We start from the raw sequence: 114,085 nt of genomic DNA, 5'->3' as shown, positions 1-114,085 counted from the left end.
CTGGGCCCCTTGAGGAAGGCCGGGTGCCGGCGGATCAGGCTGTACAGGCCCTGCCCCGGGCCGGCCTCCAGGCAGAGGTGGCCGCCGCCGGCGAAGAGCGTGTCGAAGGTGGCCCGCAGCTGCACCGGGCGGGTCGGCTGCCGGGCCCAGAAGCCCGGGTCCACCGCCTCGCCCGGCGCCATCAGGGCCGCCGTGGAGGCCGAGAGCACCGGGATGGCGGGCGGCAGCAGCGACACCCGCTCGAAGGCCCGGGCCGCCTCGGCGCAGGCGGCCGCGACCACGGGACTGTGGTACGCGACCTGGGCCCGCACCGGCATGCAGCTCAACTCGGCCGCGCGCAGCGCCTCGGCGGCCCGGGCCAGCCCCTGGCGGGTGCCCGAGATCACCGTCTGGTTGGCGCTGTTGACCGCCGCCACCGCGACGCCCGGCGGCAGGTGCGGCGCCACCTGGTCCGCCCCGGCCGCCACCGCCACCATCCCGCCGGCCGGCGCCTGGGCCAGCCGCTCGGCCTGCGCGCCGATCACCGCCACGGCGGCCGGCAGGCTGAGCACGCCCGCCAGGGTGGCGGCCGCGTGCTCGCCGATGCCCTGCCCGAGCAGCAGCGCGGGCCGGATGCCCCAGCTGGTCAGCAGCCGGCCGAGGGCGAGGTCGAGCGCGAAGATCAGCGGCAGTGCCCGCTCGACGTGGTCGATCGGCAGCCGCGGGTTCTCCGCCAGCCAGTCGTCGCGCACCTGCTCGCCGGCCGGGCCGAGCAGCGCGAACACCTCGTCCACCGCGGCGGTGAAGACCTGCTCGTGGCCGTAGAGGCCGAGCGCCATCCGCGGGTGCTGGGCACCCTGGCCGGGCAGCAGCACGGCCACCGGGCGCCGCAGCTCGGCCAGCCCGCGGAACGCGCCGGGGCGCTGCGCGTCCAGCGCGGCCAGCGCCTCCTGCGGGTCGGCGGCCACCAGGGCGCCGCGGGCCGCTCCCGGCACGGCGCTCCCCCAGGCGTCGGCCACCCCGGCGAAGCCGGTCTCACCGCGCGCCTTGATCCAGCGGCGCAGGCTGACCCGCAGCGCCTCCTCGTCGTCCTCGCAGCCGGCCGACCAGACCAGCAGACGGACGGGCTGGGACGTTCGGCGCGGGGAACCGACGGTACGCAGCATGGGTGCCTCCTCTCCTCACCCGGCGCTGGGGACGCGGGGTCGGGCCTGGGGGGTGTGGGGCCGGGGGTGGAACGTCACTCGCGCCGGACGGCCGCCTGCCCCGGACCACCTGGGCGGTCCGGGGAGGGGAGCCGGTGCCGGCTGTTCTGACGACGCGTCAGACGACCATCCGGCCGGGGCGGCCGCGGTCCTGGCGCACCGGCGTCTCCAGCGCCGGGTCCGAGGAGAGGATCGCCCGCTGGAGCTGCTGCAGCCGCGGCGAGGGCTCCAGGCCGAACTCGTTCACCAGCGTGCCCCGCAGGCGCTTGAAGACGTCCAGCGCGTGCCACTGCCGACCGGAGCGGTAGAGCGCCACCATGTGCTGCGCGTGCAGGTTCTCGTGCCACGGGTGCTGCACGGTGAGCACCGCCAGCTCGCTCAGCAGCTTGTGGTGCCGGCCCAGCCGCAGGTCGGCGTCGATCCGCCGCTCCAGCACCCCGAGCCGGCTCTCCTCCAGTCGCATCACCTCGATCGCCAGCCGCGCGCCGGGCTGGACGTCGACCAGCACCGGTCCGCGCCAGTGCGCCAGGGCGTTTCCCAGCAGCCGGGAGGCCGCCTCGTCGTCCCGGGCGTCCAGCGCCTGCTGGCCGGCCGTGGCGAGCCGCTCGTAGGCCTGGACGTCCAGTTCCTCCGGGCGGATGTCGAGCACGTAGCCGTTGTACTGGGTGCGCAGGATGTCCTTGGCGCAGCGCGTCGGATCATCGCTCAGCGCGATGTCCAGCCGCCTGCGCAGCTGCAGGATGTACGTCTGCAGGGTGGTCGGCGCGCTCCGCGGCGGCTCGGCACCCCACAGCTCGTCCATCAGCACGCTGGCCGGCACGATCCGCCCGGACCAGAGCGCCAGCAGCGCGAGGACCTGGCGGGGCTTGCCGGCGGTGGGCACGATGGACGCGCCGCACTCCGTGGCCTCCAACGGGCCGAGAATCTTGATCTCCACAGGATTGCCTCTCCCCCAAACCGTCCGCGGGAGCCCTGGGATCCGCGGCCCCGGTCCTGCGGGCCGGTGCAGCGGGCCGATACGGCGGATCACAGCGCCTGAACACCACTCAGGATCGCAACACCGCAGGTCGGTTGCCCAGTGTGCGGGTCATGACCCGCGGGTGAGGAACGATGCGGGGGACCCGTGAATATCTCACGGTAGGGGGGTGATGCAACCACTGGTGGGGTTGCCGTGGCCGCCACCAGAATTCTGGTCATGGCCCACTCGGGCCACGCACCACCCAGCCTTGACCGCAGAGTGGAGTGCTCCCCATGAACAAGATCAGCTCCAACGCCGATTTCAGAACGCTGTTCACCGCCTACCTTCCGGCGAGCGGCGGCAAGGAAGCCACGCTGGATCTGACCATCGACGCCCTGGACGGTTGGTACGTCCAGGACAGCCCGGTGCTGGACCTGTGCACCGGCCTCTGCGTGGCGCCGGCTCCCGAGCCGCGCGGCACCCAGGTCGCCTTCACCCCGGCGGCGCTCGGTTACGCCGCGGCATGACCAGTTGGTGGGGGAACGGGGAACCACTGGTGGGGTTCCGGCGCGATCTGCGCCCTGAAGTGGTCTCGGGAGAGGCCACGTACCTCTTCTCGGAGCACGGGGTCACCGCGCTCCAGGGAGCCCAGATCGAGGCGCTGGCCCCGCTGCTCGACGGCACCCGGGACATCCCGGCGCTGCTGCGCGAGGCGCCCGCGGGCGTCTCGCCGGAGCAGATCGGCGACCTGATGGGGCAGTTGGCGGACGCGGGGCTGGTCGCCCTGCGGCCGCCGACCGCCTCGCCCTGCGACGAGCGGGCGCTGGCCTACTGGGAGGCGGCCGGCCTGGACAGCGGCCGGGCCGCCGCCCGGGCCCGGGCCGGACGGATCCACCTGGTCACCATGGGCCGGGTGGACCCGCACGACGCGATGGCGGCCTTCCGGGCCGCCGGGCTGACCGTGGTCGAGAACCCGGCCGACCGGCAGCCCGGCGATCTGACCGTGGCGCTCTGCGACGACTACCTCGCACCTGAACTGGCGGCCGTCAACACCACCGAACTGGCCGCCGGACGCCCTTGGTTGATCGCCCGACCCTACGGCCGACAGGTCTGGATCGGCCCGGTCTTCCAGCCCGAGGGCGCCTGCTGGAGCTGCCTGGCGCACCGCCTGCGCGGCCACCGGCGGGCCGAGGCCCACGTGCAGGAGGCCCTGGGCCGCACCGGACCGGTTCCCCGCCCCACCGCTTCGATCTCACCGCTGGGCGGCTTCAGCACCCACCTGGTCGCCCTGGAGGCGGTCAAGTGGCTCGCCGGCTACCGGTGTCCGGCCCAGCAGTCGGTGTGGACCCTGGACACGCTGACCATGGAGGGCCGCCACCACCAGCTGCGTGCCCGGCCCCAGTGCCCCACCTGCGGCGACCCGCAGCTGGTCACCGAGCAGCAGTGGCGCCCGGTGGCACCGCGCTCCCGCCTCAAGACCTGCTACGGCGGCGGCGGGCACCGCGCGCAGACCCCCGAGCAGGTGCTGGAGACCTACCGGCACCTGATCAGTCCGATCACCGGCGTGGTCAAGGAGATCCGGCGCGATCCGCGCGGCCCCGCCTTCCTCAACTCCTTCCTCTCCGGCGCCAATCCGGCGGTCGGCCCGAGCAGCCTGGACGCGCTGCGCGCCAACCTGCGCAGCAGCAACGGCGGCAAGGGCATCAGCGCGGTGCACGGCGAGGTCAGCGCGCTCTGCGAGGCGCTGGAGCGGCACAGCGGCTACCTGCACGGCGACGAGCCCCGGATCCGGGGCAGCCTGCGGGAGTTGACCGACCGTGCGGTGCGCCCGCAGGACTGGCAGCTGTTCGACCCCGGCCAGTTCGAGGGCCGCCAGGAGTGGAACGCCCGGCACGGCGGCTTCCAGCACGTGCCCGACCCGTTCGACCAGGACGCGGTGATCGACTGGTCGCCGGTCTGGTCGATGACCGAGCACCGGCACAAGCTGTTGCCCACCGCGTCCCTCTACTTCGGGGTCCCGCAGGAGCCCGGCGCCCGCTACTTCCACGCCGACTCCAATGGCAACGCCGCCGGGAGCAGCCTGGAGGACGCCATCCTGCAGGGCTTCCTGGAGCTGGTCGAGCGCGACGCGGTCGCGCTCTGGTGGTACAACCGCACCCGCCAGCCGGCGATCGACCTGGGCGCCTTCGAGGACCCATGGATCATGGAACTGCGCGGTGTGCACGGCGACTTGAACCGCGAGGTGTGGGCGCTCGACCTCACCTCGGACTTCGGGATCCCGGTCGTGGTGGCCCTCTCCCGGCGCTTCGACAAGCCGGCCCAGGACATCGTCTTCGGCTTCGGCGCGCACTTCGACCCGCGGATCGCCCTGCGCCGCGCGCTCACCGAGGTCAACCAGCTGCTGCCGGCCGTGGTGAACGCCCGCCCCGACGGCACCGGCTACAACGGCGGCGACCAGGCGGCCCGCTGGTGGTGGCAGCAGGCCACCACCGGCAACCAATCCTACCTGCTGCCCGACCCGGCGGCGGCGCCGCGCCGGCCCGGCGACCACGGCTACACGCCGCGCCGCGACCTGCTCGACGACCTGGACGCCATCTTGGATTTGACGGATCGTCATGGTCTGGAAATGCTGGTCCTCGACCAGACCCGACCGGATATCGGTCTGCCGGTGGTCAAGGTGATCGTGCCCGGACTGCGGCACTTCTGGTCCCGCTTCGCGCCAGGACGCCTCTTCGACGTGCCGGTCCGGCTGGGTCGGCTGGAGCGGCCGACCCCCTACCACGACCTCAATCCGATCCCGATCTTCGTGTGAGCGACCCGGCCAGGAGTTCGAAGGAGCATCCGAGGAGCAGCGATGAAGCCAGCAGCGAGCCCGCCGGACCAACAGAGCACTCCCACCGTGCTGTTGTGCTCGCTGCGCGAGGACGCTCTGGTGGAGCAGGTGGCCGGGCAGGACGCGGTGAACGTGCTGACCCGGTGGGGCGAGGTCCGGATCGACGAGCCGGGGCCGGCCGTGCGCGAGGCCCTGCGCCGGATGGCCTTCGGTCCGGTCAGCCTGGTCAACGTGCTGGCGGGCCTGCGGATCGAGGGCGGGAGCGCGTTCGAGGCGCAGTGCCGGCTGCTCTCGGGTGCGCTGAACCGCCTGCAGGGCACGGTGATCCAGACGCTCGCGCTGACCGACGGCGAGGGCGCGCTGCTCTCGGTGGTCCCGATCTCCGGCCAGGCCCGCTTCGCCGTCACCGACATCGACCCCGGGCGGCCGCTGCGGCTCTCCCGGTTCGCCACGCTGGGCTCGGGCGGTGACGAGGCGGTGCTGGAATCACCGCTCGCCCTGCACCGGGTGCTGCTGCACCACGGCGACGCCCTGCTGATCGCCGCCGCCCTCGCCCGCCCGACCACCATCGCGTCCCTGGCCCGCACCCTGGGCCTGCCCGACCAGGTGGTGGCCGCGGTGACGGCCCACCTGGTGGCCACCGGCATGGTGCTGGCCGGCGAGCGCGACCGGCTCGGCGGCACCCGGTTCGCCGAGGACTCCGACCCCGACCTGCTGGCCTGGGCCGACCACGATCTGCTCTTCCACACCCGCAGCCGCCTGGGCCGGCACGACGGCGCCTACGGCGCGGTCTTCCCGCAGGGCCACCGGCCGCCCTACGAACCGGCGGTGAAGCCGCTGCCGCCGGGCAAACGCTTCACCCTGCCCCGCCCCGGCGCACCCGACCCCGCCGAGCCGACCCTCACCGAGCTGCTGGAGTCCCGGCGGACGCCGGTGGCTCCGGGCGGCGCGGCAGTCACCGTCGAGCAGCTGAGCGAGCTGCTGCACCGCGCCGCCCGGGTGCGCGAGGTGCACGTGGGCGGCCAGGACGAGTCGGTCTGCAGCACCACCGACCGGCCCTACCCGAGCACCGGCGACCTGTACGAGCTGGAGCTCTACCTGGTGATCGGCAACTGCTCCGGCCTGCCGCGCGGGATCTACCACTACGACCCGCAGGGCCACGGGCTGACCCTGATCAACACCGACGAGGACGCGCTGGCCGAGCTGCTCGACGCGGCGATGATCGCCTCCGGACTGCGGCAGGAGCCGCCGGTGCTGCTCACCGTCACCGCCCGGTTCGGCCGGCTCTCCTGGGTCTACGGCGGGATGGCCTACGCGACCACCCTCAAGCACGTCGGCGTGCTGCTGCAGACCGTCAACCTGGTGGCCACGGCGATGCGGTTGACCCCGCAGGCCGTCGCTTTCGGTGACAGCGACGCGTCGGCCAGGGCCTTCGGGCTGGACTGGCGCCGGGAGTCCAGCGTGGGTGAGATGGTCATCGGCCCCAGCTCGTCAGGGACATGACGAATAGTCACTTCGCGTACATGCCATAGCAGTCGAGATATTGTCCAAAAACTCTCAGCTCGTTTGCCAGTTCGGCTAGGGGTGCGCCGCTACGATGTGTCGCGCACGGGTGACCGTTGGGTGTTTGGGGGAGAGATGCCGCGTCAATCTGTGACCATCCTCGATGCGGAGCCGGCCGGCGACCAACTGGCCCCCCGGCTGGCGCGCGTGGTGGTGGGCATCGTCTTCAGCGGCTTCGCCTTCCTCGCCGGGGAGCACACCCTCTCGATGCCCCGCGCCACCCTCGGCCAGGACCTGGTCTTCCTGCTGACCGTGGCGATCCTGCTGGGCTGCCAGCTGCTGCCCTTCTCCAGGTTCGCGCTGACCCCCGGCTCCGGCCCCGCAATCGCCTCCCTGGTGCTGCAGGCCGTGGTGGTCTACGTCCCCTTCCTGCTCTACGGGGCACCGTGGATCGGCATGCCGGGCTTCTTCGGCGGCAACCTGATGATCATGCTCACCGCGCCGTGGTCCTGGACCGCCTTCGCCGTGGTGATGGCGAGCCTGACCTGGATCCAGTACCTGTTCACCCCCTCCGACATGCTCAGCGTCAGCTACACCGGGGTCTCCACCGTCATCACCGGCCTGATCGTCTACGGCCTCACCCGGCTCGCCGAGGTGGTGGTCGAGGTGAAGCGCACCCGCGAGGAGCTGGCCCGGATGGCCGTGCAGCAGGAGCGCCTGCGCTTCTCCCAGGACCTGCACGACCTGCTCGGCTACAGCCTCTCCGCGATCACCCTCAAGACCGAGCTGACCCGCCGCCTGGTCACCAGCCATCCGGGACGGGCGGGCGACGAGCTGATCGAGATCCTGGAGATCTCCCGCCAGGCCCTGTCCGACGTCCGGGTGGTCGCCAGCGGCTACCGCGAGATGTCCCTGGACCAGGAGACCCGCTCCGGCTGCTCGGTGCTGGCCGCCGCCGACATCGAGGTCGACCTCGACGTCTGCCACGAGCGCCTGCCGCCGCAGGTGAGCACCGTACTGGCCACCGTGCTGCGCGAGGGCATCACCAACGTGCTGGGCCACAGCAAGGCCGAGCACTGCGCCATCACCATCGACCAGGACGCCGACGTCGTACTGCTGCGCATCGTCAACGACGGCGTCCAACCGCCCGCGCAGGAACCGCCCTCCAGACGCGGCACCGGCATCGGCAGCCTCAGCTCGCGCGTCGCCCAGCTCGGCGGCCGGCTCACCGCGGCGATCGGCCCCGACGGCCGCTTCCACCTGGAGGCCCGGGTGCCGCTGCCCGCCCGCAACCAGCACGCGGCCCGCCCGGTCGACGACGAGGGGCACGCCGACGAGCCGGCCGACGAGCCGCCCGCCCAGATCGCCGCCTGACCGGACCTCCGCCCCACCGCCCGACCGCACCACCGCCCGACCGGACCACCGCGCCACCGCACCACCGGCGGAGCTCCACCTCGCCCGCCACTGCCGGGCCCATCGCCCCGACCCGCGTCCCACGGCCCAACTAGCATGGGACGCAAGGAGACCGCCACGGGGGCAAAGGGGACAGATGGTGCATCGGTTGAGTGCCGCGAGCGGCCGCGATCCGGCGGCCGACCCGCCGAAGCCGCACGAACCCGCACCGAGGCTGGCCCGCGCACTGGTCGCCATCGTCTTCAGCGGTTTCGCCGTGCTGGCCGGTCTGCACACCATGGCGGAGAAGCCCGGCCCGCTGCAGCTGCTGGCCTTCGTCCTCTCGGTCGGCACCCTGCTGGCGCTGCAGCTGGCGCACAACACCCGCCTCGCCCCGCGGCCCGGCTCCCGCGCCGCCTACGCGGTCCTGCTGCTGCAGGCCGCCCTGGTCTACCTGCCGTTCCTGCTCTTCGGCAGCGCCTGGGTCGGCATGCCGGGCTTCCTCGCGGGCAACCTGCTGGTCCTCGTCGCCACGCCGTGGAGCTGGGTCCTGTGCGGTCTGGTGGTGATCACCCAGACCTGGGCGCAGTACCTGGTGACACCGCACGACGCCTGGGGGGTGACCTACACGCTGGTCTCCGCCACCATCACCGGCCTGATCGTCTACGGCCTGCTGCGGCTCGGCGACCTGGTGGTCGAGGTGAAGCGCACCCGCGAGGAGCTGGCCCGGATGGCCGTGCGGCAGGAGCGCCTGCGCTTCTCCCAGGACCTGCACGACCTGCTCGGCTACAGCCTCTCCGCGATCACCCTCAAGGCCGAACTGGCCCGCCGGCTGATCGCCCAGCACCCCGGGCGGGCCGGTGAGGAGTTGAACGAGATCCTGGAGATCTCCCGCCAGGCCCTGTCCGACGTCCGGGTGGTCGCCAGCGGCTACCGGGAGATGTCGCTGGAGCAGGAGACCCGCTCGGGCTGCTCGGTGCTGGCCGCCGCCGACATCAAGGTGGTGGCGACCGTCTCCCACGACTGGCTGCCGCCGCAGGTGAGCACCGTGCTGGCCACCGTGCTGCGCGAGGGCATCACCAACGTGCTGGGCCACAGCAGCGCCGCGCACTGCGCGATCACCATCGAGCGGCAGCCGGGCGCGGTGCTGCTGCGCGTCGTCAACGACGGCGTCCAACCGCCCGCGCAGGAACCGCCCTCCAGACGCGGCACCGGCATCGGCAGCCTCAGCTCGCGCGTCGCCCAGCTCGGCGGCCGGCTCACCGCGGCGATCGGCCCCGACGGCCGCTTCCACCTGGAGGCGCTGGTCCCGCTGCCCGATCAGCACCGGCAGCCCGACCAGCCCCCCGCGCCGGCCCGGGCCACCGCCTGAGCACCGGACGGCAGGAGCACCGGCCGGCGGCAGCAGAAGCGGCCGGCGTCACAGGCACCGTAGGCACCGGGCGGCACCGGAGGCGGGCCCGGCTAGAGCCAGCCCGCCTCCGAGGCGATCCGGATCGCGTCGACCCGGTTACGCGCGTTGAGTTTGGTCACGGCCGTGGTCAGGTAGTTGCGCACGGTGCCGGCCGAGAGGTAGAGGCTGGCGGCGATCTCCGCCACCTCCGCCCCGCCGGCGGCCAGCCGCAGCACCTCCGACTCCCGGGTGGTGAGCGGGTTCTCCACCGAGTCCCAGGCCGCCAGCGCGAGCTGGGGGTCGATCACCCGCCGCCCGGCCGCCACCCCGCGGACCGCCTCGGCCAGCCGGTCCGGCGGGGCGTCCTTGAGGATGAAGCCGGCGACCTGCGCGGCCACCGCGCGCCGCAGGTTCCCGGGGCGGCCCAGGCTGGTCAGGATCAGGGTGCGGCAGGACGGCAGCTGCTTGTTCAGCTGGCCGGCCGCGGTCAGGCCGTCGATGCCCGGCAGGTCGATGTCGACGATGGCCACGTCCGGGCGCCAGTCCAGCGCCCGCGGCACGATCTCGTCGCCGGAGGCCACCTCGCCGACCACCTCGATGTCCGGTTCGAGGTTCAGCAGCGCGACCAGCGCCCCGCGGACCATGTTCATGTCCTCGGCCAACATGACCCTGATCAAACCGGACCCCCCACCCCTCAGCGCGCACCAGCGGTCGCACTACCTGAGAGGGTTCTACCATCCCAAGCTGGGAGTGGGATCACGGTGCACGATCGTGCGGAAACGTACGATCGGCCGACCTGACGACCGACCGGACGACCGCCTGACGACCGGGCGCAGGGCAGTCGGGACAGTCAGGGCGGTCAGGGCGGTCGGGGCGGTCAGGGCGGTCAGGGCGGTCAGGGCGGTCAGGGCGGTCGGGACGGTCGGGACGGTCGGGACGGTCAGGGCAGCCACTCCAGCGGCGGCCCCAGCCGCTCGGGCAGCAGGGCGCACAACTCGGCCTCCCAGTCGGTGGACCAGTCACCGGACCAGTCGCCGGACCAGTCGCCGGGCCGGTCACCGGCCGGGCCGGCGAAGCAGCGGTCCCCGCGGCCACCGCAGCAGCTGCCGCGGTAGCCGCCGTAGCAGCCACCGGGGCAGCCGTCGGGGCAACCGCCCCAGCGTTCGTGCGCCCGGCAGGCCGACCCCACCGGCAGCGGCACCGCGAACTGGGCGGCGCCGGCCGTGGCGAGCACGTCGAGCAACTGGTCGAGGAAGCGGGCGAAGCGGGACATCGGCACCGCCCGCACTCAGGCCGGCACCGCGACCGGTCGCCCGGCGGTGAGCTCGGCGGCCAGCGCGGCCAGCTGGTCGGCGGTGCCGGCCGGCCCGCGGCAGGCGTTGAAGACCTGGATGCCGTGCTGCTGGACCAGCGGCTCCAGCAGCCGGGAGAGCACCGGACGCGGCCCGATCTCCACGATCCGGGTGGCACCGAGCGCCATCAGCGCGTCGACGCCGTCGGCGAACCGGACGGTGGCGCTGATGTGCCGCACCCAGTAGTCGGCCGACAGCTCGTCGGCCGACAGCAGCCGGCCGAGCACCGTGGAGACCAGCGCGGTGGTAGCCCGCGGGTGGTCGACCGTGCGGGCGACGGCGCCGAAGTCGGCCAGCATCGGGGCCATCAGCGGCGAGTGGAAGGCGTGCGAGACCCGCAGCCGGGTGGCCGAGATGCCGTGCCCGGCCAGTTGCTCGCGGATCGCCATCAGTTGGTCGGCGTCGCCGGAGAGCACCACCTCGGCCCGGCTGTTCACCGCGGCGGTGCCGATCAGCGGGTGCGCCGCGATCAGTTCGAGCACCTCGGCCTCGCTCGCCTTGACCGCGAGCATCCCGCCGCCCTCGGGCAGCAGCTCCATGCCCTGGGCCCGCGCGGTGACCAGTCGGGCCGCGTCACTCAGGCCCAGGCCGCCGCCCAGCACCGCGGCGGCCAACTCGCCGATGCTGTGCCCGAGCAGCAGCCCGGGCAGCACCCCGAGGTCGCGCAGCGTGGCACCCAGCGCGTAGCCGATCGCGAAGAGCACCGGCTGGGCGTAGCCGGTCCGGTTGATCAGCGGGTCGGCGTTGCGGACGAAGTCGATCACCGACCGGTCCAGGCCCGGACGCAGGGCGGCGTCCGCCTGCTCCAGGTAACGGCGGTAGACCGGGCTGGAGTTGTACAGCCCCACGGTCATCCGGGGCTGCTGGCTGCCCTGGCCGGTGAAGACGAAGGCGGTCTCGGGGTCGGGGCCGAGCTCGGGGTGGGCGTTCACGGTCGGTGCTCCTCTCGCGGGGGGCGGGGTGCGCGGGGGCGGATGTGCGGGGCCGGCGCACTGGGCGCCGGCCCCGCACCGTTGTGCACGATCGCGCTCAAGAACGGCTCGCGGCGCCCGTCAGCTGGGCCGACGCCTCCGCGACCAGGGTCCGGGTGAAGCCCGGCAGGGCCTGGCCGAGGAAGTAGAAGTGGCCGCCGGGGAAGAGCCGGTGCTGGAAGTCGCCACTGGTCTCCCGGGCCCAGGCGGTGAGCATGAACTCGGGCGCCCAGGGGTCGCTGTCGCCACCGAAGGCGGTGATCGGGGAGCTCAGCGGCAGCCGGTCCGGGTGCGGGCTGTAGGACTCCACGGCGCGCAGGTCGGCCCGGGTGAGCCGCAGGAAGCGCTCGACGAACTCCGGCACCTCGTGGATCCGGTCGGGCGTGCCGCCCATCGCCAGCAGCTGGGCGAGCAGCCGCTCGTCGTCCAGGTCGTAGAGCCGGCGGCGCACCCGGGCCTGGAAGCTCGGGCCGGCCCGGCCCGAGACGCCGACCCAGCCGGGCCGCTGCCCCACCGCCTCCAGACGGCGGGCCAGTTCGAGGGCCACCAGCGAGCCGAAGCTGTGTCCGAAGAGCGCGAACGGCGCGTCCAGCCAGGGCTGGACGTCCTCGAAGACGGTGTCGACCACCTCCTCCAGGGTGGTCAGCGGCTCCTCCCGGCTGCGCCGGCCGCGCCCCGGCAGGTCGATCAGCACCAGGTCCCAGTCCTCCGGCAGCTGGCGGGCCATCGGGTAGTAGACGCCCGAGGAGCCGCCCGCGTGGTGGAAGCCGAGCAGCCGCAGCGCCGGCTGCTCCACCGGGCGCGGGCGCACCGCGGTCCTCACGCGCTCTGCCGTTCGCTGGCGGCGGCGATCAGCACGCCGCCGGAGAGGATGTGCTCGCCGAGCCGCTCGAAGAGCTCGCCCAAGGTGATCTCCTCCAGGAAGTCGTCCAGCGGGACCTCGATCTCGTAGGTCTCCTCGATCCGCAGGGTCAGCTGCATCGCGATGAAGGAGTCGCCGCCCAGCTCCAGGAAGGTCTCGCCCTCGGCGAGGTCCTCCTCGGCGTGCATCAGCGAGCGCAGCGACTCGTGCAGGAAGGCGCTGACCGCGGCGCGGTCGGCGGCCTCCGCTCCGGGGACGGCGGCCAGCGCCGCCGGGGCCGCGCCCTGGGCGGCGGCCGCGGTGGCCCGCTCCTCGATCCAGAGCCGGCGGCGGCGGAACGGGTAGGTGGGCAGGTCGCCCGCGGCCCGCACCCCGGCCGGGCGCAGCGCGTCCAGCCGCAGTTCGGCGCCGGCGGTGAAGAGCGCGCCGAGCGCGGTGGGCAGCAGCGCCACCGCCTCCTGCGGCGTGGCGCCGGTGAGCGGCGCCTCTCCCCCGTCCCAGGCCAGCACGGCGTCCGCCCGCTGGTCGGCGGCGGCCGTGGTGAGCCGCACCTTGAGCCCGAACTGCTTGACGATCTCCGCCAGCCGCTCCTCGTCCCGCCCGTGGCCCACCGTCAGGTCGGGGTAGGCCTCGGCCAGCGCGGCCACCGCCTCGCCCAGCGCGGCCGCGCCCGGGCGGGTGCGCAGGGTGGTGGTCAGCCGGGATGGCTTGAGCTCGCGCACCCCGTGCTCGGCCGCCGCGAGCAGCCGGCCGGCCAGCTCGGCGCCGCTGCGCCCGGTCACCGCGATCCGGAACTCGAAGGGGGTGCGCCCGGCCCGCAGCGTGTGGCAGGCGGCGGCCAGGTCGGCCGCCCTGGTGCGGCCCAGGTGGCCGGCGGCCAGCGAGACCAGCTCGGCCAGGCTCTCCTCGTGCTTGGCGGAGAGCGTGACGAGCTCCAGCCGCCCGGTGGCGGCCGGCTGCGCCGCCTCGGCGCCCTGGTAGGCCTCCAGCACCACGTGGGCGTTGGTGCCGCTCATCCCGAAGGCGCTCAGGCCGGCCACCCGGCGCTCGTAGCCGGCGGGCCAGTCCCGGCTCTCGCGCGGCACCGCGATGTTGATCCGGTCCCACGGGATCAGCGCGTTGAGCTCGCCGTCGTCCGCCGCCAGGGCGGCCGGGATCCGGCCGCGCTCCAGCATCAGCACCACCTTGATCAGCCCGGCCAGCCCGGCGGCCGCCTCCAGGTGGCCGATCCGCGACTTCACGCTGCCGGTGAGCAGCGGCTCCTGGCGGTCCGCCACCCCGCTGCCGACCACCGCGTCCAGCGCGCCGACCTCGATCGGGTCGCCCAGCGAGGTGCCGGTGCCGTGCGCCTCGACGTAGCCGACCTCGGCGGCGGCCACCCCGGCGTCGGCCAGCGCGGCCCGCAGCACCTCCTGCTGGGCCGGCCCGTTGGGCACGGTCAGCCCGGAGGAGGCGCCGTCGTGGTTGACCGCGGTGCCGCGCAGCACGGCCAGGATCGGGCGGCCCTCGCGCTCGGCCTCGTCCAGGCGCATCAGCAGCACCATCCCGACGCCCTCGCCGCGGCCGTAGCCGTCGGCGGCGGCGGTGAAGGTCTTGGAGCGGCCGTCCGGCGCCAGCGCCTTGTTCTGGCAGAGCGAGACCATCAGGTCCGGCGAGAGGATCAGGTTGGAGCCGCCGACCAGGGCGTAGCGGCACTCGCCCTGGCGCAGGCTGCGCGTCGCCAGGTGCAGCGCGACCAGTGAGGAGGAGCAGGCGGTGTCCACGCTGATCGCGGGCCCGGACAGGCCCAGCACGTAGGAGAGCCGCCCGGCGGCCATCGAGTGGCCGCCGCCGGTGCCGAAGTACGGGTCGATGCCGGTCTTGTCGTCCGGGTGGGCCATCCGCTGCACGTACTCGGAGGTCATCATGCCCACGAAGACCCCGGCCTTGAGCCGGTCCTGGCGGCGCACCGCGAGGCCGGCCCGCTCCATCGCCTCCCAGCCGGTCTCCAGCAGCAGGCGCTGCTGCGGGTCGAGCGCGGTGGCCTCGCGCTGCGAGATCCCGAAGAACCCCGCGTCGAAGCCGGCGATGTCGCTCAGGAACCCGGCCCGCCGCACGTAGGAGCGGCCGAGCTGGTCGGGGCGCTCGTCGAAGACGGCGCGCAGGCCCGGGCGCTCCTCGGGGATCTCGGAGAGCGCGTCCTGCTCGCCGAGCAGGAAGTCCCAGTAGGAGTCGGGGGTGGTCAGCCCGCCGGGCAGCCGCAGCGCGGTGGCGACCACCGCGAGCGGGGCGCTGCGCTGCTCCTCCAGCTCGGATATCCGGGCCTTGAGGCGGCGGGTCATTCTGTGCTGCTCCTGCAGCAGGGCGCGGAGTTCGTCCGTTTCCATGTCTTCCTACCTCACAGGTCCATGGCCAGGTCACGCCGTACGGCGGCGAGCAGCTCGTCGTCGGAGAGATCGTCGTCGGAGAGGTCGCCGTCGGAGAGGCCGCTGTCCGCCCCGCCCCGGGCGGCGGTGCCGGGTGCCGGCTCGGCGGGGGCCAGCAGGCCGGTCAGGTACCGGGACATCTCCGCGACGTTCGGGTAGTCGATCGAGGCGGTGGCCGGCAGGTCCTCGCCGGCCGCGTGGGCGAGCAGGGCGCTCAGGTCGATCGCCATGATCGAGTCCAGGCCGATCTCCTCGAAGCCGACCTCGTCCTCGACGGCCTCCGGGTCGCCCAGGGTCTCGCCGGCCAGCTTGCGGACCACCTCGCGCACCCGCTCCTCGCGGTCGTCCTCGTCCGCGATCCCGGCCAGCTCCGCGCGCAGCCAGCCGCGCGGCTGCTCGCCGTCCTCGGCGGCCGGCTCGGCGCTCTGCGGGCGCTCGGCGGTCAGCACCGAGAGCAGGGCGATGCCGGGGTGGGTGCCCAGGTTCTGGGCGTAGCGGGTGAAGTCGGCGTCCATCGCCAGCAGCCGGGGCTGCGTGGTGCCGGTGGCCAGGGCCAGCAGCGGGATCGCGGTCTCGTCGGTGAGCACCCGGACGCCGAACCGCTCGGCGGCCCGGGAGAGCGCGGCCGAGTCGGCCATGCCGCCCTTGGCGGTGGGCACCCAGGGGCCCCAGGCGACGGCGGTCGCGGGCACCCCGCGCTCGCGCAGCTGCTGCGCCAGCCCGTCCAGGTAGCCGTTGGCCGCGCCGTAGTTGACCTGACCGGCGGAGCCGAGGGTGCCGGCCGCCGAGGAGAAGAGGACGAAGCTGGTCAGCTCCCGGGTCTCCAGCACCGCGGCGAGCGCGTCGGCGCCGGCCGCCTTGGCCGCGAAGACCCGCTGGTAGTCCTCCTCGCCCAGGTGGTCGAACGCCCGGTCGGCGGTGGCGCCGGCCAGGTGGAAGACCGCGGAGAGCGGGGCCAGCGACTCGGCCCTGGCCACCGCGCGGCTGACGTCCGAGCGGTCGGTCACGTCGCCGGCCACCACCTCGACGCGCACCCCGGCCCCGGTCAGCTCGCCGATCACCTGGCGGGCGGCCGCGTCGGGCTCGGAACGGCCCATCAGGGTCAGCGCGGTGATGCCCTGGCGGGCCAGGAACTGCGCCACGCTCAGGCCCAGCGCGCCGAGACCGCCGGTGAGCAGCGCGCTGCCGGTCAGGTGCGGGGTGTCGGCGCCGGCCGCGGGCAGCAGCCGGGCCACCGAGAGGCCCAGGGTGCCCAGCGAGAGCCGGGTCTCGGTGACGCCGTCGGCCGCGATCTCCAGCAGCGCCTGGGCCAGCGGCTCCGGCTGCCAGCCCTCGGCCAGGGTGATCCGGACCAGCCGGCGGTCGGGCTGCTCGATCTCCAGCGCGGCCAGCAGGCCGAACAGCGCCTCGCGGACCGGCGCGGCCCCGGGGCGGCCGTCCACCGGCAGCGCGTACGGCACGTCGGCCGGCGCCGCCTTCAGCGCGGCGGCCAGCTCCAGCGCCGCCAGCCGTGCCGACTCGGCTCCCTGACGGTCCGTCAGATCACTGAACCGGGCGTCCACCAGCAGTTCGGTGGCGCCCTCGCCCTGGCCGAGCGCGTGGTTGACCTGGTGGCCCAGCGAGCGCAGGTGCTCGGAGAGCCGGGCCGCCGGGACGCTGCCGGAGCAGGTGACCACCAGGGTGCGGGGCCGCTCCGGGGCGGTGGGCAGCGGGCGGGGCACCCAGCTGAGCTCGTAGGCGTGCGGCACACCGCCGCGCAGGCTGGTGCGCAGCGTGGTGCGGGCCGCCGCGCGGACCCGGAAGCCCTCGGCGACGATCACGCTCTGCCCGGCCGCGGTGAACAGGTGCAGGTCGGCGACGTCCACCCGGCGCCGGCCGCGCTCCAGCGTCTCGGACTGCAGGACCTTGACGTGGCCCCAGAGGTCCTCGCCCGGCACCGGGCGGCCGGGGAAGGCGAGCTTGGCGGAGGCGAACGGGATCGCCAGGGCGGCGGCGGCCTGCGCGTCCTCCTCGACCATGAAGCCGGCGATGGACTGGAAGACCGAGTCGATCAGACCCGGGTAGATCTCGTAGTCGCCCACCGCGTCCGGCAGTTCGGGCTGGGCGTAGCGGATCAGCGCCTCGTCGCCGCGCAGCCAGATGTCGGCGATCCAGCGGAAGGACGGGCCGAGGTTGTAGCCCAGCTCGCGGAAGAAGGCGTAGAAGGCCTCCCCGGAGATGTGCCGCTCGGCGGTGGCGGCGAAGGTGTCCCGGTCCGGCGCCTGGGCGCGGGGGCCGGCGGCGGCGAGCTTGCCGGAGAGGTGGTTGACCCACTCCCCCTGCTCCGGGTCGAGCAGGCTGTGCACGCTCACCCGGCTCGGGTCGGCCTCGTCGTCGCCCAGCAGGATCTGCAGGTCGTAGTGCTCGCCGTCCTTGATCACCAGCGGGCGCGGGCAGATGAAGTCCTCCAGCGCCAGCTCGCCGCCGTCCCCGGCCAGTGCCGAGAGCATGGTGGCGAGGTGCGAGGAGGCCGGGGTGAGGACGGTGTCCTCGATCCGGTGGTCGGTCAGGTAGGGCGGGAAGAGGTCGCTGCGCTCGAAGGCGAAGGCCCGGCCGCGCAGCGCGGGCGAGCGCAGCTCGCTGCCCCAGTGGCGGGCCGGCGCGGCCTTCGCCGCGGGGGCGGCGGCCGGCTCGACCTTGGTCCAGTAGCGGGTGTCGGCGAACGGGTAGCGCGGCGCCTCGGCCCGCTCCGGTCCGGCCGCCCGCTGCACCCGCGCCCAGTCGAGGTCCTGGCCATGGCGGTAGAGGTGGGCGGCGGCGGCCAGCAGCGCGGCCCGCTCCCCGGTGCCCCGGGCGAGCGAGGCGACGGCGCCCTTGGCGGGCACCAGTCCGGCGGCGGCCACCATGTTGACCAGGGTCCGGCCGGGGCCGATCTCCAGCACCGCGTCCACCCCGAGGCCGGCCAGCTGCTGGACGCCCTCGTGGAACCGGACCGGCTGGCGCAGGTGCCGCGACCAGTAGCGGGCGTCGTAGTCCGCGTCGGTGGCGACCTTGCCGGTCAGGTTGGAGACCACCGGCAGCACCGGGCGGCGGTAGTCGATCGGCGCGGCGAGCGCGGCGAAGTCGGCCAGCATGCCGTCGATCAGCCGGGAGTGCGCGGCGGCCGGGATCACCAGGCTGCGGGCCTTGTACTCCTCGGCCCGGGCCCGGCGCTCGACCTCCTCGATGTCGGCCGGCAGGCCGGCCACCACGATCGACTCGGGGCCGTTGATCGCCGCGATGTCGCAGTCGGTGCCGACCAGCCACTGCTCGACCTTGGCCTGCGGGGCCGCCAGCGAGAGCATCGCGCCCGCGCCGGCCCGCTCCTGCATCAGCCGGGCCCGGTGCACCACCAGGGTCAGGCCGCTCGCCAGGTCCATCACACCGGCGTGGATCGCGGCCGCGATCTCGCCGACGCTGTGCCCGGTGACCACCGAGGCGCGCACGCCCCAGGACTCCCAGAGCGCCACCAGGGCCAGCTCCAGCACCACGGTGGTGGGCTGGATGAAGCGGACCTGGTCGATCAGCGTCTCGTCCGAGCCGTAGAACATCAGGTCCAGCAGCGACAGGCCGAGCAGCGGCGCGGTGATCTCGTCGCAGGCGTCGACCACCTGGCGGAAGACCGGCTCGCTCTCGTACAGCTCGCGGCCCATCCCGAAGTACTGGCTGCCCATGCCGGTGAAGAGGAAGGCGACGCTCGGGCGGCGGCCCGCGGCCTGCGGCGACTCGCCCTCGCGCAGCTCGGCCAGCAGCTGCTCGGCGGTGCTGCCGAGCAGCACCCGGCGCGGGCCGAAGTGGGCCCGGCCGGAGCCCGCGGCGACCGCGAGCGCGGCCAGCTCGTGCTCGGCCACGCCGGTCAGCCGGCTCTCCCAGAGCTCGCTGAGCCGGGACAGGCCCGGCAGGTCGGGCGCGGAGATCGGCAGCAGGTGCGGCCCCGCCGCGGGCTCCAGCGCCGCCCGCTCGGGCGCCTCGCCCAGGATCACCTGGGCGTTGGTGCCGCTGAAGCCGAAGCTGGAGACGCCGGCCAGCCGCGGCCGGTCACCGGTGCGCCAGGGGGTGAGCGCGTCCACCACCCGCAGGTTCATGTCGTCCCACGGCACGTGCGGGTTGAGGTTCTCGGCGTGCAGGCTGGCGGGCAGCTTGCGGTGGCGCAGCGCCAGCACCGTCTTGATCACCCCGGCGATGCCGGAGGCCGACTCGCTGTGGCCGATGTTGCTCTTGACCGAGCCGATCTGCAGCGGCTCGCCCGGGCGCCGTCCTGGGCCGAACGCGGCCCAGGCGGCAGCCAGTTCGATCGGGTCGCCGAGCGAGGTGCCGGTGCCGTGCGCCTCCAGGTAGGAGATCTGCGCGCCGTCCAGGCCCGCGTCGGCGAGCGCGTCGTTGATCACGGCCTGCTGGGCCTTGCCGCTCGGGACGGTCAGCCCCGAGGAGGCGCCGTCCTGGTTGACGGCGGTGCCGTGGATCACCGCGAGCACCCGGTCGCCGTCGCGCTCCGCGTCGCTCAGCCGCTTGAGCACCAGCACGCCGCAGCCCTCGGAGCGGACGAAGCCGTCGGCCTCGGCCGAGAAGGTCTTGCAGCGGCCCTCGGGCGAGAGCATGTGCGCGCGGCTGACCGCCACCGAGCAGGACGGGTCGGCGATCACGTTCACGCCGCCCGCCAGCGCCCGGTCGCTCTCGCCGCTGCGCAGCGAGCGGACCGCCAGGTGCAGCGCCACCAGCGAGGAGGAGCAGGCGGTGTCCACCGCGAGCGCCGGGCCGTTGGCGCCGAGCAGGTAGGAGATCCGGCCGGCCGCCGCGTTCAGCGCGGTGCCGGTGCCGAAGTAGGCGTCCAGCTTGCCCAGGCCGCCCTGCTCCAGCAGCCGCGCGTAGTCGGAGTTGGTGATGCCGACGAAGACGCCGGTGCGGGTGCCGCGCACGCTGTGCGGGTCGATCCCGCCGTCCTCCAGCGCGTGCCAGGCGGCCTCCAGCAGCAGCCGGTGCTGCGGGTCCAGGCTCTCGGCCTCGCGGGCCGGGACGCCGAAGAAGCTCGCGTCGAAGCGGGCCAGGTCGCTCAGGAAGCCGCCCTGGTCGGTGGTGATGGTGCCGGTGGCCAGCGGGTCGGCGTTGTGCAGCGCGGCGCGGTCCCAGCGGTCGGCCGGGACGGGGCCGACCGCGTCGCGGGCCTCGGCGAGCAGCTGCCAGAACTCCTCCACCGAGTCGGCGCCCGGGTAGCGCGCGGCCATGCCGACGATGGCGATCGGCTCGCTCACCGACGCACCGGTCGGCGACGCGCCGTCCGGCCCGGCGGCGGTGGCCGTCACGGCACCGGCGGCGGTCGCGGCACCAGCACCAGCACCGGCAGCGCCGGCGGTGGCCGGACGCGGGCGCGGGGTGCGGGCAGCCGGGGTGTGCGCGGGGCCCTCGGTGATCCGGGTGGCGATCAGCTCGGCGAGCTGGCTCACCGTCGGGTAGCTGAAGATCTCGGCGACCCGCAGCTCCACCGAGAACGCGGTGGACACCTCGCGGGCCAGGTCGACCGCCATGATCGAGTCCAGGCCCAGGTTGTAGAAGCCGACGTCCTCCGGGACGGCGCGCCCCTCGACGTAGCCGAGTACCGCGCCCAACTGGCGGCCCACGTGCGCGCGGGCGGCCGCCACCCGGGCGCCCTCGGGCAGCGCGAGCAGCTCCCCGCGCAGCGGCGAGCCCACGCCGGCGGCGCCGGGCCGGGCGTCGTCGGTCACCTCGGCGAAGAGCGCGCGCGGGCGGCCCGCCCCGATCACCTCCAGGAACCGCGGCCAGTCCACCGGGCAGGCCAGCAGCAGCGCCGAGGCGGTGGGCGTGGCGGCGGTCAGGCTGGTGCAGCCGGTGGCCGGGTCCACCTCCCCCAGGCCCATCCGGGCCAGGTTGCGCCGCCCGGCCTCGTCCGCCATGCCGTCCAGCGCCCAGACGCCGAAGGCCAGGCTGCTGGCGGGCAGGCCGGCGGCGGCGCGGTGCGCGGCCAGCGCGTCCAGGCCGCCGTTGGCGGCGGCGTAGGCGCCGCGGCCCTCGTTGCCCCACAGGCCGGAGGCCGAGGAGGTCTGCACGAAGAAGTCGAGCGTCCAGTCGCGGCTGAGCAGGTGCAGCCACCAGGCGCCGGAGTACTTGCCGCGCAGGGCGGCCTCGAAGGCGGCGGTGTCGGCCTCGGCGAGCGGGGCCAGCGGCAGCGTGCCGGCCGCGTGGATCACCCCGGCGATCGGCGGCAGGCCCTCGATGGCCAGCGCGGCGCTCAGCTCGGCGTGCCGGTCGCAGTCGGCGGCGCGGTAGTGCGCCCGCACCCCGGCGGCGTCCAGGCCGGCCAGCCAGTCGCGGGTGGCCGCGGGCAGCGCCTGCTCGGCGGTGCGGCCGATCAGCACCAGGTGGCGGGCGCCGCGCCGGATCAGGTCGGCGGCCAGCGCGCGGCCGATGCCGCCCGCGCCGCCGGTGATCAGGTAGGCGGCCTCCGGACGGACCGTCAGCTCCGGCTGCCAGTCGCCGGTGACCGGGCGCAGCCGGCCGCCGAAGGCGGCGCCGTCCCGGACCGCGAGCAGGTCCTCGACCGGCGCGCCCGGCGCGGGGGCGGCGGCGGTGGCCAGCTCCAGCACGGTGCGCGCGTCGGTGCCGGTGGGGTCGGCGGGCAGGTCGATCACGCCGCCCCAGCCGGCGCCGAACTCCAGGCCGAGCACCGGCAGCAGGCCGTGCAGCAGGCCGTGGTCACCGGCCGCGATCACGTCCTGCCCGGTGACCTGGCGCACCCCCAGGGTGAGCGCGAAGGCGCGCACCTGGCGGTCGGCGGGCAGGCTGCGCACGGCCGCGGTGGTGGCGGCCAGCAGCGCGGCGCCGGCGCCGGCCGGGTCGCTGCCGTCCAGCCGCTCGGGCAGCGCGTCGGCGCGGTGGGCCAGCAGCAGCGAGAGCGGTCCGCGCTCGCTGCGCCCGGCCCAGAAGGCGCCCCAGGCCAGGTCGTCGGCGGGCAGCGGGCCCTGCTCCCAGGCCGGGAAGGCGCCACGGGCGAGCGGGCCGAGCAGCACGCCGAACCGGCCGTCCCGCTCGGCCTCGGCGGCCAGCAGGGTGAGCAGCTCGACGTCGTCGCCGGCCAGCACCAGGGTGGTACCGGCGACCGGCAGGCTCGGCGGCACCGGGCTCCAGGCCAGCTCGTGCAGCGGCACGGTGTCGGCCGGCGCGGGCAGCTCGGCGGTGGGGGCCGGGGCGCTCTGCGCGGCGGCGGCGGCCGGCGCGTGCCGGGTCCGCTCCCACGGGTAGTGCGGCAGCTCGGCCACCCGGCGCGGCAGCGCGGGCAGCTCGCCCGCCCGCGTCCCCTCGGCGACGACGACCAGCGGCGAGGCATGGTCGGCGGCCAGCGCCGCCAGCGCCGCCGCGGCGGTGGCCGGGTCGGCGGCGGTGACCGTGGCGGTCACCTCCAGGCGGCTGCGGCCCTCGGTGAGGGTGTGGGCGAAGGCGGCGTAGTCGGCGGGCGCCGACGCGGCCAGCCGCTCGGCCAGCCGGGCCGCCAGCGTGCGCAGCGCGGCGGGGGTCTTGGCGGAGAGGACGAAGCCGGTCACCGGGACCTCGGCGGCCGCCGGCAGGTCCGCCGGCTCCGCCGGACCGATGATGATGTGCGCGTTGGTGCCGATCATGCCGAACGAGCTGACGCCCGCGTACCGGCCGCTCTCGGACCGCTGCCAGGGCTGCGCGGTGCCGGAGACCGAGATGTTGGTGCCGTCCAGGTCGATCCGCGGGTTGAGCGTCTCGAAGTGCACCAGCGGCGGCACCACGCCCTTGCGCACGCAGAGCAGCGCCTTGATGACGCCCGCGATGCCGGCGGCGCCCTCCAGGTGGCCCAGGTTGGTCTTGACCGAGCCGACGTGCAGCTTGGCGCCCTCGTTGCGGCGGCCGATCGCGGCGATGATGGCGTCCATCTCGATCGGGTCGCCCAGCGAGGTGCCGGTGCCGTGCGCCTCGATCAGGCCGATGTCGGCCGGGGTCAGCCCGGCGTCGGCCAGCGCCGACTCCAGCAGGTCGATCTGGGCCAGCACGTTGGGCGCGGTGAAGCCCGAGGAGCGGCCGTCCTGGTTGATCGCCGAGCCGCGGATCACGCCGTGGATCCGGTCGCCGTCGCGCAGCGCGTGGTCCAGCCGCTTGAGCGCGATCACGCCGCAGCCCTCGCCGCGCACGAAGCCGTTGGCACGCGCGTCGAAGCTCTTGCAGCGGCCGTCCGGGGAGAGCGAGCGGGTCTGGTCGATGATCCGGGTCGAGCCGGGGGCCAGCACCAGGTTGACGCCGCCGGCCAGCGCCACCTCGCACTCGCCGCGCCGCAGCGCCTGGCCCGCCTGGTGGATCGCCACCAGCGAGGAGGAGCAGGCGGTGTCCACGGCGACCGCGGGGCCGGTCAGCCCCAGGCAGTAGGAGATCCGGCCGGCCGCGAAGCTGTGGCCGTTGCCGGTGGCCCAGTAGGCGTCCAACTCGCCGGTGTTCCAGTCGCGGTAGTCCTGGCGGCCGGTGATGCCGACGAAGACGCCGACCTTGGCGTCGGTCAGCTTCTCGGGGGCCAGGGCCGCGTCCTCCAGCGCCTCGTGGGCCACCTCCAGCAGCAGGCGGTGCTGCGGGTCGATCGCCCGCGCCTCGCGCGGGCTGATCCCGAAGAAGTCGGCGTCGAAGCCCAGCACCTCGTCCAGGAAGCTGCCCTGGTTGGGCAGTTCGGACCACTCCTCGGCGAACGGGGCCAGCCGCTCGGCCGGCCGGGCGCGGACCAGGTCACGGCCCGACTCGAGCGCCGCCCAGTACGAGTCGAGGTCGTCGATACCGCCGGGCAGTCGCAACCCGACGCCGACCACTGCCAGCGGCTGGTTGCCGCTCGCGGCGTCCAGCTGGGCGCGCAGGCTCTTGATGGTGTCCAGGGCTCGGGTCAGGGGGGTTGCAGCGCTCTTACTCGGTTCCATTAGTCCTGTCCTCGTGACGTGAAGGTGAAGGGCCCGGGGCCGGTGCGGCCGCCCGGGTGCGTGGGGCACCGGGGCGGCCGCGCCGGCGCTCGCTCAGGCCGTGGTCGCCTCGGTGGCCTCGCCGGCCTCCTCGGCCAGTCGCTCACTCAGCACCTCGGACAGGGCCCGGGAGGTCCCGTAGGTCCACAGCAGGGTGGGCGAGAGCTTGAGGCCGAAGGCGGCCTCCAGCCGGTTGCGCAGTTCCAGACCCATCAGGGAGTCCAGGCCGAGCGCCTTGAAGGGGGTCTCCCGATCGATCGCCTTCGGGTCCAACCGCAGGACCCGGCCCGCCAGTTCGCGGACCTTCTGCTCCACCAGCGCGGGCCGCTCGGCCGGGGCCGCGGCCAGCACGGTGGTGCGGAACTCACTGCCGCCGCCCGCGGTGCCGCCCTGCTGGGAGGTCTGGCGCAGCACCTGCCAGCTCTTCAGCGCGGCGGTGTCGGGGTAGGCGTCGAACCACTGGCGCAGGTTGAGCGGCACGTAGCCGACCACCTGCTCGCCCTGGTCCAGGAACCTGGTCAGAGCCGGCCAGGCCTCCTCGGCGGTGAAGCCCGCCATGCCGCGCTCGGCGAGCCGGGCGCCGCGGTTCTCGTCCTGGGCGGCCAGGCCGATCCCCTCGAACGGGCCCCACTGCACGCTCAGCGCGGGCACCCCGCGCCGGCGCCGGGCCTCGGCCAGCGCGTCCTGGTAGGAGTTGCCGGCCGCGTAGGCCGCCTGGCCCGCGTTGCCGATCAGCGTGGCGGCGGAGGAGAAGAGCACGAAGAGGTCCAGCGGGTCGCCCGCGGTGGCCGCGTCCAGGTTGCGGGCGCCGTCCACCTTGGGGGCCAGCACCCGGGCCAGCTGCTCCGGCTTGAGGTTCAGCACGGTGGCGTCGTCCAGCAGGCCGGCCGCGTGGAACACCCCGCGCAGCGCGGGCAGTTCGGCCCGCACCCGGGTCAGCGTGGCGGTCAGCGAGGCGGCGTCGGCCACATCGGCGGCGTACGCCGCGACCCGTACCCCGCGCTCGCGCAGCGCCGCCAGCCGCAGCTCGGCCTCGGCCGTGGGGGCCGAGCGGCCCAGCAGCGCGAGCGCGCCGGCGCCCTGGTCGGCGAGGTACTCGGCCAGCGAGAGGCCCAGCGCGCCGAGCCCGCCGCTGAGCAGGTAGGTGCCGTCCGCGCGGAACCTGCCGCCCGGCCGCGGCTCGGGCGCCACCGCGGTCACCGTGGCCGGGTCCCGCAGCACGAACTTGCCGATGTGGCTGCCCTTGGACATCTCCCGCAGCGCCTCCGCCGCGTCGGCGAAGGAGTAGTCGAGCACCGGGAGCCCGCCCACCGTGCCGGCCGTGATCAGGTCCCAGACCTCGGCGAAGAGCCGGGCGAACTTCGCGGGCCTGCGGTCCATCAGACCCGCCAGGTCGACCGCCGCCAGCGAGATCCCCTTGCGGAAGGCGTCCAGGCTGATCGTGCGACCGCCGTAGATGTCCTTCTTGCCGACCTCGACGAACCGGCCGTCCTCGGCCAGCACCTCCAGACCGAGCTTGATCGCCGCGCCGGTCAGCGAGTTGAGCACCACGTCGACCCCGCGGCCGCCGGTGGCGGCGAGCGTCCGCTCGGCCCAGGACAGGTCGCGGGAGTCGAAGACGTCGGTGACGCCCAGCTCGCGCAGGTAGGCGCGCTTGGCCTCGCTGCCCGCGGTGGCGATCACCCGGGCGCCGCGCGCCTGGGCGATCTTCACCGCGGCCAGCCCCAGGCCGCCGGTGGCGGAGTGGATCAGCACGCTCTCACCCGGCTCCAGCGCCGCCAGGCCGTCCAGCGCGTACCAGGCGGTCGCCATCACCAGCGGCAGCGCCGCGGCGGCGGTGTCGCCCAGGTGGGCCGGGATCGGCCGGGCGTGCTCGGCGGCGACCGTCACGTAGGAGGCGATCGAGCCGAAGGAGCAGGCCACCACCCGGTCGCCGACCGCGTATCCGGTGACCCCCTCGCCGATGGCGGCGACGGTGCCCGCGCACTCGCCGCCGAGCAGGTCCGCGCCGGCCGAGGAGTCGGGGTAGGTGCCCATCGCCTTCATCACGTCGATGAAGTTGAGCGCCGTGGCACTGACCGCGATCTCGATCTGGCCGGCCGCCGGGGCCCGGCGGGTGAGCGGCTTGAAGACCAGGCCGTCCCAGAAGCCGGGCCGCTCGGGCACCAGCCGGAACGGCTCGGCGGGCCGCTGCCAGGCGGCGAGCTCGCGCTCCTCGCCGGCGCCGTCCGCGCCGCGCACCAGGCGGGCCACGAACCGCTCGCCGGCCCGCAGCGCGACCTGGTCCTCGCCCTCGTCGGCGAGCAATTCGGCCGCCAGGTCGTCGATCTGAGCGTCCGTCAGATCGATGACGGCTGGCCGCAGTTCGGGGTGCTCACGGCGCAGCACCCGGGTGAAGCCCCAGTACAGCGCGGCGCCCGGGTCCACCTGGTCGGTGTCGGTGGCCGCCTGCCCGCGCTCGGTGACCACGGTCAGCCGCGGCGGGGTGGCCAGCGTGCCGGCCGCCCGGACCAGGGCGGCCAGGGCCAGCAGCCCGGTGCGCTGGGCGGCGAGCGTGGCGGCGGCCGGCGGCGCGATCAGCACCAGCTCGGTCGGCGCCTGGCCCTCCTTCAGCAGCCGGGTCCAGGCCGCCTCGTCGGTGGCCTCGGCGGCGCTCGGGCGCACCGCCCGGGCGCTCGCCCCGGCGGCGCCGAGCGCGGCGGCCAGCCGCGCGCCGCCGTCGCCCTCGGCCGGCTCGCCGGGCAGCTCGCCGATCAGCCAGCTGCCGGTGGCGGTGGGCTCGGCGGTGCGGGCCTGCGCCCGGAACCGCAGCCGGTGCACCCGGTCCGCGTCGGTGTCGGCCGGGCCCTCGGTGGCCAGCCGCTGGAGCTTCAGCCCCACCAGGGTGGCCAGCGGCCGCCGCTCGGCGTCGAAGAGGAAGAGGTCGACGCTCTCCGCGTCCGCACCCTCCTCGACGGCGCGGCGAACCGCGTAGGACCACAGGCCCAGCACCGGCTCGGCCAGCTCCTGGTGCAGCTCGATCCGCGCGACGCCGACCGGGACGACCGCGTCCTGGCCCTCGTTCAGCGCGAGCGAGACCTGCAGCGCCGCGTCGAGCAGCGCCGGGTGCAGGGTGTGCGCGCGGGCCCCGGCCACGCAACGCTCCGGCAGCCGGACCTCGCCGAGTGCGGCGCCGTCCAGCACCCGCACCCCGCCCAGCCCCTGGAAGGCGGGGCCGTAGTTGAGGCCGCGGGCGGCGCAGGCGGCGTAGAACTCCTCGGCGCTGCCCGCCTGCTGGGCCAGCAGGCCCTCGGGGAAGTCGGTCCTCGCCGGCTCGGCGGCGCGGCGGCCGCTCAGCCGGGCGCTCGCGTGCTCGGTCCAGGCGGTGGCGCCGGCGGGCAGCGAGAGCAGCGTGAAGCTGCCGCCCTCGGTGACGTCGTCGCGCCACAGCACGCTCAGCCTGGCGGCCTCGTCGGTCAGCGTCAGGTCGCTCTTGAAGGCGAAGTCGGTGACCTGGCCGGGCACCGCTCCGGTGCGGGCGTGCGCGGTGGCCAGCGCGAAGGAGACCATCGCGGCGCCGGGCAGCACCACCGCCTCGTGGACCTGGTGGTCGCGCAGCCAGGGCTGGTCGGCCAGCGCGAGTTCGGCGCCGCCCTGCCAGCTGTCCTGCTCGGAGGCGAGCGGGGTGAGCGCGAACTCCAGTCCGCCCTGGGCCGTGCCCCGGCGGCGGCCCTCGGCGACCCAGAAGCGCTCACGCTGCCACGGGTAGCCGGGCACCGCGGCCGGGGCGCCGGCGGCCTGCCGGACGAAGGGCCGCAGGCCGTTCACGTAGCCGCGGGCGAAGGCCAGCTGCAGGTCGACGCGGCTGCCCTGCTCGCGGCGCAGCGAGGTGAGCACGGCCGGCGGCTCGGTGCGCAGCGCGGCCAGCTGCTCGATCGCGGGGGCCAGGATCGGGTGCGGGCTGATCTCCACCACGTGGGTGACGCCGTCGTCGAAGAGCTTGCCCATCGCGTCGGCGAAGAGCACCGGGCGGCGCAGGTTCTGCACCCAGTACTCGGTGTCCATCTCGGGGCCTTCGAGCGCCTCGACCCGCACGGTCGACATCAGGCCGATCGTGCCGGTGCGCGGCCGCACCTCGGCCAGCGCGCTCTGCAGGTCCTCGCGCAGCTCGTCCATCTGCGGGCTGTGCGAGGCGTAGTCGACGTTGACCAGGCGGCAGAAGGTGCCCTCGGCCTCCAGGATCTCCTTGAGGGTGAGCACCGCGTCGATGTCGCCGGAGAGCACGCAGGAGGAGGGGCCGTTGTTGACCGCGAGCGAGACCTGCTCCTCGAAGCCCTCCAGCGCCGCGCGGGCACCGGCCACGTCGAGGTCGACGGCGAGCATCCGGCCCTTGCCGGAGGTGCGCCGGGCGATCGCGCTGCGCCGGGCCATCACCAGGGCGGCGTCCTCGTAGGAGAGGATGCCGGCCAGCGTGGCGGCGGTGACCTCGCCCTGGCTGTGCCCGATCACCACGTCGGGCTCGACGCCCACCGAGCGCCAGCGCTCGGCGATGCCCAGCGACATGGCCCAGAGCGCGGGCTGCAGCATGTCGATCCGGCCCAGCCACTCCTCGCCCGCGGTGCCGGCCACGATGGCCGGCAGGTCCCACTCGAAGTGCGGGCGCAGCGCCTCGGCGCAGCGGTCGATCACCTTGGTGAAGACCGGGTCCTGGCCGTAGAGTTCGCGGCCCATCCCGGACCACTGCGAGCCCTGGCCGGGAAAGACGAAGACGGTCCTGCCGAGCGCGCGGGCCCGGCCGCTGACCACCGCCGGCCCCGAGGAGTCGAGCTGGTCCTGCGACGGGTCGGCGGCGTAGCGGCGCAGGCCCTCGGCGAGCGCCTCGCCGTCGGCGCCGACCACCGCGAGGCGCAGCGGGAAGTGGTCGCGCCGGCTGCCCAGGGTGGCCACCACGTCTCTCGCGGGGGCCTGCGCCGACTGCGGGTCGAGCACCGGGGCCAGCTGCTCGGCGCGCTCGCGCAGCGCGTCCTCGTGGTGCGCGGAGAGCGGCAGCAGCAGCGGGCCGTCCTGCGGGGCACACCCGCCGACGGTCGGCTCGGGCGCGCTGCGCAGCACCACGTGCGCGTTGGTGCCGCCCCAGCCGAAGGAGTTGACGCCCATGTAGAGCTCGCCCTCGGCGGGCAGCTCCAGCGGCTCGCGCACCACCTTCAGGTTGAGCGCCTCGAAGTCGATGTCGGGGTTGAGCTCGGCGGAGTGCAGGCTCGGCGGCACCACCCGGTGCTTGAGCGAGAGCACCGCCTTGACCAGGCCGACCATGCCGGCCGCGGCCTCCAGGTGGCCGACGTTGGTCTTGGCCGACCCGATGCCCAGCGGGCCCAGCGCGCGGTCGCGGCCCTGGGCGAGCACGGTGCCGATGCCGGCCGCCTCGACCGGGTCGCCGCGCAGCGTGCCAGTGCCGTGCGCCTCGATGTAGGAGAGCTTGTCGAGCGGGATGTCCGTGCCCCCGTAGACCTGGCGCAGCAGGTCCACCTGGCCGGCCGGGTTGGGGGTGACCAGGCTGTCGCCGCCCGCGTCGTTGTTGACGGCGGTGCGCACGATCACGCCGTGCACCCGGTCGCCGTCGGCCAGCGCCTTGTCGAGCCGCTTGAGGTAGACCGCCACCACGCCCTCGCCGCGCACGAAGCCGTCGGCGGCGGCGCCGAAGGCGTGGCAGCGACCGGCCTTGGAGAGGCCGCCGAAGTGGGTCAGGCCGATCGAGACGTCCGGCGCCATGATCAGGTTGACGCCCGCGACCACCGCGCCCTCGATCTCGCCCGAGCGCAGCGCCTGGCCGGCCAGGTGCAGCGCGACCAGCGAGGAGGAGCAGCCGGTCTCCACAGCGAGGCTGGGGCCCTTGAGCTTGAGGAAGTAGGAGAGCCGGGCGGCGATCACGTCCAGCGCGTTGCCGACGATGCTGTGCTGGGTGGCCCCGGCCCCGCGCTCCTTGCGCAGCAGCTCGTAGTCGTGCCAGCTGGCGCCGACGTAGACGCCGGTGCGCGACTCGCGCAGCTCCTCGGCCGGGCGCCCGGCGTCCTCCAGCGCGCGCCACCCGGCCTCCAGCACCAGGCGCTGCTGCGGGTCCATGTCCTCGGCCTCGCGCGGCGAGATGCCGAAGAAGGTCGGGTCGAACTGGTCCAGGTCCTCCAGGAATCCGCCGACGGCCTGGACGGTCTTCTCGGGGTCGAGCTGCGCCGTGGCGTCCCAGCGGTCGGCGGGGACCGGCCGGATGGCGTCGGTGCGCTCGCTGAGCACCCGCCAGAAACCGTCCACGTCGGGTGCGCCGGGGAGGCGGGCCGACATGCCGACGATGGCGATCAGCTGCTCGGGGTCGTGGGTGTCTTCAGGCATCTCGGTCAACCTCAAGTCAGTGAAGGGGAAAGGATTCCTGGGGCGCCTGGGGCGATGTGACGAGTCGTCAGACGGCGGCGCGGACGGCGGTCCCGGGCGCGGTGGCCCGCAGGTCCACCGGGTCGATCGGGTGCGGGGCGTTGATCACCTTGCCGAAGACCTTGTACTTGATCGGCAGCGCGTTCAGCGCGCTGTAGCGGGCCCGGCGCGCCCAGACCGCGAACGGGGTGCTGGCGCTGAGCGCCGACTCCTGGATCCGCTGGTAGCGGGTCACCTGGGCCTTGTGGGCGCGGCGGTCGGCCACGAAGGCGTCGAACTCGCGGGCCGGGACCTGCGCTTCGGCCTTCTTCAGGGCGCGGGCGATCACCGGGGCGACGCAGACCACGTCCTGGATGGCGAGGTTGACGCCCTGGCCCAGGATCGGGGTGACGGTGTGCGAGGCGTCGCCGATCAGGACCAGCCCGTCGCGGGCCCACTGGTCCAGCTCCGCGGTGAAGATCTCCAGGAAGCTGGTGTCGTCGAAGGAGGTCAGGTACTCGTCGAGCAGCGGGCGCAGCCGCGGGTCGATCGCGGCGATGCCGTTGCGGAAGGCGTCGAAGCCCTCCTTGCGCAGGTCGCCCAGGCCGCGCTTGGGCAGGTTGTGCCCCACCCGCAGGAAGTCGGGGAAGGTCGGCAGCACGACCAGGTGCTTGTCCTTGTTGACCACCAGCTGGGCCTGGTTGCCCCAGTCGGCCGGGCGCGGCAGCTTGAAGGAGAGGAAGTCGCGGCCCATCGGGGTGATGGTCGCCTCCAGGCCCGCGGCCTTGCGCACCTTGGAGAAACGGCCGTCGGCGCCGACCACCAGGCGGGAGCGGACCTCCACCCGGGAGCCGTCGGCGAGCTTGAGCACCGCGCCGCGCACCTGCCCGCCCTCCTCGATCAGGCCGGTGCAGTTGGTGCTGGAGGCGTAGGTGTAGGTCGGCTCGGCCTGCGCGGACTGCTGGAAGATGCCGATCAGCGCGGGCTGCGGGATGTCGATCGGCAGCGTGCCGATGGAGAACTTCGCGTAGTCGATGGCGAAGACCTGGCGGCCCTCCATCCGCATCGTCACGGCCTGGGTCTCCAGGTAGCCGTGGTCGCGCAGCGCGGCGTCGAAGCCGAGCCGGCGCAGCGTGACGGCGGACGGCGCGGCCAGCGTCTCGCCGCGGAAGTCGCGGGCCAGGCTCGACTGCTTCTCCACCTGCAGCACCTCGATGCCGCGCCGGGCCAGCAGGCAGCCCAGCAGGGCACCGGCCGGACCGCCGCCGACGATCAGCACATCCACAGTGGTCGGGACGGTCATGGCATCTCCCAGTGCTCGAGCTTGTCCTTGGTGCGGGCGAGGAGTTCGGCGGCCAACGCACCGTCGAGGATGCGGTGGTCGAAGGTGAGCGAGAGGGTCAGGACGGGCGCGACGACGACCTCGCCGCCGCGCACCACGGGGGTGTCGGCGATCCGCCCGACCCCGAAGCCGAGCGAGCCGGTGATCATCGGCAGGATCGAGCGGACCGGCTCGTGGCCCACCGAGGTGACCGAGAAGACCCCGCCCAGCTCGGTGCGCCGCACCGGGTTCCGGGTGGCCAGCCGGTAGGCCAGCCAGGCCAGCGGAATCGGCAGCCTGGCCACCCGCAGCACGTTGCGGAACGGCCCCTCGGGGTCGGTGACCTCGGCGTCCTTGTAGCCGTCGAGCTCGGTCTGCACCTCCAGCACCGAGCGGTTCTGGGCCGAGGTGACGATGCCGGAGACCACGCAGCGGGTGCCGTCGGCCGTCTTGTCGAAGAGCACCTTGGCGTGCACCTCGTCCAGCACCGCGAGCTTGGGCCGGCCCGTCGAGCCGGTCAGCACCGAGCGGGCCGGCGGGCAGTCGGCGATCACGTCGGCGCCGGCCTTGACCACGAAGCTGGCGTAGCTGAGCTTGCCGCCGCTGCTGGTACGCGCCGCCTTGAGCCGGGTCGCGTCCACGTCGGCCACCAGGTGCACGTGGCAGGTGTTCCGGGCATCGCGCAGGAAGGTGTAGGTGCCGCGCCGGGCGGCCGGGAAGGCCGAGGTGACCACGCTCATCGCGCCACCAGGACATCGGCCACCAGGGCCGAGAGGTCGGCCAGCAACTCGGCCTTCATGAAGCGGTCGTAGTCGACCGGCTCGCCGAGCTCGCGCTCCAGGTAGACCAGCACCCGCAGGGCGTTGACCGAGTCCCACTCCTCGATGTCGGCCAGCGGCTGCTCCATCGACAGCCCGTCCTCCTCAAGGTCCAGCAGCTGGGCGACGACTTCCTTGACCACCTGGTCGGACGACAGCTGATCAGCTGACACGGAATGCCTCCTCGGGCTCGTTGATGCGGATCCACCTGGGGAGGTCGGAGAGCTCCCGCAGGTCGTGGCGGAAGACGCCGGGCGCCGTCTCGGTGAACCCGGCGGCGGTGTAGAAGCCGGCGAACTGGCCGTTCTTCGCGGTCCTCGTGTAGCTCGCCAGGACGGCTGGGGCGCCCTCGGCGACCGCCGCCCGCAGCACCAGGCCGAGGATCGCGTCCTCCACCTCGCGGGAGAAGACCCGGCAGCTGAGCACGAAGTTCTCCACGGTCCGGGCGCCCTCGGCGTCCCGGCCGAGCGCGAGCGCGGCGATCAGGCCGTTGTCGCCGAACCGGTCGGTGAGCCGGGCGGCGAAGAAGTCGCTCACCCCCGCCTCCACCTCGTCCAGCCCGTAGCGCACTCCGGTCAGGTTGAACTGGTTTGTCTTGCCGAAGAGTTGGGCGATCCGCACGGCGTTCAGCGGGTTGACCGCTTCGACCGTGAGCTCGGAGTCCAGGCTCTCCAGATAGTCCGTCAGACTGCTCGCGGCGCCGGCCAGTTCGGCTCGCGCGGCGCGGGAGCGGTAGAGCTCGGTGCGGTCGCGGTCCTCGGCGGTCAGGCTCAGCACGTTGAAGTCGCCGCGCCCCGCCAGGGTGACCGCGTAGCCGGCCGGGTCCCCGGGCAGCTCCACGGTGGCCACCTGCGGCAGCACCTCGCGCATCAGGCCGCGCTCCACCGGGTTGTCGTCGACGAAGACCATCGCGTCCACGCCGATGTTCAGCTGCTCGGCCATCTTCGCCAGGTTGTCCGGCTTGGGGTTCCAGTTGGCCGCGAAGGCGACGAAGTCGGCCTGGGCCAGCGCCATCTCGGGGTGGGTGGCCACCGCCTCCCGGGCGATCACCTCCTCGTTCTTCGAGGCGACCGCCAGCATCACCCCCTGCGCCATGAAGTCCTTGGCCAGCACCTGCAGTTCGCGGTGCGCCGAGCCGGGGAAGGCGCCGCCGAGCTTGAGCCCGGCCACCGAGTCGTCGCCGACCACGCCGCCCCAGAGCGTGTTGTCCAGGTCGAGCACCAGGCACTTGGCGGCCCGGCCCAGCGCGGCCCGCACCACCTTGGCCAGCTCGCCCGCGTACTCGGCCAGGAACCGCGCCGCGTACACCTGCCCGGCCACGTGCCGCATCCGGTCGGTGGCGAAGAGCTGCCCGGCGCGCTCGGCCGGCTCGGCCAGGTCCAGCACCACGAGCGCCTCGTGCCGCTCGGCCAGCGCCAGCAGCTCGGCGTTCATCCGCTGCCAGGCGGCGGCCAGCCGGGCCTTGCCGCGGTAGTCCACGAAGCGGCCCCGGGTGAGCGCGCCCAGCGGCACGGTGGCCAGCACCACCAGCCCGCCCAGCGCCTGCCGCGCGGCGGTCAGCCACTGCTCGATCTCCCCGGGGAAGGCCGCGCAGCGCTGCTCGATCTCGGTCAGGTCGAGCCGCTGCGCCACGCCCTCGAAGACCGCCGCCTCGTCCAGCAGCAGCGCGCTGAGCTGCGGGCGCAGGTCCTTCAGGGTCGGCGCGCCGGCCAGGATCTCGAAGCGCCACTGGTTGAAGCCGGTGGAGCGGATCTCGGGCAGCACCCCCGCGCCCACCAGGTGGGCGGTCAGCAGCGGCGCCAGCGCGTCCAGCGTGGAGCTGCCCAGCAGCGCCAACCGGTAGTCGGCGAAGCCGCCGGCGGCCGCCAGCTGCTCGCGCTGGACCCGGCCCGACAGCAGGCTGCCGGCCGCCTCCAGGTCCAGCGGGTCGCCCGCCGCCACCAGCTCGGCGAGCAGCGCGCGCGCCCGGTCGGCCGAGCCGCCCAGCCCGGCGCGCTTGAGGGCGCGCAGCTCGGCGACCGGCGAGCGGTAGGTGGTCGGCTCAGCGGACATCGCCGGCCTCCTGCCGCCGGTGCCGCAGCGCCAGGCCGGAGACGGTCCACTTGGAGGACTCGATCGTGGTGACCAGCACCCGGTCCCCCGAGCCGCCGCCCTCCTCGATCCGGCGCAGCGCCCGGTAGAGCTGGATGAAGGGCAGCGCGTTGCCGTTGTTGCCGGTGTCCGCGACGCAGGAGACGGCCTGCTCGGGGCGCACCCCCATGAAGTCCCGGATCTTGTCGGCCATCACGCCGTTCAGCTGCGGGGTGAGGATGTGCTCGACCTCGCCGACCGGCCAGCCGGTGAGCGCGGCCAGCTCCTGCAGCACGCCCGCGGCCAGGCCCGGCACGTTCTCCTCGATCGCCTTGTAGTCCTCCTCGCCCATCGGCTCGCGGATCTCCTTGCCGTTCGGCGCGGTGATCATCGGCGCGCCGTCGGCCCCGTACCAGCGCACCACCTGGGCGGGCTTGCGGCCCTTGCCGACGGTGCGCAGCACCAGCTGGTCGACCACCAGGCCGGGCCCCTCGGTGTCGGCGTCGACCACCGCGGCGCCCGCGCCGTCGCCGAAGAGCGCGAAGTTGGCCAGCTCGGCCGGGCTGATCCGCTTCAGGTCGCGGTTGGCGGGCCAGAGCTTGACCACGCTGTCCGCGCCGATCACCAGGCCGCGCTTGAGACCCGAGGCGAGCATCGCGCGCGCGGTGTAGAGGCCCTGCAGCGCCCCGGCGCAGCCGGAGGTGAGCTGGAAGGTGGGCAGGTCGTTGAGGCCCAGCCGGTCGGCGACCAGGTTCACGGTGGCCGGCATCAGGTGGTCGGGCGAGCCCGTGGTCAGGATCAGGAAGTCGATCGAGGAGAGCTCCGCTCCGGCCGCCGCCAGCGCCCGCTCGCCGGCCAGCGTGGCCAGGTCGCCGGTGTTCTTCGGTACGCCGTCCGCGCTGTCCGGTTCGCAGAAGTAGCGGCTGCGGTTGCCGGTCATCCGGTCCAGCCACTTCTCGTGCAGGCCGAAACGTTCCGCCATGTCCCGGTTCGTGACCGGCTCGCCCGGGAGCACCTCACTGAGGCCGATGATTCTCAAGGGATCAGATCCTTGTCTCGCGTCCGTGGGTTGCACGATCCGAGGCGGTGCCGGCATCAGCCGCTACGCCCGGTCCAGTTACGTCCGAACGTAGGTTTCGCGACTTGTGAGGCACTTGAGAACGACTCCACACCCGGCGCACCCCGCCCGGCGGCCCCGCGGCGCGGCTATCCTGGGGCGCGGCACGGCCCTGACCGAAGGGCACGAGAGATGCGCGTCGGAATCACCGGGTACCAAGGCCTCTCCGACCTGACCGAAATGCTGGTGCGCGGCGAGCTGTGGCGGCTGGTGACCACCTACGGGCCGTACGAGCTGGTCGGCGTCACCGCGCTGCGCCCGGGTCCGGAGACCTGGTTCGCCCACGCGGTGCGCGAGCACGGCGGCACGGTGGAGATCGTGCTGCCCGCGAGCGGCGGCCCGCTGCCCGCCACCGAGCTCGCCCGCGAGGCCACCGCCGTGCACCGGCTGGCCCCCGTCGCGGCCGGCGGCCTGGGCGAGGACCTCGGCCGCGCGCTGGTCGGCATGATCGACGAGCTGATCGCGGTCTGGGACGGCACCGAGGACGGCCCCCAGCGCGAACCCGCCGAGATCGCCCGGCTGACCCGTGCCGCCGGGCTCTGGGTGCACGAGGTCTGGCCGGAGGGCAGCGAGCGGCCCAGCTGAACGGCACGGCACGGCACCGCCCCGGACCGGGCCTGCGGTTGCCGCGCCCGCCCCGCCCCCGAACCATGGGAGGGGTGAGCGACGACCACCGCGGCTACCTGCGGCACCCCCATCTGACGGACGGTCTGCTGGCACTGACCGCCGAGGACGACGTCTGGCTCGCCCCGCTCGGCCCCGACGGGGTGTCAGGCCGGGCCTGGCGGGTCAGCTGCGACCGCACCCGGGTCTCCCACCCCCGGCTCTCCCCCGACGGCCGCACCGTCGCCTGGACCAGCTGGGCCGCGCTCACCCCCGAGGTGTGGACCGCGCCCACCGAGGGCGGCGAGGCGGTCCGGCTCACCTACTGGGGCAGCCAGGACACCCGGGTGCGCGGCTGGCTGCCCACCGGCGAGGTGCTCGCGCTCACCTCCTACCACGAGCCCTTCGCCCACTACACCTGGGCGCACGCGCTGCCGCCGGACGGCTCACCGGGCCGCCGGCTGCCCTGGGGCCCGGTCAGCGACGCCCAGCTGACGGCGGATCACACCCTGCTGCTGACCGCCGCCGCCCCGCACGAGCCGACCGCCTGGAAGCGCTACCGCGGCGGCGCCACCGGGCGGCTCTGGCTCGACGGCGAGCAGCTGCTGCCCGAGCTGCCCGGCCACCTCGCCGCCCCGATGCTGGTCGACGGACCGGGCGGGCCCCGGGTCGCCTTCCTCTCCGACCACGAGGGCATCGGCAACCTCTACTCCTGCCGCTTCGACGGCACCGACCTGCGCCGCCACACCGACCACGCGAACTTCTACGCGCGCGAGGCGACCACCGACGGCCGCCGGGTGGTCTACCAGCACGCGGGTGACCTCTGGCTGCTGGAGAGCCTGGCGGCCCCGGCCCCGCGCCGGCTCACCGTGCGCCTGGGCGGCGCGCGGGCCGGGCGCCGGCCGTACCAGGTGACCGCCGCGCGGCACCTCAACGACCTGGTCTGCGACGCCACCGGGCGCTCCGGCGTGGTCGGGGTGCGCGGCAGTCTCTACTGGCTCACCCACCGGGACGGCCCGGCCCGCGCGCTCGCCGACACCCCGGGGGTGCGCACCCGGCTGCCCGCGGTGCTCGGCGGCACCGGGCGGATCGCCTGGGTCACCGACGCCGAGGGCGAGGACGCGATCGAACTGGCCGCGCTGCCCGGCGGCCCGGCGGGGCCGTCCGGACCTGCGGGACCTGCGGGACCTGCGGGACCTGCGGGGCCGGCGGGGGCTTTGGACGCGGCGGAGCCGGCAGCGCCTCCCGGACCGGCACGGGCGCCCCGCCGCCTCGCCGCCGGGCAGCTGGGCCGGGTGCTGGAGCTGGTCGCCAGCCCCGACGGCCACCTGCTGGCCTGCGCGAGCACCGACGGCCGGCTGCTGCTGGTGGACACCGCCGACGGCGCGGTCCGCGAGCTGGCCAGGGCCGGCTACGGCCCGATCCGCGGCCTGGCCTTCGCCCCCGACTCGCGCTGGCTGGCCTGGTCCCAGCCGGTGGCCGGCCGCTCGCTGCGCCGGATCCGGCTGCAGCGCCTGGACCTGTCGGACGCGCTGCCGCTGGACGTCACCGACGGCCGCTTCGAGGACGAGCAGCCGGTCTTCACCCGCGACGGCCGCTACCTGGTCTTCCTCTCCTGGCGCGGCTTCGATCCGGTGCACGACGTACACACCGGCGACCTCTCCTTCCCGCTCGGCTGCCGCCCCTACCTGGTCCCGCTGGCCGCCGACACCCCCTCGCCGTTCGCCGCGCCGGTGGGCGACGAGGCCGCGCCGGCGCCGGGCGACGGCACCGTCCTGGTGGACACCGAGGGCCTGGGCGAGCGGCTGGTGCCCTTCCCGGTGATCGCCTCCAAGTACTCCAGCCCGGCACCGGTGCGCGGCGGACTGCTCTGGCTGCGCTGGCCCATCTCCGGCGCGCTCGGCGAGACCTTCGCCAGCCCCACCGACCTCTCGGGCCGCCCGGCGCTGGACTACTTCGACCTGGCCTCGGCCACCCGCAGCACGGTGCAGGACCAGGTGGACGGCTTCGCGGTCAGCGGCGACGGCACGGCGGTGGCCACCTTCGCCTCCGGCGTCCTCAAGCTGCTGCCGCTGGCCGGCCCGGGCGGCCCGGTGACGGTGGACCTGCGCCGGATCACCCACACGGTCCACCCGGGCCCGGAGTGGCGCCAGGCCTACCGCGAGACGGCCCGGCTGGTGCGCGACCAGTTCTGGGACCCGGAGCTGGGCGGCCTGGACTGGCCCGCGCTGGTCGCCCAGTACGAACCGCTGCTGGAGCGGATCGCCTCCCCCGACGACTTCGCCGACCTGCTGCGCGAGCTGCTCGGCGAGCTGGGCACCTCGCACGCCTACGTCACCCCGGCCCGGCGCGGCGAGGGCCCGGCGCCGGTGCAGCAGCCGCTCGGCCTGCTCGGCGCCGGGGTGCGCCGCGCGGCGGACGGCCGCTGGCTGCTGCGCCGGGTGCTGCTCGGCGAGTCCTCCGACCCGCGGGCCCGCGCCCCGCTGGCCGGCCACCAGGTGCGCGAGGGCGACGAGTTGGTGGCGATCGCGGGCCGCACCCCCGACCCGGTGCGCGGCCCCGCCCCGCTGCTGGCCGGGGCCGGCGGCAGCACCCTCGAACTCGCCTTCCGGCGCGGCCCGCAGGGCCCGGTGCGCCGGGTGGCGATCACCCCGCTGACCGACGAGCGGCCGCTGCGCTACCAGGACTGGGTGGCCCGGCGCCGCACCCTGGTACGGGAGTTCAGCGACGGCCTCTGCGGCTACCTGCACATCCCCGACCTCGGCGGCTCCGGCTGGGCGCAGTTCAACCGCGACCTGCGCCGCGAACTCGACCGGCCCGCCCTGGTGCTGGACGTGCGGGGCAACGCCGGGGGCAACGTCTCGGAGCTGGTGCTGGAGAAGCTCACCCGCCGGGTGCTGGCCTGGGACCACACCCGCGGCCGCCGCGCGGTGCGCTACCCGCGCGACGCGCCGCGCGGTCCGATCGTGGCGCTGGCCGACGAGGCGACCAGCTCGGACGGGGACGTGATCATCGCGGCGGTCAAACTGCTGGGCCTGGGACCGGTGGTGGGCCGGCGGACCTGGGGCGGGGTGGTGGGCACCATGGGGCGGTACACCCTGGGCGACGGCACCCAGATCTCGGTGCCCGCCAACGCCTCCTGGTTCACCGGTGGTTACGGCTTCGGGATCGAGAACCGCGGGGTCGAACCGGACCTGGCGGTGCTGCGCAGCCCCGCCGACTGGGCGGCCGGGCGCAACACCGAGCTGGCCGAGGCGGTCCGGGTGGCCCTGGAGCTGCTGCGCGCCCACCCCGCCGCCGCCCCGCCGCCGGCCGACACCCCGCGCCCCGACCTGCGACGGCCCCCGCTGCCACCGCGCGGCTGACGCGGGGGCGGGGGGCCGGGGGGCTACCGGGTTCAGGGACTACCGGGTTCGGGAACTCCCGGGTTCGGGAACTCCCGGGTTCGGGCACGGAAAAACCGGACGCCCGCCGCCTCGTCGCAGCGGGCGCCCGGCGCGTGGTGCCGGGTCAGCGGATCACCGCTCCCATTCGGGGCCGCCCTCGCTCTCCATGTCCGACTTGGCCTGCTGCACCTGCTCGTCGGTGCCCGGGGTGCTCGGCGCGGTCCGGCCGGTCATGTTCCCCATCGCGTCGGCCGCGGGGCCGGGCAGATGCTCCTGCGCCTTCTCCGAGGCCTGCTGTCCGGCGTCCATCGCGCGATCCTTGGCGCCGGCCGTCATGTCCGCGGCCTTGTCGCTGTGGTCGCCGAACATGCCCTTGAGCCTGTCTAGCATGCCCATGTCTCCTCCTCGCGGTTCGTCCGACAATGGGCTGCCACCAAGATGTCACCGCTCGCGTCGTCCCGCATGTCGGCGGTGCGCGCCTGGTCATCCGGTGTCCCGCACCAGGCCCCTACCCGCCCCGGGGGCGCCGACACACTGTGCGCTTCTCAGCCCGGAGGCTCCCCGGCCCGACGCTCCCCGGCCCGGACACTCCCCGGCGCGGGTCAGGCCACCCAGCCGGTGGTCAGGCCCTGCACGGCCGATCCGTCCTGGTCGGCGAGCTTGACGGCGGTGAAGGCCCGCGCCGCCTCCGAGGTCTGCACCCGGAAGGCCGGCTTCTCGGCGGCCAGCACCTCGATGATCGAGGCGGCCGCGCCCTCGGAGGTCTGCGCGTTGGCGAAGGCCCCCTGGACGCGCTCCAGGTACTTGGCCAGGGCCGGGCCGTACGGACCTGCGGCGGCCACGGCGTCGGGGTCGATGCCGACGTTGGCGACGAACTCGCTGGCCACCGCGCCCGGCTCCACCACGCTCACGGTCACCCCCGTGGTCGCGGCCACCGGCGCGAGCGACTCCATGAAGCCCTCGACCGCGAACTTGGCCGCGCAGTACGCCTCGTTGAACGGCTGCCCGACCACGCCGCCGACGCTGGTGACGGTGATCAGCCGGCCCCGGCTCGCGCGCAGCAGCGGCAGCGCGGCCCGGGTCACCTGGACCACCCCGAAGAAGTTCACCTCCATGACGGCGCGCACCTGCTCGACGCTCTGCTGCTCGATGGTGCCCACGTGCCCGGCCCCGGCGTTGTTGACCACCGCGTCCAGCCGCCCGTGGTCGGCCGCGATGCCGGCCACACAGGCCTCGACGGAGGCCGGGTCGGTCACGTCCAGGGCCCGGACCTCGACCAGTTCGCGCACCCCGGCGGCCTCGGCGGCGGCCAGCAGCGCGCCCGCCTTGCCCGGGTCGCGCATGGTGGCCACGGCCCGCCAGCCGGCCTGCGCGGCCGCGACAGCCGTGGCCAGGCCGATGCCGGAGGAGGTGCCGGTGATCAGGACGGTCGGCTCGGTGCTCATACTGCACTCCTCATGATCAGTAATATTTATGATCCATAACTAGTTGCCTCGATAACTATGCAACCCGATGTTTTCGATTGTCAAGCATCTCGATAGACTGGCGGCATGCCTGCGGATGACCCGACCAACGAACAGCCGACCGGCGCCGACCTGACCCGCCCCGACCTGACCCGCGAAGTCGTGGCGCTCTTCGCCGCGATCCACCGCCGCTACGCCCAGGAGTCCGAGGCCGCCGCCGCCCCGCACGAGCTGACCCCGCTGCAGGCCAAGGCCCTGCTGGCCGCCGAGCAGCCGGTCGCCATGCGCCGGATCGCCGAGCAGTTGCACGCCGAGCCGTCCAACGTCACCGCGATCGTGGACCGACTGGAGTCCCGCGGCCTGGCCGAGCGCCGCCCCAGCCCCGGCGACCGCCGCGTCAAGCTCGTCGCCGCCACCGAGGCCGGCCTGCGCGTGATCGCCGACCTGCGCGCCAGGACCCCGTTCGCCTCCCAGCCCCTGGAGCGGCTGAGCGGGGCACAGCGCGAGGAGCTGCGCGACCTGCTGCGGCTGCTGCTGGGCGACTGACCGCCGCCTCAGCCAGCGCAGCTCTCGGTGTTCCGCAGCCGCCACCCGGCCGGCGACTCCCGCAGCGCCGTGCCCGCCAGCCAGTCGCACGCCGCCGCCAGCGCCCGGGCGGCGGCGAGCGGATCACCGTAGGCGAGCCGTCCCTCCGCGTAGGCGGCGACCTCGTGCCCCGTGCACTCCTCGCCGTACCGGCACGGCACCTCGATCTCCGCGCCGACCAGCCACGGCGGCCCCATCCGCAGGTCGTTGCCGCACCGGCGCGCGACGTAGAGCCCGGCACCGAACGCCACCTCCGGCAGCCGGAGGTAGCCGTAGACCTCCCCGGCGTACGGAAGCCCGCCGACCGGATTGCTCCGCAGCCCACCCCGCACCCCCAACCGCCGCGCCAGCCCGCCCAGTCGGGCATCCGCCAGCGCCAACGCCTCACCTACGGCGGCCACGGCGTCGTCGTCCAGGTCGGGGAACATCCAGTGCGGCTCCATCCGCCCAGTGTCGCGGCGCGGCGGCGGGCCGCCCAGGGGATGGGTGAGGATCGGCGAGGAGTGATGACGATGTGTCAGATCGTGGTTGGCAGGAGCCACTCACCGGCCGTCGCCGTCAACATCTCGCCTCAACCACCTTCCAGGAGCCTAGCCGCGGCCTGCGGCTCCATGACGGTTGACCAGGCTTGTTCAGCGGGCAGCAGATGCCGACCGGGTAGGGCGTACTCGGGAAACCAGGACTGCGGGTCGCAGCCGGGCACATGCCGAAGGATCACGACGGCGAGGTCATCGGGAACAGAGCCGGTGATGCGCACAGCCACATAGGTCTCGTGGCCCTCGTCGGCGCGTACCAGAACACCGAGTCGGAAGGTCGGAAAGTCGGTGGCGTGTTCGTGACCGTCACGCAGCGACCCCCGCGTGAGATCTTGGAGCTCGGCGACAAGACGGCGAACCAGCCGGATGCCGGCCTCAAGGCGATGGCGGGCGTAGTCGTCGGCCGTCGGCAGGAGCGGGCCGACGTAAGTCTTGCCCGGCAGCGGCTTCGAGTGTTCCGAGTTGTGCCGGGCCCTGGCGGCGTTCGCATCGGCCTCCAGCGCGGCATAAAAGTCGTCTGCCGAACCATCCTCACGCTGACCGGCCGCGACGAGCCACGGCTGATCCTCGTCCAGCCAGACCGCACCCCGCCAGCGCTGGATCTTGACCTTGAAGAGCACTTCATCATCGATGGCACGGATGCGCTCATGGGTGCCGTGATCACCTGCGAACTGCTCTCGCGCCTTGCCCATGAGCGGGTGGTCGATATCGTCAAGAGCCTCCCTGCCCGACGGCAGCGGGAGTTCGAGGTCCTCACGGAGTGTGCGCAAGGTAGGGCGAGGAGGCTGCATCTCTCAGTCGTCCCCGCCGGTCCCGCCGAGTTCCTCGATCCGCTCAGGCGAGAGCCCGGTGAGCAGCGAGACGCTTGAGGCCAGACTGCCGTCGAGCTTGCGCATTTTCTCCATCATGCTCGCCCGGACCTCTTCCCGACGGAGTTCCAGATAGGTACGCACCGCCTCCGCGACCAGGTCCTTCTTCGTCATGCCGAGAAAGTGCGCGCCATCGGAGATCAGCTCGTCGACAGCCGCATCCACCTTCAGCGGTGCGGTTGCCCGCGCTCGAGTCAGGTCAGTCGGGGTCACAGCATCCACCTTCCATTGGTACCCCAGGGTACTCATACCTGGAGCTACCGATCCAGGTATGCCGAGCGAGCGGCCCAGAAGCGACCCGGCTCGAATGATCACGGCGGGAGTCAGCCCTGCCCGGACAGGTCGCCGCGACGGGGGCCGCGGTGCGGGTCGGTCGCGGTGATGCGGGTGTGGAGGGCGTGCATCGCGGTGAGGGTGGCGTCGAGTTCGGCGGGGGTGGGGGCGGTGCCGGTGGTGACTTGGCGGTCGAGCCGGCGGCCGAGGGTGCGCAGGTCGGCGGTGGTTTCGGGGCAGGGGTGTGAGCGGGGTCGGGGGTGGTGGTCATGGCGGTGGGTTCCTCGGTTCGGTCCGGCTCAGGGTGGGCCGCCGTGGCGGGCGGCGCGCAGGCGGGCGCGGTGGACGTAGCGGGTGGCGCGTTCGAAGCCGTCCACGCAGTAAGGGAGGGTGACTTGACCGGTGTCGGTGGCGATCAGGGGGCCCGGGGCGATCAGGGTCTGGCGGTCGCAGCAGGCGCACCAGCCGAAGCGCCACTGGTGGCGGGGCGGCAGCGGGACGGGCCCGGTGGGGGCGGGCCAGGGGGTGCTCATCGCGGGGTGTGGGCGGGCCGCAAGTCGGGTGCGGGGGTGAGGGGTTGGATCTCGCTGGCCGGGGTCTCCCACTCGCAGCCGCCGCCGGGCGGGCGCAGGTAGACGGTGGGGTGCTTGGCGTAGCCGGGGCCCATGTAGTGACCGGTGAGGCCGTGCTTCTCGTCGCGGACGAGTTCGTTCGGCTGGGGGGTGTAGAGCGTGGGCGGGGGCGTGTTGCGCTTACTCATGACCGTTCCTCTCCGTAGTGAACTGATTACAAGGATCGGCATGTGGGGATAGGCTCGCCAGGGGTTGAACCTTGACAAACCCTGCACGTGAAAGGTTCGAACAGTCTTGGAAGCCATCGAAACTGACTTTCCGTCATCTCCGCAGACGCGCTTCGCCACCGAGTTCCGCAGGTCACGGCGAGGTCGAGGCTGGTCCCAAGTGCAGACCGGCAGGCGCATGGGCTTCTCCAACACGCTGGTTTCGTACGTCGAACGAGGGAAGCGTCCTCCAACAAAGAACTTCGCCGTTAAAGCCGATGAGGTGTTCGACTCAGGCGAGGCCTTCTACGAGCTTTGGCGCCGGTGCACGCGCGCGGCGCTGCTGGAGGGCTTCGAGGAGTTCGCAGAGTGCGAGGGGCGCTGCCGGAAGCTGCGGACGTTCCAACTCGCAGTTGTTCCAGGCATCTTTCAGACTCCGGCGTACGCTGCGGCAATCGAAACGGCGGCCGTACAGCGGGGCAGCATCACCCAAGCTCAGGCGGACGAACGAATCGCCTTCCTCGCCACCCGGCAGCGACGGCTGTTCGAGCAGAAGGTCCCACCTATCGTCCACGCGGTCATGGATGAGAGCTGCCTGATGCGCCCGATCGGCGGGCGAGCGGTGATGCTCGACCAACTGGACCACATCGAAGAGCTGGCGAGCCACCCGAACGTCACGTTCCAGATCGCCCCGCTCAGCCTCGCGGAGCACCGCCCGTTCCTGCTCCCGGTAACGCTGCTGATCATGCCCGACCGCTCAGTTGTCGGCTACTCCGAATCGCAGTTGCGGGGCTACCTTGAGCGCAGCCGTGACATCGTGTCAGCTTGGGAGAGGGACTACGATCACCTCCTAGTGGAGTCGCTGTCCAAAGGCGCCTCCCTGGCCAGGATCCACGCAGCCCGGAAGGACCTTCAATGAACATCGATCTGACCGATGCCCGCTGGATCAAGTCACGGCACAGCGGAAACGGCGGCGAGTGCGTCGAGGTGGCCCCCGGCTTCCCCGCCCTCGTCCCCGTCCGCGACTCCAAGGACCCCGGCGGCCCCGCCCTCGTCTTCACCGCAGAAGGCTTCGCCGCCTTCGTGGCCGGCGTGAAGGACGGGGAGTTCGGCGCCGGCTGACCCGAATCCGCAGGCAGTGGCCGACGGTCAGTCGGTTGGTCTCGGTGCCGGCCGTCCGTGCTGTCGCGGTGTGTCGGGGTAGGCGTGTGGCCCGGGTGTCGTGCCGGGTGAGCGGATCCGGGTGTGACGCCTGGGCTCAGCGGGGCATCGAGCGGGCGTGCTCGTCGCGCAGCTGGGTCCAGGCGCCGAGCTGGTCCGGGTCGGTGGCGGGGAGCCGGCCGCCCACCCGGTCGAGCAGCACCAGCGAGGTGGCGATGACGCCGACGGTCAGCGAGCGCAGGATCGGGTGGGTCGCCCGGTGGTACTGGCGCAGCAGCTCGCCGAGGAAGCCCTCCAGGGTCGGGGGGTCGATCTCGCACTCGTCCTCGACGATCTCGCCGATCCCGGACGCCAGACCGAGGGTGCCGGCCACGGCCTCGACCTGGGCGGTGTAGAGCCGCGCGACGGTGTTCGACGCGTCCCAGACGACCTCGTCCTGGACCTGGAACGTGCAACTCACGCTGCTCACCTCACTGTTGACCGTGCGCGGCTCAATCGGCCCACTGCACTTCGACGTCCACGCCCGGATGGGCGGCCTTCCAGTCGTTGACGGCCTGCTCGACGGTCGCCTTGAACTGCGGGGTGGCTCCCGGTTCGGTGAAGTCCAGCCCCATCGGGGCGTCCTCGTACCCCGGCATGTACGGGCGGGCTCGCACGTACGAATCGAGCTTCTTGACGACGTTCTTGTCGACCCACTTCTGCGGGTCCATCCGTGGATCCTGCCCGGTCGCCGTCTTCTCCTCCCAGAGCCTGCCGTCCTGGACCCGGTCGATGTCGGTGATCGTATCGGAGAGGTCGTTCGGGTTGTCGACGACGTAGTTGGTGTCGCCCTCCTGCGGCGGCCGGAGCCGGTTGCTCAGGGGCTCGGTGCTGTCTCCGCCGCCACCCCCGCCACCGCCGTCGGAGCTCATGTTGACCCGGTCCTGGCCGGCCGCGTCGTGCATGATGTTGTTCATCCCGGCCCAGGCGAAGCCGAGGCCGCCCGAGATGGCACCGGCCGACACCACACCGGCCGGCACGCCCAGGAAGGCTCCGACGCCGGTGATGTCCAGGGCGAAGCCGCCCACCTCGCCGCCCGCGCCGAGCAGTGCCAGTCCGAGGCCGCCGGCCGTTTCGAGCACCGAGCCCGGGTCGTGGACCATCGCGTTGCCCACCGAGAGGATCGCGGTGGCCGCGTCCTCGCCGGCGCCCTCGATGGCGTGGCCGACATCGGAGAAGAACCCACCGATGTCGTCGCCGACCCTGGACCAGAAGCCGGGCTTGGGCGGTGCGAGGTCGCGTGCCTTGCCGATCGCGGTGGCAGCGGTGTTGCCCGCCGAGTCGAGCTGGCCGCGGGCCTTGTCGAGGGCGTCGCCGGCGCCCTTCTTGTCACCGGAGTTCCACTGGCCGATCGCGGTGGCGGCTTGGCCCTGCGCCCACTCCAGGGTCGAGACGTAACCGTTCAGCGCGTCGGCGGCGCTGTGGAAGGCGTCACCGGCCTGCAGCCACTTGGTGGGTTGCCCGTGAAAGGCGTGCCGGAAGGCGTCCCCGGCCTTGCCCCGCCAGCCGTCCGCCGTGTCGATCCGCTGCAGGCCGGCTCCCGCCTGGTGCAACGAGTCTCCGTAGGCCCGGAGTTCGGTCTCCGTCTGGTAGATGGCGGCCGGCTCCCCGGGGATGAGCGCCTTCGGGTCGTTGGTGCTGCCGAGTTCGGCGGTCATCACTGCACTCCGGGATCCGGGCCGCTGCCCTGGATGTCGCCGTTCGCCGCCGTGACGATGTGCTGCTGGGCGTCCTGATCCGCCTTGACGTAGGCGTTGTTGCTGGCCGTCAGGCGGTCGACGACCTCCTTGCCGTCCTTCGCGAGGTTGTCCACTCCGCGTTTCCACCGGCTGAGGAAGTCCGAGAGGACGTCGGCCAGATGGCCGTGGCCGATCTTCCCGGCGTCGTGCGGGATGTCCGTGACGCTCTGCTGACCCACCTGCGCCAGGGTGTCGTCGACGCCGGTCGCCGCGTCCTTGAGCGCGCCCAGGTCCACCTCGAAGCCGTCTGCCATGGCCGGTACCCCCGTTCGGTCTGAGGCGACGGAGCGACTGTAGGACTGGTGGCGTCAACTCGTCCTTATCAAACAGAATTGACGTCGTGTCGGCTCTGTGTTCCCGGCGTGGAGCCGGTGCCCTGCGGTGCTGCGCCGGTCAGCGCACCAGGGGGAGGAAGACCGTGTTCATCGGGCCCGAAGGGGGCCCTCCCGTCCGGCTCTACCGCCGGCAGCGCCGAACGTAGTACGCGTGGGTCAGGGTCAGCACCGCGGGCCCCCAGAGCATGCCCGGCGCGATGCCGGCCGCCGCCAGGGCCGCCCACCAGCCGTTGGCGTAGGAGGGCGGGGTGAGGCCGAAGACGTAGCCGATGTGCCACCAGTGCCAGGGCTGGGGCGAGTTCGGCAGCAGCCCCATCTGGAAGCCGAACGCGAAGGGCAGCCGCCACAGGCACCACGGGAGCAGCAGGAGGGGGATCGCCCGGGCCGCCACCGAACGCCCAGTCGGGGACCGGCCGTTCGGTGGCGCCGACGGGCGGGTGGGGATGCGAGGCCTTGAAGGTCATGGCTCGATCCTCGCTGCGGGGTGGACGGCTGTGACCAGCCCCAGGAAGGGACCGGATCCCCGGCGCGAGGGAACCGCCGTCCCCGCGAGGAGGACGAGTGGGGCGTCCGCTGGTACACCTCCGCCTTCGCCGACGCGTACCTGCTGAAGATCGCCGGAAAAACATGCCCTGGCGGGAGCGCGGTCGTGCTAGCTTACGCGTCGTCAAGTGCTGCTGCGCATCGAGGAGGTGAGACCGATCAACGTTGTGACGAGTCGGGCCTCCCTCCCCCGCAGGGCCTAGGGAGTGCCCGCGAAGGCATCCCGAAAGGCTTGAACGCACATGTACTTCATTTCTGAGACGTCGGCCAACGGCGTCATCGAGCGGTCCTTCACCCTCCCCTCTCCCACCGCCTCCGGCGAGGTCCCCGGCGTGCTCTGGTCGCCGGCCTCCGACGCGGCCGGGCGCGCGCCGCTGGTCCTGATGGCCCACGGCGGCGGCAACCACAAGAAGCACCCGGCGATGTCCGGCCGCGCCCAGCGCCTGGTGGCCGGCGCCGGCTTCCACGTCGCCGTCATCGACGCCCCCGGTCACGGCGAGCGGCCGCGCACCGCGCACGACGAGGCGGAGGTCGCCGAGTTGTTCCGGGCGCGGGCGGCGGGTGAGCCGGAAGGCCCCGTCGTCGTGCGGTACAACGAGCACCTGGCGCGGCTCGCGGTCCCCGAGTACCGGGCGCTGCTGGACGCCCTCCAGGAGCTCCCGGAGATCGGCGCCGACGGGCCGGTCGGCTTCTGGGGCATCAACATGGGCACCGCGATCGGCGTGCCGTTCGTGGCGGACGAACCCAGGATCACCGCCGCCGTCTTCGGCCAGCACTGGCCCGATGTCCTGGCCGAGCGGGCGAAGCGGATCACCGTCCCGATCGAGTACGACATGCAGTGGGACGACGAGCACATCTCGCGCGAGGAGGGCCTGGCACTGTTCGACGCCTTCGCCTCGACGGAGAAGTCGTTGCACGTGAACTCGGGCCGGCACAAGGAGCTGCCCCGGTTCGAGGCCGACAGCGCGGTCCGGTTCTTCGCCCGGCACCTCACCGGCGTGGTCGCCCCGTCGGCCTGACCGGGGGCCTGAGGTGAGCGGTACCGGCGCCCGCCCGCCCGAGCGGGTGGGCGCCGACCGCCGGCCGGGGCCTGTCCGGCGCCGTGATCACACGGCGGGGAAAAGGTTGGCGGGCCGGCTGATCGGGCTGGTAGCTTGCACTCGACCGCGACGCCGTCCGAGGAGGTGAGACCCATGAACGCTGTATCGATGTGGGTGCTCCCCCTTGCCGTCACGGTCGGGCGATTGACGTAGGTGTCGCCGGGAGCGCCTCGACAACCAGGCACTCCCGAAAGGCAACACCCATGCATTCTCTGCAGTTCACCGCCGAGTCGTCGTCGAACGGCACGGTCGAGCGCGACTTCACCGTGGGCGACGTCCCCGGCGTTCTCTGGTCGCCGGCCTCCGACTCGGCCGAGCGCGCGCCCCTGGTCCTGATGGGCCACGGCGGCGGTGCCCACAAGAAGCACCCCGCGATGGCGGGCCGGGCACAGCGCCTGGTGGCCGACGGCGGCTTCCACGTCGCCGTCATCGACGCGCCCGGTCACGGAGACCGGCCGCGCACCGCGCAGGACGAGCGGGAGATCGCCGAGCTTCGCGCGGCGCAGGCGGCGGGCGAGCCGGCAGGACCGATCGTCGTCCGTTACAACGCCCGGCTGGCGGAGCTCGCCGTACCCGAGTGGCAGGCGACCCTGGACGCCCTCCAGCAGCTTCCGGAGATCGGCGCCGATGGGCCGGTGGGCTACTTCGGCATCGCCCTGGGCACCGCGATCGGGGTGCCGCTGGTGGCGGTCGAGCCCAGGATCACCGCCGCGGTCCTCGGCCTGATGTGGCCCGATGCCCTGCTCGAAGCGGCGAGGCGGATCACCGTTCCGATCGAGTTCGACCTGCAATGGGACGACGAGCTCATCCCGCGCGAGGCCGGCCTCGCGCTGTTCGACGCCTTCGGCTCGACGGAGAAGACCTTGCACGCCAACGCGGGCAAGCACTTCGACTTCCCCAGGTTCGAGGCCGACAGCGCGGTCCGGTTCCTCGCCCGGCACCTCGGCGGCTCGGTCACCTCACCGGCCTGAAGGTGAGCGGCAGCGGCGCCCGGCCCACCCGTCGGGCGCCGCTACCGCGGCCCGCCTTTCGGCCGCGCATCCGGACAACCCCACCTAGCGCAGCGGCTCGCTCAGCTCGATGGAGCGCAGCGCCGCCGCCAGGGCCGGCTCGTCGCCGACGTCCAGGGCGGTGTCGGTCAGCTTGATGACGTGTTCGTCACCGTGCGCCAGGGCCCGTTCGAAGACCTCCTCGGGGGTGACCGCGCCCGGCGGGAGGTAGGCGACCGGGGCGTCGGGCGCGTACATCGCGGTCACCGCCGCGGAGGCCGTCCAGGCGGCCCGCAGGCTCGGCACCCACAGGGCCCGCGGCAGCGCGGGCAGGGTGCGCAGGACGGCGTTGGGGGCGGTGGCCGCGTGGACCAGCATCGTCTCCTCGCCGTGGCCGTGGGTGGCGTAGCGGTGGGTGGCCGCCCGCACCAGCTCGGTGAGGCGGCGCTGCGCCTCGCCCGGGTCCGTTACCCCGGCCGCCCACACCGGCAGACCTCTGACCTGGCCGAGCCGGTCGGCGAAGCCGCCGTCCCGCCCCGCGATCGGCGGTGCCGCGTCGAGGGCGGCGGCGGCGCTGTCGGCGCCCGGCAGCGCGGCCAGGTCCGCGACGGTGCGGTGGCGGGCGGCCCAGTAGCCGAGGCCGTGGGCGAGTTCGGCCAGCCGGGGTCCGGTGCTCTCCCCGCTCAGCAGGGTGCGCGTGGCGTGGCCCACCCGGATCACCGGGTGCGTCGAGCCGCCGTACAGGCCGGGCAGCAGCCGGGGCCACCACCGTGCGAGCACCTCGCGCCAGGGGTGCTCGGCGAGTTCCCGCTCGAAGTGGTCGATCCAGTCGGCGGCCCGGCGTGGATCGCCCAGCGCGGCAGGCCAGTTGGCGTCCGTGACCGGCTCGACGCGACCGGGGAACTCCTCCAGCTTGCGGGTGTACAGCTCGAGCCAGCGGTGCACCGCGGATGCCTGCCCGTGAGCGGCGAGGGCCTCGACGGCCATCGGCGCGTGGTTGGTGAGCCGCCCGAACCGCTCGGGCCCGGAGCGGTGCAGCCGCTGAAGCGCTTCGTCGAGGGTGCCTGTCGTATCCATGATGAGGACGGTAGGCGGGGGCGGTACGACCGCGTAACAGGCTGAGGGCTTAGGACCAGGGCCTACGTCGCGACCCGGCGACGGCGCCCGTCACGCTGCAGGGCATCAGGTTCAGCTCGATGCGCAGCGTGGTCGCCGTCATCGCCCTGGTGCTGGCGCCCAAGCCGCCCCGCTGAGCCCCGACCACCCCGGCCGCCGGGCCGCCCGACCCCTCGCGGGGTGCGGGCGGCCCGCCCTGACGTCTCGTCAGTTCAGCCGGTGATGCTCGCCGCGCCGCTCTCCAGGTGCCCGGTGAAGCGCTGGGCGAAGCTGCTGTCCGAGCTCACCGTCACCGTGAAGTCGTACCAGCCGCTGTTGTAGGCGACGGCGTTGAAGTAGTCGCTCACGCTCTGGCCGGCCGCCACGGTGTAGGTCCAGGGGCCGTCGGTGCGGTAGTGGTTCGAGGTGATGGTGAACGTCACCGTACTGGTGCCGTTGTTGGCGAGTTTGAACCAGAGGGCGAGCTCGCCGGTGTCCGGCGCGGCGGCGTAGGAGGCGGTGACCAGGAGGGTCTTGCCCGCCTTGGTGGTGTCGCCCTGGAAGCGGCGCAGGAAGCGGTTGGGGCCCACCACGCTCAGGTCGTAGGGTCCGTTGCCGTAGCCGGAGCCGCAGTTGAAGAAGTCGCTGGTGCTGCCGCCCGGGTCGATCGTGTACTGCCACGGGCCGCCGCTGCGGAACGCGTTGGCGTAGGCGGCGAAGTGGGTGCTCTGGCTGCCGCCGTTGTCCATCTTCAGCCAGACCTTCATCACCGTGGAGCTGTCCAGCTCCAGGTGGTCCAGGTTGGCGTTCGGCTGGTAGGGCAGCGCGCGGGCCGGGCGGGTGCCGGACTCCTGGGCGGGCAGCGCGTTGTTGGTCGGCGAGGGGTTGGCCATCGGGCCACAGGTGGTCAGGCCGATCGTCTGCGAGGTGTCGGGCAGCGAGGGCAGCCCGTAGACGGGGTGCGCGAAGTCGAAGACGCCGGTCAGGTCACCGGCGACCTTGCGGCGCCAGGCGCTGATGTTGGCGCACTGGGCCGGCTTGCCGATGGCGGCCGTCCAGACCTCCAGGAAGCGCAGCACCGAGGTATGGTCGAAGACCTGGGAGTTGACCCAACCGCCGCGGCTCCAGGGGGAGATGGCGACCAGCGGGACCCGGAAACCCATGCCGATGTTGACCGAGCTGTAGAACTCGCCCGCGGTGCCGGCGGGCGCGACCGGCGGCGGCACGTGGTCGAAGAAGCCGTCGTTCTCGTCGTAGTTGAGCAGCAGGATGGTCGAGTTGAAGACGTTGGGGTCCGCGTTCAGCGCGTTGATCACCATGTTGACGAAGTGCGCGCCGTCCTCGGGGGTGGCGTACGGGTGCTCCGAGGACTGCTGGTCGGCGACGATCCAGGAGACCTGGGGCAGCGTGCCGGCCAGCACGTCGGCCTTGATCGCGGCCGCGATGTCGTCCGGCGTGCGGCCGGTGACCTTCGGCACCGAGCCCATGCCCTTGACCGCCAGGTCACTGCCGGCGGGGGCGCCCGCGAACTGCTTGAAGTAGGCCAGGGCGTTGTCGCCGAAGTTGTCGGCGGCGTTCTGGTAGACCTTCCAGCTGACGCCGGCGTTCTCCAGCGCCTCGGCGTAGGTCTGCCAGCTCAGGCCGGACTCGTCGCCGCCGTCGTAGGCCGGGCCGCCCGCCGTGCCGGTCGGGTCGATCATGCCGGACCAGTGGTAGGTGCGGTTCGGGCCGGTCGCGCTCAACACCGAGCAGTGGTAGGCGTCGCAGACGGTCCAGTTGTCGGCCAGCGCGTAGTGGAACGGGATGTCGGAGCGCTGCAGGTACCCCATCGTGCGCACGGTGCCCTTGGCGGCGACCCAGGAGTCCATCTTGCCGCTGTTCCACGCCTTGTGCTGATCGGACCAGGCGTGCGAAAGATCGCCATTGCACTGCGCGGTAGTCTCCGCGCTCGAACCGGCGCCCGTGTTGGCGGGGTTGAAGGCCCACGGGTACTGGCGGGCGGTGGCGCTGTTGGGCTGGTTGAAGACGCTGTAGCCGCCGGCGATCTGGATCGCGCTGCGGTCGGCGAAACCGCGCACGCCCCGCAGGGTGCCGAAGTAGTGGTCGAAGCTGCGGTTCTCCTGCATCAGGATCACGACGTGCTGGGCATCGGTGATGGTGCCCGTGCTGGTGAGCTTCGCGGTGCTCGCGACGGCCGGTGCACCGATCGCACCGGTAGCACCGACCGCGCCGGTCGCGCCGACCGTCCCGGCCACGGCGACGCCCGCCGCCGCGGTGGCGGATGCGGCCATGAACGTCCTGCGACTCAGCTCTGTCATCCGGATCGCCAAACCCTTCGGTCTCGCCGCCCCTGGCGGCTGCCGTCGCGCCGGCGGATGCCGAGCGCCCGAGGCCCTGTCCGCACGCTGGGTTGTTCATACAACGTGGGCCGCGCACATCGTGGCCCAGCGCGGCAGCAGGCGCTAGGGGCTTGCACCGAGGCTTGTCGGACTGTTCGCCCCCGGGTCAGCGAGCATCCGGCGGGTGAACGGCGGGCCGCCCGGCCGCCATCAGTCGCGCACCTGCACGCCCAGGGCCTGGGCGAACTGCGGGGCCAGCTCGATCAGCTGGGTGGCGGAGATGACCGCGCCGCGCAGCCCCTCGTGGCCGTCCGGCAGCCCCAGCCGGCTCGCCCCGCGCAGGTCCGTCCGAGCGAGCGTGGCACCGCCGAACCTGACCTCATCCAGCGAACTGCCCGGAAAGCTCACGCCGGTCAGCTTGGCGCCGCCGAAGTCCACGTCGCGCAGCTGGCAGTCCTCGAAGACCACGTCGCGCAGCACCGCCCCGCGCAGGTTCACCGACTCCAGCTTGCACTGACGCACCGTCATCCGTCGCAACTGCGCGCCGTACGCGGAGACCCCGGCGAAGAGGCCGCCCTGCACGGTGGTGTCCTGCCACTCGCTCTCCACCAGCTCGCTGGCCACCAGCCGGCAGCGCTCCCACCAGGTCTCGTTGAACCTGGCCTGCCGCAGCTTCGCCTCGCTGAAGGTGACGTCGGTGAACGCGCACTCCAGGAAGAGCGCGCCGCCGGCCTGCACCTGCTCCAGGTCGAGGCGCTCGAAGTGCGCGGTGTCGTAGCGCTCGTCGCGGCGCAGCGGGCCGGGGTGCGGCCGCAGCAGGTGGGCGTAGGGCTGGTCGGCGAGCGGCACAAGGGCTCCTCAACGGCTGGGCACAGGGGGGTCGGGGCATCCTCGCAGGCAGCACTGACAGCACGCGGCACCGGCAGCACGCGGCACCGACGGCGCGAGCATCGTGGGCAGCGCCCGACAGCGCGGGCGGCACCGGTGGCGCTACTCGCGGCTGTGCAGCCAGACCCCCACCGCGACCGTCCCGGCCCCGACCAGCCCGGCCGCGAGCACCCCCGACGCGCCGAGCGCGGTGCAGGCCAGCACCACCACCGCGGCGACCGGCAGCACCCACTGCGCGGCTCCGGTCTTGCTGTGCCGCGAGTGCAGCGCCCAGACGGTGACCAGGTACAGCGCGGCCGGCACGGTGACGGCCGCGGTCGCCGCTACGGCCGAGATGTGCGCGACGCCCACCGCGGACTCGACCGCGACCTCCAGCCCCGCGCCGATCGCGGCCGCCGAACCGAAGATCAGGTAGTGGCCGTAACCCCAGAGGAACGCCTGCCGGTTGGAGCGCAGGTGCTCGTGGATCGGTGCGGCGAAGTAGATCCACCAGGCGGCGAAGCAGAGCAGGATGCCGCCGATCGCGAGCGGCACCAGCGTGCCCAGCGCCTCGTGCTCGTCCACCGCGCTCTGCACCGCGACGGTGGCGGCCGAGACCGTCTCGCCGAGCACGATCAGGGTGAACAGCCCGTAGCGCTCGGCGATGTGGTGCGGGTGCCAGGGGCTCTGCGCCTGGCGCTCGGCGAAGGCCGGCACCGACAGCTCGGCGATCACCCCCAGCGGCATCACCCACACGATCGCCGCGCTCGGCAGCAGCAGCACCAGCACCCAGCCCAGTTGCACCAGCGCGATCCCGCCGGCGTAGCGGCGCGCCATCGTGCGGGCCGCGCCGCTCTCGCCGCGCGCGGCCCGCAGCCACTGGGTGACCTGAGCCAGGCGCATCACCACGTAGCCGAGCACGCCGAGGGTGAAGTCGCGGTCCTGGAAGAGCCGTGGGATCCCGGCCGCCAGGATCAGCGCACCGGTGATCTGCACCAGCGTGGTGACCCGGTACGGCACGTCGTCGCAGTCGTAGGCGGAGGCGAACCAGGTGAAGTTCATCCACGCCCACCAGACCGCGAAGAACGCGAACAGGTAGCCGACCAGCGCGACCCGCAGGTGCCCCTCGCCGAGCGCGATGGCCAGCTGCCGCCCGGCCTGGGCGACGGCGACCACGAAGCAGAGGTCGAAGAAGAGTTCCAGCGAGGTCGCCGTGCGGTGCGCCTCGCTCCGGCTGCGCGGCACCATCCGCCGCACCACGGGGTCGGCGCCGCCTGCGGCCGGGTCGACGGCTTCGGGTCCTGCGGTCATCGTGGCGTCTCTCCCTGCGTGTTCGGCGCGCCGGCTCTTCGGCGCGCCGGCCGCCGACGGGACCCGATGCCCCGCCGGGCCGATCGTCGCAGCCGCCGGTGGTCGGCGCACGCACCGCGACGGCACGCCACGGCACGGGGTCACCTGGGCCGCGCAACCGACCGCTCGGCCGCGCCCGCGCGGTCAAGGAGAGTTGACGAAGCAGTGCGCGAACCGGGTGACAGCGTTCCAGGCGGCACGCGGGCTTGGGGTGTCGCGGGGTGCCATCGCCCCGAATGTCCGGATAGATTCCCTCCCAGTGGAACGGCGAGAGAGGCGTCCTGCGGGCAACGCGGAAGGTCAAGGCCGGCGCGGCTCCGGAGGGGGAGGAAACACCCCCGGTCCGGCGCCGCCCCGGCCTCGTGATCACCGCGCTGCCCGACAGCGCGCCGTCTCAGCGTGCCTCCTGACGTCTCGCCAGGACTACTTCTGCCAGCCCACCTTGGTGTAGTCGAAGTCCGCCAGTCCGGAGGCGCCGTAGTTGGCCAACCCCTTGCGGTAGGCGCCCACCGTCGGGCGCTGGTAGATCTCCAGGGTGTGGCCGAGCTCCCAGATCTTGGCGTCCGCCTGGTTGTAGAGCTTGGCGGCGGCCGTCGGGTCGAGCGTCGAGGCCGCCTGCTTCAGCAGGCTGTCGATCTCCGGGGTGCTCAGCTTCGAGTAGTTCTCGTAGACGTTGTCACCGCTGGGCTGCTGGTAGAACGGGATGACCAGCGAGGGCGGGAAGGACCCGGTGTTGCGCCAGGTCGCCAGGTCGAACTTGCCGACGTTGATGTACTTCTCGTCCAGGTCGTTGTCCGGCACCTTGTCGACGTCCAGCTTCACGCCGACCTGGCCGAGCATGTTCTGCACGGCACTGGCCATGTCGAGGGTCTGCTGCGAGGACCCCGCCGCGACGATGAAGTGCAGCTCCAGCGCTTGGCCGTCCTTGGTGCGCGGCTTGCCCGCCCCCGCGTCCTGCCAGCCCGCCTTGGTGAGCAGCTGCTCGGCCGCCGCCGGGTCGAACTTGCCCCACTCGCCGGAGTTGTCCTGGTAGCCGGCCTGGTTGGTCATGAAGATGTGGTTGTTCAGCTCCGGGAAGGTGACCGGCACGCCCTGGCTCATCACCTTGATCAGCGAGGTGCGGTCGATCGCCTTGCCCAGCGCCTGGCGCACGCTCTGGTCGGCCAGCGCGCCGTTGGAGCCGAAGGAGATGTGCACCTCGTCCCACGGGCCGGCGGTGCGGATCACCGCGTCCTTGTCGGCCTTCAGCTGGCTGTAGGCGTCGGCGCGACCCGCGCTGGCGTAGTCGATCTCGTTGTTCAGGAACGCCTGGGTGACCGCGGACTGGGAGAGCACCCGGTAGGTGAACTTGTCCAGCACCGGCTTGTCGCCCCACCAGTTGGGGTCCGGCACGACGGTGATGGTCTGCGCCGACTTGTCCTGCGCGCCCAGCTTGAAGGCCCCACCGGTGATCGGGATCTGGTCGATCCAGCCCTTGTTGAACTGGTCCGGCGTGGAGATCCCGGCGGCCGGCAGCAGCGGGTAGAAGAGGCTCTGCCAGTCGGCGTACGGGGTCGAGAAGGTGACCTTGACCTGGCTCGGGTCGTCGCCCTGCGAGACGTCGCTGATCTGGTTGTAGCCGTTGGTGCTGGCCGCGTTGAAGGCCGGGTTGCTGCCGTTGTCCGCCTGCCAGACCGCCTTGAAGTCCAGGTAGCCGAGCGGCTTGCCGTCCGACCAGTGCGCCTTGGGGTTGAGCTTGTAGAGCACCACCTGCGGCGAGGTGGAGACCACCGTCGCGGACTGCAGGAAGTCGGGGACCGGCTGGAACTTGCCACTGGCGTCGATCCGGAAGAGCAGCGGCTCGACCATCTTCATGATCTCCACCGAGTCGCCGTAGGTGCCGTCCACCTGCAGCGGGTTCCACTGGTCGATCCACTGCTCCAACCAACCGCGCAGCTCGCCGCCCTGCTTGAGGGCACTCACCGGCTGCGCGTTGATGTCGGAGGCGCTGAGCTGGGGCACCGCGCTCTGCGGCGCGGCGCCGCCCGACTTCGAGGAGCCGGAGCTGCAGCCGGTGATCACCATCGCGAGCGCGGTGGCCACGACCAGCGAGCGGGCGGCCCGCGCTCTCGTGGCGTGGGGACGGGTGCGGCCGCGCCGCGTGGTGGCATCCATGGAGGGTTCCTCCTCAGGAGTGGGGTGGGATCCGATCGGTGGTACCGAGCGGTGGTGTCCGAGCGGTTGGTGAGGTGCCACGGTACGGAGCACTTCTCGCCCGTCAGGTGTGACGGGACTTGAACGTGGGCAGCCAAGTGGGTAGCCAGCCAGCAGAACGTAACAGCCGATCAGCCACCCGACCAGAGGCTCGTGCTCACTCCTGATCGAATCGCAACAGGCGGCAATGTCGCCGAAACACCTTGTCCGCAACCGACTGCAACACTCTGACCTGCTGCTTCGCCGACCCGGTGGAAGTGGCGCCGCGCGTGGTCTTGACCGGCCGAACAGCCGGTCCGAGAATTCCGCTGCGCGAAGCTGCTCCGAACACCCATCGAGCGAAGGCAATTGGTCATGACTATCGGGAGTCGCAGCTCCCGGCCGGCTCTCCGGAGCCGCTGATGCTGCGCTATCTGGCGAAGCGTTTCGCCTACTACGTCGTCCTCCTGATCGTCTCGGTCTTCCTCGCCTACGCGCTCTCCAGCGCGGCGCTGAACCCGCGGTCGTACTTCGAGAACAAGACGCCGCGCCCGGCCGCCGCCGCGGTGGACCGGCAGTTGACCGCGCTCGGCATCAACGACCACACGCCCGTGGTGGTGCGCTTCGGGCACTGGGCGGACGGGCTGCTGCACGGCGACCTCGGCCAGAGCATCCACAACACCTCGGTCAACGCCGACTTCGGCCGCCGGCTCTGGGTCTCGCTGCGGCTGCTGGTGGTCGGCAGCCTGCTCGGCACCGTGCTCGGGGTGGCCGCCGGCGCCTGGGGCGCGGTGCGCCAGTACCGCTTCTCGGACCGGGCGTTGACCGTCCTGTCGTTCGTGGTGCTCTCCTCCCCGGTCTTCCTGATCGCGCTCTTCCTGAAGAACGGCGCGATCGCCGTCAACCTGGCCTCCGGACACCAGTTGATCAACTTCACCGGCTACGAGACCCCCGGGCTCGCGGGCGGGCTCGGCGCGCACCTGGTCGACTGGGGCGTCCACCTGCTGCTGCCCACGCTCTCGCTGGCGCTCACCGGGATCGCCACCTACAGCCGCTACCAGCGCTCCACCATGCTGGACGTGCTCGGCTCGGACTACCTGCGCACCGCCGAGGCCAAGGGTCTGACCCGCCGCCAGGCGCTGCTCAAGCACGGGTTGCGCACCGCGGTGATCCCGATGTCGACCCTCTTCGCCTACAACATCCTGAGCGTCTTCACCGGCGCCACCTTCACCGAGGTGATCTTCGGCTGGCACGGGATGGGCGAGTGGTTCATCAGCTCGCTCTTCGAGAACGACGTCAACGCGGTGGTCGCGGTCAACCTCTTCACCGCCGTGACCATCCTGGCCTCCGGCTTCCTGGCCGACACACTGCACGCCGCGCTCGACCCCCGGGTGCGTGCGTGATGGGGGACGCCGTGGTGACCGCGGTCGCACAGGACCAGCCGCCGGCGGCGGCACCCGTGGCAGCACCGGCGAGCCGGGGCCGGCTGGTGCTCAACCGCCTGCTCGGCGCGCCGGGCGCGCTGGCGGGCCTGGCCATCGTCGTGCTGCTCTTCCTGCTGGCCTTCGTCGGCCCCTACCTGACGCACTGGCACTACACCGACATCGACTACTCGGCGCTGCGCGAACCCCCGTCCAGCACCCACTGGTTCGGCACCGGCAGCCTGGGCCAGGACGTCTACGCGCAGACCCTGCGCGGGCTGCAGAAGTCGCTGATCATCGGGCTGCTGGTGGCGCTGCTCTCCACCGTGGCGGCCGGACTGGTCGGCTCCTGCGCGGGCTACTTCGGCGGCTGGGCCGACCGGCTGCTGATGTTCTTCGTCGACCTGATGCTGGTCTTCCCCAGCTTCCTGGTCATCGCGATCGTCTCGCCCCGGCTGCAGAGCGGCGGCTGGGTCGCCTTCGTGGTGCTGCTGGCCGCCTTCAACTGGATGATCACCGCGCGGGTGGTCCGCTCGATGACCATCTCGCTGAAGGAGCGCGAATTCGTGCGCGCCGCGCAGTTCATGGGGGTGCGGCCGCTGCGGATCATCTGGCGCCACATCCTGCCGAACGCCGCCTCCTACCTGATCGTGGACGCCACCATCGCGGTCGGCTCGGCCGTGATGAGCGAGACCGCGCTCTCCTACTTCGGCTTCGGCGTGAAAGCCCCCGACGTCTCGCTCGGCACCCTGATCGCCGACGGCACCGAGGCGGCGCCCACCTACCCCTGGATGTTCTACTTCGCGGCCGGGCTGCTGGTGCTCTTCGTGCTGGCCGTCAACCTGATCGGCGACGGGCTGCGCGACGCGCTCGACCCGACGGCGGAGGCCGGGCGGCGACGCCCGGCCCGGCGGCTCGGCTCTGCCCGGCGGCTCGGCGCTGCCCCGCGGCTCGGCAAGTCCACTGAAGGTAAGGCCTGATGACCACCGTCGCTTCCCCCGTCGCTTCCCCCCTGCTCGCCGTCCGCGACCTGCGGGTCGACTTCGGCGGCGCCCGCCGGCGCCCGGCCACCACCGCCGTGCGCGGCGTCGACCTCACCCTGGAGCGCGGCGAGACCCTGGGCATCGTCGGCGAGTCCGGCTCCGGCAAGTCCGTCACCGCCCTGGCGATCCTCGGCCTGCTGCCCGGCACCGCCACCGTGCGCGGCTCGGTCGCGCTGGAGGGGCGTGAGCTGGTCGGCCTGCCGAGCGGCGAACTGGCCAGGATCCGCGGCCGCCGGATCGCGATGGTCTTCCAGGACCCGCTCTCCGCCTTCACCCCCGTCTACCGGATCGGCGACCAGATCGCCGAGGCGGTGCGGGTGCACCAGAAGACCGACAAGGCGGCCGCCCGGCGCCGGGCCGCCGAACTGCTCGACCTGGTCGGCATCCCGGACCCGCGGCGGGCGCTCGACAGCTTCCCGCATGAGTTCTCCGGCGGCATGCGCCAGCGCGCGATGATCGCGATGGCCGTCGCCAACAACCCCGACATCCTGCTCGCCGACGAGCCCACCACCGCCCTGGACGTCACCATCCAGGCCCAGGTGCTGGACGTGCTGCGCACCGCCCAGCGCGAGACCGGCGCGGCACTGGTGCTGGTCAGCCACGACCTGGGCGTGATCGCGCAGATGGCCGACCGGGTCGCGGTGATGTACGCGGGCCGGGTGGTCGAGACCGCCCTCGTGGACGACCTCTTCACCGCGCCGCACCACCCCTACACCCTGGGCCTGATCGGCGCCGTGCCCCGACTCGACCGCACCGGCGGCCCGCTGGTGCCGATCCCCGGCAGCCCGCCGGCGCTCAACGCGCTGCCCGCGGGCTGCCCGTTCGCGGCACGCTGCCCGCTGGTGGAGGACGCCTGCCGGACCACCGAACCCGCGCTCGCCGGCCCCGCGGAGCACCAGGCGGCCTGCCTGCGCGCGGCCCACCTGGCCACCGACCGCCCCTCCCCCGCCGACATCTACCCGGTGCCCGAACTCCCCCCTCTCCTTCCCCCTTCCGACCGCTCCACCCTCGCCCCCGTCCTGACCATCACCGACCTCCGCAAGACCTTCCCCGTCCTCAAGGGCAGCGTCTTCAAGCGCAAGGTCGGCGAGGTCTACGCGGTCGACGGCGTCTCGCTGGACATCCGGCGCGGCGAAACCCTGGGCCTGGTCGGCGAGTCGGGCTCGGGCAAGTCGACCACGCTCTTCGAGATCCTCGGCCTCGCCAAGCCGGAGGCGGGCCGGATCGAGCTGCTGGACCAGGACACCGCCACCCTCACCCGCGAGGCGCGCCACCGCCTGCGCTCGCGGCTCCAGATCGTCTTCCAGGACCCGATGGCCTCCCTCGACCCCCGGATGCCGATCAGCGACATCATCGCCGAACCCCTGCAGGCCCTGGGCACCGAGCGCGCCACCATCGCCGCCCGCGTCCCCGCCCTGCTCGCCCAGGTCGGCCTGGACCCCACCCACGCCTCCCGCTACCCGCACGAGTTCTCCGGCGGCCAGCGCCAACGCATCTCCATAGCAAGGGCGTTGGTCGTCTCCCCGGAACTCCTGGTGCTCGACGAGCCGGTCTCCGCCCTCGACGTCTCCATCCAGGCCGGCGTCCTCAACCTGCTCCAGGAGCTCAAGTCCTCGCTGGGCCTGGCCTACCTCTTCGTCTCCCACGACCTCTCGGTGATCCGCCACCTCGCCGACCGGGTCAGCGTGATGTACCTGGGCCGCACCGTCGAACACGGCACCGCCACCGCCGTCTTCACCGCCCCCCGCCACCCCTACACCCGCGCCCTGCTCTCCGCCGTCCCCCTGCCCGACCCCGCCGCCGAACGCACCCGCACCCGCCTGCTCCTCCCCGGCGACCCCCCGTCCCCGACGTCCCGCCCGACGGGCTGCGCCTTCCGCCCCCGCTGCCCCGTCTACGCCACCCTCGACGCGTCACGTCAGACGCTCTGCGAGACCGCACCCCCCGCCCTCACGGAGGCCGCACCCGGGGTGGACCACGGAGCGGCCTGCCACTACCCGGCGGCCGGGGAGTGGTCAACCGGGAGCGCCGCTCCCCTCTGATGCCGACCCGACTGACACCCCGTCATCCGCGCTCACCCGGACGCCCGCTCCGGCAGGCGGCCGCGGTGGGAGCCGCCTAGCCTGCCAGGCAGTGCCGGGAGCAGCAGCGCGGCAGCCGTCCGTCCCGCCCGTGGAGGTCCCCAGGTGGCCGTGTCCGAGCAGGAGCCCGCCGCGTACGAGGAGTGGGATCCACGGCCCCGGCCGTCGTGGGCCGAGCCGGAACTGCCACCCCGCACCACCACCCAGCGGCCGGTCCTGGTGGCCACGCTGGCCACCCTCTTCCTGGTGCTGGCGATCGTGGCGGGCAGCCGGGGGCTGCGCGACCTCGACGCGGCGCAGGTGCCGTACGCGGCGGTCACCGTCCTGCTGGGCTTCGGCCTCGCCCACCGCTACACCCTCTGGATGAGCTCCCCGGCCACCCGCCGCTACCTCCGGCTCAGCCGCCGCACCGTGGCCGCGCGCCCCGGCCCCACCGCCGTGCCGCGCGCGCTCCCCCGGCTGGCGCTGGGCCACCTGGGCCTGCGCAGGCTCCCCGGCGCGCGCTCGCGCGGCCAGCGCGTGGCGCGCCAACTGCTGGGCTGGGGCTGCCTGCTGGCCGCGCTGATCGCACTGCCGCTGAGCTGGGGGTGGTTCACCTGCGCGGCGGTCGGCAACCCGGCCGGATCCGGGTACCAGCTGCGGCTCTGGGGCTACCGGCTGCTCGACTTCGACGCGGACGGACCGGTGGCCTGGTCGCTCTTCCACGGCCTGGACCTGGCGGCGCTGCTGGTGCTCGCGGGCGCCGGCTACCTGCTGCGGCTGCGGAACCGCGCCGGCGAGCGGCTCGGCGCCACGCGCTCCAGGTACGGGTCCAAGTCCGGGGACGGGTACGGGTACGGGCCGCTGCCGCTGCTCGCGCTGCTGACGGTCGCGGTGACCGGCCTGCTGCTGACCTTCTCCGCGCTCGCGCTGCACGGCGGCGGCTACCAGTTCCTGGCCGCGCTGCACCTGGCCTCGGTCGTCTTCACGCTGCTCTACCTGCCGTTCGGCTACCGCTGGCCGCAGCTGCTGAGCACCGCGCGCACGGGAGCGGAGCGGGCACGTGAGCGCTCCTGAGGACGAGCGGCGCGATCCGCTCGACGCCACCGCCGCCCCCGCTGGCACCGCCGCCCCCGACACCCCCGCTGCCGCCACCCCGGCCGGGACCAGCAGGCGCGACTACCTGCGCCTGGTCGCCACCGCCTCCGGCGGCCTGGCGGTCGGCGCAGCGGTGGTCGCCGCGGGGGTGCTGCCCCGCCACGGTGACGGCGGTGCCGATCCGCTCAAGGTCGCCGACCAGCTGGGCCCGGGTGACACCATCACCTTCGACTACCCGACCGCGAAGGACCGCGCCTTCGGGGTGCGGCTGGGCGACGGCACCCTGGCGGGCTACTCCGGCGTCTGCACCCATCTGGCCTGCGGGCTGCTCTGGCGCCCTGACCAGGGGATCGCCGGCGAGCTGCACTGCCCCTGCCACGGAGGCGCGTTCGACATCAGGACCGGCGCCGTGACGGCCGGGCCGCCGCCGCGCGGCCTGCCGAAGGTGGTGCTGGTGGAGGACCCGGCGGGCGCGATCTGGGCGATCGGCACCGCCCGGTCGGGCGAGAGCGAGGAGCAGGGCGTGTGCCGGGAGCTGCGCGACCGCGATCCCGAGCTGGCCCGGCAGGCCGGCTGCGACGGCCCGACCAGCGCGCCCTCCACCCCGGTCAAGGAGCAGACGTGACCCACGACGCCGCCGGAGCCGCGCCGGAACCACCCCCCGGCGGCTACCGGACCTACCCGCCCGACTACTGCACCGGCCTCGCCCCGGATGGCGGTCCGGACAGCGTCCCGGGGAGCAGCGCGGGCGGCCCGGACACGGACGGTGGCCCGGACCCGCTCGGCGGGCCGGCGCCCGGGCGGGTGGCACCGATCACCGCCCGCGTGGCGATCGCGCTGGCCGCGCTGACCGGGCAGCTCTGGGCCCTGACCGTGGGGACCAACGCGTGGCTCAGCGGCGACGGCCCCACCGCCTGGTGGGCGGCCGCCTTCTCGGCAGTGTCCTTCCTGGTCGTCGCGCTGCTCTGGTGGCGCGGCGCCGATCGCGACCGCCGACCACCCGGGCGGGCCGCACCACCAGGACGGGCCGCACCACCCGGCCCACCAGGCCTTTGACTCTGCGCTACCGGCCCATGACGATTCGGTGTTTCCCCGCGCGCCGTGTAATGTTCTCCGGGTCAGCAAGCGCCGCTAGCTCAGTTGGTTAGAGCAGCTGACTCTTAATCAGCGGGTCCGGGGTTCGAGTCCCTGGCGGCGCACCGACGGTCGAAGGCCTCTCGTTCGAAGTTCCGAGCGAGGGGCCTTCGGCGTTTCCGTGCTCGGCGCGATGGGGAGGTTGGCGGAGCCACGAACCACCGAGCCGTCGAAACGAGGCCACGCATGGCTGTGAAGGTGCTGCTCGTCACCGGGGACGCCGCCGAGTCGCTTGAGGTGCTCTACCCGTACCAGCGGCTGCGCGAGGAGGGCTACCAGGTCGACATCGCCGCGCCGAGCAAGAAGAAGCTGCGCTTCGTGGTGCACGACTTCGAGGACGGCTACGACACCTACACCGAGAAGCCGGGTTACAGCTGGCCCGCCGACCTGGCCTTCGCCGAGGTCGACCCGGCCGAGTACGCGGCGCTGGTGATCCCCGGCGGCCGCGCGCCCGAGTACCTGCGCAACGACCCCGAGGTGCAGCGGATCGTGCGGCACTTCTTCGAGGCGGAGAAGCCGGTGGCGCAGATCTGCCACGGCCCGCTGATCACCGGCGCGACCGGCTCGCTGGCCGGCCGCACCACCGCCGCCTACCCGGCGCTCGAACCGGACGTGCGGGCCGCGGGCGCGACCTACCAGGACGGCGAGGCCGTGGTGGACGGCGTCCTGGTCTCGGCCCGCGCGTGGCCGGACCACCCGGGCTGGCTGCGGGCGTTCATCGAGATCCTGCGGACGAAGGCACCGGCTGCCTGAGGCCGGCCGCCGACCGCACGGGGGCGCGCTCCGCACGGGCGCGCCCCGCCCGTCCCCGCTCAGTAGGACTGCAGCTCGATCAGGGTGCCCTCGGGATCGCGCAGGTGGGCCGAGCGCAGGCCCGGGCCCCACTCGGGGCGGTCGGCCGCCGACGCCGCCAGGGTGCCGCCGCGGGCCAGGCAGTGGGCGAGGGCCGCGTCCACGTCGGCGACCCGGGAGACCAGCATCACCGCGTCCTGGGCCGGCGGGGCGCTCGGCGGCAGCGCGCCGGCCCCGACCACGGCGGCCATCGCGGCCCGGTCGAAGAGCACCAGGACGCCCTGGTCGGCCACGTCCCAGTTCGCGTAGGGGCCGGACTCGTCCCCCTTCTGCCGTACCGCGCCGAGGAGTTCGGGCAGCACCGCGTCGTAGAAGCGGAAGCACTCGGCGAACCGGGTGACCAGCAGGCGGGGGTAGAGCGCGTCCATCGCGGCCTCCGGAGAGATTCAGTGGGTGAAGACCCACTATTGGTCGCCACCCTACAATCTGCGCCATGGACCCCGCACCCGCCCTGCCCCCGAGCCTGCTCGACCTGACCACCTACCTCCTCGCGCAGACCGGCCGCCGGGCGCGGGCCCGGCTCGCGGAGCGGCTGGCCGAGCGGGAGCTGCGGCTGTGGCACTACTCGATCCTGACCGCGCTCGCCGACTTCGGCCCGCACGTCCAGCGGGAGCTGGCCGAGCGGCTGGGCATCGACCCGAGCGACATCGTGCGCCTGCTGGACGAGCTGAGCCGCGCCGGTCTGGTCGAGCGGGCCCGCTCCGCCGCCGACCGCCGCCGGATCCAGGTCAGCCTCACCCCGGTCGGCCTGGCCGCGCTCACCGAACTGCGCGGCATCGCCGCCGCGGTCCAGGACGAGGTGCTCGCCCCGCTCGGCGCCACCGAGCGGGAGCAGCTGCACGGCATGCTGCTGCGGGTCCACGCCGCCCAGCGCTGAACGCGAGCGGCACTCCCGGCCGATTTCGGCACCGGGCCGCCGGTCGGGTAATGTTCTCCGCGTTGAACAGGCGCCGCTAGCTCAGTTGGTTAGAGCAGCTGACTCTTAATCAGCGGGTCCGGGGTTCGAGTCCCTGGCGGCGCACAACAGGGCACCAGCCCACCAAGGGCGCCCTCCTCCGGGAGGGCGCCCTTCGGCGTACCTCGCACGGCCAGCCACCCGAGGCAGCCGCACCCCGCACCCCGCACCCCGCACCCCGCACCCCGCACCGGGAACGGCGTGAACCGTCAGATCCGTTCCTCGCGTGTGACCTGACAACGGCTCGGGCACCCCTGGGCGACCACGCCGGGCGGCCGCTTGTGATGATCCTTGTGGTGATCCTTGGTGGACGAACACACCGACCGTCCACCCGGCCGACCTGAGACGCCCTCCGATGACGGGAGTACCAAAGCAGTGAGCGCTCCGCAGCAGGCAGCCGCGCCACCCGCCGGCCCGCCGCCCACAGGCCCGCAGCCCGGCGGCAGCGCCAGGCCCGGCCTCGCGGGAGTGCTGCCGCGGTGGCTGTCGCCGAGCCGCCCGGTCCGGGTCGCCGCGGCGGCCGCGCTGGTCCTCGGGGTGCTCTGGGCGCACTTCGTGGCCGGGGTCAGCGGCGACCTGGCCGCCCAGTGGGCCTGGGCGGACTTCGCGGCGCGCCACCCGGGTTCGGCCTACGACCTGGCCTGGTACGGCGGCATGCACCCGGCCTCCTACAGCGTGCTGACCCCGTGGCTGATGGCCCTGCTCGGGGTGCGCACGACCGCGGTGGCCGGCTGCGTCGTCTCGGCGGCGGTGCTGGCGCACCTGGTGGTCCGGGCGGGCGTGCGACGGCCGCTGCCGGTGGTGCTCTGGGGGGCCTTCGCGCTCTCCTGCAACGTGGCCGCCGGCCGGGTGACCTTCGCGCTCGGCATCATGTTCGGGCTGGCCGCGCTGCTGCCCATCGGGCCTGGACCGGCGGCCGGCCGGCGGCGGATCGCCTGGGCGGCCGGCTGCGCGCTGCTCGCCACCCTGGCCAGCCCGGTGGCCGGGCTCTTCGTCGAGGTGGCGGCGGCCGCGCTGCTGCTCACCGGCCGCCGCCGGATCGGCTGGGCGCTCGCCGGGCCACCGCCGGTGGTGGTGGTCGGCACGGCGCTGCTCTTCCCCGGTTCCGGCATCGATCCGATCTCCTGGCCCACCGCGCTGATCTGTGTCGGCTGCTCGGCCGTGGTGGCGCTGGTCAGCCCGCCGGCCTGGCGCACCCTGCGGCTGGGCTGCCTGGTCTACGCCGTCGGCTCCGTGCTGACCTGGGTGTTCCACACACCGATCGGCAGCAATGTGCAGCGGCTCGCGCTGATCTTCGGCAGCGTGCTGGTGCTGGCCGCGCTCTGCGCCGGGCGACCCGACTGGCGGCGGACCCCGGCGGCACTGGTCGCGGTCGCGATCACCGGGTACTGGACGGTCAGCGCGAACATCATCGGCATCCCCGTCCCGCCGCCCGCCCGGCAGGCCGACGCGCTGCTCGCCGAACTGCGCGGGCTGCACGCCGACCAGGCCAGGCTCGAAGCGGTCCCGATGCTCAACCACTGGGAGTCCTGGGGCCTGACCAAGGCGGCCGAGCTGGCCCGCGGCTGGAACCGGCAGGCCGACGTGCAGCGCAACCCGCTCTTCTACGACAACTCGCTCACCCCGGACAGCTACCACGACTGGCTGCGGCGCTGGGCGGTGGCCTACGTCGCCCTGCCGGCCGGCCCCACCGATGTGGCCGCCGACGCCGAGGCGGCGCTGATCCGCAGCGGCCAGGACTGGTTGCAGGAGGTGTGGCACGACGACAACTGGCGGCTGTTCAAGGTCTCCGACGCCGTCCCGCTCGCCGACCCGCCCGCCAACGTCGAGCACGCCGACGACGCCCAGCTGCGGCTCACCGTCAGCACGCCCGGCCCGGTCCTGCTGCGCATCCCGTGGTCGCCCTGGCTCACCGCGCACGGCCCGGCCGGGGCCTGCCTCAGCCAGGACGGCGACTGGACCAGGCTCACCGCGCCGGCCCCGGGCGAGTACCTGATCGACGCGCGGTACGGCTGGCCGCGCGGTACGCCCTGCTGAACCCGCGCGGTACGCCCTGCTGAACCGGGCGGCCGGCCCGGACGGAGCCTCGCGGACGACCCCGTCCGGGCGGGCCTCAGAGCTCCACGATCACGGTGCCCAGGTGCTGCCCGGCCATGGTTTCGAGCAGCGCGCGGGGGGCGTTCTCCAGCCCGGGGATCCGCGCGTGCGGGAACCCGACGGTGCCCGCGCGCTGCCAGGCACCGAACTTCTCCAGCCACTCCGCCTCGGCCCGCGGGTCGTCATCGGCGCTGTAGCCGCGCAGGGTGATCTTCTTCAGCAGCAGCTGGAAGGAGTCCAGCTCGACCGGCGCCGGCCGGCCGGTCCCGTGCGCGGCCAGCTGCCCCGAGAGCGCGCCGAGCAGCACGAAGCGGGCTCCCTGGCGGGCCACCGCGAGCGCGGCGGCGGCACCACGCAGGGGGCGGCGCCGACCGCGCCCCGGCTGCCCACCGGGCGGCGGGTGACCGCGATCAGCGCGCACTGCCTGCTGCACACCTTCCGGGGCGGCCCGACCGGCTGGCCCGCCGTCACCGGCCGGCTGACCGCGCGGCAGCTCGCCGCGCTGACCCCGGCCGCCGCCGCCCGGCCGGTGACGGCGGGCGAGGCCGACGGCGCCCTGCTCGCCGCGCTGCTCAGCCCGGACGCGCGCACGCTCTACGACTCCGTCTGCGGAGAGCTCGGCGCCCTGCCGGGCCTGCGCCGCATCGAGACGACGCCGATCCTGCGGACCGTCAAGCGCGCCGGAGCCGCCGACTGACGCTCCGGTGCTCAGCCGGCCGCCGGGGGCAGGTCCTGCGCCAGCTCCCAGACGTTGCCGTCGGGGTCGGCGAAGGAGACCGCGCGCAGGCCCCAAGGGCGGTCGATCGGGCCGTTGAGCACCGGTACGCCGAGCTCGGCCAGCCGGGCGGCGGCCGCGTCCGCGTCGTCCACCGCGATCGTGTAGAGGCAGCGCGAACCGAGCCCGGGGGCGGCCACCGGCAGCGGCGTGACCAGCTCGTGGGCCTCGGCGCCGCGCAGCAGGTTGACGACCGTGTGCTCGAACCTGAAGGCGGCCGAGTCCGCGTCCTGGTACATCGGGTCGAGCTCGAAGAGCGCGCGGTAGAACTCCCTGGCGCGCTCCAGATCCTCGACGAACAGGGTGATCGCGGTGACATCGTGCGGCAGCGCGGTCATACCGGGCCCCTTCCTGGGCAGGCGCGCGGCGATCGGCGCCGCACGGCTGCACCGAGTACAGCAGGCCGCACCGACAGCCCCCACCGTCCCGCCGCCCCCGCGCCGGGAACCGCCGGGCCCCCGACCACTGTCCCCGTCATCGCCCGCGACGGTCCTGTAGCGTCGTCGGGGGCGATGGAGCCAGGTCAGAGCGGACGAGCGGCAAGAGCAGGCGAGGTACCCGGGTGAGCACCAGCGACGTCCCCAGAGCGAACGACAGCACCGCCCGGATACGCCGCCTCGGCCGCCGGCTGCGCCCCGCGCCCCGGCGCTGGCACCCCTGGGCGGTCGACGTCCTGCTGGTGATACCGGCCGCGCTGGACGCGCTGCTCAACTTCCCGCCACCGCGGGACTGGCACTTCCTGGTGTCGCTGGCGGCCGCCGTCGTCCTGCTGGCCCGCCGCCGCTTCCCGCGCGCCGTGCTGCTGCTCACACTGCCGGGCCTGTACGCGGGCAGCGCGCTGGTCGCGGCGATGATCGCCGCGTACACGCTGGCCCGCACCGAGCGGGCGCTGTGGCAGAAGCAGCTGGCGGCCCTGGTGGTGGCGGTCGGCAGCTTCCTGCCCTGGCCGATCGGCCTGCTGCGCCAGGAGACCTTCAGCGACATCACCCAGCACCTGATCTACGGGAGCATGCTGGGCGCCGGGCCCGTGGTGCTCGGGCTGCTCGCGCAGACCCGGCTCGACCTCTCCGAGCGGGTCGCCGAACTGGCCGCGCTGCGCGACCACGAGCGCGCGCTGTACGCGAAGACCGTGATCGCCGAGGAGCGGGCCAGGATCGCGCGCGAGATGCACGACGTGGTCTCGCACCAGGCGGGGCTGATCGCGGTGCAGGCGGGGGCGCTGCAGGTGACCACCAAGGACCCGGCGACCCGGGAGACGGCGGCCACCCTGCGCGGGCTCGCGGTGGCCACCCTGGAGGAGCTGCGGTCGATGATCCTGGTGCTGCGGGCGGCCGGCGCCGGACCGACCGAGCTGGCGCCGCAGCCCCGCCTGGCCGACCTGCCGCGGCTGGTGGCGGCCGCCGAGGTGAACGCGGTGCTGCGGGTGGACGGCCACCTGGAGGGCCCGCTGCCCGAGCCGGTGGAGCGGGCCGCCTACCGCACCGTGCAGGAGGCGCTGACCAACGTGCGCAAGCACGCGCCGGGCGCGGCGACCGAGGTGCTGCTGCGGATCGGCCCCGGCTTCGTGCGGGTCGCCGTGCGCAACGCGGCGCCCGGCGGCCCGCGCACCGAGCCCGAGCTGCCGGGCGGGCGCCACGGGCTGATCGGCCTGCGCGAGCGGGCCGCCATCCTGGGCGGCACGCTGGACGCGGCCCCGGAGCCCGGCGGCGGCTTCGCGGTGCACCTGTGGCTGCCGCTGCCCGGGGAGGTGCTGGCGCAGCCCTCGGCGGCGGTGCCCACCGCGCTCCTGACGGCTCGTCAGAACTCCAGCACGGCGTCGACCACCGCGCGCGGCTGATCCAGCATCAGCAGGTGCCCGGCCGGCTCGACCAGCCGCAGCACCCCGCCGAGTTCGGCGGCCAGCCGCGCCTGCCCGGCCAGTCGGCGCCCGGCGCGCCGCGATCGGCCACCGTCCGCCGCCGCCAGCACCACGACCGGGGCCGTCAGCGGCAACCGCGCTCGCAGCAGGCGCAGTTGCTCGGCCTGGTCGAGGTAGCAGGTGTTCTCCAGCAGGGCCGCGCGCAGCGCCCGCCCGGTGCGGTAGCAGCGGCGCACCAGGCCCGGCGGCGCCGGGTCGCGGCCCCGCACGGTGGCCAGCCGCACCACCAGCCGCCGACCGGGCGGTCCCAGCAGGTAGGGCACCGCCAGGCCCCGGGCCGCCCCGGCCGCCGTCCGCGCGGCCACCGCGCGCAGGGCGGGCAGCGGCCGGGCTCGGGCGCTCGGCTCGGTGCTGCCGTCGACCAGCACCACCGCGGCGGTCCTGGCCGGGTGCAGCCGGGCGAAGGCCTCCACGTGGAAGCCGGCGAGCGAGTGGCCGACCAGCACGCAGGGCCCGGCCAGGCCGAGCGCGTCGAGCAGCTGCCGCAGCCGCTCGGCCTCGGCGGCGAGCGTGGGCGCCTCGGCGCCGGGCGCGCTGAGCCCGTAGCCGGGCCGGTCGAAGCGGACCACGGTGCGCCGCGGCAGCAGCGCCCCGGCCACCGCGTCCCAGTCGAACCAGGCGCAGCCGAGCCCGCCGCTGAGCACGCAGACCGGTCCGCTGCCCTCGCACCGCGCATGCGTGACGGTGCCGCCCAGCCGCAGCAGCCGGCTGCCGGCGGGAAGGGCCGCGCTAGGTGTACTGACCACGGAGGTTGGTGACAGGGCTCACGGCTGGCAGATCTTGAAATGAGTGAGGGCCTTCTGGCCAGGTGTGGATTGCGACATCTACCCCAGCGCCAGAAAGGCCCTCATGCCACACCGTAACGCACCCCTGACTGAGACCGGACGCCTGCGCCTGGCCCGATGCGTGGTCGAGGACGGCTGGCCGCTGCGCCGGGCCGCCGAACGCTTCCAGGTCTCGCCCACCACGGCCAAGCGCTGGGCGGACCGCTACCGGGCCCTGGGCGAGGCCGGCATGGACGACCGGTCCAGCCGCCCGCACCACAGCCCGCGCCGCACCCCGACCCGCACCGAGCGCCGGATCATCAAGGTCCGCGTCCTGCGCCGCTGGGGACCGGCCCGCATCGCCTACCTGCTGGGGCTCAACCCCGCCACCGTCCACCGGGTCCTGACCCGCTACCGCCTCGCCCGCCTCACCCACCTCGACCGCGCCACCGGCCGCGCCATCCGCCGCTACGAACACGACGCACCAGGCGATTTGGTCCACGTCGACATCAAAAAGCTCGGCAACATCCCCGACGGCGGCGGCCACCAGGTGCTCGGCCGCCAGGCCGGCCGCAAGACCCGCTCCGGCACCGGCTACAGCTACCTCCACAACGCCGTCGACGACCACTCCCGCCTCGCCTACAGCGAGATCCTGACCGACGAGCGCAAGGAGACCGCCGCCGCGTTCTGGACCCGAGCCCAGGACTTCTTCGCCCAGGCCGGGATCACCGTCCAGCGCGTGCTGACCGACAACGGCTCCTGCTACAAGTCCCACCCCTGGCGGGACGTCCTGGCCGCCGCCGGGATCACCCACAAACGAACCCGGCCCTACCGGCCACAGACCAACGGCAAGGTCGAACGCTTCAACCGCACCCTGCTCGACGAATGGGCCTACGCCAGGCCCTACCGCACCGAGCAGGAACGACGCGACGCCTACCCCGCCTGGCTCCACACCTACAATCACCACCGCGGACACACCGCGCTCAAGGGCCAATCACCCGCCAGCCGCGTCCCCAACCTCACGGGTCAGAACAGCTAGGCACCGGCGGGGAGGGCGGCACGGGCGGGCCCGGCGGCCCGGCGCGGCGATCGGCGCGGCAATCGGGGCGACGGCCGGGGCGCGGTGACCGGACGCGGCGGTGCGGCTTGGTCGGTGACGGACACGATTCAACCCTAATCGTGACTTCTCGTGTCACTTGCTTAAAAAAGGGACAAAAGTCCCTACCATCCATCGAACGGCCCCCGGCACGCTGTCAAGGTCCTGCCCAGGTCCGGCTCCCCGCCCCGCAGCCGACCCCGACCGCCCACCGCGTGAACGACCGTCACGGGGCTGAGAGAGAGGCCTCCCGTGCCGCGAACCGCTCCCCGCTCGCTGCCGCGCCGCGTGCTGCACTCGGGGCGGCCGCGCCGCACCGGCTGGCGGCGACTGGTGCCCACCTGGCGGTTCGCGCTCTTCTCCGGCGCCGCGGCGGTGCTGCTCGGCGTCGGACTCTTCGCCCTGGGCGTCCTGCTGGTGCGGGTGCCGGACGCGCACGCGGCGGCGACCGCGCAGCGCAACACCTGGCTCTACCGGGACGGCTCGGTGCTCGCCCAGACCGGCCAGACCAACCGGCAGAGCGTGACGCTGGACCAGGTCTCCACCGAGGCGCAGCACGCGGTGCTGGCCGCCGAGGACCGCGGCTTCTACCGCGAGGGCGCCGTCAACCCGGCCGCGCTGCTGCGCGCGGGCTGGAACACCGCGACCGGCAAGGGCGCCCAGGGCGGCTCCACGATCACCCAGCAGTACGTGAAGAACGCCTACCTGACGCAGAGTCAGACGATCAGCCGCAAGGCCAAGGAGATCTTCATCGCGCTCAAGGTGGACGCCACCCTCTCCAAGCAGGAGATCCTGGCGAACTACCTGAACACCACGTACTACGGCCGCGGCGCCTACGGCATCCAGGCCGCCGCCCAGGCCTATTTCGGCGTCGACGCCGCCAAGCTGGACGCCACCCAGGGCGCCTACCTGGCCACCCTGCTCAACGCGCCCTCGGCGTACGACCTGTCGACCGCCACCGCAGCCGGCAAGCGGGCCGCCACCGCCCGGTGGAACTACGTGCTGGACGGCATGGTGAAGGAGGGCTGGCTGCCGGCCGCCGACCGCGCCGACCTCACCCTGCCCCAGGTGCGGGCGCCGCAGCCCGCGCTCGGGCTGACCGGGCAGGCCGGCTACCTGGTGGACGCGGCCAAGGACTACCTGGTCGCCCATCAGCTGGTGGACGAGGCCGCGCTCGCCAAGGGCGGCTACCGGATCACCCTGAGCATCGACCGGGACCGCCAGTCGCAGCTGCAGGGCGCCGTGCAGCAGCAGTTGACCGATCAGCTGGACTCCGACCAGCGCTCCGCCGACGCCGACGTCCAGACCGGCGCGGTCTCCCTCGATCCCAAGTCCGGTGCGGTGCTGGCGATGTACGGCGGCGAGGACTACACCGCGCACTTCGTCAACAACGCCACCCGCCGCGACTACCAGGCCGGTTCGACCTTCAAGCCGATCGCGCTGGCCGCCGCGCTGGAGAGCGGGGCGAAGACCCAGGACGGACGCGCGATCACCCCGGACACGGTCTACGACGGCGCCAACCGCCGCCCGGTGCAGGGCGGCACCGCGAATCCGCCGTACGCGCCGCCGAACGAGGGCGAGCGCGAGTACGGCCGGATCACCCTGCGCCAGGCCACCGACTGGTCGGTCAACACCGCCTTCGCCCAACTCGCCCAGGACACCGGGCTGGAGAAGGTCAAGCAGAGCGCGATCGCGCTGGGCCTGCCGGCCGACACCAACGAGCTGGACCCGGTGCCCTCGCTGCCGCTGGGTGTCTCGATGCCCAGCGTGCTGGACCTGGCCGGGGTCTACGCGACGCTGGACAACGACGGGCAGCGGATCTCCCCGTGGCTGGTCCAGGCGGTCCAGCTGGACGGTGCCAAGGTGCCGCTGCCGCCGCGGCAGAGCGGCCAGGGGGTGAGCCCACAGACCGCCCGGCAGGTCACCGACATGCTGCGCGGCGTGGTCGCCGACCAGGGCGGCACCGGCTGGCGGGCCCAGGACCTGGGCCGGCCGGCGGCCGGCAAGACCGGCACCACCGACGGCAACCGCTCGGCCTGGTTCGTCGGCTACACCCCGGAGCTGGTCACCTCGGTGGCGATGTTCGGCGAGCAGGCGGGCACCGGGAAGCAGGTCACGCTCTCGGGCGCGGCCGGCGGTGGCCGGGTCAACGGCGGCGGGTACCCCGCGCAGATCTGGACCGACTACATGAAGGCCGCGCTCCAGGGCGCGCCGGTGCGCGACTTCACCGCGCCCGGCGGCGCGCTCCCGCCGCAGGAGGCGGCCGGCACCCCCGGCCCGAGCGCCCCCCGCACCCCGCACCCGCGCGCGCCCGGCCACGGCCGACCGGCCGCCCCCGGCCCCGCGCACCCGTCGGCACCGCACACCCCCGCCACCCAGGGCAGCCCCGCCGCCCCGCCGGCCGGCCCCGCGAGCCCAACGCACCCGGCGGTGCCGCCCACCCCGCCGCCGGCCCGGCCGACCACGTCCACCCCGGTCGAGCCGGCCACCCCGGCCAGGCCCACGCCCACCCCGCCCACCCCGCCGACGCCGAGCCCGCCCACCCCGTCACAGCCCGCGCCGCCCGTCCGACCCGACGCCTCGCCGCCGGTCCCGGCGACGGCCGGCTGAACCGAGGGCTGAACCGAGGGCTGAACCGACGGCCGGGCCCAGCGGCGCCCGGCACGGGCCCGCCCGGCGTCCGCCCGGGACCGGTCCCCGCGCCCCCACCCGTCCGGTTTTGTCCGGGACCTGGCAGAATGCACCGATGCACTCCACCCCGGCCACCACGCACCGCTCCCGCCGGGCCGTCGGCCTCACGCTCGCGCTGATCTCCGCCGTGTCCTTCGGGGGCTCCGGCACCGCCGCCAAACCGCTGATCGAGGCCGGCCTCTCCCCGCTGCACGTGGTCTGGCTGCGGGCCACCGGCGCCGCGGTGATCCTGCTGCCGCTGGCCTGGCGGCACCGCCGGATCGTGCGGGACCGGCCGGTGCTGCTGCTGGGCTTCGGACTGCTCGGCGTGGCGGGCGTACAGGCCTGCTACTTCGCGGCGATATCCCGGATCCCGGTCGGCGTCGCGCTGCTGATCGAATACCTCGGACCGCCGCTGCTGCTCGGCTACGTGCGCTTCGTGCAGCGCCGACCGGTGACCAGGGGCGCGGCGATCGGCGCCGGCGTCGCCGTGACCGGCCTCGCCTTCGTGGTGCAGGTGTGGAACGGGCTGGGCTTCGACGCGCTCGGCGTGCTCTTCGCGCTCGGCGCGGCCTGCTGCCAGGTCGGCTACTTCGTCCTCGCCGACGCCGGCGGCCGCGGTGAGAAGCCCGCCGACCCGCTGGGCGTGGCCGCCTACGGCCTGCTGATCGGGTCGCTGGCGCTGACCGCGGTGACCCGGCCCTGGGAGGCCGACTGGAGCAGGCTCGGCGGTCAGGTGACCATGGCCGGGCACCACGTCCCGGCGCTGCTGCCGGCCGCCTGGATGATCCTGGTCGCCACCGTCCTCGCCTACCTGACCGGCGTGGTCTCCGTGCGCCACCTCTCGCCGCCGGTCGCGGGCGTGGTCGCCAACATCGAGGCGGTGGTCGCCACCGTGACCGCCTGGTTCCTGCTGGACGAGCACCTCGGCACCGCCCAGCTGATCGGCGGCCTGCTGGTGCTGCTCGGTGCCTTCGCCGCCCAGGCCGGCCGCGCACCGGGCGAGCCCGAGGCCGCCCCGACCGCCCTGACGGAGCCGGCCGGCCCTGCGGCCGAGCACCCGCCGGCCTCGGCCGGGCTACGCGGTTAGGGCCTCCGGGGCGGCCGAACCCAGGCCTCGGAACCGGCCGGGGCGGCGGCGCGTCTCTCCGGGCCCGGGGCGCGTCCGGCGCGCGGGACGCACCGGTCGCCGGGCCCGGCGACCGCGTTCGCAAGCCATTCGTAAGCTAGGGGTCCCGCCCGCCGGGGGCGGCTCCCGAAGGGGCGTCGATGCTCTTCAAGCACAAGCATCTCCTGAACGAGCTGCGGCAGAACGGCCGCAGCGCCAGGGCCGAGATCCTCTCGGTCACGACCGTCGGCGGCGGCGGCCACCTGCGCTCGCACCGGTCCTCCGACGAGGACCTGAGCGGCGGCTGGATGAACTGCCGGCTGAAGCTGCGCGTCGTCCCGCCGAACCGGGCCGAGCTGCCCTTCGAGGCGACCGTGCTGACCCGGCTGCACACGCTGAAGTTCGAGGGTGGCAGCGTCCCGGTCTGGTACGACCCCGAGGACCACGGCAAGGTGGCCGTCGACTACGAGGCCGACCTCCAGGAGCACATGCACCACCGCGCGGAGTCCGACCGGCTCGCCCACCGCTACGACCAGCGGCTCGGCCTGGCCTGGACGCCGGTCGCCGGTGTGCTGCTGCCGGTCGCGGTGACCATGAAGGCCGGCAAGGGCCGCCTGACGGCCACCGGGCGGCTGGGGGACCTGCTCGCGGACCGGACCGGGGCGGCCGTCGAGAGCGTGCGCGGCCGGGCCGCCGACTTCCTGCCGCGGCTGGCCCCCGACTGGTTCGCCAGGCACGACCTGCACGTCGAGGAGCCCTACGGCGACGTGCCGCCCGCCGCCACCGCCGAGGACGCCGCGGGCGCCGCCCTCGCCGTCGCCGTCGCCCTGGTCTCGCTCCTCGGCGGCCACCTGGTGCGCACGGACGTCGCGGTGACGGGTGGCCTGGCGCCGACCGGCGACCTGCTGCCGGTCACCGGGCTCAAGGACCGGCTCGCCGCGGCGAAGCGCGGCTACGCCGAGCACCTGGTGCTCCCCGCCCGCCACAAGCCCGACCTGGCCCAGATGGGCGAACGGCGGCTCAGCGGGCTGGAGTTCGCCCTCGCGCCGACCCTCGACGAGGCGCTGCGCTCCGCCCTGGCCCGGCGCCCGCTGAAGGGCTACCTGCCGCCGGCCTGAGCGCCCGGCGCCAACGGCCCCGGCCGGTCCGTCAGGCGGCGCCGCGCGGGCCGCTCCCGTCAGGCGGCGCCGCGCGGGCCGGTCGAGACGTCCTTGGCGATCGCCTCGTGGTGGCGGATGACCTCGGCGATGATGAAGTTGAGGAACTTCTCCGCGAAGACCGGATCCAGGTGCGCCCCGGCGGCCAGCTCACGCAGGCGCTTGATCTGGTCGCGCTCGCGGGCCGGGTCGGCGGCCGGGAGCCTGTGGGCGGCCTTCAGGGTGCCGACCCGCTGGGTGGCCTTGAAACGCTCGGCGAGCATGTGGACGACCGCGGCGTCGATGTTGTCGATGCTCTGGCGCAGGGCGGCCAGTTCGGCGCGGACGGCGTCGTCCACGTCGTCCAGTGAGGTGGTGCGGTCGGTCGCGGGCTGCTCGGTCATCGGGTCTGCTCCGGTGCGGGGCGCCGGGGCCGCGGGGGCCGGGCGCGGACGGTGGCCGGTGGCCGGTGGCCGGGGGCCAGGGGACGCTGGGGCTCGCCCGGCGCGCGGGCCGGGCAAATCTAACAGGCCAGGGCTCCGCGGCTCGCTCCAATTGCACGGATCGTCCGGCATGTGGACAGCCCTCGGCCGCCGCGCCGAGCCCCGCGCCGACCGCCACCCCGCGCGGCGCTCCGGTTGCGGACAGTGAGCACCGGTCGGATTCTGACGCACAGGCAGACAGCCGCCCCCACCCCGAAAGGCCCTCACATGCCCGTGCGCGACTCCTACCCCGACGGCGCCCCCTGCTGGTCCGACCTGACCTGCGCCGACCCGCTCGGCGCCCAGGACTTCTACGGCCCGATCATGGGCTGGGAGTTCCAGGAGCTCGGGCCCGCCTACGACGGCTACACCATGTGCCTGCTGGACGGGCGCCCGGCTGCCGCGCTGATGCGGCCGCCCGCCGGGGCCGAGCGGCTGCCCTCGGCCTGGAACGTCTACCTGGCCACCAGCGAACTGGCGTCCGTCCTCGACCGGGTCACCCGGGCGGGCGGCACAGCCGTCCTCGGCCCGCACCAGGTGCCGGGCGCCGGGCTGCTCGCCTTCGCCTTCGACCCGGCGGGCGCGGCCTTCGGCCTCTGGCAGGCCGGCGGGCACCACGGCGCGGCCGTGTACGGCGAGCCGGGCGCCGTGTGCTGGCACGAGCTGACCACACCCGAGGCCGACGGGTCGGACGCCTTCTTCGCCGAGCTCTTCCCCTACCAGCAGAAGCAGGTGGGCGACGGTCGCGCCGTCGACTACACGGAGTGGAGCCTGCCGGGCTCGGCCGGACTGCCGGTCTGCGGGCGCTCCCGCGCGGCGGTGCCGCAGCCGCACTGGGCCACGTACTTCGCGGTACCCGAGGCGGACCACGCCGCGGACCAGGTGCGCGGGCTGGGCGGCCGGGTGCTGCGCGACCCGTTCGACTCGCCGTACGGCCGGATGGTGCCGTGCACCGACCCGGGCGGCGCCCGGGTGACGTTCTGTCAGCTCCCCTGAGCCGCAGCGCGCGAGCAGTAGGCTGGGGGCGGCGTGACCGGAACTGACATACCGACGTCTCTTTCAGCGCAGCACAGCGCATCTGAGCAGCAGGAGGTACCGATCGTGGCAACTGTTCGCACCGCTCGCACCGCGTGGGAAGGCAACCTGGTCGACGGCAAGGGCGAGGTGACCTTCGCTTCGTCCGGCATCGGCCAGTTCCCGGTGTCCTGGCCGGCCCGCTCCGAGGAGCCGAACGGCAAGACCAGCCCTGAGGAGCTCATCGCGGGCGCCCACTCGGCCTGCTTCTCGATGGCGCTCTCGCACGGCCTGGCCGGGGCGGGCACCCCGCCCACCAAGCTGGACGTGCAGGCCGAGGTCACCTTCCAGCCGGGCCCCGGCATCACCGGGATCCACCTGACCGTGGTCGGCGACGTGCCGGGCCTGGACGAGGCGGGCTTCGTAAAGGCCGCCGAGGACGCCAAGGCCAACTGCCCGGTCAGCAAGGCGCTGGCCGGCACCACCATCACGCTCAGCGCGAAGCTGGCCTGACCTTCCGTCAGTCCGCAGCGGGTTGATCACGGCGTTGATCACGGCGTTGATCACCCCGCGCACGCCCCCGGCGCGCACCACCTGGTGCCCGCCGGGGGCGTGTCCGTTGTCGCCCGGCCTCCCCCGAAACGCCGCGAATCACCCTGTCGGCTGTGGCCCAGGCTTCGGTGCGCGGCCTATGATCGGGCGCAGTGCTCTGCTCTTGACAATTGGCGGGTCCGGCTGCAACCGGTCGGTCCGAGCCGGTGACAGCGGCACGGAGAGCGTGGCGAACGAGCGTGGCAAGCGAGCGTCAGCGGCGGACGGGAGCATGCAGTGCGAGGCCGGAACGAGGGGGCCGACGCACACCGCAACGGCGTGCGACAGGACACGCTGCCCCCCACCGAGTCCCAGCGGTCCAAGGTGCCGGGTCGGCTGGAGCAGCCCCCGCAAACACCGCGGTCACCGCGGCCACCGGGGTCGGAGCAGCCGGGCCAACCGGCCGAGCCCCGCTGCCCCGGCTGCGCGGCGGTGCTGCCCGTGCCGCCCCCCGAGCTGCCCGCCACCGATGAGCTGCTCGCCGCACTGCGCGCCAGCGAGTCCCGGTTCCGGGCCGCCTTCGCCGACGCGGGCATCGGCATGGTCCTGGTCGACACCGAGGACTTGGTGATCGAGGCCAATCCGGCCTTCGCCGCGATGCTCGGCCGCGAGGTCGCCGAGCTGGTCGGGATGCACATCCACGAGATCATCGACCCCGAGGACACCCCGCGCCGGCTCTACCGCGAGCTGGTGGCCGGCCGGCGCGACCGGCTGCGGGTGGAGAAGCAGCTCAAGCACCGCGAGGGGCGCGAGGTCTGGAGCAGCGTCACCATCTCGCTGGTCCGCGACGCGGAGGGGCAGCCGTTCTACACCCTGGCCATGTTCGAGGACGTCACCGAGCGGCGCCGGCTCGGCGACCGGCTGGCCTACCAGGCACTGCACGACCCCCTGACCCGGCTGCCCAACCGCACCTACTTCTTCGAGCGGCTGAACGCGGCCTGCCTGCCGGGGCCGCAGCCCGCGGGCGAGAGCGGCGGGCGCCGGGTCGGCGTCTGCTACCTCGACCTGGACGGCTTCGCGGCGATCAACGACACCCTCGGCCACCACATCGGCGACCAGTTGCTGACCGCGGTCGCGGCCCGGCTGGAGCGGCGCTTCGCGGGCGGCGAGGGGTGGCTGGTGGCCCGGCTCGGCGGTGACGAGTTCGCCGTGCTGGTCGCCGACAGCGAGGGCAGCGAGCAGCTGACCACGCTCGCCGCCCAGGTGCTCACCCTGCTGGAGCGGCCCTTCGAGGTGGCCGGGCACCGGCTCGCGGTCACCGCCAGCGTCGGGGTGGTGGAGCGTCCGGTCCAGGGCACCAGCCCCACCGACCTGGTGAAGGACGCCGACGCCACGCTCTACTGGTCCAAGTCCGACGGCCGGGCCCGCTGGACCCTCTACGACCGCGACCGCGGCGCCCACCAGCTGACCCGCCGGCTGCTCTCCACTGCGCTGCGCCCGGCGCTGGAGCGCGGCGAGTTCACCGTCGAGTACCAGCCGCTGGTGGGCCTGGCGGACGGCACGGTGCACGGCGCCGAGGCGCTGGTGCGTTGGCGCCACCCGCGGTTCGGCACCCTCTCGCCGGACCGGTTCATCCCGCTGGCCGAGGAGTCGGGGGCGATCGTGCCGCTCGGCAAGTGGGTGCTGGAGGAGTCCTGCAAGCAGGCGCGCGGCTGGCTGGCCGAGTTCCCGGACACCGAGGCCTTCGTCAGTGTCAACCTGGCGGCCCGGCAGATCTGGGACTCCGACGTGGTCGCGGACGTCGCCCAGGTGCTGGAGCGCACCGGGCTGCCGGCCCGGCTGCTCCAACTGGAGCTGACCGAGAGCGCGGTGCTCGGGCCCGGCGGCCGGCCGCTGCAGGCACTGCAGGCGCTGGCCGACATGGGCGTGCGGATCGCCATCGACGACTTCGGCACCGGCTACTCCAACCTCGCCTACCTCTCCCGGCTGCCGGTGCACGCGCTGAAGCTGGACGGCACCTTCATCGAGGGCTTCCGCGACCCGGCCCCGGTCGGCCGCCCCGACCTACGCTCGCGGCGCAGCGAGGCGGACGAGCAGATCGTGGGCGCCATGGTCCGGCTCGCCCACGACCTGGGCCTGACCGTCACCGCCGAGGGCATCGAGAACGCGGCCCAGGCCGAGCGGCTGCGGCTGACCGGCTGCGACACCGCCCAGGGCTGGTACTTCGCCCGGCCCGGAGCGGCGACGCTGGTCGCCGCGATACTGCGCGAGGGACGGATCCGCACGCCGGGCCCCGACCAGCCCGCGCTGCGCCCCTAGGCCGTGTCCGACAATTCCCGCCGGGCCCGCGACGCGAATTGTCGGACACGGCCTAGCTCGATCTTCAAGCCTCAAGCTGTGCGGCGCGTCAGCCGAGCAGCCCGTAGGCCTGGGCGATCAGCTCGTAGGAGCGCAGCCGCACCTCGTGGCCGTGCACGTGGGAGGTGACCATCAGCTCGTCGGCGCCGGTGCGCTTGCGCAGCTCCTCCAGGCCGTCGGCGACCTCGCCCGGGTCGCCCAGGACCAGGTTGTCCAGCCAGCCCTCCAGGAATTCGGCCTCGGCGGGGCTGTAGGGGTAGGCGGCGGCCTCCTCCGGCGACGGGATCGGCCCCGGCTTGCCCAGGCGCAGCCGCAGCATGCCGAGCCCGGCCGAGGCGGCCAGCCGGCGGGCGGCTGGTGCGCCGCCCTCGGGCACGGCCACGGCGCTGACGCCGATCAGGGCGTAGGGCTCGGCCAGCACCTCGGAGGGACGGAAGCTCTCCCGGTACAGCTCCAGCGCCGGGACGGTGTTGGTCCCGCTGAAGTGGTGCGCGAAGGCGAACGGCAGGCCCAGCCGCCCGGCCAGCTGGGCGCTGAAGCCGGAGGAGCCGAGCAGCCAGAGCGGTGGGCGCTCGGCACCGCCGGGCACCGCGCGCAGCCGCGCGTACGGGTGGCCGGCGGGGAAGTCGCCGTCCAGGAAGTGGGTCAGCTCGGACAGCCGGCGCGGGAAGTCGTCCGGGTCCTCGACCTCGCCGCGGCGCAGCGCCCGGGCGGTGGCCGGGTCGGTGCCGGGGGCCCGGCCCAGGCCCAGGTCGATCCGGCCCGGGTGCAGGGCCTCCAGCAGGCCGAACTGCTCGGCGATCGCGAGCGGCGCGTGGTTGGGCAGCATCACGCCGCCCGAGCCGAGCCGCAGCGTGCTGGTGTGCGCGCCGAGGTGGGCGATCAGCACGGCCGGGGTGGAACTGGCCACCCCCGGCATGCCGTGGTGCTCGGCCACCCAGAAGCGGTGGTAGCCCCAGCGCTCGGCGCCGCGGGCCAGCTCGGTGGTGGCGGCCAGCGCCTGGGCGGGGGTGTACCCGGTGCCGACGGGGGCCAGGTCGAGGATGGACAGCGGGGCGGGCGCGGTGCCGCGCACCACCCCCTTGACGTCCTGCCGGATGCCGTGTCCGGCCTGCCGCTGGTCCTCGCCGCTCATCAGTTCTCGCCTTCCGCGTCGCCTGCCCGTTCCGCTGCGGACAACAGCTCCGGGCCGCACGCTGTTCCCGGCGCAGGCCCTATCGTGGGGCGATGTCGCTCACCCCCCGCCCGCCCGGCACCCCGCCCGACAGCCGGCCCGACCGGCCGGCCGCCGCCGGCCAGGAAGTCGCCCGGGCCCCGGACGCCGTCCGCAGGGTCGGCCTCCTGCTGACCCTGGTCCTAGGGTCGCTGAGCGCACTCGCGCCGCTCTCGATGGACATGTACCTCCCCTCGCTGCCCCGGGTCACCGCCGCCCTGCACACCTCCGACGCGATGGTCCAGCTCTCGCTGACGGCCTGTCTGGTCGGCCTGGCGCTGGGCCAGCTGGTGGCCGGGCCGCTCAGCGACGCGCTCGGCCGGCGGCGGCCGCTGCTGGTGGGCCTGGCCCTCTACACGCTCTCCACCGCCTGCTGCGCGGCGGCCGGGGACGTGCGGCTGCTGATCGCCTGCCGGGTGGTGCAGGGGCTCTCCGGCGCGGCCGGGATCGTGATAGCCCGGGCCGTGGTGCGGGACCTGTTCAGCGGGCTGGCGGCCGCGCGGTTCGCCGCCACGCTGATGCTGGTCTCGGGCTCGGCCCCGCTGCTGGCCCCGGTGCTCGGCGGCCAGGTGCTGCGCTTCACCACCTGGCGCGGGGTGTTCGTGGTGCTGACCGTGCTCGGCGCGGTCATGCTGGCCGGCACCGCGCTGCTGGTGCGCGAGACGCTGCCGCCCGGGCAGCGGCGGCGCGGCGGGCTGCCGGACACCCTGCGGACCATGCGCGAGCTGCTGTCCGACCGACTGTTCAGCGCCTACCTGCTGATCGTGGCCTTCGGCTTCGGCGCGCTCTTCGCCTTCATCTCCGGGTCGCCGTACGTGGTGCAGGAGGTCTACCACGGCTCGCCGCAGCGCTTCAGCCTGCTCTTCGCGCTGGTCGAGGCCGGCCTGGTGGGGATGTCGCAGCTGACCGCGCGGTTGCTGCTGGGGCGGTTCGGCTCGCACCGGATCCAGTTGGCCGGCGCCGCCGTGCTCACCCTGTCCGGGGCGGCGCTGGTGTTCATGACGGCGAGCCACCGCGGCGGGCTGGCCGGGCTCACGGCCGGCCTGTTCGCCATGGCGGCCGGGCTCGGCACCGTCTCGCCGCCGAGTTCGGCGCTGGCCCTGCAGCGCGCCCCGCACGCGGCCGGGACCGCCTCCGCGCTGCTGGGCACCGTGCAGTTCCTCACCGGGGCCCTCGCGCCCGCGCTGGTCGGGCTCGGCGGGCACGACAGCGCGCTGCCGATGGCGGTGGTGATCCTCGGCATGGCTCTGGCGGCACTCGCCTCGTTCGTGCTGCTGGCCCGGCCCTGGCGGCCCGCGCCGGATCCGCTGCGCGGCTGACGGGGCGTCGGCACGACCGGCGGGACACCGGCGCGGGCGCAGGCGCCGGCCCGAACTCCTGCCCGGGCACCGGCCCCGCCGTCGCGCACCGTGTTGGCGGGATCACGCCACCGCCGGTTCTCGCCAGCCGATCATCTCGCGCAGCGGCTCCCGGATCCGGCAGTCTGGAACCCGCAGGGGGGCGCCGACCAGCACCCCACTCCTCAGCAATGCCAGTGAACTGGACCAGTTCCGGGCGACCCTCGTGGGCCCCGGCGGCGGACACCCCGCCGCCGGGGCCCACGCCTGTTCCCCGTAGTCGCAAACTCCCGGCGCGCCAGCGCCTGTCCGACAGGTGCTAGCAGTGCTGACTCGACGCTGTCCACCCGCCGTTCAGGGGGGCCCGTGGTGAAGCTCAAGGAGGAGCCGATAGCGTGGGTCCCCTGAGCCACCTGTCCGTCCGGGCGGTCCGGAGGGAGTTGGATCATGGGAAGCGCGACGCTCGCGACGTCGTCCTGGTTCTGCGTGCTGGCCGTGCTGGCCGTCCTGGGCGACGCCTTTCTGCCGTTCCTGCCCAGCGGCACCCTGGTGATCCTGGCCGTGCTGAAGACCGACCGGATAGCCGGTGCCCCGCTGCTGCTGGCCGCCGCGGTCGCCCTCTCCTCCTTCCTCGGTGACGTGCTGCTGCTGGCGCTGGCCCGGCGCGGTGCCCCGTTCCTGCGTCGGCGACTCGCCAAGCGCCCCCAACTGGCCGCCAGCGTCCGCCGGGTGGCGCAGTCGCTGGACGGCCGGACCAGCAGGACCGCGGCCACGGTGGTGATCGTGGCCCGCTTCGTGCCGGGCGGACGCACCGTGCTGGACCTGGCCATCGGGCACTCCCCGACCCCTTCGCACCGCTTCCTGCGCTGGTCGGCGGTGGCCGCGCTGGTCTGGGCCGGCTACATCGTGACGCTGGGCTGGCTGAACAGCCACTGGTTCAACACCGCCTGGCTCAGCATGCTTGTCTCCTGCGCCGCCGCCACCTCGATCAGCGCGGCCGTCGCCCGGCTGGTCCGCCGGCACCGCCGCCTGGCGGTCATCGCGACCGACACCGCCGTGGTGGTCGACGCGACCGTGGTCGTCGACGCGGCCTGAGGCCCTCCCGCTCACGCGCCCGACCGCGCCACCCCGGCCGCCGAGCCGGCCGGATCCCCGCCGAGTGTCTCAGGAGTGCAACAGAACTCCTGTTCGCGCAGCCTGCGCTCGACGATCCGACGTCCTGTGCAGGAGTGTCGTGCAGAGCGGACCTCCTTGGATCGAACCAGGGCTCCATGACATCCTGATTTAAAAATACTGATCAATTGCCGTATTTTTCCTGACCGTGCTCGCCCACCCGCGGCACGGCCTGATCCGACCTGGCTGGGGAGACCATGAGCAGCATCTCGCGCAGGACCGTGCTGGGCGGGGTAGCCGCTTCGGCGGCACTCGGCACCCTCACCGCGTGCGGCAGCGGAGCCGCCTCCCACCCGGACGCCGTCACCGCCGGCGCCGGTTCGCCCAGCGGCACACCGAACGGCGGCGCCTCACCCTCCGGCTCGCCCTCCGGCAAGGCCACGCCGATCGGCGACGGCTCGACCGCCGACACCGGCCCGCAGCCCAACCAGCCCAAGCCGGAGAAGCTGAAGCCGGGCGAGGCGCCGCCGCAGTTCGTGGTCTTCTCCTGGGATGGCGCGGGCGCCACCGACGACGGCCAGTTCACCCGGTTCCTCAAGCTCGCCCAGGAGAACAAGGCGACCTTCACCTTCTTCCTGTCCGGCATCTACACGCTGCCGAAGACCAAGACCAACCTGTACCACCCGCCGCTGCACTCGGTCGGTGCCTCCGACATCCCGTACCTCTCGGACGGCGCGATACGCAACACCATCAAGCTGATCAGCCAGGCCTGGCTGGACGGGCACGAGATCGGCACCCACTTCAACGGCCATTTCTGCTCCACCCGGCCCGACCACAACGGCGTCAACAAGTGGTCGCCGGACGACTGGGAGAGCGAGATCCAGCAGGCGGTCTCCTTCGTCACCCAGTGGCGCACCAACACCGGTTTCACCGACCTGCCGCCGCTGCCCTTCGACTACACCAAGGAGCTGATCGGCGGCCGCACCCCGTGCCTGGACGGGCAGAAGGGGCTGCTGCCCACCGCCGCAAAGCTCGGCTGGAAGTACGACGCCAGTTCGCCCGGCGAGAAGCAGACCTGGCCGCAGAAGGTGCAGAACGGGCAGATCTGGAACTTCCCGCTGCAGTCCATCCCGTTCCCGGGGAAGCCCTTCGAGGTCCTCTCGATGGACTACAACATCATGGCCAACCAGTCGAACGGCGACCCCAAGGGTGACCCGAGCAAGCACGACGAATGGCACACCCAGGCCGCCGGCGCCTACATGGCCGGCTTCAACCGCGCCTACAACGGCAACCGGGCGCCGTTCTTCGTCGGCAACCACTTCGAGCAGTGGAACGGCGGCATCTACATGGACGCCGTCGAGACGGCGCTGAAGCAGATCGCCGGGCAGCCCGACGTGCGGCTGGTCTCGTTCCGCCAGCTGGTGGAGTGGCTGGAGGTGCAGGACGAGTCCACGCTGCGCAAGCTGCGCACGCTCAACATCGGCCAGGCGCCGACCGGCGGCTGGGCGAACTTCCTTGGCACCGCGGGCTGACCGGTCCGCGCAGCGCGGCGGGCCCGGCGGCGGTGTGGCCGGGCCCGACGGCCGGTGCCTGTCTCAGGTCAGGCCCGCCGCCGCCAGGATCCGCCGCGCGACCAGCGGCGCGCCCGCCTCGCCCATCAGGATCGAGTAGTGGTTGCTGTCCGGCACCCGGGTGGTGACCAGCCCCGGACCGGCCAAGGCGGCGTCGGCCAGCCGCTTCTCGTCGTACAAGGCCTGCGCGTCGTCGAGCAGTCCGCGCTCGGCCCAGAGCAGTTCGGCGGGGCAGCTCAGCAGGCGCACCGCCTGGGCCGCGTCCGCGTCCAGCAGCACCTGGCCCCCGTCCACCTCGACCGCCTCGCGCACGCAGCTGGAGCGCAACTCGGGCTCGGTGCCGACGAGATCGCGGGCGATGTAGGCGTCACCCGCCACCGCGTCCACGCTCGGCCAGGCCGGGTGCCGCTGCCAGAACGCGCGGTAGGCGGCCAGGTCGGCGAAGGTCATCGAGAGCCGGGCCACCGCCGGGCCGAGCACGGCGGCCAGCACCTCCCGCTCCGCCAGGCCCGCGGGCAGCGGGAAGCTCACCGCGCCGTCGACCAGCAGCACTTGGCGCACCAGCTCGGGGTGGCGCACCGCCAGCAACGCGGCCACCCAGGCGCCCATCGAGTGCCCGGCCACCAGCAGCGGCCCGCCGGAGCCGAACTGACGGATGATCAGGGCCGCGTCGTCCGCGTGCCGGGCCAGCCCGTACGGCGGGGCCACCGCCGCGCTGCCCGCCCGGCCGCGCAGGTCCGGCGCCAGCAGGGTGACCCGGCCGGCCAGCTCCCCGGCCACCCGACCCCAGGCCAGCCCGTTGGCGGTGATCCCGTGCAGCGCCAGCACGGTGGGCGCTCCCGGGTCGGCGGCAGGCCAGCGGAGCACGGCCAACTCACCGCCCGGGACAGCGAGGGACACCTCTTCGACCGCGGCGGCGAACTGCTGCTCGGGACTCATCGGACGGCACCTTCCGGCTCGGGTCCCGGCACCCTACCGCCACCGTGCGGCACCCGACATGGCGCCGCGCACCGCCCGGCCGCCGCGCCACGTGGTGTCCACCACCACCGGCGGGGGCCTCCGTCGGACCGCCCCCGCGCGCAGCGGCAGTCGATCCGAGGCGGCCGTCAGCCCCCGAGGTTCGGGATCCGCCAGTCGATCGGCTCGCCGCCGAAGCCCACCAGCGCCTCGTCGATCTGCGAGAACGGCTTGCTGCCGAGGAAGAGCTTGGCCGAGAGCGGCGAGGGGTGCGCGCCCTGCACCACCGCGTGCTTCGAGGTGTCGATCAGCGGCAGCTTCTTCTTCGCGTAGTTGCCCCAGAGCACGAAGACGCAGGGCTCGTCGCGGTCGCTGACCGCCTTGATCACCGCGTCGGTGAACTTCTCCCAGCCCTTGGCCTTGTGCGAGTTGGCCTCGTGCGCGCGCACCGTGAGCACCGCGTTGAGCAGCAGCACGCCCTGCTCGGCCCACGGCATCAGGTAGCCGTTGTCCGGCACCGGCAGGCCCAGGTCGGTGTTCAGCTCCTTGAAGAGGTTGCGCAGCGAGGGGGGCGTCCTGACGCCCGGCAGCACGGAGAAGCTCATCCCGTGCGCCTGGCCGTTGTCGTGGTACGGGTCCTGGCCGAGCACCAGCACCCGCACATCGGCGTAGGCGGTGGCCTCCAGCGCCGAGAAGACCTGCCCGCGCGGCGGGAAGACCTCGTGCTCGGCGCGCTGGGCGGCGACGAACTCGGCCAGCTGAGCGAACCAGGGCTGCTCCGTCTCGGCGCCCAGCACCTCGCGCCAGGCCTCGGGCAGCACGAACTCCGCCCCGGAGTGCGCCCCTTCGTCCGTCCCGGTGCCCTCCTTGCCCTCGTCGTCCAGCACGGCGGCATCCACCTCAGCGACCTCGGTCACCACATCAACCTTCCCTGACCGGGCCCCAGCGGCCCGCGCCCCAACGTTCACCCCGCACGCTACACAGCGACGCCGACAACTCCCGCACGCGCGGCCTCATCGGCCTCGCGGACCCGGCGCAGCCAGCGGAACTCCAGCAGGTTGAGCAGCACCAGCAGCCCCGCCAGGACGGCCAGCGTGCCCAGCGCGGGCAGCCCCAGCACCACCGGCAGCAGCAGGAGTTGGACCAGCACGGTGCCCAGCCGCAGCCAGGCCACCGTCCTGAACATGATCCACCGGGTGTAGCTGAAGGTGAGCAGGAAGAGCGCGCAGCCGCCATAGAGCAGCCCCAGCGTGCCCGGATCCAGCGCGCGGCCCGGGCGGGCCACCGTCTCGTTGAAGCCGGTGGCGACCGCGATCACCCCGGCCACCAGCGAGAGGTGGCCGTAGGAGTACACCAGCCGGACGACGTCGCGGCGTGAGCGGGCCACCGTGACGGCGTACCGCATCGCCTCGCCCGCGTGCACGAAGTACAGCCACCACAGGGCGCAGGAGATCGTGAACGCCGCTGTCACCGCCGCCAGTTCGGCGCCGGTCAGGCTCTGTGCGGCGGCCACCGGCGCGCCACTGTCGACGATCGACTCGCCGAGCGCGACCAGCAGCAGCAGGCCGAACCGCTCGGGCAGGTGGCCCGGGTGGTACACCACCGCGGCCAGTTTGGCGCGCAGCACCGAGGGCCCGGCCAGGTCGATCAGCGCGGCCAGCGCCCAGAGCGCCAACCGGGCCCGGCCGTCGAGCAGTCCACCGGTGAAGAGCAGCGGTCCGCTCACCGCGGCGCCGATGCCGTACGGGCCGCGCCAGGTGCCGCGCACCCGCACGATCAGGCCGAGCAGCACCAGCCGGGCCGCCCAGTAGGCCCCACCGAAGAGCAGCCCGCGCCCGCCGTAGGCCTCGGGCAGGGCCAGCGCCATGAAGAGGCCGCTGAGCGCGACGGCGAAGATGCCGAGCCGGTCGCGCGGGGTGTCCGCGTCCCGGACGTTGGCCTGCACCGTGGTGCCGACCCAGGCCCAGTAGAGCGGGATGAAGACCACCAGGGCCCGCAGCAGTCCGCCGGCGCCGTGGTGGGCGTTGAGCAGCCCGGCGACCTGGGTGATGGCGAAGACGAAGACCAGGTCGAAGTAGCCCTCGGCCCAGGTGACCCGCTTCTCCGCGACCTCCTCGCCGTCCCCGCCCCGCTCGGCCGTGCCCTGCTCGGCACCCTGCCGCTCGGCGACGCCCCGCCCGGCGACATCCCGCTCGGCCCCGTCCGCCATCCCCCGCTGCCCCCTCCGCCGCTGGTCAGACCAGCTCGACCAGGTCCGCGATCGACTGGACCACCCGGGTCGGCCGGTACGGGAACCGCTCGATGTCGTCCTTGGCGGTGAGTCCGGTGAGCACCAGCACCGTCTCCATGCCCGCCTCCATGCCCGCCACGATGTCGGTGTCCATCCGGTCGCCGATCATCACGGCGCTCTCCGAGTGGGCGCCGGCGGTGTTCAGCGCCTCGCGCATCATCAGCGGGTTGGGCTTGCCGACGAAGTACGGGTCGACGCCGGTGGCCTTGGTGATCAGCGCCGCGACCGAGCCGGTGGCGGGCAGCACGCCCTCGGGGGAGGGGCCGGTCTCGTCGGGGTTGGTGCAGATGAACCGGGCGCCGGCGTTGATCAGCCGGATCGCCTTGGTCAGCGCCTCGAAGCTGTAGGTGCGGGTCTCGCCCAGCACCACGTAGTCCGGGTTGTTGTCGGTGAGCACGTAGCCCACCTGGTACAGCGCGGTGGTCAGCCCGGCCTCGCCGATCACGTAGGCGGTGCCGCCGGGGCGCTGGCCGGCCAGGAACTTCGCGGTGGCCAGGGCCGAGGTCCAGATGCACTCCTCGGGCACCTGCAGACCCATCCCGGCGAGCCGGGCGGCCAGGTCGCGCGGGGTGTAGATCGAATTGTTGGTCAGGACCAGGAACGGCTTGCCGGACTCCTTGAGCCGGCGGATGAACTCGTCGGCGCCCGGGATCGGGGTGCCCTCGTGGATGAGGACCCCGTCCATGTCGGTCAGCCAGGACTCGATCGGCTTGCGCTCTGCCACGTACGTTCTCCGAAGTCTTGCGATGGGTGAAGTCTTGCGATGGCTGCCCCAACGGGCCCCAGCCTAGTGGGCCGACGCGATCCGGGGGCAGCGCGTCCCGCCCACCGGACCAGGGGGTTCCGTGATGGAGTGAGGAGCATGACCAGCTCTCCCCCCGCCCCGTACCGGGTCGCCCTGATCGGCTACGGCCTGGCCGGCTCCGCCTTCCACGCCCCCTTGATCGCCACCACCCCCGGCCTGCGCCTGGACGCCGTGGTCACCGCGAACCCCGACCGGCGCGCCCAGTTGGCCAAGGAGCACCCGGGAGCCCGCGCGCTGGACACGCCCGAGCAACTCTTCGCCGAGGCCGGGGAGTTCGACGTGGTGGTGATCGCCTCCCCGAACCGCACCCACCTGCCGCTGGCCCGGGCCGCGCTGCGCGCCGGCCTGGCGACCGTGGTGGACAAGCCGCTGGCCACCAGTGCCGAGGAGGCGCTCGCGCTCTGCGGCCTGGCCCACTCGCGGGGCACCCTGCTGACGGTCTTCCAGAACCGGCGCTGGGACAACGACTTCCGCACCGTCCGCCGGCTGATCGAGCAGGGCGCGCTGGGGCGGGTGCACCGCTTCGAGTCGCGCTTCGAGCGGTTCCGGCCCAAGCCGAAGGCCGGCTGGCGCGAACTGGCCGACCCCGCCGAGGCCGGCGGCACCCTCTACGACCTGGGCAGCCACCTGGTGGACCAGGCGCTCACCCTGTTCGGGCCGGTCAGCACGGTGTACGCGGAGATCGACACCCGGCGCGACGGCGCGGTGGTGGACGACGACGCCTTCCTCGCCCTGACCCACGCGAGCGGCGTCCGCTCCCACCTGTGGACCAGCGCGATCGCCCCGCTGCCAGGGCCCCGGCTGCGGGTGCTGGGCGACCGGGCCGGCTACCTGAAATTCGGCCTCGACCCGCAGGAGGCGGACCTGCGTGCCGGGCGGCGTCCCGGCGACGGCGTGCCCTGGGGCGTCGAGGAGGCCGCGCTGCACGGCACCCTGGGCACCGACCAGGAGTCAGCCACCGTGGCCACCGACCCCGGCGACTACCCCGCGTTCTACGCCGCCCTCGCCCACGCGCTGGCCACCGGCACCCCGCCCCCGGTCGACCCCTACGACGCGGTGGCCACCCTCACCGTGCTGGAGGCGGCCCGGCGCAGCTCGGCGACCGGGACCACGGTCGCCCTGCCGTAACCGGCGGCGGTTGTCGTAGCATCGATCTGGTAGCGCGCCGTCCGGTCGCGCGAGACCGATCACGACCGACCACGACCGAGCACGACCGAGGAGGCCAGGTGCTGCACCCGATAGCCCTGCTCCTGGGCCTGCTGCGGCTGCTGATCGGCGGCCCGCTGCCGGACGCCGGCGCGGGGCTGACCGTGCTCGCCGCGGCCGCCACGCTGGTGCTGCTCTCCGGTGTGGTGGCCGGCACCTTCGTGCTGGCCCGGCTGCTCGGCGCACGCGCCCCGCACGCCGTGCGCGACGGCACCCTGCGGCGGCACGCCGCGCGCACCGCCTTCCTCCCGCAGCGTGATCCGGACGCCCGGGGCCGCCGCCGGCCCAGGGCACCGGGCGCGGCCCTGGCGGCCGCGTAGCCCTCCCGCTCCCCCGCGTTCCACCGCGCGCTGCGCGGCCGTCCGCCGTCTCACAGTCCGTCAGACGCCGGAGGGCCAATCCCGTATGTCACTCTTCTCGATCTTCGACCCCGCCATCGGTCTCGCGCACAGCGTGGTCGGCGCGTTCACCCACGTCGTCCCGGCCGCGGCCGCGATCGTCCTGTTCACCGTCTGCGTGCGCCTGGCACTGCACCCGCTGGCCCGGGCCGCCGCCCGCGGCGAGAAGGCGCGCACCCGGCTCGCGCCGCAGGTGGCGGAGCTCAACAAGAAGCACAAGGGCCGCCCCGAGCACCTCCAGGCGGCGCTGTCCGAGCTCTACAAGAAGGAGCAGGCCTCACCGTTCGCCGGGTGCCTGCCGATGCTGGTGCAGATCCCGTTCTTCTCGGTGATGTACCGCCTCTTCACCCTGCCGACCGTGGACGGGGCGCACAACGACCTGCTCGGCCACACCCTCTTCGGCGTCCCGCTGGGCACCCACCTGGGCGCCGCGCACGGCGTCGGGCAGCTGGCCGTCTTCGCCGCGCTCTACCTGGCGCTGGCCGGGGTCGGCTACGCGTCCTTCCGCCGGGCCCGCGCCGCCACCAGGGCCGCCGCCGGCACCGCCCCCGCGGCGCCCGGGGCGGCGATCGCGCCCTACCTGTCGTTCGGCACGGTGCTCTTCGCCGCCATGGTGCCGCTGGCGGCCGCGCTCTACCTGCTCACCACCACCGCGTGGACCGTCGCCGAGCGGGCCTGGCTGCACCGCGCCCCGCGCCCGGCCGCAGCGCTCCCCTCGGCCGAGCGCCCGGCCGCCTCGACGGACGCCGTCCCCGCACCGCGCTCCGCCCCCGCGCGGCGCTCCGTTCCCGCCCGGCGGCCGGCGGGCGGCCCCAAGCGGGCCCGAGCGGCCCGCTGACCGGCGGCTCGCCCCGGGGCGGTGGGCGCCGCACGGCCCCACCGCCCCGGGGCCCCGCCCCCCTCAGCCCTGCCGCCACCCGGCGAGGTGGGCGTCGATCTCGCCGGCGATCCGCGCCTTGCCCGCGGGGTCCAGGAACGAGGCCTGGACCGCGTTCTTGGCCAGCGCCGCCACACCCGCCTCGTCCAGGTCCAGCAGCCGGGCCGCGACCTGGTACTCGGTGTTCAGGTCGGTGCCGAACATCGGCGGGTCGTCGCTGTTCACGGTGACCAGCAGCCCGGCGTCCACGAAGCGCTTGATCGGGTGCTCCTCGATCCGCTCCACCACCCGGGTCGCCAGGTTGGAGGTCGGGCAGACCTCCAGCGGGATCCGGTGCTCGCCCAGGTGGTCCATCAGCGCCGGGTCCCGCCAGGACTGGGTGCCGTGGCCGATCCGCTCGGCGCCCAGGTCGCGGATCGCGGCCCAGACCGTCTCCGGGCCGGTCGACTCGCCGGCGTGCGGCACGCTGTGCAGCCCGGCCGCCCTGGCCCGGTCGAAGTACGGCTTGAACTGCGGGCGCGGCACGCCGATCTCCGGGCCGCCCAGACCGAAGCTGACCAGGCCCTCCGCGCCCACCTCCAGCGCCAGCCGCGCGGTCTCCTCCGCCGAGGCCAGCCCCGCCTCGCCCGGGATGTCGAAGCACCAGCGCAGCACGATCCCGAAGTCGCGCTCGGCGCTCTTGCGGGCGTCCTCGATCGCCTCCATGAACGCCACGTCCGGGATCCCGCGGCGCACCGAGCTGTAGGGGGTGACGGTCAGCTCGGCGTAGCGGATCTGCTGGCGCGCCATGTCCTCGGCGACGCCGTAGGTCAGCGAGCGGACGTCCTCGGCGTCGCGGATCAGGTCGACCACCGAGAGGTAGACCTGGATGAAGTGCGCGAAGTCGGTGAAGGTGAAGTACTTCGCGAGCTCGGCCGGATCGGCCGGCACCTCGGTCCTCCCCTCGTGGCGGGCGGCCAGCTCGGCCACCACGCGCGGTGAGGCCGAGCCGACGTGGTGCACGTGCAGCTCGGCCTTGGGCAGACCGGCGATGAACGCCTCGATCCCGCGGGACATCTCTACTCCATCCGTCGTCCTCGAACAGACCTCGCATCATCGCACGGGTCAGGCACCGAACGCGGTGGCCACCGTGTGGATCAGCAGGCCGGCCAGCGCGCCGACCACGGTGCCGTTGATCCGGATGAACTGCAGGTCCCGGCCCACGTTGGCCTCGATCTTGCGGGAGGCGTCGTCGGCGTCCCAGCCCGCCACGGTGTCCGAGATCAGCGAGGTGATCTCGGCCCGGTAGGTCTCCACCACGTACTGCGCGGCGTCCTGCAGCCAGCCGTCCGTCTTCACCTGCAGCCGCTCGTCGGTGGCCAGCCGCCGCCCGAAGGCACGCACGCCCGCCCGGATCCGGCGGCGCAGCTCGCTCCGCTCGTCCTCGGCGGCGGTCAGCACCAGGGTGCGCACCGCGCTCCACGAGGAGGCGATCAGCTCCTGCACCTCGTCGCGGGCCAGCAGCTCGGCCTTGGCCCGCTCGACCCGGGCCTTGGTCTCCGGGTCCGTCTGCAGTTCGACGGCGAAGTCGGCCAGGAAGGTGTCGATCGCGCCGCGGGCCGGGTGGTGCGGGTCGTCGCGGATCGCGGTGACGAAGCGCATCAGCTCCTTGTAGACCCGCTCGCCGACCTGGTGGTCGATGAACTTCGGGGTCCAGCCCGGCGACTTTATGGCGACCTTCTCCACCACGTCCCCGTGGTGCCCGGCCAGCCAGTCGTGCGCGCGGACGGCGACCAGGTCGACCACTCCGTGGTGGCCGCCGTCGGCGACCACCTTGCCGAGCAACCGGCCGATCGGCTCGGCGACCTGGGTGGCGGCGGCCCGCCGGGTGACCGCCTCGCCGACCACGGCCTGCACGTCCTCGTCGCGCAGCACCGCGATCACCCCGCGCAGCGCGGCGGCCGCCTCCTTGGTGACCCGGTCGGCATTGGCGGGCACCGCGAGCCACTCGCCCAGCCGGCGGGCCACCCCGAGCGCGGCCAGCCGGCTGCGCACCACCTGCGCGGAGAGGAAGTTCTCGCCGACGAACTGGCCCAGCGAGCGGCCGAAGGCGTCCTTCTTGGTCGGGATGATCGCCGTGTGCGGGATCGGCAGGCCGAACGGACGGCGGAACAGCGCGGTGACGGCGAACCAGTCGGCCAGCGCGCCGACCATGCCCGCCTCGGCGGCGGCCGCCACGTAACCGGTCCAGCCGCCCCAACCGGCCGAGCCTGCCCAGGTGGCCAGGGCGTAGACCAGGGTGGCCAGGGCCAGCAGGCCGGTGGCGATGGTCTTCATCCGGCGCACGCCGCGGCGCTTCTCCTCGTCGGCGGCGGTGAACCGGACGCCGGTCGCGGCCGTCCCGGCCGCCCTCTCGCTCTCCACCCGACCAGTGTCACCGATCATCGGCCGGTTCCACCGCTGTCGCGCCCCTGAGCTCTCCCTGACCTGTCCTCCTCGACCTGTGCTCCTCGACCCGTCCTCCGCACGGGCCCGGGCGGACCTCGCTCATCAGGGGCGGGCCTGCCCCCAGCGCGCGTAGGCCCGCCCGGCCAGGCCCCGCCAGCCGGGCCGGCGCCGCAACCGGCGGCGCAGTGGCCCGGGCACCAGGCCGCGCCAGGCCCGCAGCACCAGCGAGGGGACCAGCGGCGCCGGCGGCGACGCCGACCGCTCCTCGCCCGCGACCCGGTGCATGGCCGGTTCACCGTAGGCCGCCTGATAGCGGATCAACCGGCGCAGCGCCGCCGCCCGACCACGGCGGGCCAGGTCCAGCCGCAGCCGGTCGCGCGGCGGCAGCGCCTGGTACTCGGCCGGCGGGCAGTGCCGCTCCAGCAGCCGGCCCACCCCGGCACAGAGCCGCCGCTGGGCCGCCACCTCCAGGGTGAGGAAGTCGGGGCGCAGCAGCCCCGGCAGCTCCCAGCCGAACGCCCAGCCGCGCAGCGCCGCCGCCTCGGCGCCCGGCTCGGCCAGCCGCTCGGCCACCGCGAGCGCCGCGCCCAGCGCGCGCAGCCGCTCCTCGTGCCAGGGCCGGGCCGGCAGGTCGGGCAGTGCCACGAGCAGGCAGGGCGGTCCGCCCAGCACCGCGACACGGCGCGAGCGCAGGCAGGCCTCCAGCGCGAACGGCAGGTCCGGGCCGGTGCCCGGTGCCGCGTCAGGCAGCCTTTGCGACGGAGCGAAGGTCGCCTGACGCGGCACCAGCAGCCCGTAGGCCTCCAGCGCCGCCCGGCGGAAGAGCCTGGCCTGCGGCAGTGAGCGGGCCAGCGCGGCATCGGTGAAGCCGACCAGCTCGCTGGTCCGCTCGAAGAGCGCCTGCTCGCCGCCGGGCGAGCCGGCGAGCACCACGTCCGCCCCGGTCCGGTCGGCGAGCGCGACCAGCCGCTCCAGCGCCCGCTCGGCCAGCAGCTCCCCCGCGCCGAGGAAGAAGAGGTAGCGCCCGCGCGCCGGCCCCCGGTGCGCGAGCAGGTCGGCGTACGCCCCGAGGTCCACCGGGTCGCCCCCGGCCGACGTGCTCTCCACGGGCGCCAGCAGTTGCAGCGCCCCGGGGCGGCGGCGCCGGATGGACTGGGCCACCAGCGAGTCCAGCACCGCCGCCGCTCGGGGCAGCGACGGCGGGCCGGCCAGCACCACCGTCACCTCGGGGTCGCCCGTCCGCCCGCTGCCCGTCACACCATCACCTCATCGCCGATCCGTCCGGCTCAACCGCTCGGAGCCGGCCGGGGTCACCCGGCTTCAGCCGATCGCCACCTCCGCGTACATCCGTGCGATCACGTCCTCGATCACCGGTTCGCGCACCGACAGGTCCAGCAGCGGGTAGCGCTCGGCGACGGCCGCCACGATCGGCGCCGCGCTGCGCCCGGCCGGGAAGGCCAGCCACTGCCGGCTTCCCTCCACTTTGACCACCCGCACCCCGGGCAGCTCGATCGGCGCGCCCTCGCGGGCCAGGTCGACGACCAGGGTGCGCTCGCTCCCGCCGGTGGCGTGCAGGCCCGGCAGGTCGCCGTCGTAGACCACCCGGCCGTGGTCGATCACCATCACCCGGCCGCAGAGCTGCTCGATGTCGGTCAGGTCGTGCGTGGTCAGCAGCACCGTGGTGCCGCTCTCGTTGACCTCGCGCAGGAACTCCCGCACCCGGGCCTTGCTGAGCACGTCCAGGCCGATGGTCGGCTCGTCCAGGTAGAGCACCTGGGGGTCGTGCAGCAGCGCGGCGGCCAGGTCGCCGCGCATCCGCTGGCCGAGCGAGAGCTGGCGCACCGGGGTGTCCAGCAGCTCACCCAGGCGCAGCAGTTCGACGCAGCGGGCCAGGTTGGCGCGGTAGCGGGGAGGGGGGATCCGGTAGAGCCGGCGCACCAGCTCGAAGGAGTCGCGCAGCGGCAGGTCCCACCAGAGCGTGGTGCGCTGCCCGAAGACCACTCCGATCCGGCGGGCCAGCCGGGCCCGCTCCCGGGCCGGGTCCACGCCCGCCACCCGCAGCCGGCCGCCGCTCGGCACCAGGATCCCGGTGAGCATCTTGATCGTGGTGGATTTGCCGGCGCCGTTCGGTCCGATGTAGCCGACGCACTCGCCGGCCGCGACGGTGAAGCTGAGCCCCTCCACCGCGCGCACCTCGCGGCGCTCGCGGCGCAGCAGGCCGGCCTTGGTGCGGATGGTGAAGGTGCGGGAGACGTTGTCGAGCTCGATCAGGTTCATGGATGCGCTTCCTTCGTCGATGGCCGGGCTGATGGTCGGGTTGACGGGCGAATCGGTGGCTGGGTCGGTGGCCGGGTCAAGGTCCGGGTCGAGGTCCGGGTCGGTGGCCGGGTCGAGGTCCGGGCGGTGGTCAGCTGCCACTGCCGCGGTAGGCGCGCAGGCCCGCTCGCCAGGCCAGCGCGGCGCCCAGCGCGCAGAGCACGGCCACCAGTGGTGAGGCCAGCTCGAAGACCGGGGGCAGGTGCAACGGGTCGGGGCGGCCCAGCAGGCGCAGCAGCGGCAGCCAGTTGACGAAGGCCAGCGGCACCCCGAAGGTCACCCCGGCGACCAGTTCCTTGCCGTAGATGCCGGGCGGGTGGCTGAGCAGGGTGGCCCCGCCGTAGGTGAAGGCGTTCTGGAACTCGCGGCTCTCGCCCCACCAGAACTGCACGGCGGCGCCTGCCACGAAGACCGCGGCGAAGATCACCGTGCCGCTGACCAGCAGCGCGGCCAGCAGCAGCAGCCTGGGCCAGGTCCAGACGAGCGGCAGCGCGCGCATCGCCCAGCCGAGCACCAGCGCCGCCTGGAGGGGCCGGCCCAGGCGGCGCAGCGTGAAGCGCTCCGCGCAGACCATCGACAGCGCGGGGGCGGGCCGGATCAGCAGCACGTCCAGCGTGCCGGAGCGGATCCGCTCGCCGAGCCCGTCCACGCTGCCGACCAGCAGGTCGGCGGCGCCCAGCGCGAAGCCCGAGGTGCCGTAGAGCAGGCCGATCTCGGGCAGCGTCCAGCCGCCGAGCTGCCCGGTGTGCCGGAGCATCAGGATCAGCACCAGGAAGTCCAGGAAGGTGACCAGCAGGCTGCCCACCGAGGTCAGCACGAAGTTCGCCCGGTAGGACATCGCGGCCCGCATCCACATGGCGGCCGCCAGCCGCCATGAGGTCACCGCCCAACGCACCCGGGCCGGCAGCGATTCGGCCGGCAGCGGTGTCCCGCCCGCCGTCGGCCCGGTCCGCGGCCGTCCGGTCCGCAGCATCTCAGCCACCCTGGACCACCACCTTGCGGGTGGCCAGCGACTGCGCCGCCCGGCCTGCCGCGAACAGCAGGACCGCCCAGAGCAGTTGGAAGCCCAGCGCGGTCAACGCCGACCAGCCGGTCCGGTGCTCCAGGAAGAGGTCGCACGGCACCTGGATCAGCGCCGACCAGGGCAGCACCTGCGCCGCCTGGCGCAGCCCCTCGGGGAAGAGCCCGATCGGCAGCAGCATCCCGGAGAGGAACATCGAGACCACCAGCATCAGCGAGCGCAGCCCCTCGGAGTCGTCCAGCCAGAAGCCGGTCACCGAGACCAGGAAGCGCAGTCCGAAACTGACCGTGACCGCGAGCAGCGCCGAGAGCACGAAGAGCGGCCAGGTCAACGCGGCGTGCGGCAGCCGGGCGTGGAAGAGCAGCACCCCGGCGGCCAGCGGCACCACGCCGCGGGTGAGCAGTTGGAAGGCCGCCCGGCCCAGGTCGGCGGCCAGCCACCAGCCGAGGAAGTCCACCGGGCGGTACAGGTCCACGGCGATGTCCCCGCTGCGCAGCCGCGCCTGCAGGTCGTCCTGGAAGCCGCCGCCCCAGGCCGCGACGGCGACCAGCAGCGCCTGGCTGACCCAGATGTAGGTGACGGCCTGGGCGGTGTCGTAGCCGCCGAGGCCGGGCCTGGCCCGCCACAGGGCCAGGAAGGTGGCGGCCAGGACACAGCCGAAGACCGTGTTGGTGAACGCCCCGGCCACCGTCGCCACCCGGTAGGTGGAGTACCGGCGGAAGGAGCCGCGGGCGATGGCCAGGTAGAGCCCGGCCGACGTATCCATCAGATGTCTCCTTATCGACATTATGCTGCCGCCGCTCCCGCCCGGGGAACGGCCCAGCGCCTGATAGCCCCGATCGACGGACCCCCGGGGGTGGGGGTGTCGTTCGGGGCTGCGGGAGATATGAGGTTGTGTCAGTCCACCGTAGCGGCCGACCTCTTGGCCCGGCAGGGGTTTTCGACCGGACAGACCGGCACCCCCGACGCCGCGTGGGCGCCGGGGGTGCCGGGGGTGCCGGGGGTGGAGGGCGGGGTGCCGAGGCCGCCGGGATCAGCCCGAGCCGAGGCTCGACTGCGCGTTCGGCCCGGCGCTGGGCACGCTGGGCAGGCTGGGCAGGGACGGCAGTGTGACGGGCAGTCCGAGACCGGCCAGCAGGTTCTGCAGGGTCGACAGCAGCGTGCTGATCAGTTGCGTCAGCGCGCCAGTGTCCGGCAGCGCCGGCAGGCTCGGCGTGGTCGGCAGGCTCGGCGTGGTCGGCAGACTCGGGGTCGACGGCAGGCTCGGCGTGGTGGGCAGAGTCGGGGTCGACGGCAGCGACGGCGTCGTCGGCAGACTCGGGGTCGACGGCAGCGACGGCGTCGTCGGCAGGCCCGAGGTCGACGGCACGCTCGGCGCACCCGGCAGCGAGGGCAGATCCGGCAGGCCCGGCGCCGACGGCAGCGACGGCGCGGCCGGCGCGGTCACCTCCGACGACAGCACCGGCAGAACCGGCAGCGGTGACACCGGCCGCGCCGAAACCACGCGCGAGACGTCCGGATCACGGAGCGGGACGGCCGCGGCCGCCGCGGTCACCGAGGTGAGGCTGATCGCCGCAGTCAACGCGGCAGCCGTCCATATGGCACGCATGAAATGCTCTTCTTCCTGTTCGGTGGCTCACCGGGCGGGACTTTCCGTCACCACCCAGTTCCAAACAGTGAGCCGAACGTGCCACTCCGGCCACCGCGCGTGCTCCGAACGACTGACGACCGCACCACCGGACAGGCCGCCCCAGGACCTCAGCAGCCCTCCCTGGCAAGCTGGTTGACCACACCTGGTTTACCACACCCCGGCGCGCCCGCGAAAAGGCGCGGGTCCTCCCCCTGGCTCAGGGGGAGGACCCGTGTCACACCGGTACACACCGGTCAGGGGGCCGTCACAGGTAGAGGCCGGTGGACCCCTCGGACTCCGTCAACCGCTCGGCGGCCACCGCGTGCAGGTCGCGCTCGCGAAGCAGCACGTACGTCGCGCCGCGCACCTCGACCTCCAACTTGTCCTCCGGGTCGTAGAGCACCCGGTCCCCCGGCTCCACCGCCCGCACGCTCTGACCCACCGCCACCGCCTCGGCCCAGCTGCACCGCTTGCTCAGCTCGGCGGTCGCCGGGATCAGGATCCCGCCGGTCGAGCGGCGCTCGCCCTCACCGCCGTCCGGGCGCACCAGCACCCGGTCGTGCAGCATCCGGATGGGCAGCTTCTCGCCCAACCGGTCGTGGCGGCCGTGTTCGGGCAGTCCGGTGGGCGCCGGCTGCTCGGGCTGCTTGCTCTGCTCGTCGTTCACACTCACGCCCAGACCGTACCTGCCGCGGGCCCGCGCCGGGGCGCCGGTCCACGATCCGCCGCGGCCGCCCGCCCGGTCAGCCCTTCCCGCGCTTGCGCGCCGAGGCGACCAGCAGCAGCACGCCACCCCCGACCAGCACCGCGGGCACGATCCGCTCCGGGCGCGGCTGCCCCTTCTCGTCCACGAACTGCGCCTTCAGCTGCTCGACCCCGCGGCTGGCCTCCACGTAGAGCTTGCCGAGGCGCTGCTCCACCGCGGCCAGCGTCTTGGCCCGCACCTGCGCGGCCACCGTGGTCGGGTGGACCCGCATGGCCAGCTCGTCCAGCGTGTCGGCCAGCTGGTCACGGGTCCGGGCGATGTTCGCCTCGATCTCGGCGGTGGTCCGCCCGGCGTCGTCCCGCGCCACGTCCTTCGTCTTCCCCTTGCCCACCCGGGCCACCTCACTCACCTGACGTCGCGGTCGCTACCGGTTCAGTCTGTCAGCTCGCCGCCCGGGGCGCGCAGTCCCACCCACCATCAGAGGTAGGTTTGCGGTGGCACGACCACCTAGTCCAGCACGAGGAGCTCTCACCGTGACCGAGCGTCTCCAGGCCGGGGACACCGCCCCCGCCTTCTCCCTGCCCGACGCCGACGGCAAGCAGGTGTCCCTCGCGGACCACCTCGGCCGCAAGGTGATCGTCTACTTCTACCCGGCGGCGCTGACCCCCGGCTGCACCACCCAGGCCTGCGACTTCACCGACAACCTGGCGGCCTTCACCGGCGCGGGCTACGACGTCATCGGCATCTCACCCGACAAGTCCGAGAAGCTCGGCAAGTTCCGCGAGACCGAGGACCTCAAGGTCACCCTGCTCTCCGACGAGGACAAGGCCGTCCTGCAGGCCTACGGCGCCTACGGCGAGAAGAACAACTACGGCAAGACCGTGGTCGGCGTGATCCGCTCCACCGTGGTGGTCGACGAGCAGGGCAAGGTCGAGCACGCCCTGTACAACGTCAAGGCCACCGGCCACGTCGCCAAGCTGCTGCGCGACCTCAAGGTCGGGGTCTGACCCGAGCACGAGACACGGCGGCCCCGGCTCCCCCACACGGGAGCCGGGGCCGCCGCCCTTCGCGACGCCGGGATCAGGCGGGCAACCCCACTGCCCGCTCGCCGCTGCGCCGCTGCTGGATCACCACAGCGACGACCAGCAGCGCACCCTGCGCCACGTTCTGCCAGAACGAGTTGATCCCCTGGACCGTCAACCCGTTCTCCAGCGCACCGAGCAGCGCCACCGCGAGCAGTGTGCCGCCGATGCCGCCCTTGCCGCCGCGCAGCGCGCAGCCGCCCAGCGCCGCCGCGGTGATCGACTGCAGCTCCAGGCCCTCACTGCCGGAGACCGGCTGGCCCGAGCCGGTGCGCGCGGTGAGCAGGATGCCCGCCACCGCCGCGACCGTGCCGAGCAGGCCGTACACCGCGATCAGGTACTTGTTGATGTTGATCCCGGCCAGCCGCGCCGCGGTGTCGTTGCCGCCGATCGCGTAGAGGTTGCGGCCGATGTCGGTGTACTTGAGCAGCACGTGCACCGCCAGCGCCACCACGATCAGCAGCCAGACCATCACCGGCAGCCCGGCGATCTTGCCCCGGCTGAGGAAGATGAAGATGCTGTCGTTGAGCACGTAGCCCTGAGCCGAGCCGTTGGAGATCAGCTGGGCCACGCCCTTGTAGGCCGCCAGGCCCGCCAGGGTGGCGATGGTGGCGTTCACCCGGCCGTAGACGATGATGACGCCGTTGAGCAGGCCGATCACCACGCCCACGCCGATCGCCGCCGCCATGCCGAGCAGCGCGTTGGAGCCGGAGGAGGTGAAGGCCATCGCGCTGACCACCGAGGCCAGGCCCGCCTGCGAGCCGACCGAGATGTCCAGGCCACCGCAGATGATCACCACGGTCTGCACCACGGCCAGCAGGCCGCTGATGGTCACCGCCTCGGCGATCACCTGGATGTTGTCCCAGCTCAGGTAGTTGGCGTTGAGCGAGCCGAACAGCACCAGCAGGAGCACCAGCCCGCCGGCCAGGCTGAGGTTCTGCCCGCCGATCGAGGCCAGCAGGGCGCCGAAGCCGCTTCGCCGGGGCGGCGGCGCGCTCCCGGTGGACGCGTCCTTGGAAACGGTCGTGGTGCTCATGCGGTCCTTCCCTCATCGCTCGCTGCAGCCGCCAGGTCCTCGCCCGACGCCAGGTCATCGGCCATCGCGAGGGCGAGGATCCGCTCCTCGGTGGCCTCGGCCCGATCCAACTCGCCGGTGATCCGGCCGTTCTGCATCACCACCACCCGGTCCGCCAGCCCGAGCACCTCGGGCAGCTCGGAGGAGATCACCAGCAGCGCGACCCCCTCCTTGGCCAGGTCGGCGATGATCTGGTAGATCTCCGCCTTCGCACCCACGTCGATGCCGCGGGTGGGCTCGTCCAGGATCAGCACCTTGGGCTTGCGGGCCAGCCAGCGGGCCAGCACCACCTTCTGCTGGTTGCCGCCGGAGAGCTTGCGCACCTCGTGCTCGATCGAGGGCGCCCGCACCCGCAGCCGGTCCGCGTAGCTCTGGGCCAGCTCGCGCTCGGCCGTGCGTCGCACGAACCGCCAGCGGCGCAGCCGCTCCAGCACCACCAGCGAGGTGTTGTCCCGGATCGTGCGGTGCAGGAAGAGCGCCTGGGCCTTGCGCTCCTCCGGGGCCAGGCCCAGGCCCGCCCGGATCACCGCGCCCGGGTCGCCCGAGCGCAGCTCCTGCCCGTCGAGGCGGACCGTGCCCGAACGCACCGGCAGGTCCCCGGCCAGCGCCAGCGCCAGCTCGGAGCGGCCCGCGCCGATCAGGCCGGCCACGCCGACCACCTCGCCGGCCCGCACAGTCAGGCTGATGTCGCGCACGTCGTCCGTGGTGAGGTGCTCGACCTCCAGCACCACCCGGTCCGATGCCACGTTCTGCCGAACGAACATCGCGGACAGGTCGCGCCCCACCATCAGCCGCACCAGCTCGCCCTCGGTGGCCTTCGCGGCCTCCAGCACCCCGGCCACCGTGCCGTCCCGCAGCACCGCGATCCGGTCCGCCAGCTGGAAGATCTCCTTCATCCGGTGCGAGACGTAGATCACCGCGACGCCCTGGTCGCGCAGCCGGCGGATCAGCTCGAAGAGCGCCGCCACCTCCTGCTCGGAGAGCGAGCTGGTCGGCTCGTCGAAGGCGATCACCTTCGCCTCGCCGGTCAGCGCCCGCAGGATCTCCACCAGCTGGCGCTGCGCCGGGGTCAGCTCCGAGCCCAGCAGGTCCGGGTCGAGCACCCGGGCGAAGCCGAGCCGGTCCAGGTCGGCCTCGATCCGGCGGCGCAGCTCGGCCCGGTCCAGCCGGCGCGCCGCGCCGCGGGGCAGCGCGCCGGCGTAGACGTTCTCCGCCACCGAGACGTGGGGGATGATCTCCGGCTCCTGCGGGATGATCCGGATCCCGGCCGCCCGTGCCCGGGCCGGTGAGTGCAGCTCCACCTCGGCGCCGTCCAGCAGCACCGCGCCCTCGGTGGGCTGGTGGTCCCCGGTCAGGATCTTCAGCAGGGTGGACTTGCCGGCGCCGTTCTCCCCCATCAGGGCGGTCACCTGGCCGGCGGGGAAGTCCAGGGTCACCCCGCCGAGCGCCCGGACCTCGCCGAAGCGTTTGCCGAGCCCGCGGACGCCCGCGCCCGCGCTCGTCGTCTTGGTCGTCACGGTCAGTACCTCGCGTTCCTCACGGTGCTGCGTTCGCGGTGCTCAGCTGCACTGGACGCCGGCGGACTGCCAGTTGGAGGGGTCGACCATGGTGGTGGGGGCGAAAGCCTCCTGCGGGAAGGCCTTGCCGCTCTTGAGGTTGTCGTACATGGTCTGCACCGCGAGCGCGCCCACGGCCGAGCCGTCGATGTAGAGCGCGGCCTTCATCCCGCTCGGCTTGCCGCTGCCCCAGTCCTTGCACGCCAGGTAGGCGCCCAGGCCCACGCCGATCACGTTGTCCGGGGTGACGCCCGCGTTCTGCATCGCGGTGACGCCGCCCTGCACGTTCTCGTCGTTGCAGCCCCAGATCACCCAGTGCTTGACGTTCGGGTTGGCCGTGATGGTCGCGGCGATCTTGTCCTGAGCGCCGGTCGGGGTGTTGTCGGTCGCCACGTCGATGTTCTGCACACCGGTGCCGCCGCCCGCCGTGAAGGCCGCCTTGGCCGCGGTCACCCGGTCACCGCAGACCGTCACGTCCTGCTGCCAGGCCGAGATGGTGCGGGTGTCGGCCGCGCTCCAGCCCGCCTTCTGGTACTCCTGCGCGGCGCGCTGGCCGACCTGCTGCCCCATCTGCTGCCCGCTGAAGCCGATCCGCGGCAGCAGGGCGGAGGCCGCACACTTGGACGGGTCCGGGCCGGTCGCACAGACCTGGTCGTCCGAGCTGATCAGCGCCACCTTGGCGTCCTTGGCGGTCTGCACCAGCTGCGGACCCACCGACGGGTCCGGCGGCACCACGATCAGACCGTTGCTCTTCTGCGCGATGGCGGCCTGCTCCTGGCTGACCGCCTGGTTGGCGTCGGTGCCGAGGTTGACGACCTTCAGGTCGATGCCGAGCTGCGCGGCCTTGGCCTTCGCTCCGGCCGCCTCGCCGATGAAGTACTGCTGGTCACCCTGCTTCTGCAGGTAGGTGATGGAGATCTTGCCGCTGACCTTGGCGACATCGCCGCCACTGGCCGAGGAACTCGACTGCCCGGTCGAGCAGGCCGTCAGGCCGAGGGTGACGATCAAGCCGACGGTGGCGGCGAGGGCGCTGCGACGGTGGCGCACAGTGGTCATGAGGGTGGGGCTCCTTTGGCTCACAATCGACCAGAACCGAACAGGTTCCAACGTGACGTGCCATATGACATCCCCTCTGACCACGAGCGTCAAGAGGTTTCGCACAGATCCGCACAGGTCGAAACGGAACCGTTGTCAGATCGTGTGAAGAGTGGCAGAGCGTGACAGTAGACCGTCCGCGCTGGCATGAAAAGGCGGTGGCGGCGCACACCCGGTCGGGGATGCGCCGCCACCGCGGCTCACTCGGCTACTGACCGTGCCTCAGGACGTTCGTCGGAAGGCCCCTCGGGCGGTTCCTCGGGGGGTTCCTCAGCAGGGGCCGAGGTCGGTCCAGACGCCTAAGGATCCGCCGACCGTGGGGTCGTCACCCTTGGTCCACCACTTGTTGCCGTAGTAGTGGCCGTGCCAGGCGACCTTGGTGCCGGTGGCGGCGTAGGTCGTCCCGGCGTCCCAGCTCGGCGCGGCGGCGCAGTCGCCGGGGGCGGGGGTGGGGGTGGGAGTCGGCGTCGGCGTGGGAGTCCCGCCGCCGGTGGCCGTGCCGCGGGCGTAGTCGCCGGCGACGCAGGTTGAAGTGCCCCTGGTAGGGCAGCGTCGGGTCCATCGCGGCGCCCGGCACGCCGGGGAAGGCCATCCCGGTGGCCGGGTTGTTCGGGCCGTCCGAGCCCACCGAGATCTTGTTGTCACTCCCCACGTGCCCGAAGGCGTAGTTGAGGTGGGTGACCTTGTCCCAGGGGATGTTGTTGACGAGGTAGGCCGGCGTCCCGTCCTTGCCGGTGCGCCACCCGGTGAAGTACCCGATGACGCGGCGCTGGTGGTCCGGGCCCATCTTCTCGCGCCCCGCGGTGTCGTAGACATCGCGGTACGGCACGCTGACGCCGGGCGTGGTGTACATCCCGTCGGGCCGGCAGGCCTGGTTGTCGACAGCTGTGGCGGCGACGGCCGGTGTGGGCGCCACCGCCAGTGTGCCGAGCAGCAGCCCGGCGAGTGAAGCAGTCGCGGAGACCGCGACCACCATCCGGCGCCGGAGCGCCACCTGATTGCGGATCAACACTCGGTCCTCCAGGAGAGAGTGTCGGCTGCGCGCCGTATGGGGAGCGCGCACGTGGGGGTCGGTTGGAGAGCCCGCAGGTGGCATGGGGGTGTCCAGTGCCCGACTGCCGCGTTGCAGGGTGGCGCCGAAGGCATTTGGTCTGGACCATTGCGGTCGCGGTCGGCGTCCGTCGACGAGATGCTCACCGCCCTGGGGCGGGAGTCGAACCGCGAACGCGCACCTACCTGCGACGCAGGCTGACCGACTACGGCACCGACACCTCTCACTTCAGACCGACCGGGACGGTCTGCACCCGAGAGATCCTCGAGGCGGCCGTCGCCGCGTCGCAGAGTGTGGCCGACGTGATCCGGCACCTCAACCAGCGTCAGTGCGGCGGTACGCACGCTCACATCGGGCGACGCATCAAGGCGTTCGGCATCGACACCTCCCACTTCACGGGGCAGGCGCACAACAGGGCCAAGCACTCGCCGACGAAGCTTCGCCCTGAACAACTGCTGGTGCAGCGCCCCAAGGACGCCATCCGGCTGCCCGGCCGAAGGATCCGCCGCACTCTGGCCGAGATCGGCCGTCCCGAGAGGTGCGAGGGCTGCGGCACCGGCCCGGAGTGGCACGGCCGGCCACTCACCCTCGAAGTCGACCACATCAACGGGGACTGGTCGGACAACCGGCCCGGCAATCTCCGCCTGCTCTGCCCGAACTGTCACGCCGTCACCCCGACCTACTGCCGCCGCAAGAAGGCCGATGCCGCGGCTGCGGCTCCCCATAATGCGGCGTGACCTACCCGCCGAGCCCAAGTACCATGGGCCGCAGCAGTTCCTGCGGCCGTGGCGCAACGGCGACGCAAGCGGTTTAGGTCCGCTGGCCCGTGAGGGCTTGAGGGTTCGAATCCCTTCGGCCGCACCTGGTTTCACCTGAGAATCGAAGGCCGGGCTGAGAACTTCAGCCCGGCCTTCGCTCACTCACCCCACCAACTCCCGCACCACGCCCGCCAGCCCGCGGAAGGCCTCGCCGCGGTGGCTGATCGCGTTCTTCTCCTCGGCCGTCAGTTCCGCGCAGGTGCGGGTCTCTCCCAGCGGCTGCAGGATCGGGTCGTAGCCGAAGCCGCCCGCGCCCGCCGGGGTGAGGCGCAGGGTGCCGAGCAGCCGGCCCTCGACCACGCGCTCGGTGCCGTCCGGCAGGGCCAGGGCGGCGGCGCAGGCGAAGTGGGCGGTGCGGTGCGGGTCGGCGATGTCGGAGAGCTGGGCGAGCAGCAGGTCCAGGTTGGCCTGGTCGTCACCGTGCTTGCCGGCCCAGCGGGCGGAGAAGATGCCGGGTGCGCCGCCCAGGACGTCCACGCAGAGGCCCGAGTCGTCGGCGACCGCGGGCAGCCCGGTCCCGCTGGCCAGGGCGTGCGCCTTCAGCAGGGCGTTCTCGGCGAAGGTGACGCCGGTCTCGCGCACGTCGGGGATCTCGGGGAAGGCGTCGGCACCGACCAGGTCGATGTCGAGGCCGGCGGCGCCGAGGATGGCGCGCAGTTCGGCGACCTTGTGCTGGTTGCGGGTGGCGAGGACGAGACGTCGAGGGGTGCTCATGACCCCTCAGTATTCCTGGTCCGCCGCCGTCCCCGCCCGGCCCGCCCGGCCCGCCTGCCCTGCCGGTCAGTCGGCCCGGCCAGGTCAGCCAGGTCAGCCCGTGCAGACCTTGGTCAGGTTCCCGGCCGCGTCCCCCAGCGGTCCGAGGTCCGGCACCTGCTTGTTGTCGATCGCCTGCTGGGCCTTGTCGGCCTGGGCCTGCATGTCGGTGACGGCCTTGGCGACATCCGTACTGCCCGCGTTCTTGCCGAGCTTGTCGAGGTCGGCCTTGAGCTTGGACACCGCCCGCCCGGCCGCGGCCGGGTCGTTGGTGGAGTTGTTGTAGGCGCCGCCGAGCTGGTTGAGGTCACTGCCGACCGCGACCGCCGTGTTGCCGCAGTCGATCGCCTTCTGGGCGGCGGAGCAGCTGACCGCGCTGAGCGGGAGGACAGCGATCAGCGCGGCCACGGCCAGGCCTGCGGGGCGGGTCAAGCTGTGCGGCATCGCGGTCCTCCGATGCGGTGAGCTGTTGCGGGAACGGTACGGTCTGGACCGCTCCCTGTACAGCCCACCCCGGCGACCGGCAACCCCTGGCGCCCCCTGGCGCGTCCTCAGCCCTCCAGGGCCTTGCGCTGGATCTGGTCCAGCTCGGCGCAGCCCAGCGTGCCGAGGTCGAGCAGCTGGTTGAGCAGGTCGCGGTCGAACGGCGCGCCCTCGGCGGTGCCCTGGACCTCGACGAAGCGTCCGTCGGAGGTGCAGACGATGTTCATGTCGGTCTCGGCGCGCACGTCCTCCTCGTAGCGGAGGTCGAGCATCGGGACGCCGTCGATGATGCCCACGCTGACCGCGCTGACGCCGCCGGTGATGGGCTGGCCCTTGGCGCGGAGCAGCTTCTTCTCGCGGGCCCAGGAGACGGCGTCGACCAGTGCGACGTAGGCGCCGGTGATGGCGGCGGTGCGGGTGCCGCCGTCGGCCTGCAGGACGTCGCAGTCGAGCACGATGGTGTTCTCGGCCAGGGCGCGGTGGTCGATCACGGCGCGCAGCGAGCGGCCGATCAGCCGGCTGATCTCGTGGGTGCGGCCGCCGATCTTGCCGCGGACGGACTCGCGGTCGCCCCGGGTGTTGGTGGCGCGCGGCAGCATGGCGTACTCGGCGGTGACCCAGCCCTCGCCGCTGCCCTTGCGCCAGCGCGGGACGCCTTCGGTGACGCTGGCGGTGCAGAGCACCTTGGTGTCGCCGTAGGAGACCAGGACGGAGCCTTCGGCGTGCTTGCTCCAGCCGCGCTCGATGGTGATCGGGCGGAGCTGGTCGGGGGTGCGGCCGTCGATGCGTGACATAGCGCCTGAGCGTAGTCGGTCCCGGCATACCGGACACACCCGCTGGTCGGGGCCGGCGGCAGGCCGATGGCCCGCCACCCGGGCGGGGTGACGGGCCATCGGCGGGCCTCAGGCGAGGCTCACATCATGTCCTCGATGTCGGCGGCGATCGGGTCGGCGTCGGTGCCGATGACGACCTGGATCGCGGTGCCCATCTTCACCACGCCGTGGGCGCCGGCGGCCTTCAGGGCGGCTTCGTCGATGAGGGAGGCGTCCTTGACCTCGGTGCGCAGGCGGGTGATGCAGCCTTCGACCTCTTCGATGTTGTCGATACCGCCGAGACCGGCGACGATCTTCTCAGCCTTGGTGGCCATTGTCTTTCTCCCTCTGTCTCGGCGTTCCGGCTGCCTTGCCGGAGGCCGTCCTGCGGTGTGCCGTGCGGGGCGGCCGGAGTGACGGGGGCTCAGCTGCCCGCCGCGTGCTCCGGCGCGACCAGGATCACCCGGTTCGGGGCGTTCCGCCACGCTGGCGCACATTTGGCCCAGCATCGCGCGCGTGCCGTGGATCTTCCTCCCAGGATGACGGTGAGCGGGGCTCGGGTCCACGGCGCACGGCTTGCACCACAACTGGTCTACACCAATGTGGGTGTACTTCCCAAAACGTGCGGAGTGCGGCCGGGATTCCCGGGCGCGGGGCGCACCGGGCGCGGGGCGCACCGCGCCCGGGGACCGCGGCGGTCCGCGGCCCTGGCGGTCCACTGCGGGAGGACGAGGATGGGTTCGGCGAACGCCGCGACGCCCCGCGAGGTGCCGCGGAAGCAGTGGTGGCAGACCTTCTACGGCGGCCTGCAGAAGATGGGCCGGTCCCTGCAGCTGCCGGTCGCGGTGCTGCCCGCCGCCGGCCTTCTCAATCGGCTCGGCCAACCGGACATGTTCGGGCCGCAGGGGAGGATCGCCGACTGGCCGGACGTCGCCAAGGTGCTGGCCGGCGCGGGCGGGGCGCTGCTCGACTCCTCGCTCGGGCTGCCCCTGCTGTTCTGCGTCGGGGTGGCGATCGGCATGGCCAAGAAGTCGGACGGCTCGACCGCCCTCGCCGCAGTGGCCGGATTCCTCGTCTACTACAACGTGCTGCACCAGTTCCCGGTCCAGCCCGCGAGCACGCCGCCGACGTACCAGAACCCCGGGGTCTTCGGCGGGATCATCATGGGCCTGCTGGCCTCCTGGCTCTGGGTGCGCTACCACCGGACCAAGCTGGTGGACTGGCTCGGCTTCTTCAACGGCCGCCGCCTGGTGCCGATGATCATGGCCTTCGTCGGCATGCTCTTCGCCGTGCTCTGCCTGTGGATCTGGCCACCGGTCGGCCACGGGCTGACGCACTTCAGCCAATGGCTCACGGCCCACGGCCCGCTCGGCGCCGGCCTCTTCGGCGTGGCCAACCGCGGACTGCTGGTGGTCGGCCTGCACCAGTTCCTGAACACCTTCATGTGGTTCCAGTACGGCAGCTACACCAAGCCGAACGGGACGGTGGTGATGGGTGACATCAACCGCTTCCTGGCCGGCGACCCGACGGCCGGGCAGTTCACCTCGGGCTTCTTCCCGATCATGATGTTCGCGCTGCCGGCCGCCGCGCTGGCGATCGCGCACTGCGCCCGCCCGCACCGCCGCAAGGAGGTGATGGGACTGATGACCTCGGTGGCGCTGACCAGCTTCGTCACCGGCGTCACCGAGCCGATCGAGTACTCCTTCCTCTTCGTCGCCCCCCTGCTGTACGTGGCGCACGTGCTACTGACCGGCGTGTCGATGGGGGTCACCTGGGGGCTCGGGGTGCACGACGGCTTCAGCTTCTCGGCCGGCCTGACCGACTACGTCATCAACTGGGAGCTCGCCACCGAGCCCTGGCTGATCATCCCGATCGGTGCCTGCTTCGCGGTGGTCTACTACGCGCTCTTCCGCTTCATGATCACGAAGTTCGATCTGCGCACCCCCGGCCGGGAGGCCGAGGACGACCGGGAGGACGTCACCCGGGAGTGACATCGCCCACCAGCGGCCCAGTCGCGGCCCACTCGCGGCCCGGCCGCGCCCGGCGCCTCGCCGGCCCTGTGCCCGGGGGCTCCGCGCTGTCCGGAATGGGACCAAATACCCTGGTCGTGCGCTGCTTTTCCACCCTCCGCGAACGGCGTGTTAAGAAGGATTCAGCTCGATCTGGTGTAGACCACTTTGGTCTGCGCCGGCCGACCGGGCACCGCCGCCCGCCATCCGCGAAGGAATCCCATGAGTACGACGACCGCGCCCGCGGTGGCCCCGCCCGCCAAGAAGCCGGGCGCCGGCCTGCTGCAGGGCCTGCAGAAGATCGGCCGCAGCCTGCAGCTCCCGGTGGCGGTGCTGCCCGCGGCCGGCATCCTGCTCCGGTTGGGGCAGGACGACGTCTTCGGCAAGGACGGCCTGGGCTGGAACAAGGTGGCCGCCGTCTTCGCCACCGCGGGTGACGCGGTCTTCGGCAACCTGGCCCTGCTCTTCTGCGTCGGTGTGGCGATCGGCTTCGCGAAGAAGGCGGACGGCTCCACGGCGCTGGCGGCCCTGGTCGGCTACCTGGTCTTCCACAACGTGCTGACCGTCTTCCCGGTGGCCGGCAGCGTCACCGCCGCACTGCCCGCCGGCAAGCCGCAGGACCCAGGGGTCTTCGGCGGCATCGTGGTCGGCCTGCTGAGCGCGCTGATCTGGCAGCGCTACCACCGCACCAAGCTGGTGGACTGGCTCGGCTTCTTCAACGGCCGCCGCCTGGTGCCGATCCTGATGGCCTTCGTCGGCACCCTGCTCGGCATCGCCTTCGGCCTGGCCTGGGCACCCATCGGCACCGGCCTGACCCACGCGAGCGACTGGCTGGTGGGCCTCGGCTCGGCCGGTGCGGGCATCTACGGGGTGGCCAACCGGCTGCTGATCCCGATCGGCATGCACCAGTTCCTGAACACCTTCTTCCAGCAGCAGGTCGGCAGCTTCACCGACGCCACCGGCAAGGTCTGGACCGGCGACATCCCGCGCTTCTTCCACGGCGATCCGACCGCCGGCCAGTTCATGTCCGGTTTCTTCCCGATCATGATGTTCGGCCTGCCCGCCGCCGCCCTCGCGATCGCGCACTGCGCCCGACCCGAGCGCCGCAAGGCCGTCACCGGAATGATGGTCTCGGTCGCGCTGACCAGCTTCATCACCGGCGTCACCGAGCCGATCGAGTTCTCCTTCATGTTCATCGCGCCG

General features: G+C 73.6%; 96 protein-coding genes, 3 tRNA genes and 1 pseudogene (2 of these 100 running past the window's edge). 43 read left to right on the top strand and 57 right to left on the bottom strand.

Annotated elements, in window-relative coordinates:
- On the bottom strand, positions 1-1,145 hold the 5' portion of the coding sequence (locus tag OG455_RS25775) for an acyltransferase domain-containing protein (protein ID WP_266297563.1). Its footprint begins 133 nt before the window's first position; only the first 1,145 of its 1,278 coding nucleotides appear in the window; its start codon is at positions 1,143-1,145; its stop codon lies off the left edge, out of view.
- Between the two features lie 157 nt (positions 1,146-1,302).
- On the bottom strand, positions 1,303-2,121 hold the full coding sequence (locus OG455_RS25770) for an AfsR/SARP family transcriptional regulator (protein WP_266297561.1): 819 nt from the start codon (positions 2,119-2,121) through the stop codon (positions 1,303-1,305).
- Positions 2,122-2,435: 314 nt separating this feature from the next.
- Here OG455_RS25770 and OG455_RS25765 point away from each other — a divergent pair, with 314 nt between their 5' ends.
- From OG455_RS25765 to OG455_RS25745, 5 genes are all read left to right on the top strand, one after another.
- The gene (locus OG455_RS25765; protein WP_266297559.1) at positions 2,436-2,669 is read left to right on the top strand and encodes a hypothetical protein; all 234 of its coding nucleotides are present in this window, start codon (positions 2,436-2,438) and stop codon (positions 2,667-2,669) included.
- Positions 2,666-4,954 carry a TOMM precursor leader peptide-binding protein gene (locus OG455_RS25760; protein ID WP_266297557.1) on the top strand — a complete coding sequence of 763 codons (2,289 nt, stop codon included), beginning with the start codon at positions 2,666-2,668 and terminating at the stop codon, positions 4,952-4,954. Before OG455_RS25765 ends, OG455_RS25760 begins: the two co-directional genes overlap by 4 nt.
- 42 nt (positions 4,955-4,996) lie before the next feature.
- On the top strand, positions 4,997-6,478 hold the full coding sequence (locus OG455_RS25755; RefSeq protein ID WP_266297555.1) for a SagB family peptide dehydrogenase: 1,482 nt from the start codon (positions 4,997-4,999) through the stop codon (positions 6,476-6,478).
- Positions 6,479-6,628: 150 nt separating this feature from the next.
- The gene (locus tag OG455_RS25750) at positions 6,629-7,852 is read left to right on the top strand and encodes a sensor histidine kinase (protein ID WP_266297553.1); all 1,224 of its coding nucleotides are present in this window, start codon (positions 6,629-6,631) and stop codon (positions 7,850-7,852) included.
- A gap of 187 nt (positions 7,853-8,039) precedes the next feature.
- Positions 8,040-9,242: a sensor histidine kinase gene (locus OG455_RS25745; RefSeq protein ID WP_266297551.1), complete on the top strand. Its 1,203-nt coding sequence runs from the start codon at positions 8,040-8,042 to the stop codon at positions 9,240-9,242.
- A 92-nt stretch (positions 9,243-9,334) separates the two neighbouring features.
- Here OG455_RS25745 and OG455_RS25740 read toward each other — a convergent pair whose 3' ends face one another.
- The 12 genes from OG455_RS25740 to OG455_RS25685 form a co-directional block, all read right to left on the bottom strand.
- Positions 9,335-9,928: a DNA-binding response regulator gene (locus OG455_RS25740; protein ID WP_266297549.1), complete on the bottom strand. Its 594-nt coding sequence runs from the start codon at positions 9,926-9,928 to the stop codon at positions 9,335-9,337.
- 275 nt (positions 9,929-10,203) lie between these two features.
- Positions 10,204-10,536, bottom strand: coding sequence for a hypothetical protein (locus OG455_RS25735; protein WP_266297547.1), 333 nt, complete (start codon positions 10,534-10,536; stop codon positions 10,204-10,206).
- 15 nt (positions 10,537-10,551) lie between these two features.
- Entirely contained in the window at positions 10,552-11,547 is a 996-nt protein-coding gene (locus OG455_RS25730) for an acyltransferase domain-containing protein (RefSeq protein WP_266297545.1), read from the bottom strand.
- A gap of 97 nt (positions 11,548-11,644) precedes the next feature.
- Positions 11,645-12,409, bottom strand: coding sequence for a thioesterase II family protein (locus OG455_RS25725; RefSeq protein ID WP_266297543.1), 765 nt, complete (start codon positions 12,407-12,409; stop codon positions 11,645-11,647).
- Entirely contained in the window at positions 12,406-14,814 is a 2,409-nt protein-coding gene (locus tag OG455_RS25720) for a type I polyketide synthase (protein WP_266297541.1), read from the bottom strand. The genes OG455_RS25725 and OG455_RS25720 overlap by 4 nt, the downstream gene beginning before the upstream one ends.
- An 11-nt stretch (positions 14,815-14,825) precedes the next feature.
- On the bottom strand, positions 14,826-23,801 hold the full coding sequence (locus OG455_RS25715; RefSeq protein ID WP_266297539.1) for a type I polyketide synthase: 8,976 nt from the start codon (positions 23,799-23,801) through the stop codon (positions 14,826-14,828).
- Between the two features lie 93 nt (positions 23,802-23,894).
- A complete protein-coding gene (locus OG455_RS25710; protein ID WP_266297537.1) occupies positions 23,895-30,203 on the bottom strand; it encodes a type I polyketide synthase in 6,309 nt (2,102 codons plus the stop codon).
- Between the two features lie 67 nt (positions 30,204-30,270).
- Entirely contained in the window at positions 30,271-31,524 is a 1,254-nt protein-coding gene (locus OG455_RS25705; RefSeq protein ID WP_266297535.1) for an FAD-dependent monooxygenase, read from the bottom strand.
- A complete protein-coding gene (locus OG455_RS25700) occupies positions 31,521-32,282 on the bottom strand; it encodes a 2-oxo acid dehydrogenase subunit E2 (RefSeq protein WP_266297533.1) in 762 nt (253 codons plus the stop codon). The genes OG455_RS25705 and OG455_RS25700 overlap by 4 nt, the downstream gene beginning before the upstream one ends.
- Complete coding sequence (locus tag OG455_RS25695) at positions 32,279-32,533, bottom strand: acyl carrier protein (protein ID WP_266297531.1); 255 nt, start codon at positions 32,531-32,533, stop codon at positions 32,279-32,281. Before OG455_RS25695 ends, OG455_RS25700 begins: the two co-directional genes overlap by 4 nt.
- Positions 32,523-34,412 carry an HAD family hydrolase gene (locus OG455_RS25690; protein WP_266297528.1) on the bottom strand — a complete coding sequence of 630 codons (1,890 nt, stop codon included), beginning with the start codon at positions 34,410-34,412 and terminating at the stop codon, positions 32,523-32,525. The genes OG455_RS25695 and OG455_RS25690 overlap by 11 nt, the downstream gene beginning before the upstream one ends.
- Entirely contained in the window at positions 34,402-35,412 is a 1,011-nt protein-coding gene (locus OG455_RS25685; RefSeq protein ID WP_266297526.1) for a 3-oxoacyl-ACP synthase III family protein, read from the bottom strand. Before OG455_RS25685 ends, OG455_RS25690 begins: the two co-directional genes overlap by 11 nt.
- A 267-nt stretch (positions 35,413-35,679) precedes the next feature.
- Between OG455_RS25685 and OG455_RS25680 the strand changes: the two genes are divergently transcribed.
- Positions 35,680-36,132, top strand: coding sequence for a hypothetical protein (locus OG455_RS25680; protein ID WP_266297524.1), 453 nt, complete (start codon positions 35,680-35,682; stop codon positions 36,130-36,132).
- Between the two features lie 65 nt (positions 36,133-36,197).
- Positions 36,198-39,515, top strand: coding sequence for a S41 family peptidase (locus OG455_RS25675; RefSeq protein ID WP_266297522.1), 3,318 nt, complete (start codon positions 36,198-36,200; stop codon positions 39,513-39,515).
- A 153-nt stretch (positions 39,516-39,668) separates the two neighbouring features.
- On the opposite strand, the gene OG455_RS25670 is transcribed toward OG455_RS25675, so the two are convergent.
- Both OG455_RS25670 and OG455_RS25665 read right to left on the bottom strand, forming a co-directional pair.
- A complete protein-coding gene (locus OG455_RS25670) occupies positions 39,669-39,932 on the bottom strand; it encodes a hypothetical protein (protein WP_266297520.1) in 264 nt (87 codons plus the stop codon).
- A 206-nt stretch (positions 39,933-40,138) separates the two neighbouring features.
- A complete protein-coding gene (locus tag OG455_RS25665) occupies positions 40,139-40,981 on the bottom strand; it encodes an SDR family oxidoreductase (protein WP_266297518.1) in 843 nt (280 codons plus the stop codon).
- 105 nt (positions 40,982-41,086) lie between these two features.
- Between OG455_RS25665 and OG455_RS25660 the strand changes: the two genes are divergently transcribed.
- The gene (locus tag OG455_RS25660) at positions 41,087-41,545 is read left to right on the top strand and encodes a MarR family winged helix-turn-helix transcriptional regulator (protein WP_266297516.1); all 459 of its coding nucleotides are present in this window, start codon (positions 41,087-41,089) and stop codon (positions 41,543-41,545) included.
- An 8-nt stretch (positions 41,546-41,553) separates the two neighbouring features.
- On the opposite strand, the gene OG455_RS25655 is transcribed toward OG455_RS25660, so the two are convergent.
- The 5 genes from OG455_RS25655 to OG455_RS25635 form a co-directional block, all read right to left on the bottom strand.
- Positions 41,554-42,027: a hypothetical protein gene (locus OG455_RS25655; RefSeq protein WP_266297514.1), complete on the bottom strand. Its 474-nt coding sequence runs from the start codon at positions 42,025-42,027 to the stop codon at positions 41,554-41,556.
- Positions 42,028-42,155: 128 nt separating this feature from the next.
- On the bottom strand, positions 42,156-42,812 hold the full coding sequence (locus OG455_RS25650; RefSeq protein ID WP_266297512.1) for a hypothetical protein: 657 nt from the start codon (positions 42,810-42,812) through the stop codon (positions 42,156-42,158).
- Between the two features lie 102 nt (positions 42,813-42,914).
- Positions 42,915-43,202 (bottom strand): hypothetical protein, encoded by a 288-nt coding sequence (locus tag OG455_RS25645; RefSeq protein WP_266297510.1) that lies wholly within the window; start codon positions 43,200-43,202, stop codon positions 42,915-42,917.
- Between the two features lie 359 nt (positions 43,203-43,561).
- Positions 43,562-43,795: a hypothetical protein gene (locus OG455_RS25640; RefSeq protein ID WP_266297508.1), complete on the bottom strand. Its 234-nt coding sequence runs from the start codon at positions 43,793-43,795 to the stop codon at positions 43,562-43,564.
- Positions 43,792-44,022 (bottom strand): hypothetical protein, encoded by a 231-nt coding sequence (locus tag OG455_RS25635; RefSeq protein ID WP_266297503.1) that lies wholly within the window; start codon positions 44,020-44,022, stop codon positions 43,792-43,794. Before OG455_RS25635 ends, OG455_RS25640 begins: the two co-directional genes overlap by 4 nt.
- 106 nt (positions 44,023-44,128) lie before the next feature.
- Here OG455_RS25635 and OG455_RS25630 point away from each other — a divergent pair, with 106 nt between their 5' ends.
- The gene (locus tag OG455_RS25630; RefSeq protein ID WP_266297501.1) at positions 44,129-44,959 is read left to right on the top strand and encodes a DUF5753 domain-containing protein; all 831 of its coding nucleotides are present in this window, start codon (positions 44,129-44,131) and stop codon (positions 44,957-44,959) included.
- Positions 44,956-45,162 carry a DUF397 domain-containing protein gene (locus OG455_RS25625; RefSeq protein ID WP_266297498.1) on the top strand — a complete coding sequence of 69 codons (207 nt, stop codon included), beginning with the start codon at positions 44,956-44,958 and terminating at the stop codon, positions 45,160-45,162. Before OG455_RS25630 ends, OG455_RS25625 begins: the two co-directional genes overlap by 4 nt.
- 136 nt (positions 45,163-45,298) lie before the next feature.
- On the opposite strand, the gene OG455_RS25620 is transcribed toward OG455_RS25625, so the two are convergent.
- From OG455_RS25620 to OG455_RS25605, 4 genes are all read right to left on the bottom strand, one after another.
- Positions 45,299-45,661 (bottom strand): DUF6086 family protein, encoded by a 363-nt coding sequence (locus OG455_RS25620; protein ID WP_266297494.1) that lies wholly within the window; start codon positions 45,659-45,661, stop codon positions 45,299-45,301.
- A gap of 31 nt (positions 45,662-45,692) precedes the next feature.
- Positions 45,693-46,898: a WXG100 family type VII secretion target gene (locus tag OG455_RS25615; RefSeq protein ID WP_266297492.1), complete on the bottom strand. Its 1,206-nt coding sequence runs from the start codon at positions 46,896-46,898 to the stop codon at positions 45,693-45,695.
- Positions 46,898-47,233 carry a hypothetical protein gene (locus OG455_RS25610; protein WP_266297489.1) on the bottom strand — a complete coding sequence of 112 codons (336 nt, stop codon included), beginning with the start codon at positions 47,231-47,233 and terminating at the stop codon, positions 46,898-46,900. Before OG455_RS25610 ends, OG455_RS25615 begins: the two co-directional genes overlap by 1 nt.
- A gap of 202 nt (positions 47,234-47,435) precedes the next feature.
- Positions 47,436-47,705 carry a hypothetical protein gene (locus OG455_RS25605; RefSeq protein WP_266297487.1) on the bottom strand — a complete coding sequence of 90 codons (270 nt, stop codon included), beginning with the start codon at positions 47,703-47,705 and terminating at the stop codon, positions 47,436-47,438.
- A gap of 394 nt (positions 47,706-48,099) precedes the next feature.
- Between OG455_RS25605 and OG455_RS25600 the strand changes: the two genes are divergently transcribed.
- Together OG455_RS25600 and OG455_RS25595 are read left to right on the top strand one after the other, a co-directional pair.
- A complete protein-coding gene (locus OG455_RS25600; protein WP_266297485.1) occupies positions 48,100-48,876 on the top strand; it encodes an alpha/beta hydrolase in 777 nt (258 codons plus the stop codon).
- A 284-nt stretch (positions 48,877-49,160) separates the two neighbouring features.
- Positions 49,161-49,928, top strand: a complete 768-nt coding sequence (locus tag OG455_RS25595; protein WP_266297483.1) for an alpha/beta hydrolase — start codon at positions 49,161-49,163, stop codon at positions 49,926-49,928.
- Positions 49,929-50,012: 84 nt separating this feature from the next.
- On the opposite strand, the gene OG455_RS25590 is transcribed toward OG455_RS25595, so the two are convergent.
- The 5 genes from OG455_RS25590 to OG455_RS25570 form a co-directional block, all read right to left on the bottom strand.
- Positions 50,013-51,023, bottom strand: a complete 1,011-nt coding sequence (locus OG455_RS25590) for a questin oxidase family protein (RefSeq protein WP_266297481.1) — start codon at positions 51,021-51,023, stop codon at positions 50,013-50,015.
- 251 nt (positions 51,024-51,274) lie between these two features.
- A complete protein-coding gene (locus tag OG455_RS25585; protein ID WP_266297479.1) occupies positions 51,275-53,359 on the bottom strand; it encodes a phosphocholine-specific phospholipase C in 2,085 nt (694 codons plus the stop codon).
- A 231-nt stretch (positions 53,360-53,590) separates the two neighbouring features.
- Positions 53,591-54,229 (bottom strand): pentapeptide repeat-containing protein, encoded by a 639-nt coding sequence (locus OG455_RS25580; protein ID WP_266297477.1) that lies wholly within the window; start codon positions 54,227-54,229, stop codon positions 53,591-53,593.
- Positions 54,230-54,370: 141 nt separating this feature from the next.
- Positions 54,371-55,558, bottom strand: coding sequence for a low temperature requirement protein A (locus OG455_RS25575; RefSeq protein WP_266297475.1), 1,188 nt, complete (start codon positions 55,556-55,558; stop codon positions 54,371-54,373).
- 462 nt (positions 55,559-56,020) lie between these two features.
- A complete protein-coding gene (locus OG455_RS25570; protein WP_266297473.1) occupies positions 56,021-57,751 on the bottom strand; it encodes an ABC transporter family substrate-binding protein in 1,731 nt (576 codons plus the stop codon).
- A 440-nt stretch (positions 57,752-58,191) separates the two neighbouring features.
- Between OG455_RS25570 and OG455_RS25565 the strand changes: the two genes are divergently transcribed.
- From OG455_RS25565 to OG455_RS25530, 8 genes are all read left to right on the top strand, one after another.
- Positions 58,192-59,172, top strand: a complete 981-nt coding sequence (locus OG455_RS25565) for an ABC transporter permease (protein WP_266297471.1) — start codon at positions 58,192-58,194, stop codon at positions 59,170-59,172.
- Between the two features lie 11 nt (positions 59,173-59,183).
- The gene (locus OG455_RS25560) at positions 59,184-60,170 is read left to right on the top strand and encodes an ABC transporter permease (RefSeq protein WP_266300953.1); all 987 of its coding nucleotides are present in this window, start codon (positions 59,184-59,186) and stop codon (positions 60,168-60,170) included.
- The gene (locus OG455_RS25555) at positions 60,170-62,275 is read left to right on the top strand and encodes an ABC transporter ATP-binding protein (protein ID WP_266297468.1); all 2,106 of its coding nucleotides are present in this window, start codon (positions 60,170-60,172) and stop codon (positions 62,273-62,275) included. Before OG455_RS25560 ends, OG455_RS25555 begins: the two co-directional genes overlap by 1 nt.
- A gap of 144 nt (positions 62,276-62,419) precedes the next feature.
- Positions 62,420-63,370: an MFS transporter gene (locus tag OG455_RS25550; protein WP_266297466.1), complete on the top strand. Its 951-nt coding sequence runs from the start codon at positions 62,420-62,422 to the stop codon at positions 63,368-63,370.
- A complete protein-coding gene (locus OG455_RS25545) occupies positions 63,357-64,016 on the top strand; it encodes a Rieske (2Fe-2S) protein (protein ID WP_266297465.1) in 660 nt (219 codons plus the stop codon). The genes OG455_RS25550 and OG455_RS25545 overlap by 14 nt, the downstream gene beginning before the upstream one ends.
- Positions 64,013-64,447: a hypothetical protein gene (locus OG455_RS25540; RefSeq protein ID WP_266297464.1), complete on the top strand. Its 435-nt coding sequence runs from the start codon at positions 64,013-64,015 to the stop codon at positions 64,445-64,447. The genes OG455_RS25545 and OG455_RS25540 overlap by 4 nt, the downstream gene beginning before the upstream one ends.
- A gap of 69 nt (positions 64,448-64,516) precedes the next feature.
- A tRNA-Lys gene (locus OG455_RS25535) sits at positions 64,517-64,590 on the top strand.
- Between the two features lie 121 nt (positions 64,591-64,711).
- The gene (locus OG455_RS25530) at positions 64,712-65,278 is read left to right on the top strand and encodes a DJ-1/PfpI family protein (RefSeq protein WP_266297462.1); all 567 of its coding nucleotides are present in this window, start codon (positions 64,712-64,714) and stop codon (positions 65,276-65,278) included.
- Positions 65,279-65,337: 59 nt separating this feature from the next.
- On the opposite strand, the gene OG455_RS25525 is transcribed toward OG455_RS25530, so the two are convergent.
- Positions 65,338-65,745, bottom strand: coding sequence for a VOC family protein (locus OG455_RS25525; RefSeq protein ID WP_266297460.1), 408 nt, complete (start codon positions 65,743-65,745; stop codon positions 65,338-65,340).
- A gap of 65 nt (positions 65,746-65,810) precedes the next feature.
- Between OG455_RS25525 and OG455_RS25520 the strand changes: the two genes are divergently transcribed.
- The 3 genes from OG455_RS25520 to OG455_RS25510 all read left to right on the top strand — a co-directional run bounded on the left by OG455_RS25520 (position 65,811) and on the right by OG455_RS25510 (position 68,369).
- Positions 65,811-66,254 (top strand): MarR family winged helix-turn-helix transcriptional regulator, encoded by a 444-nt coding sequence (locus tag OG455_RS25520; RefSeq protein ID WP_266297458.1) that lies wholly within the window; start codon positions 65,811-65,813, stop codon positions 66,252-66,254.
- 70 nt (positions 66,255-66,324) lie between these two features.
- Positions 66,325-66,398: transfer RNA gene (locus tag OG455_RS25515), tRNA-Lys, on the top strand.
- A 309-nt stretch (positions 66,399-66,707) separates the two neighbouring features.
- Entirely contained in the window at positions 66,708-68,369 is a 1,662-nt protein-coding gene (locus tag OG455_RS25510) for an MFS transporter (RefSeq protein WP_266297456.1), read from the top strand.
- 76 nt (positions 68,370-68,445) lie between these two features.
- Here the strand turns inward: OG455_RS25510 and OG455_RS25505 are convergent, their stop codons facing one another.
- On the bottom strand, positions 68,446-68,850 hold the full coding sequence (locus OG455_RS25505; RefSeq protein ID WP_266297454.1) for a hypothetical protein: 405 nt from the start codon (positions 68,848-68,850) through the stop codon (positions 68,446-68,448).
- On the opposite strand from OG455_RS25505, the gene OG455_RS25500 reads away from it, so the two are divergent.
- Positions 68,830-69,126: a hypothetical protein gene (locus OG455_RS25500; RefSeq protein ID WP_266297452.1), complete on the top strand. Its 297-nt coding sequence runs from the start codon at positions 68,830-68,832 to the stop codon at positions 69,124-69,126. The genes OG455_RS25505 and OG455_RS25500 overlap by 21 nt on opposite strands.
- An 11-nt stretch (positions 69,127-69,137) precedes the next feature.
- On the opposite strand, the gene OG455_RS25495 is transcribed toward OG455_RS25500, so the two are convergent.
- The gene (locus tag OG455_RS25495; RefSeq protein ID WP_266297451.1) at positions 69,138-69,542 is read right to left on the bottom strand and encodes a VOC family protein; all 405 of its coding nucleotides are present in this window, start codon (positions 69,540-69,542) and stop codon (positions 69,138-69,140) included.
- A gap of 224 nt (positions 69,543-69,766) precedes the next feature.
- Here OG455_RS25495 and OG455_RS25490 point away from each other — a divergent pair, with 224 nt between their 5' ends.
- The gene (locus OG455_RS25490; protein ID WP_266297450.1) at positions 69,767-71,041 is read left to right on the top strand and encodes a sensor histidine kinase; all 1,275 of its coding nucleotides are present in this window, start codon (positions 69,767-69,769) and stop codon (positions 71,039-71,041) included.
- Here the strand turns inward: OG455_RS25490 and OG455_RS25485 are convergent.
- Positions 71,002-71,868, bottom strand: a complete 867-nt coding sequence (locus OG455_RS25485) for an alpha/beta fold hydrolase (protein WP_266297449.1) — start codon at positions 71,866-71,868, stop codon at positions 71,002-71,004. The genes OG455_RS25490 and OG455_RS25485 overlap by 40 nt on opposite strands.
- Before the next feature lie 103 nt (positions 71,869-71,971).
- On the opposite strand from OG455_RS25485, the gene OG455_RS25480 reads away from it, so the two are divergent.
- The 4 genes from OG455_RS25480 to OG455_RS25465 all read left to right on the top strand — a co-directional run bounded on the left by OG455_RS25480 (position 71,972) and on the right by OG455_RS25465 (position 77,878).
- Positions 71,972-72,925: an IS481 family transposase gene (locus OG455_RS25480; protein ID WP_266297448.1), complete on the top strand. Its 954-nt coding sequence runs from the start codon at positions 71,972-71,974 to the stop codon at positions 72,923-72,925.
- Between the two features lie 309 nt (positions 72,926-73,234).
- Complete coding sequence (locus tag OG455_RS25475; protein ID WP_266297446.1) at positions 73,235-75,592, top strand: transglycosylase domain-containing protein; 2,358 nt, start codon at positions 73,235-73,237, stop codon at positions 75,590-75,592.
- 136 nt (positions 75,593-75,728) lie between these two features.
- On the top strand, positions 75,729-76,742 hold the full coding sequence (locus tag OG455_RS25470; RefSeq protein WP_266297444.1) for a DMT family transporter: 1,014 nt from the start codon (positions 75,729-75,731) through the stop codon (positions 76,740-76,742).
- 179 nt (positions 76,743-76,921) lie between these two features.
- Positions 76,922-77,878 carry a S16 family serine protease gene (locus OG455_RS25465; RefSeq protein WP_266297442.1) on the top strand — a complete coding sequence of 319 codons (957 nt, stop codon included), beginning with the start codon at positions 76,922-76,924 and terminating at the stop codon, positions 77,876-77,878.
- Between the two features lie 59 nt (positions 77,879-77,937).
- Here OG455_RS25465 and OG455_RS25460 read toward each other — a convergent pair whose 3' ends face one another.
- A complete protein-coding gene (locus OG455_RS25460; RefSeq protein WP_266297440.1) occupies positions 77,938-78,300 on the bottom strand; it encodes a chorismate mutase in 363 nt (120 codons plus the stop codon).
- A gap of 306 nt (positions 78,301-78,606) precedes the next feature.
- Between OG455_RS25460 and OG455_RS25455 the strand changes: the two genes are divergently transcribed.
- From OG455_RS25455 to OG455_RS25445, 3 genes are all read left to right on the top strand, one after another.
- Entirely contained in the window at positions 78,607-79,374 is a 768-nt protein-coding gene (locus OG455_RS25455; protein WP_266297438.1) for a VOC family protein, read from the top strand.
- A gap of 105 nt (positions 79,375-79,479) precedes the next feature.
- The gene (locus OG455_RS25450) at positions 79,480-79,905 is read left to right on the top strand and encodes an OsmC family protein (RefSeq protein ID WP_266297436.1); all 426 of its coding nucleotides are present in this window, start codon (positions 79,480-79,482) and stop codon (positions 79,903-79,905) included.
- Between the two features lie 519 nt (positions 79,906-80,424).
- Complete coding sequence (locus OG455_RS25445) at positions 80,425-82,242, top strand: bifunctional diguanylate cyclase/phosphodiesterase (RefSeq protein WP_266297434.1); 1,818 nt, start codon at positions 80,425-80,427, stop codon at positions 82,240-82,242.
- 88 nt (positions 82,243-82,330) lie between these two features.
- Here the strand turns inward: OG455_RS25445 and OG455_RS25440 are convergent, their stop codons facing one another.
- Complete coding sequence (locus OG455_RS25440) at positions 82,331-83,416, bottom strand: LLM class flavin-dependent oxidoreductase (protein WP_266297432.1); 1,086 nt, start codon at positions 83,414-83,416, stop codon at positions 82,331-82,333.
- A 92-nt stretch (positions 83,417-83,508) separates the two neighbouring features.
- On the opposite strand from OG455_RS25440, the gene OG455_RS25435 reads away from it, so the two are divergent.
- The 3 genes from OG455_RS25435 (at position 83,509) to OG455_RS25425 (ending at position 87,476) form a co-directional block, all read left to right on the top strand.
- Positions 83,509-84,813, top strand: a complete 1,305-nt coding sequence (locus OG455_RS25435) for a multidrug effflux MFS transporter (protein ID WP_266297429.1) — start codon at positions 83,509-83,511, stop codon at positions 84,811-84,813.
- 465 nt (positions 84,814-85,278) lie between these two features.
- Entirely contained in the window at positions 85,279-85,926 is a 648-nt protein-coding gene (locus tag OG455_RS25430; protein WP_266297427.1) for a DedA family protein, read from the top strand.
- 275 nt (positions 85,927-86,201) lie between these two features.
- Entirely contained in the window at positions 86,202-87,476 is a 1,275-nt protein-coding gene (locus tag OG455_RS25425) for a hypothetical protein (protein ID WP_266297425.1), read from the top strand.
- Positions 87,477-87,539: 63 nt separating this feature from the next.
- Here OG455_RS25425 and OG455_RS25420 read toward each other — a convergent pair whose 3' ends face one another.
- The 4 genes from OG455_RS25420 to OG455_RS25405 form a co-directional block, all read right to left on the bottom strand.
- On the bottom strand, positions 87,540-88,454 hold the full coding sequence (locus OG455_RS25420) for an alpha/beta hydrolase (RefSeq protein ID WP_266297423.1): 915 nt from the start codon (positions 88,452-88,454) through the stop codon (positions 87,540-87,542).
- Positions 88,455-88,621: 167 nt separating this feature from the next.
- Entirely contained in the window at positions 88,622-89,293 is a 672-nt protein-coding gene (ung, locus tag OG455_RS25415) for a uracil-DNA glycosylase (RefSeq protein ID WP_266300952.1), read from the bottom strand.
- Between the two features lie 155 nt (positions 89,294-89,448).
- Positions 89,449-90,681: a low temperature requirement protein A gene (locus OG455_RS25410; protein ID WP_266297421.1), complete on the bottom strand. Its 1,233-nt coding sequence runs from the start codon at positions 90,679-90,681 to the stop codon at positions 89,449-89,451.
- Positions 90,682-90,706: 25 nt separating this feature from the next.
- A complete protein-coding gene (locus OG455_RS25405; protein ID WP_266297419.1) occupies positions 90,707-91,486 on the bottom strand; it encodes an HAD-IIA family hydrolase in 780 nt (259 codons plus the stop codon).
- A 138-nt stretch (positions 91,487-91,624) separates the two neighbouring features.
- Here OG455_RS25405 and OG455_RS25400 point away from each other — a divergent pair, with 138 nt between their 5' ends.
- The 3 genes from OG455_RS25400 to yidC all read left to right on the top strand — a co-directional run bounded on the left by OG455_RS25400 (position 91,625) and on the right by yidC (position 94,009).
- A complete protein-coding gene (locus OG455_RS25400) occupies positions 91,625-92,695 on the top strand; it encodes a Gfo/Idh/MocA family oxidoreductase (protein WP_266297417.1) in 1,071 nt (356 codons plus the stop codon).
- Positions 92,696-92,793: 98 nt separating this feature from the next.
- Entirely contained in the window at positions 92,794-93,093 is a 300-nt protein-coding gene (locus tag OG455_RS25395; protein WP_266297415.1) for a DUF6412 domain-containing protein, read from the top strand.
- A gap of 85 nt (positions 93,094-93,178) precedes the next feature.
- Complete coding sequence (gene yidC / locus OG455_RS25390) at positions 93,179-94,009, top strand: membrane protein insertase YidC (RefSeq protein WP_266297412.1); 831 nt, start codon at positions 93,179-93,181, stop codon at positions 94,007-94,009.
- 63 nt (positions 94,010-94,072) lie between these two features.
- Here yidC and OG455_RS25385 read toward each other — a convergent pair whose 3' ends face one another.
- The 9 genes from OG455_RS25385 to OG455_RS25345 all read right to left on the bottom strand — a co-directional run bounded on the left by OG455_RS25385 (position 94,073) and on the right by OG455_RS25345 (position 102,539).
- Positions 94,073-95,104 (bottom strand): adenosine deaminase, encoded by a 1,032-nt coding sequence (locus OG455_RS25385; protein ID WP_266297409.1) that lies wholly within the window; start codon positions 95,102-95,104, stop codon positions 94,073-94,075.
- A 48-nt stretch (positions 95,105-95,152) separates the two neighbouring features.
- A complete protein-coding gene (locus OG455_RS25380) occupies positions 95,153-96,472 on the bottom strand; it encodes a DUF445 domain-containing protein (RefSeq protein ID WP_266297407.1) in 1,320 nt (439 codons plus the stop codon).
- 105 nt (positions 96,473-96,577) lie between these two features.
- Positions 96,578-97,732, bottom strand: a complete 1,155-nt coding sequence (locus OG455_RS25375) for a hypothetical protein (protein ID WP_266297406.1) — start codon at positions 97,730-97,732, stop codon at positions 96,578-96,580.
- 63 nt (positions 97,733-97,795) lie between these two features.
- Positions 97,796-98,752 carry an ATP-binding cassette domain-containing protein gene (locus tag OG455_RS25370; RefSeq protein WP_266300951.1) on the bottom strand — a complete coding sequence of 319 codons (957 nt, stop codon included), beginning with the start codon at positions 98,750-98,752 and terminating at the stop codon, positions 97,796-97,798.
- A 130-nt stretch (positions 98,753-98,882) separates the two neighbouring features.
- On the bottom strand, positions 98,883-99,764 hold the full coding sequence (locus OG455_RS25365) for an ABC-2 family transporter protein (protein ID WP_323185647.1): 882 nt from the start codon (positions 99,762-99,764) through the stop codon (positions 98,883-98,885).
- 1 nt (position 99,765) lies between these two features.
- Entirely contained in the window at positions 99,766-100,578 is an 813-nt protein-coding gene (locus OG455_RS25360; protein WP_266297401.1) for an ABC-2 family transporter protein, read from the bottom strand.
- A gap of 267 nt (positions 100,579-100,845) precedes the next feature.
- A complete protein-coding gene (locus OG455_RS25355) occupies positions 100,846-101,394 on the bottom strand; it encodes a hypothetical protein (RefSeq protein WP_266297399.1) in 549 nt (182 codons plus the stop codon).
- Positions 101,395-101,707: 313 nt separating this feature from the next.
- A complete protein-coding gene (locus tag OG455_RS25350) occupies positions 101,708-102,010 on the bottom strand; it encodes a co-chaperone GroES (RefSeq protein ID WP_266300950.1) in 303 nt (100 codons plus the stop codon).
- 175 nt (positions 102,011-102,185) lie between these two features.
- Entirely contained in the window at positions 102,186-102,539 is a 354-nt protein-coding gene (locus OG455_RS25345) for a DUF3618 domain-containing protein (RefSeq protein WP_266297397.1), read from the bottom strand.
- Positions 102,540-102,681: 142 nt separating this feature from the next.
- Between OG455_RS25345 and bcp the strand changes: the two genes are divergently transcribed.
- Positions 102,682-103,155 (top strand): thioredoxin-dependent thiol peroxidase, encoded by a 474-nt coding sequence (bcp, locus tag OG455_RS25340; protein WP_266297395.1) that lies wholly within the window; start codon positions 102,682-102,684, stop codon positions 103,153-103,155.
- Positions 103,156-103,228: 73 nt separating this feature from the next.
- On the opposite strand, the gene OG455_RS25335 is transcribed toward bcp, so the two are convergent.
- The 4 genes and pseudogenes from OG455_RS25335 to OG455_RS25320 form a co-directional block, all read right to left on the bottom strand.
- Positions 103,229-104,266, bottom strand: coding sequence for an ABC transporter permease (locus OG455_RS25335; RefSeq protein WP_266297393.1), 1,038 nt, complete (start codon positions 104,264-104,266; stop codon positions 103,229-103,231).
- Positions 104,263-105,822, bottom strand: a complete 1,560-nt coding sequence (locus OG455_RS25330; RefSeq protein ID WP_266297390.1) for a sugar ABC transporter ATP-binding protein — start codon at positions 105,820-105,822, stop codon at positions 104,263-104,265. Before OG455_RS25330 ends, OG455_RS25335 begins: the two co-directional genes overlap by 4 nt.
- Before the next feature lie 42 nt (positions 105,823-105,864).
- On the bottom strand, positions 105,865-106,917 hold the full coding sequence (locus OG455_RS25325) for a substrate-binding domain-containing protein (protein ID WP_266297388.1): 1,053 nt from the start codon (positions 106,915-106,917) through the stop codon (positions 105,865-105,867).
- Between the two features lie 562 nt (positions 106,918-107,479).
- Positions 107,480-107,932, bottom strand: a pseudogene (locus OG455_RS25320) (chitinase); the annotation flags it as partial.
- Positions 107,933-108,102: 170 nt separating this feature from the next.
- On the opposite strand from OG455_RS25320, the gene OG455_RS25315 reads away from it, so the two are divergent.
- Both OG455_RS25315 and OG455_RS25310 read left to right on the top strand, forming a co-directional pair.
- Complete coding sequence (locus OG455_RS25315) at positions 108,103-108,744, top strand: HNH endonuclease (RefSeq protein ID WP_266297386.1); 642 nt, start codon at positions 108,103-108,105, stop codon at positions 108,742-108,744.
- A gap of 42 nt (positions 108,745-108,786) precedes the next feature.
- Positions 108,787-108,868: transfer RNA gene (locus OG455_RS25310), tRNA-Leu, on the top strand.
- A 59-nt stretch (positions 108,869-108,927) separates the two neighbouring features.
- On the opposite strand, the gene rdgB is transcribed toward OG455_RS25310, so the two are convergent.
- From rdgB to OG455_RS25290, 4 genes are all read right to left on the bottom strand, one after another.
- Entirely contained in the window at positions 108,928-109,539 is a 612-nt protein-coding gene (gene rdgB, locus OG455_RS25305) for an RdgB/HAM1 family non-canonical purine NTP pyrophosphatase (RefSeq protein WP_266297384.1), read from the bottom strand.
- A 93-nt stretch (positions 109,540-109,632) separates the two neighbouring features.
- Positions 109,633-110,022: a hypothetical protein gene (locus OG455_RS25300; RefSeq protein ID WP_266297382.1), complete on the bottom strand. Its 390-nt coding sequence runs from the start codon at positions 110,020-110,022 to the stop codon at positions 109,633-109,635.
- A 107-nt stretch (positions 110,023-110,129) separates the two neighbouring features.
- On the bottom strand, positions 110,130-110,855 hold the full coding sequence (gene rph, locus OG455_RS25295; RefSeq protein ID WP_266297380.1) for a ribonuclease PH: 726 nt from the start codon (positions 110,853-110,855) through the stop codon (positions 110,130-110,132).
- Between the two features lie 119 nt (positions 110,856-110,974).
- Complete coding sequence (locus OG455_RS25290; protein WP_266297378.1) at positions 110,975-111,370, bottom strand: PTS glucose/sucrose transporter subunit IIB; 396 nt, start codon at positions 111,368-111,370, stop codon at positions 110,975-110,977.
- A 237-nt stretch (positions 111,371-111,607) separates the two neighbouring features.
- Between OG455_RS25290 and OG455_RS25285 the strand changes: the two genes are divergently transcribed.
- Together OG455_RS25285 and OG455_RS25280 are read left to right on the top strand one after the other, a co-directional pair.
- A complete protein-coding gene (locus OG455_RS25285; protein WP_266297376.1) occupies positions 111,608-112,864 on the top strand; it encodes a PTS transporter subunit EIIC in 1,257 nt (418 codons plus the stop codon).
- Between the two features lie 240 nt (positions 112,865-113,104).
- Positions 113,105-114,085, top strand: partial view of a PTS transporter subunit EIIC gene (locus OG455_RS25280; RefSeq protein ID WP_266297373.1) — the 5' portion only. Its footprint extends 270 nt past the window's final position; 981 of the gene's 1,251 nt are visible here — the first part of the coding sequence; its start codon is at positions 113,105-113,107; its stop codon lies beyond the right edge, outside the window.

It is taken from the genome of Kitasatospora sp. NBC_01287, assembly GCF_026340565.1.
Lineage (GTDB): Bacteria > Actinomycetota > Actinomycetes > Streptomycetales > Streptomycetaceae > Kitasatospora.
This window is presented reverse-complemented; position numbering and strand designations above follow the sequence as displayed.

What these genes read in the sequence shown, in the direction of transcription:
- OG455_RS25765 (WP_266297559.1), top strand. Translation starts at nt 2,436, where the DNA reads ATGAACAAGATCAGCTCCAACGCCGATTTCAGAACGCTGTTCACCGCC.
- OG455_RS25760 (WP_266297557.1), top strand. Translation starts at nt 2,666, where the DNA reads ATGACCAGTTGGTGGGGGAACGGGGAACCACTGGTGGGGTTCCGGCGC.
- OG455_RS25755 (WP_266297555.1), top strand. Translation starts at nt 4,997, where the DNA reads ATGAAGCCAGCAGCGAGCCCGCCGGACCAACAGAGCACTCCCACCGTG.
- OG455_RS25740 (WP_266297549.1), bottom strand. Translation starts at nt 9,928, where the DNA reads ATGTTGGCCGAGGACATGAACATGGTCCGCGGGGCGCTGGTCGCGCTG.
- OG455_RS25735 (WP_266297547.1), bottom strand. Translation starts at nt 10,536, where the DNA reads ATGTCCCGCTTCGCCCGCTTCCTCGACCAGTTGCTCGACGTGCTCGCC.
- OG455_RS25720 (WP_266297541.1), bottom strand. Translation starts at nt 14,814, where the DNA reads ATGGAAACGGACGAACTCCGCGCCCTGCTGCAGGAGCAGCACAGAATG.
- OG455_RS25715 (WP_266297539.1), bottom strand. Translation starts at nt 23,801, where the DNA reads ATGGAACCGAGTAAGAGCGCTGCAACCCCCCTGACCCGAGCCCTGGAC.
- OG455_RS25710 (WP_266297537.1), bottom strand. Translation starts at nt 30,203, where the DNA reads ATGCCTGAAGACACCCACGACCCCGAGCAGCTGATCGCCATCGTCGGC.
- OG455_RS25705 (WP_266297535.1), bottom strand. Translation starts at nt 31,524, where the DNA reads ATGACCGTCCCGACCACTGTGGATGTGCTGATCGTCGGCGGCGGTCCG.
- OG455_RS25700 (WP_266297533.1), bottom strand. Translation starts at nt 32,282, where the DNA reads ATGAGCGTGGTCACCTCGGCCTTCCCGGCCGCCCGGCGCGGCACCTAC.
- OG455_RS25690 (WP_266297528.1), bottom strand. Translation starts at nt 34,412, where the DNA reads ATGTCCGCTGAGCCGACCACCTACCGCTCGCCGGTCGCCGAGCTGCGC.
- OG455_RS25685 (WP_266297526.1), bottom strand. Translation starts at nt 35,412, where the DNA reads ATGGCGGAACGTTTCGGCCTGCACGAGAAGTGGCTGGACCGGATGACC.
- OG455_RS25680 (WP_266297524.1), top strand. Translation starts at nt 35,680, where the DNA reads ATGCGCGTCGGAATCACCGGGTACCAAGGCCTCTCCGACCTGACCGAA.
- OG455_RS25675 (WP_266297522.1), top strand. Translation starts at nt 36,198, where the DNA reads ATGGGAGGGGTGAGCGACGACCACCGCGGCTACCTGCGGCACCCCCAT.
- OG455_RS25670 (WP_266297520.1), bottom strand. Translation starts at nt 39,932, where the DNA reads ATGGGCATGCTAGACAGGCTCAAGGGCATGTTCGGCGACCACAGCGAC.
- OG455_RS25665 (WP_266297518.1), bottom strand. Translation starts at nt 40,981, where the DNA reads ATGAGCACCGAGCCGACCGTCCTGATCACCGGCACCTCCTCCGGCATC.
- OG455_RS25660 (WP_266297516.1), top strand. Translation starts at nt 41,087, where the DNA reads ATGCCTGCGGATGACCCGACCAACGAACAGCCGACCGGCGCCGACCTG.
- OG455_RS25655 (WP_266297514.1), bottom strand. Translation starts at nt 42,027, where the DNA reads ATGGAGCCGCACTGGATGTTCCCCGACCTGGACGACGACGCCGTGGCC.
- OG455_RS25650 (WP_266297512.1), bottom strand. Translation starts at nt 42,812, where the DNA reads ATGGGCAAGGCGCGAGAGCAGTTCGCAGGTGATCACGGCACCCATGAG.
- OG455_RS25640 (WP_266297508.1), bottom strand. Translation starts at nt 43,795, where the DNA reads ATGAGCACCCCCTGGCCCGCCCCCACCGGGCCCGTCCCGCTGCCGCCC.
- OG455_RS25635 (WP_266297503.1), bottom strand. Translation starts at nt 44,022, where the DNA reads ATGAGTAAGCGCAACACGCCCCCGCCCACGCTCTACACCCCCCAGCCG.
- OG455_RS25625 (WP_266297498.1), top strand. Translation starts at nt 44,956, where the DNA reads ATGAACATCGATCTGACCGATGCCCGCTGGATCAAGTCACGGCACAGC.
- OG455_RS25615 (WP_266297492.1), bottom strand. Translation starts at nt 46,898, where the DNA reads ATGACCGCCGAACTCGGCAGCACCAACGACCCGAAGGCGCTCATCCCC.
- OG455_RS25610 (WP_266297489.1), bottom strand. Translation starts at nt 47,233, where the DNA reads ATGGCAGACGGCTTCGAGGTGGACCTGGGCGCGCTCAAGGACGCGGCG.
- OG455_RS25600 (WP_266297485.1), top strand. Translation starts at nt 48,100, where the DNA reads ATGTACTTCATTTCTGAGACGTCGGCCAACGGCGTCATCGAGCGGTCC.
- OG455_RS25595 (WP_266297483.1), top strand. Translation starts at nt 49,161, where the DNA reads ATGCATTCTCTGCAGTTCACCGCCGAGTCGTCGTCGAACGGCACGGTC.
- OG455_RS25590 (WP_266297481.1), bottom strand. Translation starts at nt 51,023, where the DNA reads ATGGATACGACAGGCACCCTCGACGAAGCGCTTCAGCGGCTGCACCGC.
- OG455_RS25585 (WP_266297479.1), bottom strand. Translation starts at nt 53,359, where the DNA reads ATGACAGAGCTGAGTCGCAGGACGTTCATGGCCGCATCCGCCACCGCG.
- OG455_RS25575 (WP_266297475.1), bottom strand. Translation starts at nt 55,558, where the DNA reads ATGACCGCAGGACCCGAAGCCGTCGACCCGGCCGCAGGCGGCGCCGAC.
- OG455_RS25570 (WP_266297473.1), bottom strand. Translation starts at nt 57,751, where the DNA reads ATGGATGCCACCACGCGGCGCGGCCGCACCCGTCCCCACGCCACGAGA.
- OG455_RS25565 (WP_266297471.1), top strand. Translation starts at nt 58,192, where the DNA reads ATGCTGCGCTATCTGGCGAAGCGTTTCGCCTACTACGTCGTCCTCCTG.
- OG455_RS25555 (WP_266297468.1), top strand. Translation starts at nt 60,170, where the DNA reads ATGACCACCGTCGCTTCCCCCGTCGCTTCCCCCCTGCTCGCCGTCCGC.
- OG455_RS25530 (WP_266297462.1), top strand. Translation starts at nt 64,712, where the DNA reads ATGGCTGTGAAGGTGCTGCTCGTCACCGGGGACGCCGCCGAGTCGCTT.
- OG455_RS25525 (WP_266297460.1), bottom strand. Translation starts at nt 65,745, where the DNA reads ATGGACGCGCTCTACCCCCGCCTGCTGGTCACCCGGTTCGCCGAGTGC.
- OG455_RS25520 (WP_266297458.1), top strand. Translation starts at nt 65,811, where the DNA reads ATGGACCCCGCACCCGCCCTGCCCCCGAGCCTGCTCGACCTGACCACC.
- OG455_RS25495 (WP_266297451.1), bottom strand. Translation starts at nt 69,542, where the DNA reads ATGACCGCGCTGCCGCACGATGTCACCGCGATCACCCTGTTCGTCGAG.
- OG455_RS25480 (WP_266297448.1), top strand. Translation starts at nt 71,972, where the DNA reads ATGCCACACCGTAACGCACCCCTGACTGAGACCGGACGCCTGCGCCTG.
- OG455_RS25470 (WP_266297444.1), top strand. Translation starts at nt 75,729, where the DNA reads ATGCACTCCACCCCGGCCACCACGCACCGCTCCCGCCGGGCCGTCGGC.
- OG455_RS25465 (WP_266297442.1), top strand. Translation starts at nt 76,922, where the DNA reads ATGCTCTTCAAGCACAAGCATCTCCTGAACGAGCTGCGGCAGAACGGC.
- OG455_RS25460 (WP_266297440.1), bottom strand. Translation starts at nt 78,300, where the DNA reads ATGACCGAGCAGCCCGCGACCGACCGCACCACCTCACTGGACGACGTG.
- OG455_RS25455 (WP_266297438.1), top strand. Translation starts at nt 78,607, where the DNA reads ATGCCCGTGCGCGACTCCTACCCCGACGGCGCCCCCTGCTGGTCCGAC.
- OG455_RS25440 (WP_266297432.1), bottom strand. Translation starts at nt 83,416, where the DNA reads ATGAGCGGCGAGGACCAGCGGCAGGCCGGACACGGCATCCGGCAGGAC.
- OG455_RS25435 (WP_266297429.1), top strand. Translation starts at nt 83,509, where the DNA reads ATGTCGCTCACCCCCCGCCCGCCCGGCACCCCGCCCGACAGCCGGCCC.
- OG455_RS25430 (WP_266297427.1), top strand. Translation starts at nt 85,279, where the DNA reads ATGGGAAGCGCGACGCTCGCGACGTCGTCCTGGTTCTGCGTGCTGGCC.
- OG455_RS25425 (WP_266297425.1), top strand. Translation starts at nt 86,202, where the DNA reads ATGAGCAGCATCTCGCGCAGGACCGTGCTGGGCGGGGTAGCCGCTTCG.
- OG455_RS25420 (WP_266297423.1), bottom strand. Translation starts at nt 88,454, where the DNA reads ATGAGTCCCGAGCAGCAGTTCGCCGCCGCGGTCGAAGAGGTGTCCCTC.
- OG455_RS25410 (WP_266297421.1), bottom strand. Translation starts at nt 90,681, where the DNA reads ATGGCGGACGGGGCCGAGCGGGATGTCGCCGGGCGGGGCGTCGCCGAG.
- OG455_RS25400 (WP_266297417.1), top strand. Translation starts at nt 91,625, where the DNA reads ATGACCAGCTCTCCCCCCGCCCCGTACCGGGTCGCCCTGATCGGCTAC.
- yidC (WP_266297412.1), top strand. Translation starts at nt 93,179, where the DNA reads ATGTCACTCTTCTCGATCTTCGACCCCGCCATCGGTCTCGCGCACAGC.
- OG455_RS25385 (WP_266297409.1), bottom strand. Translation starts at nt 95,104, where the DNA reads ATGTCCCGCGGGATCGAGGCGTTCATCGCCGGTCTGCCCAAGGCCGAG.
- OG455_RS25380 (WP_266297407.1), bottom strand. Translation starts at nt 96,472, where the DNA reads ATGATCGGTGACACTGGTCGGGTGGAGAGCGAGAGGGCGGCCGGGACG.
- OG455_RS25370 (WP_266300951.1), bottom strand. Translation starts at nt 98,752, where the DNA reads ATGAACCTGATCGAGCTCGACAACGTCTCCCGCACCTTCACCATCCGC.
- OG455_RS25365 (WP_323185647.1), bottom strand. Translation starts at nt 99,764, where the DNA reads ATGCTGCGGACCGGACGGCCGCGGACCGGGCCGACGGCGGGCGGGACA.
- OG455_RS25360 (WP_266297401.1), bottom strand. Translation starts at nt 100,578, where the DNA reads ATGGATACGTCGGCCGGGCTCTACCTGGCCATCGCCCGCGGCTCCTTC.
- OG455_RS25350 (WP_266300950.1), bottom strand. Translation starts at nt 102,010, where the DNA reads ATGCTGCACGACCGGGTGCTGGTGCGCCCGGACGGCGGTGAGGGCGAG.
- OG455_RS25335 (WP_266297393.1), bottom strand. Translation starts at nt 104,266, where the DNA reads ATGAGCACCACGACCGTTTCCAAGGACGCGTCCACCGGGAGCGCGCCG.
- OG455_RS25325 (WP_266297388.1), bottom strand. Translation starts at nt 106,917, where the DNA reads ATGACCACTGTGCGCCACCGTCGCAGCGCCCTCGCCGCCACCGTCGGC.
- rdgB (WP_266297384.1), bottom strand. Translation starts at nt 109,539, where the DNA reads ATGAGCACCCCTCGACGTCTCGTCCTCGCCACCCGCAACCAGCACAAG.
- OG455_RS25300 (WP_266297382.1), bottom strand. Translation starts at nt 110,022, where the DNA reads ATGCCGCACAGCTTGACCCGCCCCGCAGGCCTGGCCGTGGCCGCGCTG.
- rph (WP_266297380.1), bottom strand. Translation starts at nt 110,855, where the DNA reads ATGTCACGCATCGACGGCCGCACCCCCGACCAGCTCCGCCCGATCACC.
- OG455_RS25290 (WP_266297378.1), bottom strand. Translation starts at nt 111,370, where the DNA reads ATGTGCGCCAGCGTGGCGGAACGCCCCGAACCGGGTGATCCTGGTCGC.
- OG455_RS25285 (WP_266297376.1), top strand. Translation starts at nt 111,608, where the DNA reads ATGGGTTCGGCGAACGCCGCGACGCCCCGCGAGGTGCCGCGGAAGCAG.